This window comes from Paenibacillus hunanensis (assembly GCF_034055775.1).
GTDB classification, from domain to species: Bacteria; Bacillota; Bacilli; order Paenibacillales; family Paenibacillaceae; genus Saccharibacillus; species Saccharibacillus hunanensis.
Genome location: NZ_CP139194.1, coordinates 4742102 through 4857444 on the forward strand (window position 1 = coordinate 4742102; position 115343 = coordinate 4857444).

A 115343-nucleotide genomic window follows, 5' to 3' on the forward strand; every position below is an offset into this window, starting at 1 on the left:
TTTTTGTCGGTTAGTACGTGTTCTGAACCTAATAAAACCTTATACTGCATCGCGAACCAATTTACATCAATCCACTACTTAACCTTTACAGCAAGTAACGTTCAGATTAATTCTTTCTCTTCGCTTTCTTCTATTAATAAAAGGTTGATGCGCGTTCATTTATGCCGTACTGATCTAAGATTAGGTTTTATATCATTGTTTTATACCTTATATCGTTTATCGTTGTCTCATATCTTTATTGCATATCATTGGTTTGATATAGCATGCAGTATCAACTATAAAATCGCGCAACACTTATTTCCCTCTACCTGGCAAATTTAATTGTGGCACGGGTACCTTTGACCAATCCATATCGGATGCGAAATAGAAGCTTGGGTAGCTTGGTTGATTATAGGTTGTATTTTGACGGGCGATGCCTGTACGGTATTGGGTGTCGTGCATTAAGGTGTAGAGCTTATGATTAGTGACTTCGGAGCTGAGATAGATGCGAATGGCGGAGCTATCGGCGGTACGTAGCAGTAATTCCTCTCTCCAGTCGCCGAAAATGTCCGCGACGAGGGAAGGATTGCCTTTCGTTCCGTTATTGCTCAGTGTGCCATTTGCGACGAGTACGACGCCTTTTTGCCAGTCTTTGATAGCTGGTGTGGATTCAAGGGAGCCGTCGATGATCTGAGTAGTGAGCTGAGGGCTCCATTTGATATTCATATTGGTGCCTGGATAGCTTTTACCGATGAGTGTGCCTGTGGCGGTGCGTAGATCGGTTGCCCATGTCTCGATGCCCGGGCGAGTCGGGTCGATATCGCCGATCATGCCACGTCCGGTATCGCGTCCGGTATAGGCGCCATAGATGACTTTTCCGGTGGCTGCATCGCGCAGCGCGTAGCCATACGGTGCGTAGGTTCCACCTTCATGAACCATGTAGATTTCCTGACCGGGACGGGTTGGATCGATATCGGCTACATGCAGGGCATCCCCGTGTCCCAGCTTAGCCAGCTGACCTGGAATTGCACTTCCAGCAGGCAGGATATCAGTGGAGCTATACAGCAATGATCCATCGTGATCGACCGTGCCAGAGCCGTATACAATCTCGTCCTTACCGTCTCCATCCACATCGGCAGCGGTCAATGAATGGGCGCCCTGACCTGCCAGTGGCCCCAGATCAGGATCGGTACCGTCTCGTCCATGTGGGCCATCGTTAAATGGGTTGCTCATAATCGCCCAGCCTGTGTCCGCTGTCCAATCCTTACTCAGCTTCTTGCCATCCCAGCTATAGGATACGAGCGCTGCACGTGTATAATATCCGCGTGCAAATACGGCAGACGGTGTCTTGCCATTCACATAGGCAACCGTAGCGAGGAAACGATCCACTCGATTGCCCGGCTCGATCCGACTCATCGCGTAATCGCCCCACATCAGCCCATCGTCATAGCGCTCCGGCTCGTAGGCTACCGTCTGCTCCTCTTTGCCGCTGCGCCCTTCAAATACAGTCAGGTACTCCGGCCCGCTCACGATAAAGCCTTCAAAGTCGCGCAGATCATTACGTGTGCTTCGTGCTGGTGCATACACGTCGATAAAATAGTCTGCCAGCGCTCTGGCATCATTCAGCGATAACGGGTAGCTGTATTTTGGCGCAATACCAAATGCTTGCTCCAGCGTCGCTGGCCAGTGACCATTTTTCACTTCAGGGTGCTCACTCCAGCCCTGAAACATCGTCACCAGATGGTTATAATAATCCTCGCTGCTCATCCGATAATCATCGGTATTGGCATAGCCTGCCTGACGATCTGCTTTGGGCAGGGAAATGTATTGCTCCGACACGACATTGCCGCGTGCACCATAGCGTGTAATTTTCGTACCCGGCGCTGTTTTCATCATCAGCTCGGCTTTACCATTACCGTCAAAATCGTACACGAGGAATTGCGTATAGTGAGCGCCTGAACGAATATTCACGCCCAGATCAATCCGGTAGAGCAGGGTGCCGTCCAATCGATACGCATCGATATAGGTATTGCCGGTGTAGCCCTTTTGCGAAACGTCCTTGGCATTGGATGGATACCATTTGACGAAGTATTCATATTCGCCGTCTCCGTCCACGTCTCCAACGCTCATATCATTAGCGGAATAGGTGTAGCTTTCTCCGGCAGGTGTCACGCCATCCGCAGGTTTCTGTAGTGGCAGATCGTAATAGGTGTCATTCCAAACGGACACCGGTGCGGTCAGCTTGCTCTTGTCTGGCTTGAGCAAACTATTAGCGCTGATCCCATATTGCTGCGCAGCCACAGCAGCAGACAGCTCCACGCCTGCTTCCGCTCCGTATGTAGCTTCGCCTACGGTCGAGATAGCCTCTTCCTCATCCCCATAGACAGCCTCTGTCGCTCCATCGTTCATACGAGGCGATACTGTAATCGGCAACAGACGATAACGGTCATCTGGCTTCCCTGTACGATCCAGGTAGTTCGTGCTATCGCGCACCACCGCTACAAATGTACCGTTCCGATATACAGCAAAATCCGTTCCCGTTAGCCCTGTATCCGAATAACCTGTCACTTCATTGCCCATCAAACGCCAGCTTAGAAAGTTGCCTTCCTCTGTACGCGCAGCGACCAGTCCACGATCCAGACGCTCCAGCTGTACACCCTGCTTCCCGCCAGCTATCGCCAGACTTTCACTGTTCACTGATTCCTCCGCTGCCGATACAGGCCCTGTGATCGGCAAAATCAATACAACTCCGAGTGCTGCTGCCAAGATGCGTGTCGTTAGAGAATGCTGCTTATTGCTCACATGATTCACGCTCCGTTTCTTATTTTGATAACGCTTACAAAATAGCTTACAAAATAAAATAATGGAATAGCCTTTCATAGCCTCCCTATCCGGTTAGCTGTGCTGCTTGTGCTTACCCCTTCTCCTTTCTCTCGTTGACCTGCAGCTGCACATCAGAAGAAAGTATCTGATATTTTTTATTATAAAATCCTTCCTATGTAAGCGCGTTCAAAAATCAGATTGAACTGTTTAAATAACCGATTGAATCGTGAACATACCTGTAGCTCGCTAGCTGTTCAGTTATATACGCCGGAATACTTATTATGATCGAAGTTAAGCCATACGCCAGTCATTATGTAATATTACATAACATTAATTTATATTTTCCGCATAAGTATACTACTTTATCTTATATTTATTTACAAATAAAATAATAAATCCTCTTAAAAAGGAACGATTCCAGCTACTATATTATTAATCATTCGTATTTCGGTAGTTTTCCTTACATAAATACACATTCAATCAGCAAAAGGGGCGCTGTTTATGGAAAACAAGGCTAGTGGAGGCAAAATATTTTCGCTCGGATTACAGCATGTACTGGCAATGTATGCAGGTGCGATTCTCGTTCCGCTGCTCGTTGGACGAGCGCTTAATCTAACTAGTGAGCAGCTCGCTTATCTGGTCGGTATTGATCTGCTTACCTGTGGTATTGCTACCTTCCTGCAAGCATGGAAAACGAAACATTTCGGCATCGGTCTTCCGGTCATGCTGGGCAGCTCCTTTGTAGCGATCACACCGATGATTGGCATCGGGAATCAGTATGGACTGGGTGCCGTCTATGGAGCGATCATTGCCGCTGGTTTATTTATCGTCGTCTTCGCCGGATCATTTGGCAAAATCATTCGTCTCTTTCCACCTGTCGTTACAGGGACAGTCGTCACGGTTATCGGTCTATCGCTTGTACCAACAGGGATTAAAAATATGGCAGGCGGTGCGGCAAATAAAGACTTTGGTAGCCTAGAGAACTTTTTGCTATCATTTGGCGTACTGGCATTTATTTTGATCATGAATCGCTTTTTCAAAGGCTTTATGCGCTCGCTATCGGTGCTACTTGGTATTATCGCAGGCACACTGGTCGCAGCATTGCTGGGAAAAGTCAATCTGGCGGCGGTTAGCGAGGCTTCATGGTTCCATTTGCCACAACTGTTCGCCTTCGGCATGCCGGAGTTCCGAATTGCTCCGATTATCACGATGATCATCGTCTGTATGGTTATCATCGTAGAATCGACAGGTGTATTCCTGGCGCTAGGACGTATCTGTGAGCAGAAGCTCACTCCACAGGATATGACACGTGGCTATCGAACAGAAGGTCTGGCGATTGTACTTGGTGGTCTGTTCAATGCGTTTCCGTACAATACGTTCGCACAAAATGTCGGACTGGTTGAGCTGTCCCGTGTCAAAACACGCAATGTCATTTTCATGGCGTCCGGTATTTTAGTCGTGCTGGGCTTTGTGCCGAAAATTGCAGCACTCGCTACGATTATCCCGCCCGCTGTACTTGGTGGTGCAACAGTTGTACTGTTCGGTATGGTCATTGCCTCCGGTATTCGGATGCTGACCGAAGTGGATTTTAAGGATCAGCGTAATCTGCTTATTGTCGCGTGCTCGCTCTCGCTGGGGATCGGTGCGACTGTGGTACCTGAGCTATTCGCGGGCTTGCCATCTGCGCTGCGTATCATCGTGAGCGATGGTACGATTACAGGCAGTCTGACTGCGATCGTACTGAATTTGTTTTTCCATATGACTGCGCGCAAGTCGGAGCGTACGACTAGCGAGAATCAGCCTAGTGCAGCAGAGACTAAGATTGTAAAAGAACAGGTATCTTGAAGCATCTGTCACTTGTGAACATACTTGGAGGAGTAAAAACCCTTATACGTTTCTCATAAAATGTCATACAAACAAGCTACCAGGCATTGTCCGGTAGCTTGTTTGCTTGTTTGTATGACAGAGCATAGATCCTTTATTATGCCTTCACTGCAATACATCGCTATCCTGAATACATATATACTCCCCGTATTCTAGCCCTCCGCCGTCCAAAGCGGCGCTGAATATGGTATAATCACCACTATTGATAGTTAAGAAGGAGATGCTCATGCTTACTTTTGAACAAAAACTGGATGTGCTGCAATCGTACCCTCAGTTGCAACGCAAAAATGTTTCCCTTGGACGGGTAAATTTTCATTTTGAAGAAAGCACAGTAGAAAAGAAAATTGTCGCTTTCCATATTCATCCCAACGGCAATGGCTTTATTTACGCAGGATTGCTGGACGAATACGAGACGGATGATAAAGGCTTTGTTAATATACGCGATTATTCCGAAGAACAGCTTCGCACATTGCTCGATGCGACAATGAAGGCGATGTCCAGTCAACCCAAGCCAGTGAATGAAGTCGTAGAAACGAACACGCCATCTGTGATTCCTTTCTCTTCCGGTTCATCGGCAGGAGGTCAATGGATGAACGATGAGGGACATACCTTGATTCTCAAATATGAGGACGATATGTGGTGTCTGTATGCAGGCAGCAATCTTGATATGGCCTTCGAATCGCGCCGCGAAGCGGATGACTATTTACGCGAAGAGGGCTTCAAACCGAGTGCCAAAGCGTAATCCCCATTTGTTCCTGTTCTTATTTCTGAACGACTTTTTATTGTGAACTATTATTGAAGATTATCGATGGAACGATGATCTAGAACCAAATAAAAACAACGCCACCCTGCAGGTAGTGGCGTTGTTTTTGTTTTCTGAACTTTGTTCAATATTCCTCATCTCAGGACAACGCATGGCTAGACTGGTATAATGTAACTAATTGCGAATAGGAAGACTTTTGTATTCGTATCGTTATACCGTCAGTACATGATCGAAGTGCAACACCACTACAGAGACAAGGATAGGAGCTGCTTATGTCTGATCAAAGTATTATCTTTTTCGATATCGATGGAACATTGCTGGACTTCAACAAGCAGATCCCTGCTTCTACCAAGCAGGCGATTGCGGATTTGCGTGCACGTGGACATGAGGTAGCGATCGCTACCGGACGTGCTCCGTTTATGTTTGAAAAGATTCGCAAGGAGCTGGATATCGACACGTATGTCAGCTACAACGGACAATATGTCGTCCTGCGCGGTGAGGTCATTTATCGTAATCCGCTGAATGCGGATGCGCTGGTAGCCTTAACCGAGACGGCGATCCAGAACGATAATCCGATCGTCTATATGGATGCGGAAGATATGCGTGCCAACGTACCAGAAGAGCATGAATATATTACAACGAGCATTAGCACATTACAGGTCGATAAATTCCCAACCTATGACCCTGCTTATTACCAGCAGCGTGAAATGTACCAATGCCTGCTATTTTGCCTGGAAGGTGCCGAGCAGCAATACGAAGCGAGCTTTAAAGACTTTGACTTTATTCGCTGGCATCCGATGTCAGTTGACGTGCTGCCTGCTGGCGGCTCAAAAGCACATGGTATTGCCAAAATCACTGAAAAGCTCGGCTTCCCTGCAGAGCGTCAGTATGCCTTTGGCGACGGACTGAACGATGTAGAGATGCTCAAGCAGATTCATCACAGTGTCGCGATGGGCAATGCAGAGCCAGAAGCGAAGGCTGTTGCACGCTATGTGACCAAGCCTGTCGATGAGGATGGTATCGTGCATGGTCTGCGTATGGTAGGCTTGCTGGATTAAGTGTATACACTACCAATATAAAAGTATTAGAAATGCAAACAGAGCTTGTATCGTGTTCATTCGCGATACAAGCTCTATTTGTGCTGATACATATAGCTTCTATTATATAGTCATAAATGTACTTATGCTCTTATCGTCATTACCATGGCATCTTTGTCTAGCCTCTATGCTCATTACTTGCCTTTACATCATCCCTTTTACGCCCGACTACGAAACAGCAGATAGACGAAATAGGGCACACCAATCAATGAAATGACAATCCCTGCCGCTAGCTGAGCCGGAGCGAAGATCGTTTTGCCAATCAGATCAGCCAGCACCACCATCAGCATACCCGTTAAGCCAGCGATCGGTAGCATATAACGATGATGGACACCAACAAGTCGGCGTGCGATATGCGGAGCGATCAAGCCGACAAAGCCGATTCCACCTGATACGGACACACATGCCGCCACAATACCAACAGCTGCAAGAATAAGCTGACGGCGCTGCCTCCCGAGCCCAACCCCAAGGCTTAATGCGGACTCATCATGCAGCTGTAGCACGTCCAGCATACGTGAGCGATACCATAAATACGGCGTCAATAAGAGCAGCCATGGCACAGTGGCTCCAATATAGCGCCAGTTCGCGCTATGCAGACTTCCTGCCAGCCATACCGCTGCCGCTTCGAAGTCATTCGGATTCATTTTTAACGATGTATAGAGCGTGATCGCGGCAAAGCCAGAGCTCACCGCAATTCCAACCAGAATCAACTGCTGCGGATCCAGCCTACCATTACTGCGTGCCAGCCAGAAAATAATCCCCACCGCCAGCATGCCTCCTGCTAATCCGAATAATGGCATCGCCATATACCCCAGCCACCCACTGAGCTCCAATGTATGGCGAAACAGTAACATAAATAGTACAACTGCCATACTTGCTCCAGCATTAATCCCCAGCATGCCCGGATCAGCCAATCCATTGCGTGTCACACCCTGAATGACCGCTCCAGCGATTCCCAATCCAAAGCCAACCAGCAGGGCAAGCACAATCCGTGGTAAGCGAAAATCAAATACGACAAGATCATGAGCTGGCGAAGGGTCAATACGCAGCAGTGTCCGCATTACATCAAGCACTGACATATCAAATGTACCGTTAGTGACGCTAATATAGACGGTGATGAATGTGACGAGTAGTAGCAGCGTAGCAATGAACCACGAACGCTTACGGTCAGCAGAATGTGAATACAGATCATCTGGCTGGAGCTTCATGTGTTTTCCCTCCTTTGCGTCGAATCAGATAGAGGAAAAATGGCACACCGATCAATGCTGTAACGACACCAATCGGCGTCTCAAATGGAGGATTGAGCCAGCGACTGATCAGATCACACCAGCCGAGCAATAGTCCGCCCAGCCATGCACAGCAAGGGATCACTTTACGATAATCTGTTCCTACCAGATAACGAGTTATGTGAGGAACAATCAGACCGATAAAGGCAATCTTACCTGCAATCGCTACAGCACTCCCGGTAAGCAGTACGACTGCCAGCATAGCCAGTCCTTTAATCCATGCGGTACGCTGACCTAGTCCAGCTGCAATCTCATCCCCCATTGCAAGTACGGTGATCGAGCGTGCTAGCAGTAGCGCCAGCACCAAACCTGCCAGTGCTATCGGTAAAATAAGCTGTAGCAGCGCCGGGTCGATCTGATTTAGCCGCGCATTGTACCAGAAGCTCACCGACTGCGAAATCTGAAAATAAGTTGCCGCCGCCTCTGCGATGCCGCCGAGAAAGGTACCTACAATCGTTCCCAGAATCGCCATTCGCACAGGCGAGGTTCCTCCCGGCAATAACCATGCCAACCCAAATACAATACCAGCCCCTACCGCTGAACCGAGTAACGAATATCCTACCATTACCAGCGAGGATGCTCCCGGTAACAGAATCATACATAATGTAATCGCAACGACAGAGCCATCCGCTACCCCCATAATCGATGGAGAAGCGAGTGGATTGCGAGTCATCCCCTGCATGACCGCTCCGGCTACAGCCAATAATGCACCGATCAGCAAGGCACCACATGCACGTGGCAAACGGGAATGCACAATAATCTGATGCTGAATATTATGTTCATCAAAATGAAGCAGTGCCTGCATCACTGTATTCAAATCGATTCCACTTGCGCCGTACCATACGGAAATGCCAATAGTGAGCGCTACCGATATCGGCACGCCCACTATGAACAGCAGCGAATATCCGAACCGGATACCGCCAGACATCTTATTCATTATTTAGTCAGTTCCTTCACCGCAGCTTGCAAAAATTGATCACGGCTCCACGCAGGCCCACCTTCAGACAATGGATCAATTACATTCACGTACACATGACCGTTTTGAGAAGCTTTGGTTTTATTAAAAATGGGATTGTTTTGCAGGTTAGTCAGTGCTTCGGGTGTATCTGCATTTTCGTCCTCAGAAAATTGAATAAACAGATGATCTGGATTCAACTGGGCGAGCTGTTCTATGGAGATTTCCTGCTGCGCCTTTGCCTGCTGGATCAGCTCCGGTATTTTTAAACCAAGGTCTTCATACAGCGCTGCGTTGACAAAGACATTGGATGGATACACGTATACCGTTCCCTGGCGAATTCGTACAGCAAGTACGGTTTCCTCCTGCGCTCTGGCACCAAGCTGTTGCTTTCCCTTGGCAATATCATTTTCATAGGTGCTAATCGCAGTCTCTGCCTGTTCCAGCTTGCCGGACAGTTCTCCCATCAGCTTCAGATTATCCTGCCAGTTATCTGAAATATGAGATACGGGAATCGTTGGTGCGATTTTGTTCAATTGCTCCAATACAGGCGCATCGAATTTGGTCGTACCCAGAATGATATCGGGCTTGAGGGAGAGGATCGTTTCAAAATTCGGTTCGGTTTTTTCGCCAATCGATTGTGCATCCCCGGTGATCGAAGCGAATTTCTCTGGAAACTTGCCACGATAGGTAATCGCACCTACCGGATGTACATCCAGTGATAATGCATCCTCCATCGCTTCCATAGAGCCTGTAATAACGATACGCTTGGCAGTTACAGGTACGGTGTATGTTTTGCCTAGATAGGTGATCGTATGAGTCTGCTCGTCTGTGCTTGTACCTGTTGTTGAAGCTGTTGGTTCGTTTGAAGCTGCTCCACTCGTATTGCTTGCTCCATTGTTACTGTTACCGCAAGCAGCGAGCATTGCAGTCACCGCTAATATAAGGATGAGGGAGAGCAAGCCGGTTACGCGATGTTGGCGCTTCCCTTGAAAATAGTTAGGATTCCGATCATTCATGATTAATATACGCCCCTTTCAGCATGGAGAACACTTGATAATCATTCTCAATAAAGATCATAGTATGGATGAGGCGTTACGAACATGGACAATGTACGCAAAAGGCATGGACGATATTATGCACAGGAAGGAAGTTTAGGTATAGGGATGAAACAGAAATCTACGATATGGAATAGAATGTAGATTTCTGTGCTTTCATTTTCCTTCTGTCATGGTCGCTTTGACCACACTACTTAGCTCATCTATATTCCAGCAGTCTGTTGAACTCGTGTATCCAGATCGATCGCCATCCGTTTATAAGCTTCGGGTGAGCGATCACGCCATGGATCAGATGGGAGCCAATGTATCGTATTTTGCTGTACGGCTCGTAAGGAAAGCCAGGTGGAATGACTTTGCAGTTCTCTCCAGTGCTGCAAGGTTTCGCTTTCCTGACAGACGAGCAGTAGCAAGCGATCAATACCGAGTTGAGCTAGATGTTGAATGGAGATAGGCGTATCTTCATCTTCTATTCCATCCGAGTTCAGCTGTATTAATTGCATACCAAGATCGTCGCGCAGCATATACGCAGCTTCAGATGACCAGCAGGAATAGAAATTCCCCTTCCAATAGCGTACAAAAGCAATTCGCTGCTCCTGCTTGCCCCAGCTTTGTTCTATACGCTGTCGGATGGGCTGTAGCTGCTGATGATATGCATTCAGCCAGCTGTGAGCCGCCTGCTCTGCCTGCGAACCTAAGACAGTCGCAAGCTGGAGTAGCTGCTGCTTCCATGTGCGTGTACGGCTATCGATATAATGTACACTGGTAATCTGCTGAAGCAGTTCCTTTTCCTGATCGCTAATATGATCGGGTGCGATGATACACTCTGGTGCGCAGTGACGTAAAATATCGATATTGCTCTGCCAGTTCATTGTGGCACGCTGGACACTAAGATGAACAGGAATATTAGCGGCATAACGTTTTTCATCGTGTGCCGTCCATTTCGGATGGAGGGGTGCTGCGTAGGGCATTACACCAAGCGCTAGCAAATATCCGGTCGCGATCGGATCATAGGAGGCTAGCTTGCGTGTATGATTGCGAATATAGGCAGATGGTGTAATCCCCGTCTCCTGCTTGAATTTGCGGCTAAAATAAAACTCGTCATTATACCCGACCCGATGAGCAATATCGCGTAAACGTAGCTCGGGATTCGCCATTAAGCGACGTGCATGCTCCATTCGTAGACGTGTAATATAATGCACGACACTTTCACCATATTGCTTCTTGAACAGACTGACATAATAGTTGCGACTCAGCCCTGCCATCTCGGCAAGCTGCTCCAATGTTAGCGGCTCCCGATAATGCTGCTCGATATATACTCGCGTACGCTGTAGCTTCATGCTGGCATCTCCGGCTTCGACCTGCTCCTGTTCATGCAGATCACAGAGCAGCTGTAAAAAAAGCCCGGTTGCTCGTGTTCGACTACCTACACTTCCACCATGCCAGTAGGTGTATAATTCTTCACAGATCGGTAATAGCCATGTGCCGGAAATTGGACAATCCCATGTTTGCAGCTGCTCCCGATGATCTGACCTCTCGCGCTCATCATGTACGGGACGATGATTGCTTTTCTGGCTTGTATCGCTATTGTTCTCGTATTCATCAAGCGAAGCTTTTTTCACCGGTGAGCCTGTCTCTTCCTTACTCAGCAGCTGCCCTGCTTCAAGTTCACGATAACAATCAAAGCGCAGCAAATAAACGCTCATTCCTTTACGTCCAGAGGAACGCAGACCAAGTGTACTACCCGGTGCAAACCAGTGTACGCTTTGCGACTGAACCCTTATTCGTCCCTGCTCACGCGTCAATGATCCGCTACCTTCAGCAATAATAAGCAGTGTATGAGTCGATGTATATTGCTGCGGTAACCGAAAATCTCCCTTGCTGCGAATTTTCTCCACATCGCGGATCCGAAATACATGGTCGTCCACTTCCTTCAATATAAGCGGCTCATGCTTAAAGCGATTTGCAGTATCTCGCGAACGATGTAGCTCGACTGGATCGGATGTCTGTACCGATACGAGCTGATCTTGTATGTTCTTCATCCGTTATATCCTCCTTACATCATACGATCTATAGGTCTGAATCAGGAGCTGAACAGCCAGACGACTATGTTAAAAATAACAGCATTTCAAAAGAACTCGTGCCTAATAGCTAGCAGTCCAGCTGTCATAGCTTGTTACTCCATCTGTTACAAGCCCTATCTATATCTCTCAATCTCCTAATGCTCTGCCTCATAAATGATAACAATTCTCAATAATTCCTATCCGTAACTGTACCCCTTCATGCCTGCAACGTCAACGTAAGGACAACTTTTTTCAATTTTTGTCCATGAATACAGCCGTATATTGTGCATGGTCGCTGTTCCATATACTCGCTATGCTGAAAAGTACATAAAATAGCGCATTAATCCGGTCGTATGCCCATCATCTGTACTTTATAGGGTATACTCGCTATTTTCATTCCACTTTAGTCAACAGGAGGTATGATACCCATGACCCCTTCCAATCATTCACATGATTCCCATACTGCTCATCTTACCCAGTCCGAGCTACAGCCATTAACAGTAGCCGAGGTTCGTTTACGAGGTACGATGCAGCTCAATCTCTTGTCCACTGAAGGAAGAGCATATCGGATTCTATTATCATTACCGGATAGTCCCGCTCCGCCAGCAGGCTATCCGATCATCTATATGCTGGATGGACATTATTTATTCGCTACGATGCTAGAGGCTGAGCGCTCACAATCACGCCGTACGGAGAAGACAGGTGCGGTTGCTTCGATTATTGTAGGCATTGGCTATCCATCAGAGCTGCCTAACTCACCGAAGCGGCATTTCGATTACACCTTACCTGTTCCATCGCAGCAGCTGCCCCCTTCACGAGATGGACAACCCTGGCCTGCTCATGGTGGAGCGGATCTCTTTTTGCAGTTTATTGAGCAAGTGCTTAAGCCTGAGATCGAGCGCCTTTTGCCTGTAAATCGCGCTCATCAGACACTATTAGGACATTCCTTTGGAGGTCTATTTACGCTGCATACGTTATTTACATCACCACAATCATTTCGTAATTATGTGGTTGCCAGTCCATCACTTCACTGGGCACAGCCATTAATTGCTGAGGAGGAACAGCAATTTGTTGATTATATGAAGCAACAACAAGAACGGGGACAGACCAAGACACATCATCTGCTAATCGTAGCAGGCGAATTGGAATGTGCCGCCCCATTCTATATGCTGCAAAATGCGAGAACACTTGCAGAACGCCTGACTGCACTGGAAGAGTCTGGACTTCATGTACGCTTCCGTGAATATCCAGAAGAAAATCACGGCTCTGTCGTTCCCTCTATGATTAGTGCCGCATTACGCACTGCTAGCTTATAAATTAGTTATAAGCTAGGACGGTGAGACACTGCTGAAATCCATCTATACGTATGTAGTATTCGTCATCCATTTATTCGGCGATCCTATAGTTAGAACTGCTTAACTAGCTGTCGTGATCAGGATCGATTCATTTAGCTTCATTACATTGATTAGGCATTGGGTAGGCGTAAAGATACTATCTCGATAAGGGTCGCTACAGCTTTACCACAGTTTGTTTTCTCCTCTTTCTGTAATCTCTCTCTATTACGTATTGATCATGTATCCAGCGTACCTTTAGAATAACAGTTGATTTTCCGATATTAGGAATAGGTGGCAGATGCGTGCATTCATGATGCATCTGCCATCATAGAGAGATATAACAGAAAAGGGGAACATTGCATGTCCACACATTCACAGATTGACCCGTATCACCATGAAGCATCATCGGATACGATCCAGCAGCATTCTTTTATAAACTGGCTTCGCCCACTAGCGATAGTATTCGCTGCTTTCCTTGTATGCATCGCATACACTAGCTTCACCCCATCCGCAAGTGCAGATACGAAGCGCAATACATATCATTCGGTTTCGCTGTACGTCAATGGTGAGCTGCAAATCATGCCGCAGCTAGCGCAGCTTATGAACGGCAATACGCTGTACATTCCGGTCAAGCAGCTGGATCGTATTCCCGGCATCACGGTCAATTATGGTAGTCCACTCAGCCTGACTGGAAGCCGCGGTAATGCGACGATCAACAGCTCGAATTCCTTTGTCTATGCAGGCACAACGTATGTTACATACAAAACATTGCTTGCCATCAGTGAGCTAGACGGTCGTTATGCCTCCAGTGCGTACACATTGTTCGTCTGGACAACCGATGAGGGCAAAGCGAAGTCTGCTACCATTTTGGCGAATATTAGCCAGCTGCCAGCCGGAGCAGGTACACTGACCGGACAGAAAATCTACCCATTTCATGAGTCTGGAGCATACTGGATTACCGATGTTGCCTATGATGCAGGCAGTACGGTCTACTATATTACTGCACGCAATTCGGGTGGTAACGAAATCCATCTCAATAGTAATGATGCGGCATTTGATTTTGTACTGGATGCTGCTCTAGCGCAGGTTCAAAATGATCTACGCGGCAAAACAGTCTGGTACGATAATCGTAAGATTCAAGTGGAAAAAATCAATCATCTGGACAAGCTTACCTTTGTTAACTTCCAAATTGAGGACGATAATACGATCCGTGCGGTTGTCCGCAAAACGAACAATAAACTATATTCATTCGATCTTGATCCTCATTTCAGCGTGCCCGATATGATAGAAGGTCGTCTTTTTTTCAAAAATCCGCGTTCGGTGTATAAATGGAGCAATAAGGTGTGGGATGCGATCGCTGCCAATGAAGTATTCGCAGGCATGACTCGCGAGCAGGTTATTCTGTCATGGGGCGTACCATCTGATTACAATACGTATCAATCGTCCAGCCTGACCTATGAGCAATGGATCTATTCACGTAATTATCTGTATTTCTGGAACGGCAAGCTTAGCTCGATGCAGAGCTTTTAATGCCAAGACAAAAAGACATGTACCGCATACAGGGTATATGTCTTTTTGTTTTAAATTTTTTATGGATAACAGGATTTCATTTCTTTTATTACATGAGACAATTATTCATCCTGTGACTTGCTCACTCCTAAATCAGTCTCACTTCGTATGAGCGATTACTCTCCTTCGATCATCGAAACTGTGTTTGGCTACTCCACACATGCTCTGTTACCTCTCGCTTACTTCGGCTCGATACCCCACACCAGCTTGCCTTGATCATACACCGTCATTTTGTTCCAATCGCCAAAGGAAGTGCTGCCGTACGAATAATCATTACTTTCATCATAATTACTCCAGTCGGACGGATGAATACGCGCATGGACTTCGCCGCTCTGACCGCCTGCTGGAATCGCACCTGCTGCATTGCTGAATGAGAATTCCACATAGCGATTCGCTGTCGCATTACTGCCACTTACTGCCGCCGATGTCGTGGTTACATTGGTGCCACCTACATTTGCCCAATCGATATACGTCTGATCGCCAGATTTGCCATCATTGTTAAAATAATAGCGCACCTTCAGATCACTCAGCTTCACGGCTGTACTGCCATTGTTTTTAATATTGAAAATGGGACGCAGCGCATTATCTGACGGATTGTTGTCGGCACTACGATATTGCAGCACCAGTGATCCGTTGGCAGGTGTCGATGGCTCGGAAGGTGTCGTTCCACCGCCGTTATCTGGATCAGTGCCACCGCCTGTGCCTGGATCTGGCGTTGTTCCTGAGTCAATGCTTGTGCTGCCTGCACGAATCTGTTCGCGTACGAATTTGCCAGATGCCGATAGATTGTTCGCACTCCAGCCGCCTGTAGAGCTTGCCCCTGGCAGTAGCGCTGCGGACGATTCGGTTTTATCCGACAGCGACCAGTTCACCCAGCTTACACCACGATTGTTCAAGAAATCGATCCATGTTTTCGAATCGGACAGGTACGGGCCACCGTTACCGGATGCATCACTGGTTCCCCATTCGGTTACGAAAATAGCGGCTTTTTTCCCCAGCGCATAGTCGATCCGGTCACGCAAATATTGTCCATGCGTACCTGCGTAGAAATGTAGCGCATACAATGTGTTTTTATCTGGCAATTGATTGTCTGCGGCATCCTGAATATCCTGACTCCATGTACCAGTACCCACGATAATCGGGTTATCCGGGTCTTTGGCGCGAATCGTCTGAGTTACCTCGAGCGCATAGGGACGAATCTGCCCATTCCAGGTCACGCCTCCATTTGGCTCATTAGCGATCTCATAGATGACGTTTGGCAGATTGCCGTACAGACCTGCCATCTCGCTAAAGAAGCTTTTCGCCTGTGCCTTATAGATATTCGGATCGTTATCGGACAGAATATGCCAGTCGATAATAACATACACGCCCAGCTCCTTCGCTGCGGCAACGGCTTCCTTCACCTTATTCGCAACCGATGGATTAGAAATGTAACCGTTCTCTGCTGTGTACATCGCTACCCGAAAAACCGAGATGCCCCAGTCATCACGCAGCCATTTCATCGTATCGCGATTCACGTAGTTGCCATACCACTGCACGCCATGCGAGCTCATTCCTCGTAGCTGTACCGGCTTGCCGCTTGCATCGACCAGCTTACCATTGGATACAGATAACTGACCATGCTGGGCGACAGGTGTGGTTGCTGCTGATACTGGCGATGACCATGCCGACATGCCCAGCGATAAGGCCAGCACGGCAGCCGATGCACCTGCTGTCCACTTTTTCCATTGCTTCATCCTCATTACGTAACACTCCTTTTCTGGTTGAGTACCTGTTCGTGCATGTTAAAGTGTTCCTGTTCACCTCATTCTGTGTCCAAACAAATTGCAGATATGATCCACTTTACTTCCTTGTTTAATGAAGAATTGCCTATGCATCCATCCTATAACTAAATTAATATATTTTTACCAGAAAATGAATATAAAGATTCCGAAATTTGTAAATAATTATCATAGCTAGCAAGTTATCTTCACTGAATCGAGCCATTCGGCCCTATTGATCCGTATCCTAGCTAAGCTTATCCACGCTCCACTTATCTGCGATTGTTACGTCGAAAAAGCTGTAGCATACTCACGATCACAAATATAGCGATAATGACAAAGATCATGCCTAACCCTTGCAGCACAGAATATACAATCTCCATTGTTCAAAGCCCCTTTTCAATCAAGTCCGATAGGTAGCGAATCGATCCTTACTGTAATTGATTCACTAACGCCTGTTATACATTCACCCTATCATAACATAGTTGAATAAAGGAACGCAGGTCGAACGCTGTGCTTTATGCTCTATGCGTTATCGTTATCTCTATACCTCATCTACTTCGGCAATCGTGAATGCTCATGTTAGATCATAGTAGCTAATTCTGGTTTATCAGCAACGAACACTTACAATTAAAAATCGGGTCTCCCTAGTTATTACATTAGAAGGAAGACCCGACTCCAAATCGCTGCCTTGTTAGTACAGCTTCTACTTAGCGCTTAGCGCTACTGCATAGCAATGAGCTAACTACCAACTAAGCCTGTACCTGTACCTGTACCTGTACCTGTACCTGTACCTGTACCTGTACCTGTACCTGTACCAACAGAGGCTACAGTAGGTAGCTCAACTTATCCACTTCAATTTACGGAGCAATCCCCCATACAAGCTTACCATCCTGATACAGTGTTACTTTGTTCCAGTCTGTATACGACGTTTTGGTTGGATCAAAGGAATAATCGTTGCTTTCATCCAGTGCCGACCAGTCGGATTTGGCCATGCGTAGCTGAATTTCGCCTGTGCTTGCACCTGGCTGCAATTTACCTGCCGCTGCTGTGAAGCCCAGTTCCACATAGCCGTTACCGAATGTGCGTGTAATATTGTCCTGACCGACTTGAGCCCAGTCAATCCATGAGCTCATCGTTCCTCCACCCTCTACACTGAAGTAGTAACGCAGCTTCAAAGTGCTCAGATCCACAGCGGATGTACCCTTATTTTGAATATTCAAATAAGGCTTGATCTGTGAATCAGTCGCATTCGTATCTGCTGCACGGTATTGTACGACTAGATCGGACGACGTTGGTGGTGTGGTTGGTGGCTCTGTCGGCGGCACCTCGGTCGCTGTCGGTTTAGCGCTAACCGCAGCGGAATCGTTGCTGCTGCCAACCGCATTCGTTGCACTCACCTTGTAATAATACGTTGTGCCATTCACAACATTGCTATCGGTATACAGCGTTGCCGTTACACTACTGCCTACAGCTGTAAACGGGCCTGCTGCATCGGTTGCGCGCTTCACTGTATAGCTCGTTGCACCTGTTACAGAAGACCAGTTCAGCTTCACCTGTGCATCACCAGCTGTGGCTTGCAGACCAGTCGGTACAGCTGGTGATGTTGGTGTTACAGGAGGTGGCGTTGTACCGCCTGTTGTCAGTACAGGGAACGAGTTGTTTACAAGCGTTACGAATTGATCGTGGAACCATGCACCGGAGATCGGTGCATTTGGCAGTGCGCCAGTCAGTACACCATCTGGTGTAGTATACGTTGGGTCACACATCCGATCAAAGCCTTTGCCTTCATTGTTCGGGATCAGTGAGCTAGAGCCATCCGATTCACCTGGGGGCTTCACCCATACGTATGCATCCAGATGGGCAGCCGGTGCAGCTGTAGGCGGTGTACCGATACCGGCACCACTCACATTACACCAGTTCCCGCGGTGCGAACGACGATCGACACGTCCCGAGTTTACGTATGAATTAATGTCACTACCTGATGCCATCGTTGGACGGTTCGGGCCACCCCAGCCATTACGTCCTGTGTCGATCAGCATCCCAATGCTACTAGGGAAGCCTGCATTCACAAAGTCGGAGTACAGTATGCTGGTGAAGTCCGATTCGTCAAAATACGGATTCCATTCATAGTACTTCGCCGACTTGATCGGTTGTCCCCCGACATTCAGATCCGGGTTCGGCAGATTCGGCTCATTCAGCGGTGTTGTATTCGCCGTATTGGTGACAAAGCCATCCACACTGGACAGACCTGCTGTTGTACCGCCTACGACTGTTTTGTACAGAGCAACACCCGCTGTACGGTTGTTATCCCAGCCCATCCAGCCGGAGTGACCGATATCCAGGTAGTTGTATGTGTTAGGAATAGCGTGCAGCTTGTTCAGCGCATATTGGATACCATCCACGTAGATGCCACTAGAATTGGCAGCCGCGCAGCGTGCATCATTCAGATTCGTTACCAGGTTAGGCAGGCTATCTGGTTCGATCACATTGACGATGCGAATATCTTTATATTTAGGATTCGCAAAGACTTGTGCGATCGCATCGATATACTCTGTTTTATAACGTTGCAAAGCCGCCTGGGTGAGCGGCAGCTCTCCGTTAGACGCAAGTGCATGACAATCGCGTCCTGGCAGATCATAGATAACGAACATAGCGGTAATCGGCGTATTGCCTTTCTTTTGTGCCAATGCTGTATCCAGATGCTGCTCCAGACTCAGTCTGCCTGCATTCGCCGAGCCACCTGCAATCGCATCGATCCGATCCAGCCAGACGGCAGTTGGATACGATTTGACTGTAGCCATTTTCGCTTTCAACGTTGTATCGGTTACTTTTGCAATCGAGCCATCTACCTCTTTGGCATAATCCGGGTTAATATAGGCTGTAGCTCCGACAAACGGATTGTCCACATGCGATTCCGCGTACACCGGTGAAGCAGTCATGGCAGGCAACAGACTTCCTGCGAGTAACGACACAGCCATCGTATACTTAAATCCTTGCCAAAATCCTTTTTTGGACTTCAATCCATTCACCTTTCTTTCTGTGGATTTGTGTGAAGCAAGCTGTTTGAATGTAGTAAGCGTTTTCGTTTCGCCTGACAGCTTACTGATACCCCTTTTGAATCACCTCCCTTTCACAGTCGATTATACGAAAGCTAATTTTTAGTGTATATTTCAAAATATGGATTTTAATTTCAATTTTTAATATCTTATATTGAGAATGGACGCTTTTGTTATATGGTAATATTTTCTAATTAAAATTGAATTTCTAGCTTTCTTGCTCGACTTCTATACCATTCAACTAACAACAATCCACAAACAAACAAGCTCGGACATGCAAAAAGACCAAAAGTCTCCTTTTGGTCTCGTTTTGTATCTGCTTTTTTGTTTTCACTTCGCATTGTTATCATGAACGGAAATCACTTATTGTAGCTACCTTCGTTCATGTTTTCAGTCATTCTTGCTCGTCCGTTTCCTCATTTCACTATCGTATACGAGCAATAAGATATTAACAGATATAACAATATCGCCATCATATATAACATTGACGATTGTAATTTCCACATTTTACTATATATTTTAAATAGAGTCCGCAATTTTCACTTTTGCCTGGCGCTTGGCTGTCTCGCGATACATACGGACGGCGCCATAAAAGCAGAAGCTCCAGAACAGCACCATGAATAGCTGGAACCACCATGCGTCATATTCTGCCCAAAACGCATTCGCTATACCGCCCAGTGTCACCACACCAGTCGCTGCGGCGAGGGCAAAGCGCTTCTTGATCGCGTCTGGAGCCAGATCCTTTTGCCGCTCATACAATTGATGAAATAGAAGCTGAAGCATCAGCCCGATTCCAAACCAGGCCATATGCGACATCATACCGAAAATTCGCCCCAGCACGATCCAGACAACCAGTACCTCAATCCAGCGCATCATCCGACCTTTACCAAAAAAATATTTCATGCTATCCCTCCACCGCCGTCAGGCGTTTATCTTCTGTTACCACTATTACGCCATAAGTGCGTGTCGGTTACAGTATATTGGAGAGAAAGCGACTTCGCGATGGAGATGTTCAATATTTGGACTTATTTAGACTTAAATAAAAAGTGAAAATAGTTCCCCTCATACCTCATACCTCATACCTCATACCTCATACCTCATACCTCATACCTCATACCTCATACCAATTATTCTGACTCCGGCTCGACTGTAATGTCCAGCACCTTTTCCGCTAGATCGGCATAATGCTGATCCAATGTGACCTTGACCCGACCCTGACGTCGTTTCTCACGCCACTGCGTCAGCTGTTCCTCCGTCTCCAGCCGCAGCTCAGCAAGCTCATCCGCACGATCGAACATATACTTGCTCGTCAGCAGCAGTGTATAAATCCCCTGCCCTTCCGGCATAATCGCTGGTGTGCGTTCCTGCCAATCCTCCACATTCAGCTTCACATACAGCTGATCCTGCTTACGTTCATCTGGCGGTAGCTCTTCAATATCTCCACGCCGCATAATCTGCCAGCCCGTAATACGCCCATAATAACGTATGCCCTCCTGCCCTTGCGCACCAAAGCTCCGCTTGGACTGATACATTGCCACATAATTCAGCTGCGTCACCACCTGCACATCATTCAAATTACGCAGCGGTACATGGTAAAATCGATGCTTCAACGCCAGTTCTACCTGCTCCCGGCCACGCACCGAGCCAATCAGCATATTACGCTGTCGCTGCTCGATCGCATCCTCATAATATTCCTCAGTCCGCTGTGGTACGGTTGCACGCTCATACGATTTTTCCGGGCTATCTGCAATCAGCTCATCCAAAAATTGCTCAACAAGCGAGGTCGCATTAGGCAAGAACGGCAATGCACCCACATTGATCCGCTGAATACTTTTATAAAAATGATGCTCCCGATACTGCTCTTCATCTCCGTACGGAAATAGCACATATGCCCCATACATCGTACGCTCATAGCGCTCCCGATCTTCTGCTGACGAATCGTCAAGATGCACCATCGCATCCCGATAACGGTGCATCGTATTAATGTCTTCCTCCTGCGGTCCCGGCTGCTTGTACATCACCCGATAAGCTGAGCCTTGCTCTGCCACATGAATACGGTATTTCGCATCGAAAATAAAGTTATACGTCTTCTGCTTACCAGCATCCTGCTTGTGGAGCGACAGTACATTATCTGGACGCTGCGCGAGTGTAGGCGATGCCGTTCCTTTCGGTGCACTGTTATAATACAGCACAAATAGCTCACCTGTTCGTGGATGACGATACTTCATCTGCGACTGCTGTCCTCGATCCAGCGTCACGAATAAACCGGAATGATTGAGCTTGATCACACTTTGCTCAACTAATGAATATTTGCGTGCCAGAAGCTCATTCAGCTTGAGGAAGCACCAGTATTCGTACAGCTCTGAGATTTCCTTCATCGATAGCCGTAGCAGATCACTTTGAATGGACAGCCCTTTGAGCAGGGTCAAATAATATCGATACATTTCCCGATACCCTGGCGCCATCTGCATCACAAGACTAATGCTCATACTGCGCATAGGCGTCAGTTTCTTTAGCCATTCTACGCTTAGCATACGCTCTAAGCGCCGGATCATCTGTGCAACGACAAGACTAAACTGCTCATCATAGCTCCGACTACGGTAATTGGTAGGACGACTAAGCTGCTCATATTGCTCTTGTAGCTGGTTCAGCCGCACCAGAATACGCTCTAGCATCCAGCGCAGAAAGCGATTTTCCGCTGTGTCATACGACAGGCGCTTAACGGTATCAAGTAGACGCGTTGGACGGTACGCTTCGCCTGCGATAGGAATAGTGCCCGGTCGAGACATAGCATGCCGAGTGGCATGTTCGCCACGCCGCTGCGAAGTAGAATTAGATGAAGTCGAACGAGTATCCAGGCGAGCACCGGAAGAATATGATCTTCCTAATCTAGCATTCGAATCAGCGCCATACTGCTGCTCGAACCTGTCATTTGAACTCCTTTCAGACCGCTGCCTATGTTGATCGTATTCCACATTCAGCCGCTCCAAATACTGCGGATGACTGGATAAATACTGACTATTTTTCCGAGATGGTCTGCGTGCCTGACTTGCCTTCCGCACTTCGGTGTGACGTTCCATCCGATGATGCGGCTGTAGCGTAATCCGTTCCATCGCCCGTTCCATATGATCAAATAAATGCGTAATAATCGAGAAAAATTCCGTTAAGCTCTGGTGCTCGGTATCACGCAATGTCGCTGACTGATACGTGCGTTTCAAAAAATCAAAGCTCAGATTATAGATCTGCCGATTCACTTCCTGCAATAAACGTACATAGTCTTCACGGTAATCGAGCTTGGATGGGAACACCTCCAGCTCGACCGATAATAAACGCTGCCCACCCGATCGCAGCTCCAGCTCGCTAAAGCCGACTTCATTGCGAAAGTTAAGCAACCCGGACAGAATACGCGTCCCTTTCCACGTCACCGCTTCACGCAATTGACGATTCACATGGTAAAAATTGATCGGCATCGTCACATCATCCCGGCGCTCATAGATCCACTCATACGTCTGCTGCTCATAAAAGCAAGGCAAAACAGGCGTCTGTCGATCCCAATCCACCAGCTCACCCGTCAATGGCGAAAAAACCTGAACCGACTGCACCTTCACCTCTGGAGCTAACGATACACATTTGAGATGAGCATCCACCCATTGCCCCTCCTGCCGATGCAGCTCCAGCGCTTCCACCGATGGATGATACGGCTTGCCTTCGATATAGATATCACCAATCGTTGTACGTATTTGTAATAACCGCACCGTCTGTTCCGGGTTCATTCACTCACCTCCTTACGAGCTATCCATCCATCAAGATACCCAGTACGATGTAAAGCCATCCTCATCCAGCTTCCGAATCATATAGACCAGCTTACGCGCACTCTCTGGATATTGGGCATTCGGAGCTTCTTCTCCATACTCCCATTGACTCCAAAAACGATCATCATCTTCAAATGGAGACGGCACACGCACATCATCCTTCAGACACAGCTCCAACAAACGCACCAGCGCTCGCCGCACCGCTGCCTGACTCCCCTGAATACGCGGCAAAATCTTTTGCAGCAATTGCAGATCGAATGCCTCATCTTCACTCATCAAGCCAAATCGCTGATTATACACCAGATAAAAGCAAATCGTATCCCGAATCCGGTAGCCCACATGAGCATGAATATTTTCCAAAATACGATTCACACGTACCAGCTGTTCTGTCGTGCGTATGATCAGCTCCTCATGCTCCTCCATCGCATCGACAAGCTGTAAATAATCACTCCGCAAAAACGGCTGCTCCATCGGCACCGTCTCAACCGTAGTAGCCGTCCTGCTCTTAGCTGGCAACTGCATCAGATCAATCGTATCGAACTCAATTGTATTCGCCCGATCCAGCACACGCTTGCTAAATGGATACGTCGTTTCATCCATATTCACTGTGCCCACGATATATACATTATCCGGTATGCCCAGTTGCCCATACATCACCCGATCCTCTTCCAGCTGCAGCATACCTGCGGCGATTAATGGATCGGTCACGATTCGCCGTTCTGTTTTGCGTTCATGGGCTGGCTTGCGACTATAGTCGTTTCTAGAGTCGTTTGCTTGTGTGGTAGTGGTTGTATTCGTCTGGTTAGACATTACATACTGCACATGGTCTGTACCATCGAATGAATCATCTTCATCCATATACTCCGCATCAGTACCAGCATGGTCCGAAATAGCCGATCCTTGCTGACTCTGACGACTCTCAGGCTCGAATGAAGTGTGTCTCTTTAATGAAGCATCCGACTGGTTAGAATGGATAGAGCTAGCATTAGAACGAGAATCAGAATGCAGCTTGGAAGCATCGGCAGGAGACATACGGAGCGATTCGCTATCTTCTGAATGACTACGATCTCCGCTAAACGATCCTTCACTATGCCCGTTACCTTCAGCATTTTTATTAACTTTAGTATTTTTATTGACTTCAGTCTCTTGATTAGCTTCGCTTTCTGTATTCCCTTGGTTTCCTTTGTTTATTGTATTATTTTCATTACCTTCATGATCTAGCATCATATGCCGTCCTTTAGTGCCATCACGATCACGCTCATCAGGATAACGCTGTACAGAACTAGAACCACTTGAGTCATCCCGCTCCCCATACGCATAGGATTGCCCCTGCTTCACACCTCTAGCCTGCTCCGACGCTCTTCCAGGCTCCTGCTCTCCTGTATACACATACTCCTGCCGACGCTCCGGCGAAGAATACGGATGCACAATCTCTTCGCGCCACTTTTGCGTTTCCAGCAAACTCATCATATCGCTAAAATAATGCTCCACCCGCGCCAGATTCATCTCATCCAGACAGACAAAATAAGGCTTTTTCCGGTTCTCTGGCCTTGAAGCCTCACGAATGACCAGCGTCAGCGGCCCCGGTTGAAACATCCCCGACAGATCACGGTACCCGATCAACTCCGCGGGATCACTCCAATCCGGTCGCACTGGAATGAGCGTAAACTGCCCATTTTCCGCTGTCGCTCCAATCGCCTCGGCAAATAGCCGTACCAGCCGCGTCTTCCCCGTTCCCGAAATCCCCGCTAAAATGACAAAAGGCCGCGTTTTCAGCGACAAATAGAAGTTATGCGTAAGCTGCTGTGGAAAATAAAAGCCACTTGCCGATACATACTCACTAATACGCTCCAGCACATCCGCGATATCCCGATCACGTAAACGAGGCACATACACTTCACCACCATCGTCCTCCTGCACCTGAACCGCCCACATCGTATTCGGCGTAATCGCCGTACTCTCGATATAGAACATATAACTGTCCATCGCATCCCATAGATCGGTGACGAGCTGCTCATTATCCGGTAGCTGCGCCGTATCATAAGCAAAATAAGCAATCGTTGACGTCTGGTAATCATCCCCCAGCCGCCCATCGCCCAGATCCATCTCATCATCCATCCGCATCCGCCCAGCCGGTAGCTTCTCCCGAATCTCCTGCGCCCGCTCCTGAAAATACGTCTGGCTGTCACTACGTCCCAGATGACTGCGCACTTCACCCAGCCCTTGATTCAGCGTCAAATAAAGCCGCTGCATATCCGCCGAAAACAAATACGCCACATACACCCCACGCTGAATCGTATCCGTCAGCTGCGGATACATCACCGCAATCCACGGAATCGTCGCCCAGTTATTGCCACGCCCGACGGAGCCACGTACTTTGAAGTGATTATGTACGAATGGAAGCGAACGCAGATGCTCCGGTACGATCTTCCGTACATACTCTGCCAGCGGATGTCCGGTAAGTGGCTGCTGCTTGGCAGGGAGGTAGTTGCGAATGATGTTCAGCAGGTCTTCGCGCAGGGAGAAGTCTGATTGCGGTGGTGCGTAGTAGATATCCAGCTCATCCAGAGTGAAGTGGTATAGTTCGTCCAGTACGGCTGGGGTAAGCTGGTTGTAGATTTCTGGTTTGAAGCCGATCGTGTAGCCGGAGCTGGGGTAGTCGAGGATATGCATAAGCGATTCAATTGTCGAATCTACAATATACTGCACTCTGCTCACAACTACATCTGCCCAGCGAAAGGCAATACGTGAAGGCGGCGAATCGACAGGTAAGCTACGAGCTTCGCGCTTTTGAAAGTAGTCGAGAAAGCGCTCCTTGATGCGCGTCATGGATACTTCGCGTTCACGGCTTGCACGCATTTCGTCGATAAGAACGAGAATAAAAACCATTTTGTATGATTTTTGGCGATGCAGGAAGATATTTTGGAGTTCTATTGGTAAGGTCATAGGTATTCTCCTTTGCCATTCAATAATATAAAAACGCTATGTTAGATCAACCTGAAAATTCATCTATTTATATGCAAATTCAATCGTAGAGGCTATCAAAAACCTTTAAAACACTCAATATTTTAATGTTTACACAAAATAATACATTTCTTCATTCCCATTTTAAGTCAAAGCAGATACAATAAAGTAAGTTAAAAGCAACTTTTGAACTATAAGTCAGGTTCTTTAGACTTACATATATTTCTGGCTGTAGTTTTTGTATAAATATGACTTTGTGTTGATTGATTATGATTTATTCAAATAACGGAGGATTGACCATGGCTGATACTGTATCAGAACATTTTATTGATATACTCAAACGTTGTAAACAATCATCAAAAGAAGCAGTAGAAAATTTAGAGAGCTTTAGCACATTTAAAACATATATGCACATTCAGCGTCCTGTCGAACTGGAATTAGAAAACCATATCAACAACGCGTACACTGCTTTGAATGCTCGTTTAATTTTAGTATGTGGTGGCGTTGGCGACGGTAAGTCACATATTCTTTCTTATTTAAAAAACAAATACGACTTTCTGAATGATCCTACCGTTTTTTACTTACACAATGATGCTACAGAGAGCTTTTCTCCACACAAGACATCTATTGAAACGTTAGCTTCTGTATTGAGCAACTTCTCAGATGAAGGATTACAACAAAACAATACTCAAAATATCATTTTGGCTATTAATCTTGGTGCTTTAAACAACTTTATCGACTCGGAATATGGAGAATCTTTTAAGCGACTTCGTGCTTATGTAGAGCAAAAAAAGATTCTAGAATCAGTTATTTCGAATGAAGCTAGCGAAGACGATCATATTTTCCAATACGTTAACTTCAGTGATTACCACATGTACCAGTTAACAGATCAAGGACCCAGATCCAGCTACATCAAGGGTATTCTTAGTAAGATTACCCAAAAAACACAAGATAATCCGTTCTATCAAGCTTACCAAAGAGACGTAGCAGCGGACAATGAACTAGCTGCTAAAAATCCTATTCTTCAAAATTATGAATTATTACAGCAAGATATCATACAACAACGCATCATTGATCTACTGATTCAAGCCATGGTCAAAGAGAAACTTCTTATATCAACGAGAGCGTTATTAGACTTTATTTATAATATCTTAGTTCCATCTAGTATGGAGAATGCAACACATCAGCAAATACAAAATATGATCCATTCACAAGACTTTGAATCATATACCAAGTGCCTTCTACCGTTTCAGTTATTTGAAAAGATAGATGCTTCTGCCATTCACCAAGCGATTGATCGAATTAACCCTACGAGAATCCGAAGCGAAGTTTTAGATGATCATCTTATAGGTTTTAAATCACGTAAAGATGGAGCATATTTATTTGCCCAATATATCGATATTAATCATTTATCGTATTTCGCTAGAGGTCTAATTCCTAATTCTCCTTGGCGTAATCCTGAAGATAAAAGTCAAGCTTTCAAACGGACACTTACCAAGCTATTCGTTTACCTTTACTATCTAATTCCTAAAGCATCACATACTTCTTTTAAAGATAAAGTTTATGAAGAATTTATGCGTAATCTATTTTATTGGAACAAAAAAGAAATCAGCAAGCTTTCCAAACTATATCGAGAAGATGTTAGGGACGCTATATATAAATGGAATGGAGAAGGTAATTCAGACCTTATTTATGTACAAATTGGTCAACCACAAACTCAATACTATGCACTGCAAAAGTTAGAAATTGAGCCTCACATTATACGTACTAGCCCTACTACACAGAATGAATTGTATAAATTTTTGACTATGATGACATTACAATTCAGAGTTCGCAATGTTAACTATATAGATGATAGTACGATTCCATCGATCGACATCGATTTTTCACTTTACTCACTTTTACTTCAAATTAAAAATGGATATCGACCAAATAAAAAGGATAAATTCCAATTCATTAAATTTGTAGAGTTTATTGATAAGCTCAGTAATGCTGGCAATCAAGTTGAAGAAATCGTTTTCGAAAGTAAGCAGTTCGGTAAATCTACTCGATACCGACTAAAATATGATGCTACATTTGATCAATATTCATTTATGGAGACGTGAACCTATGAGTTATAAATTAGACTTAGATACAATTCGGGATAAATTCAAATTTACTTCTTCCATTCGTCATAATCCTAAAATTGAGTTAGAGTTTCTTCCTTATAATACAAAATTCAAAGACACTCAGTACAACTTTAGAGAAGTTATCGGAGAGTTTATTCGTTTAATTGGGCAAAAGAAATTAGACGAAATCGTCAATACAGATGAACTTATTAATACAGTTTTGGATTCAATTGATTTTGACGAAGTACATCAACGCAGTGAATTTAGACAAATGATCAAAACATTATTTATAGATGAAAATAATCAACTTTATCTTTTTCATCCACAAACGTTGTACTACATAAATACTGTAGACAATGAAAACAAAAAGCTAGCCACCTTTCTATATAATGTACTTTGGATAAATCAACAACCCTGGAATATAACAAATAATACGGATTATCATTCTGATCTGATGAGTGCATTGTTGTTCAAATCGTTACCACAATTAAACGACAATCCCAAAGATCCTAGAAGTTATGACACTATTATTCCTATAATATCGGACTTATTTATTAAAGATTTCAACTGGCTAGTTACCAAAAGTGAACTATTTACAAGTCAAGTTGAGAAGCTAATCTCTTATTATTACTTTCTATATGTCACTCAATTTGCGCGTAAAAACGAACTGCTATTTAAAGCTACTGATATAGATATCCATCCATTATATTTTACATTTGAAGGTGAAGAACGGCTGTCTAAAACAAGAGTTAGCTATGAATTTGGCTGGAAAAGTATTGAACGCGCGATCAACCAAACATTCGCTCATGTAAATTTCCTTAAAATGATTAATTTTACTGAATCCGGCTCTACTGATTCAGACAATGATAAGTTGCTATCTTATCAGCAAATTGCAGAACAAGTTCAAACGATGTCTTTAGAAGAACAAATAGAATTAGAACAACAAGTGGATACATTGATTCAAGAGTATAAAGAGAACTTATCCGGTGATATTAAATGGGAGCAACTTGGGACATTTCATTCATCATCTCATATACCTGCATTGCAAAAATTAGACACTTTATTTCATATGATCGATCATCAGTTCAATAATAGCAGTCGCTCTAAACCATACAACGAGTTCAAACAATGGTTTGTACACTTTTGCCAAAAGACATTTTTAAAGTCACGCGGCAGATCAGGCAAGATGCTCATCTTAGATACAGACTATTTACTTTTCTTAACCAAACTTATGATTAAAAATGAGCCTAAAATCCGGCTAAAAAATTTATTTTCAGAGTTAGAAGCTAGAGGTATTATTTTTGACCGTGATACTCAAACTTCGATTGTAGATTACTTCGAAAAATTAAACTTGCTAGAGAAAAAAAGCGATAGTGGGGATGCTATATATGTCAAAGCATTTTTATAGTTACTTGGCACAACAGATTCAGCAATTTTTCACTCGTATTAGTGTGCAACCAGGTGAAAAATATCATATTCAATTTGAGCGTTCTGAACAAGTACTGGATCTGGTCAATGAAGTGAAAAATCTTGCAAACATTGAACCTTTCTCTATGACAACTCCAGATGGTTTTTATCAATCGATATGCTTAGACAATGGTTCAGCTAAAGTATTAATAGCATCGAATACGGACGATATTACACCTGACTTCTTGACTACACTTCGTAACAAAGTAGGGACTCAGGAAGATACTTTTGCAGATAAGGCAATGCTGTTAATTCATAATTCTAACTTGGACAGTCTAGTCCAAGGAATGACTTCATTTGCCAAAGAAGGGATGCCATTTCATATTCATGAAATCGAAAGCAACCTTCAAGAAGCAATGAAGATCTCTGCTCTTTCTAAAGAAGAAAAGCAAATTTTAGAATTCAGCATGTCTTCTAATAAAGCCCAACAAGGTCTTCATGAACAAGTAACTTTATTTGATTACGAGAAAATTTTGACTGTGTTAAATAATCAGATTTTAGAGCCTTCTGATTATAAAGACTTAGGATTGTTCTACGATTCTGAATTGCTCAATACCGCTATGACTGCTAAACAAATCAAAGAACGTCTAAATCATAACCAATCTTTATTCAGTGATGTTGAAATGGCTCATCAGTATGGTCCGGTTGATATTAGTCTGGAACGACATTTTGATGATGCCGGTGTGAGAGTACTTTCGGCTATAGACTGGCAAGAAACAGACTTTGGTATGGTTCGCCGCTCTAATGATAAAAAGCTTGAAGGAAAAGGATTAGAGTACTTAGAACCAACTAAAAAAGTCGCTTTAGAAGGGCTAATATATTGGGAACGCCCAGAAGGCGAAACAAAAAGTAAACAGCGTAAGCGAAACATCATTATATTTAATCCCGAACAACAAAATACCATTACCATCGAATTGCCTTTTAATGATTTTGTGAAAACTGAATTTATCAATCGAACCGAAATCAAACAAAGAATTGTGGCAGAGCAATCTGGCAAAAAATTAAAAGTCAAACTACAATTTGAACCCGGTCAAACATGCTTTTATGGTGTGAGGTATAAAACCGATATATCACCTGCATACGAGTTTAAAATTGCAGTTGTTGAGACATATGAAAAATTTATTAGCGCCGTACAAACTTCTTATACCATCCATCTTTCTAAAACGAAAGGCTCCTATATTTTAATCAATTCAGATGATGAGCAATGGATTTTTAATAAGGGAGCAGAAGAAGTAGCTCAAGCAGCTCTTCAAGTTGACGGGACAGCTAACGCATTTGAAATAGGTGAATTTGAAGAATTAGTCATCAGCAAAAATGCAGACAATACTGGAGAAGAAGATCTCATTCCATTTTCTATTAAACTCCCTCATACCGAGATTCCGTTTGCAGTCCAAGATGTGGTAGAAAGACCGGTACCTATTGGTGGCTTTAGTGTCTGGAAATTGAAACGTGAAAAACAAGAGCATTTTGTATATCGCATTGAAAACGACAAAATGAAAATCATACAAGGCACTCGTGAAACATACGCTCAAGGAGAGTTCAAAAAGAATCTAGAACGTGAACTGACATTAATCGAGGATAACCACTTGTATTTTATTGAAGAAGCTGGAGAGCTTACTTCCGAACCGATTGCAGTGAAAGAAAATGTACGCGAAGCTTATTTAGATTTGCTTCGCTACTTTAGAACGAATCAACTTTTGCCAAGCTTAGCTTATTTTGATGAAGAATACACCGCTTTAGCCCAAAATTTTGTTAATGCTTACTTACAAGAGTTACAACAGCTAAATAATGGTCAGTCTTTGGATCAAACCCAGCGCGATTTGGTATTGATTGGAACGATACGTAAAGGACTTAAAGAATCAGAATGGCTGTATACTCCATTACATCCACTTCACCTGGCGTATCAATTACAGTTGAATGAGCTTATTGATTCAGAAATCATCAATGATGAACTTCTCCGTTCATTACGTCCAACCAATTTATTACCTTATGTATCATTCAATAATTCCAAACTCTATAAAGCAATCGAGCAAAGCGATTCTTTTGAATGGACAACTTACATCGATCAAAGTCTTCCACGCTTTGAGACTTCTAAATTTTTTGTAAGTAAGTTAGTTCAAGAAAAAATCGAGGAGTTTACGGAGCATTTTTCATATTTATTTGATCTGGACTATAGAGCACCACTAAAGATCAATACAATGAACATGGGTGATTGCCAAGAGATTCTTCAGGGTTTATTTGAATATTATAAGCGGCAATTACGGAGAAATGTAGAGAAAACAGAGCTGCTGCCTATGGAGCTTCATATTTATGCTGAAAAAGGAATAAATAATGCCTTTGAAGAGATGTCTCAATATTCTAATGCTGACGATATCGCCAAAAATTTCAATTTGAAATTAGAGCTAGAAGGATATCATTCAGAAGAATTACTTAATATTTTCCGTGATCAAGTTAAATTTTATTCTCAAGATATCAAATCCAGTCAATATGAATACAGTCATATTACGTTCTATCAAATGAATAAAATTGAACAAATCGCTACAAGCAATGCTTCTGAAATTATTACAGGGGTATCTTTATTCGGATTAGTATCTGGTATTCCCTCTGTCTTTATCAATGAAGACTACAAGACAGGATTTGGAACTAAATATTACCCAGCGAAAGATACACCACTGCTGGCAATAGTACCTAAGCTGAACTCGTTATTACGTGTTGCTCGAACTTTGGATAACTATCAGGAAGATATGAATATTGTAACTGCAATCTCAGCTACTCATAAACAAAAGCTGGATCTTGTATACGACTCTGCACATTGGGTTACGTTTATCGAACCCAAAGTAGACTTGAGTTTCTTCAAAAACAATGATCTACAGAAAGAACTGCTCGTTATTCATTACAGTGATCAGTACACATCTTCAAGTGGATTTGATGCTATTACGGTAACGAGACGCTCAGATCAATATCAGCGCTTAATAAACGAGTTTCTGCGTTCTCATCAAATTGATGTTCATGCTGACTTGCTCCCTCCAATCATTAATTTCTTTAATGCAATTAACGGAAACTGGCTATTACGTTTATTAGCGCAAAAAAATCAATTTCCTAGAGAAAAAATCAGTATTTTATCCGCGGTAAAATTGGCATTAGCTGCCTTTGCCCATTCAGATATTATATGGATTCCAATATCGATGGAAGAGATCCTTCGTATATCTGGCGGAACCGGATTGCGGCAAAGTGATGGATTATTTTCAGCGAAAAATCTGGGCAAACTTGGATCGTACAGCGATGATCTATTACTAATCGGTATCGAACAACAAGAAGAGCAAGTTTACGTTCATTACTATCCAATTGAAGTGAAGATCGGAAACAACCCGAATGGTGTATATGAGAAAGCGATCAACCAAGTTAAACAAACACAACAATTATTGATCGATTTCTTGACTGATACGAACAGCTTTACAGCTAAACTTTATCGTAACTTCTTTATTCAACTTGCGATTGCAAGTGCGGAGAAAATGGATTTGTATAACATATGGCCAGAACAGTATTGGGAGAATATTACGAACAGTGAGTTACGAGGTCGTTTGCTTAATGATGACTATATAATCTCAACTCATTTACAAAATTATATTGGTAATGGATCTGTTATCTCTTTTAAGAAGGATACGGTATTTAATGAGATTAAGCATACGGATCAAGTGATGATATTTAACTATCCTGAAACAAGCGGCTATGACTTTATTATCAAAAGTATTGAAGATATGAAAAACCATCTTCAAAGTGCTTATGGTGACATTCCTAGAGAACAGCTCTTGTGTAACTTATATTCATCGGATACGACAATTCAACAAACAAATGATAGTGAGGATGAATTATCTTCTAAAGAAAAGATTATGTCTGCTGTAATAATCAACAGCGGGTTAGGGTCAAAGCAAGCTCCAGAAGAGTCTTCTTCTAATATGGAAATAAATATCGAAATCAATGAACCTGTTCGAAAGCCGTTGGAAGTACTGTTCGGTCATAATGCTCAAAACAATGAAGAAATAAAATGGTACCCTACTACTACGGATAAAGTAATGCACACCAATACAGGGATCATTGGAACAATGGGGACAGGAAAAACCCAGTTTACTAAATCTCTCATTACACAGTTATCTCGTAATAGCCAAGATAATGTAAATGGTACGCCTATTGGTATTTTGATCTTTGATTATAAGGGCGATTATATCAAGCCAGAATTCACGGAAACTACTAATGCGAAAGTATACGACTTGTACCATCTTCCATATAATCCGCTATCTCTCTATGTAACGCAGCCGATTAAGCCACTGTTACCTGTCCATACAAGTAGTTCCCTTACAGATACAGTTGCCAAATCATTTGGTCTTGGACAAGTACAGTCTATTATTCTTAAAGGTACGATTATGGAGGCTTATGCTAAGAAAGGGATTGTCAAAAATGACCCTTCTACATGGAAGCAGCCTGCTCCTACATTGAGTGATGTATATGATCTCTTTGCAAGCAAAGAAGATACCAAAGTAGATAGTCTATATGCTGCGTTACAAGAGCTATATGAGACAGAAGTATTTGAACCGGATTCAACCAAAACGATCTCTTTATTTGACATGATTGATGGTATTACCGTAATTAATCTGTCTGGATTCAACGAGAGCATTCAGAACTTGGTTGTGTCGATCACGCTAGATGTATTCTATAACCAAATGCAGATGCAAGGACATAGCGCTATTGAAGGCACCTATCGCGAGATCACTAAAATGATTCTGGTAGATGAAGCAGATAACTTCTTAAGCAAAGATTTCACGTCAATCAAAAAGATTTTGAAAGAAGGACGCGAATATGGCGTTGGTACGATCCTTTCCACTCAGTTTATGAATCACTTCTCAACTTCAGATAATGACTACGCGAATTACATTCTTACCTGGATTGTGCATAGTGTATCTGAGATGTCAGCTAAAGAGATTCGGATGGTGTTTAGTACTCAGAGTAAGGCTGAGGAAGAGAGTATTATGAATCGGATTAAGTCATTACAAAAGCATTATAGTATTGCGAAGGCTGGAGCTGGACAGCCGATTTGGATGCGGGATAAGGCGTTTTGGGAATTGAAAAATTGAATTTCATATTTGAATTACAGCTACACAATCATGTTTTTATAGAGGAAGGAAGATAAACTTTGAATGAAAGTTTAGAAACATTTATTACAGAGTCCGAAAAGCAATTAAATACAAAAGCAAATAAACTTGAAGAATCAAGAAATCGAATTTTTGAATTTATAAAAGAAAATATTATGCCTGAGGTTGGAATAAAAAATTTAACAGTACAAGGAAGAGTCAAACAAAAAGAAAGCCTTAGAGAAAAAATAATAAGAAAAAATTACTTCATTGATTATAACACTGCTGATGAATTTATTAACGAACTTACAGATATTATAGGTATACGAATTGTATGTTTACTAGAAAAAGAAGAAAAGTTACTTTTTGAAGAACTAGATAAATTATTTACTCAGATTGACAATGGATATCATGTGATTCCCGATACAAATGTGAGGAATGATTATTTAAGAATCAACAAACTTAATCAACCTAAGTTACAAAAAAATGGATATGAGATTTATAAATTAGATTGTCAATGGGTTTCCGGTAAATCTGTAATTAATGTAGAATTACAATTAAAATCTTTAGTGCATATGTTTTGGGGAGAAATAGAACATATGCTATTTTATAAAAATTATGCATATATGGTGGGTGCAGAGTTTTATAGAAACTATATGGACTCTACCAAACAATTATTGAATGCAGTGGATCATCAACTAGACATAATGAAAAATCAAATGTTTGCTAGATCTTCAAGTAAACAAATCGAAGAATCAAGGCAGATGGTTACTAAATTAGTTTATAACACTTATCAACCTGTCGTTACACGGATATATAAGTGCGACTTAGATTTGAGAGAAGTTTACGATTTAGCGATTCATATAAAATTCCAGGGAATTTTTGAAAGTAATGAAGCATTATCCCGAACAACTGAAATCATTAATATTTTAAATTCTACGACTGGCCAAATGAATGATACAACTTTCATGTTTGAGAGTTATAAGCCTAGTCAATCTTCATTATCAGAAGAATTAAAAAAGGTTTCTTGTATTTTGGATACTTTAATAAAAGAAAATGATGTGTTTTGGAAGACCTTATTTGCTACTTTGAAACTTCTTTTGAAAGAGAATAATTCCACAAAAATTCTTGACCAAACTTCTGAGAAACTCATGAATTTTTTTACAGGCTTAAATGAAGAATTTGATGAAGGTACTAATGAAGTAACTGATATAGTTATCAAAGATATTCAATCAGGTATTATAAAAGCTTTTGAAGATTACAAAAAACTCGATTTCTTTTCTCCATCAATTCACCAGTCAGATATATATGAATCTATATTGATATTTATAAGAGAAAATAGAGAAAGTTTTTATGAATTAGAAAATGATCCGAAATTCAAAAAATCAAAAGAGAAATTAAGTCATATGATTAGTTCTTTAATAACTATTAAAATAAATTCTATTGTTAACAAAAAAGTTACTAATGCAGATTTAAGAAAATTAAATGAACTGGTAAATGATAGTGATATGGTGTGGATACCTGAAATTCATAGAGATAATTTAGAAAAAGTCACTGGTAAAAATGTAGATATAGACCGCAAAGAATTCAACTCACTATTTCAAAAATCGGAGGAACATCATGAATAAATCTTTTATCAAATTAAATCAAGAACATTTCACCCTTTACTCAGTTTCTTTTAATGTAGAAGAATTAATAAATAATACCAAAGTACATTACTATAATTCAGATACAAATGAAGGCTATCAAAGACCTTTAGTACCATCACACTACAAAAAAATCGCTAAGTATCTTCAGGAAAATACAAATCCAATTCTTCCAACTGCTATTCTCACAGCAATTGATCCAGAGTATATAGAAGAAGGCGGCGGCCTGCTTATAAAAGAAACTTTACGTGTAGTTGACGGACAACATAGAATTGAAGGAATGCGCTACCTTAAAGAAACTAATTTATCAGCTTTTCAGAGAATAGCAAATTATGATTTTCCTGTATTAATAATGGCTATAAGTGAAGAACATAAAATGTACGAAATTAATGCCTTTATTGATATTAATAAAAAAGGAAAACCTGTTAGTACTGACTTAGCTGTACAATTAGGTCAAAAAATTCGAGAAGGTGATTTAAACGCTGTTAATAAAGACTTGTACGTTGATGTTGCAACAAAAACATCTCAAATGCTTAATAAAGATAAGTCTACTCTTTGGTATGAAACTATAAAAGTAGGGGATGATAAAAAAGAAGGTAGAATAATAAGCATTAATGCATTTTATCAATCTATTTTTCCGATCGTGCAAAATTATGTAAAAGATGGAATGATTTCAATCGCACAGCGTGATGATACTGCCTCTGAATTAGCAATTTTTATAAGTCAATCTTGGAGACTAATTAAAGATACCTGGCCTGAATGTTTTATAAACTCAGAAAATAAATATAATATTCAAAAAGGAATTGGTGCATATTCTCTCCATATGATTTTAGGAGAAATGGTAGAAAATTCAAATGGGAATTTGGATAGAGCACTTGAGCTATTTAAAGAATTAATAAATAATAGTCAAGTAAAAGCTAGTGATTGGAGAATAGGTGGAAGATTCTCTTCATATAATTCAAAATCTGGTTTCCAGAAAATTGCGAGTTATATAAAAAATGAAATCAGTACATTAGATTGATTTGACAGTAAAGACTGGTGAATATCACCAGTCTTTACTGTCATTTTATAACTTTAAATATTTCTAATTCTTTATTATTTAATTTAGAGTCTAAAGTAATTCTTATCGTTTGTCTAACTTCTTCTAAAGAATGTCCAGTAGCTTTAAGTACATGACTAGGTTTAGCTGAACTACAAGCTGAACCAGAAGATAAAGCTATATAGTCAGACAATTTTTTAATAAACAATTCATTGTTAATACCAATAAATTGCAAATTAATTAGCCCAGGAATTTTATTTTTCTCATCGCTATTAAACTTTATCTTCTCATGTAGATTAGTCTTGAGAATATCAGTCAAATACTTTTCAAGTTCTATTAAACGTTGTACATTTTGTTTAAGATTATTTCTAGCAAGTTCAGCAGCCTTACCTAATCCAACAATATTATGAACAGCCAGCGTACCACTACGATAATTATTCTCTTGCCCTCCACCATGCATCAATGGAGTCAAGCGAGTATAAATCTCTTTCGACTGCTTCCGAATAATAGCAGCTCCCACACCTTTCGGACCGCCAATCTTATGTCCAGACATCGAAAGAAAACGAAGACCTGGCATTTTGCTCATATCTACTGGTACTTTACCAATCACTTGAGTCGCATCCGTATGAAAGAATTGTCCATTCTCTTCAAATACCTTTGCTAGCTCTTCAATCGGATTAAGTGACCCAATCTCATTATTTCCCCACATAATCGAAGTAAGAAGTGGCTGCATTTGCGAAGCCGCTTCTTTTACTTGATCTACTCCTACTCGTGCATATTGATCCACATCTAAGAAGGATACATCATACCCACGTTCTCCAAGGAAATTAAACGTTTCAATAACAGACGGATGCTCAACTTTAGTCGTTAATAAGCGCTTATTAGCTCCTGCTTCACGTCCATAATAGTCTGCAATCCCTTTAATAATCATATTATTACTTTCTGTAGCTCCACTAGTGAAAACAACCTCGTCTGGATCGCACCCTAATAAAGCAGCAACTTGTTCTCTCGCCTTAGCTACAGCCTTTTTTGCATTCTCAGCTAGTGAATAAAATTTGCTAGACGGATTACCATACTCCTCTTGAAGGTAAGGCATCATCGCTTCTAATACTTCTGGATGAATCTTAGTTGTTGCACTATTATCTAAATACAGCATAATCATGCCCCACTTTCTTAGAGTAATAACGCACGGATGAAACGCTCAAAGTTTCCTGCACTCTTGTATTCCGAAGCTAATGAACGAACCCCACGTTCCAAATGAGCATTAAAATAACCAGGGAAATACTCTTCATCTGATAACTCTTTTCCTGCTACTTGAGTGATCAATGCCTTGAATACATAGTCGTGTTCTCCAGTAACGGTATTCCGATTAAGTACCAGACCATCTCCTAAATCTTTCGTTACTGGCTCTACACTTCCATCCAGCATACTATTACGCAAGGAAAGGCTAACCGCATAACGAATTAAAATATTTGGCGTTATACCTGTTGAGGAATGTAATTGATTGAGAATATCTTTCGCATATTTAGACGTTTTTAGAGTAAAGTTCATGATTGGCTGCTCTCCTCACTTATCGTAAAGTAGCGACCTTTCGCAATTTCAGCGCTATGGGTACTTTGATTGAATTCTAATGTATAACATTTTGCTATAATATCTTTCAGCAGAATAAATTGTTCTGCTCCAACTTCAGAATCTGTTGTAAACATTAATACCTGCTCACCACATCTTGGAATAAAATGCTGAATCAATGCTCGCTTATGATCTTGATCTAGTCTTCCCATTAATGTATCGAAAACAAAAGGCAGCTTCCATCCTGACACCTTAAACATCGCCCAGATTATCGTTAGCATTAACATTTCCTTTTCTCCTGCGGAAAGGCGTTCTTTGGTAATATGATGTTGACGATTGTATAGATGCAATTCGAAAGTTAGATGATCAATATGAATGCGATCGATATATTCTTTTTTACGGAAAAGAATATTGACCATTTTGGTTGCTTCTTTGGCTACATCATCTAGCTTTTTACGCCATTGACGTTCTCTGAATCGTTGGCTAACCAATAGCAATTTCTCAGTCATAATAAAAGAATTTTCAGCTTTATGATAGTCTCGTATTTTATCTGTAATTTTATTTGAAGCCAGAGTGTGCAAGCGAATCGAATCATCAGCTTCTTGAATCTCTTTATTGTATTGGTCGATTAATAAACGTAGTTGCTCGACACGTTTAGTCTTAATTTCAATTTGTTCTAAGATTTCTTTGAATTCACTAGACTGATCATTAATTTCGATCGCTTTACGTAGTTTTTGAGATTCTTCAAGCATTTTAGCATTTTGATCAAACAGCTTAATATACTTTCGAGCATCAATTTTTTGAATTTGGTTGAATAAATTTTGGATCTCACTACGCTGCGTAAATGAAGCTCTATGAATTAATTCAATATTTTCTGGTTGCATAATAGCTAGAATCCCTTTATGCAAAAGATCGATATCATATATCGTATTAGTTTGACCTACTGTAAGTTGCAATTCACAAATTAAATTGTTCAACTTATTTTTATCTAAAGCAGAAGATGCATATTCAAACGATTCATTCTCTTTTTCTAAATCAAGTTGCTTTACTACGCTGCCTAATAAATCTCTTGTCATATAAAAGGGCATTAGAGAAGTGATAAATGAACGAATTTGTTCCGTGTTCGCTTTTCTCTTGTTCTCAATAGTATTCACTTCGTTCAGTAATTCTTGTCGTTTGTTACTAGCTAATCCGCCGTGATCATCAAAATCTTTTTTATGTTGCTTTATTTCATCGTTCAAACGTAATGTTTCATCTTCGCTTGATTGAATCAGAGATTGCCGTCCCTCAATGAATATCTGCAATTCATTTATTTGGCTTATAAGACTTTCTTGCTCCTCAATCTCCTTAGCAGCACTAGCATTCTTTTGAGCATACTGCACTCGATAAGCTTGTAAATCCTTTTCTAAATTTATAAATAGATCTAAATTAAACAAAATCTTACCCGCATCATTTAAATACTCTGGGATCTTCTCATCAGAAACGATTCTCGAAACATCTTCTCCATCAAAAAGGCAGAGTTCAAACAGACGAGGTGGCATTTCTTCGCGTAATCTATTTTGAAAATCAGATTGTTGTTGAGTACTTAAATGCTTACCATTTTTCAATACGCTAAATCTTTCTCTTATCTTCTCATTTTTGAAATACCACTCTCGCATTAGTGCATAATGAACGTTTTCAAATTCTTCTGTAGATGTATATTCCAATTTAATTTGAAATTCGCTACTACTACTTTCAATAGCAGAACGATTGAGTAAAGAATGAATTTTGCGAAAATAGGGTTCATTATCATTAACAAATCCATAGGCCAAAGAGCCAAATAATACGATTCGTAAAGACTCTAAAATCGTTGTTTTACCAGCGCCATTTTTACCACCGATTAGAATAACATTCTTTTCAGGAGTTGTATTAAAATCAAAATTGTGATGTCCATGATAAGCCCCTATATTACGAAGCAACAGTTTAGTAATTTGCATGAAAAGCTAGTCCACCTTTTAAAGATGCAAGAAGTCTTGCTTCAGAGTTTTATCGAACGCTTGGAACAGGCCACGTCTTACTTTAACACCAGAATAATCTTTTTCTACTGAGATCAATTGTTTGAGAACGCTTAAATTCACGCCTTCTTCCTGACAAAGTGTCTCCAGATCAGTCAACTGATCTTCTTTAAATACAGGTCGATCATTATGATCCCAATCATACGTTTCGCCTGTTTCTTCTTCTACAATCAAAGGCAAACGATCTTCCCATTGCAGATCATCATGCCAATATTTGCGAATAGCTTTTAATTCTTCAACTGTAATTAATTCAATATTTGGATCATGTAGTTCACGTATCTGTTTCTGCGTACGTAGAAGTTGTCTTAATATCTCTTCACGAGCTTTCAAGGTAAATGGACCTACACCAAAGCGTTTGAGCGAACCATCTTCATCTTTAACTAATATATTGAGGTCTTCCACAGTAGCTAAGTTAATATTATTTGAGTCTAAATATTGCTTGATTTCAGACTTTGGTATAGTAAGCTGACCTTCTTCAGGCTCATCATTATATGGCAGCAAATATACTTCTCCATTCATACGTTGCTTTTGTCTTTTGGAATGGTCTTCTCTAATTTGAACTAAGAAGCTTCTAAAATCGTACAATGGACGGAGCCAGTCTATACCATTATTAATAAATCCACTCAAAGCTTTATCTTCACTAACTACTGTACATGTCCAGCAGCCAAAACGGCTATTGCCACAAGAACCAGCACTCTCTTTTACTTCTTTATCTACAATCAATGGGCATTCGCTATTGGAACTCTGATAAAGCTCAAGTAATTCATTATTATCATCGCCCCAAGGTGATTCATATTGGAGCAAAAACTCCCATACATCATCCACATCGAACGTACGGATTGGTGCAAAAACAAATGCATTTCTCAAAGTAGAGTGACGCATAAGTTTTTTGCCTTCAATTGTATGCGACTGCATAACAGCAGCACGAGTTGCACTTTCTGAATCGCGAACTCCAAGTAGCATAATGACTTCGCCAAACTGATCTACTTTATCCAAAATAAATCGATTAGCAGGCTCAATTTTAAGACGATCTGTACACCATCTAAATTTCTGACGTGGAGTTGGATAACCTTTACCAATAATAGAAGACCAGAATGTTTGATCTACTTTGGGACGTACTTTTTGTGTTTCAAATGGTAATCCAAGTTCTAAAGCTTTCTTTTGAATTCTACCCAGTGTACGCGTAATTTTATCAATAATAAGAGGAGTCTCTACTTGAGTATCTGATGAAATCACGTATACTTTTTTGTGGAGTTGAGATGGATCAAGTTCCTGAAGAGCCTGAAATACGAGTTGAACGACAGCAGTAGAATCTTTACCTCCACTGAAGCCAACTACCCATGGACGTTCATCCATCAAATATACTTCTTTTACTAATTCCTTCGCTTCAGTAAATTTCGTTCCAGTATTAAATATATTAAAGTTAAGTTCCAAGAGAAGGAGCCTCCTTTATTTTGTTTTCAATTTTCTGTTCTTGTTCTGTAAGAGGTAACCCAATCTTCAATTTGATTTTGTTAGACGTTAATTGTATAGTCTCATTATTTTTATTAATTCGACCTGTTTGCCCATAAGCTCGACCTTCCCAGTCTGCTTTATTGTCTCTTTGCCAATCAATATCTTTAAGTTTACCAATATATTTAGACCATTCATCTGGATGATATACATACAAGTAGTGTCCTATAATACCAATAGCTTCTAAAAAGATACCATGGGCTACAACAGAAGTAGCCCTTAGCTCTCTGGACGAAGCTTTTTTCTGCAATACATCTTCCCATTCTGGAATCGAAGCGCAAAGTGTTTCCCAGAATTCCATCACAAACTCTTTTTCTTGTTCTGAAACGATTTCGCCTTTCTTTTTACCTAATAAGCGACAATTGGTATTAAAGATATGATTGAGCGCGAATAGCTTAGGCGAATTTTTGGAAAGGTTTACTTTCTCCCGATCTACGTACCTTTCTAGCAAAGGGATCTTTGTTAACAGCTCTTTTGTAATAAGTGAAAGCTGATCCCGATGATCATACAAGATTCCGATCGATGAAGTGGTGTTGACCGCATGACGATTCAGGTCTGAGAACATTTGCTGAGAGCGAGTAAGTCCAAGATCATGAAAAAAGACCACAGATATCGTCTCGTCTCCAAGATCTGGCGAGATTTTCAGCGCTTCTTCAATTGCTGCTCTACGATGTTGACCATCATTGATTAGAAATTTCGAATCAAGAGATATAGTAAGATAACCGATATCTTTTAAATCCTTAGAATGTTCTTTGAAGACCATCTCGCCATCTACGGAAGCAGTTAGCGAAGAAAATATGTAGTCTTTAGGATTTTCTAGGATGTAATTCGTCATTTCTGGAATCCTGGCTTTATTCATCAAGCGTTGAGCACGATGTTCTGCTGGAATTTCTTCTTCATCAAATAGAAATATTTTAGGAATCAAGCGTAAAGGACACATTACAGTATAGAATTCTCTACTTGCTTGAAGGCCTCTAAGAGCAGGAAAAGTATAACTGAAATTCATCAGCATCCCCCTTAATTACGTACGTAATTTTAGTTTTTGCAGTTATCATTTTACAGGAACAATAAATATTCATCAATGCATTACACAAAGATTTAACTTGATTTTTAATAAAGTTCTGATGAAATAGAAAGCAGAGTATCGTATTTAATCGATACTCTGCTTGAGTAATTTATCGTCAATCGTATATGTGAAATTAATAGATTGATAGCTCTGAAGCTAGCTTACTGAAGATTGCTAAGATTACTTGTATTATAACATAGATTTACATCAATGTCCGCTGCCTCATCGCCTCAAACAACAACACCGTAGCCGCCATCGCCGCATTCAACGATTCTGCCTGCCCTTGCATCGGAATCAACACATGCTCCTCTACCAGCGCCGCCGTCTCCGCCGATATCCCTTTCCCTTCATTCCCGATCACAATCCAGCCACCACTACGGAAATCATACTCATAACAAGAAACCTCCGCCTGTAGTGACGTACTCACCAGCTTCATCCCCTGCTCCTTCGCCGCAGGTAATACCTCAGCCAGATCTGCCTCTAACACCGGCACATGAAACAACGACCCCATCGTCGACCGGATTGTTTTCGGATTATACAGATCCGCACAGCCCTTACCGAGCACAATCCCCTTCGCACCGGACGCATCCGCACTACGAATAATCGTCCCCACATTCCCCGGGTCCTGCACACCATCCAGCACCATTACCATCGCCGAATCTTCCTTCAGCAAGCTGGACAGCAACGCATTCCGCTTATGCACAATCGCAAATACCGGCTGTGGTGTACGTGTATCCGTACACTTCTCCAGTACCGCCTGAGATACCGCCACATATTGTGCGCCACCGTTATAGCCTGCGATATCCTCCTTCAGCTCGGCAGGAATACCTTTTTCCGTATCATACACAATATATTGAATATCCCAGTCACTACGCAGTGCTTCGCTCACGAGATGAATGCCCTCGATAATGAACTTATCCAGCTTGTCGCGGTGCTTCTTTTCCAGCAGGCTCGCCCATTCTTTAACGCGAGCATTTTGTGTCGATAGTATCTCCATTAGTCCTCCATGTCCATTTCCAGTTTGATCAGGTCATGCTTTTGACCGACGATGACGACGATGTCGTTCGCTTGCAGCTGCTCTTCTGGGGCAGGTGCAATATTCATATGATTATCCCGTTTGATCGCCATTACATTACAGCGATAACGAGCACGGATGTTCAACTCGATCAGGTTGCGTCCGATCATTGAATCGGATGCTTTCATCTCGACGATGCTATAGTCGTCAGATAGCTCGATATAGTCGAGCACATTCGGTGAGGTCAGATGGTGGGCAACGCGCACCCCCATATCTCGCTCTGGGAAAATCACCTTATCTGCGCCGATGCGCTGTACAACCTTGGCGTGTAGATCATTTTGCGCTTTGACCAGCACGGTCGGAATTTCCATTTCCTTTAGGATCAGGGTGGTCAGAATACTCGATTGAATATCTTCCCCGATCGCCACGACGACCACGTCGAAGTTACGCAAGCCAATCGCTCGTAGTGCCTCTTCATCCGTCGAATCGGCGACGACTGCCTGAGTCACGATATGGGATACTTCCTGTACACGATGTTCATCTGAATCGATTGCCAGTACATCGAAGCCCATTTCGCTCAGCGTGCGGGCAATACTGGAGCCGAAGCGTCCAATTCCGATGATGGCATATTGCTTTCTAGCCATGTTCTACCTCCATATACGGTTCAAAATAAAAACAGATTGTCCGGCAGGCAGTGATACCGTTGTAGGCTGCCGGACAATCTGCGGTGATAGGTCATTTTGGAATGATATACATTTACAGTACAGACAGGAGTAGACTTACGTTTATCTTCATGAACTCACTTTTTGAAAAGTAAGCTCCTAACTCCATGCAACTTATCTGTTCCTTACTGTGATGCACTACGTTATATTGTGCTCTGTACTTGTTATCGTTCTGCACTTTTACCGAGCAGTTGCTCATTCCTTACTTCGTATTGACTCCTTACGGAGCCGTTTGCAGGAATTCTGCATCTGGATTTTTCTCCATTGCCGTACGCATCGCATACTCGTTCTCGAATAGAACGACAAAGTTACCTTTTTTATCCTTCACAAGTGTCGAGTTAATACGGAACTTGGATGGATCGAGGTTCTCCGCAACGACCCAGCGTGCGAATTGGAATGGCATACGCTGCAATTGCACATCGACGCCATACTCATTTTTCATCCGATATTCGAATACCTCAAATTGCAGCTGACCGACAACGCCGAGAATCGTATCGTCGAAGCTAACTGCGTTGAAGATCTGAATCGTACCTTCCTCAGTCAGCTGATCCAAGCCTTTTTGATATTGCTTGTATTTCAGTGCATTTTTCGCGGTAACCTTGGCGAAAATCTCTGGTGAGAACGTCGGCAGCTCGTCGAATACGATACTGCTACCCTGACTCAGTGAATCCCCAATACGGAAAATGCCTGGATCGAACAGACCGATAATATCGCCTGGATATGCATCCTCGACAATATCCCGATCCTGTGCGAGGAATTGCTGTGGCTGTGCGAGCTTGATATCTTTGCCGACACGCACATGCTTCACACTCATGCCACGCTCGAACTTACCGGATACGATACGCAGGAATGCGATACGGTCACGGTGCGCCGGGTTCATGTTTGCCTGGATTTTGAATACATAGCCGCTGAATTTCTCATTCGTTGGCTCGATCATACCCTCGGTGCTACGACGTGGTTCTGGCTTTGGAGCCAGCTCCAGGAAGTTCTCCAGGAACGTTTGCAGACCAAAGTTATTGATCGCACTTCCGAAGAAGATTGGCGTAAGTTCACCGCGCATAACCTTTTCATAGTCAAATGGATCGCCTGCTACGTCCAGCAGCTCGATATCCTGGCTGAGTTGCTCATACAGGAACTCGCCTGCCATTTGCTTGATCAGTGGATCGCGATAGTCTTCAACCTTGCGTACTTCGATAGTGGAGTGATCGTCACCCTGGAACAGCTCAACCTGACTCTTCATACGATCGTATACGCCGCACAGCTCGCGGCCCATACCGATTGGCCAGTTCATTGGTACGGAGCGAATACCGAGTACCTGCTCCAGCTCTTCCATCAGATCGAATGGACTGCGACCTTCACGGTCGAGCTTATTAATAAAGGTGAAGATCGGAATACCGCGCTGCGCACATACTTTGAACAACTTGATTGTCTGTGCCTCGACACCCTTCGCTACGTCGATCAGCATGACAGCCGCATCGGCAGCAGTCAGTGTACGATACGTATCTTCACTGAAATCCTGGTGACCCGGTGTATCCAGAATGTTGATCCGGTGTCCGTTATAGTCAAATTGCATAACAGAGGATGTAACCGAGATACCACGCTGCTTCTCGATCTCCATCCAGTCACTTGTCGCGTGCTTGCTCGCTTTACGAGCCTTAACTGTACCGGCAAGACGAATCGCGCCCCCGAATAGCAGCAGCTTTTCCGTCAGTGTTGTTTTACCCGCATCCGGGTGAGAAATGATTGCAAACGTTCTGCGTTTATCGACCTCACGCTGCAATTCTGTATCTATCGTTTTACTCATTATCATTTTCCCTTCATCGCTTAAATAGACTGTTCCCATTGTACCATATCCACAGCAAAAACACCCTTATGTATAGCAAACATAAGAGTGTTTTCCTGCATTCATTCATAATTCTATTGTACGTGAATGAACGACGATATGTCTATGATTTCCACCAAATTAGCGACTGTTGGCAATCCATACGACGTCGTCTTCATCCTGTCCATTCACCGGCCACCAGTGGAAGCCATCTTGCTCCAGTAGCTTGTGCGTTTCATCCGGTCCCCATGAGCCTGCTGGATACGTCTTCACATCCTGTGGATGCTGCTTCCAGGCATTGTCGATATGGTCGATAAAGCTCCATGCTGCGGCTACCTCATCCCAGCGAGTGAAGTACGTCGAATCGCCCTGCGCAGCATCCTCCAGCAGACGCTCATAAGCCTCTGGCGAGTTAATACCGATCATGCAGCTCTGGCAAAATTCCATTGCCAGCGGCTGGATTTCGGAATCCGAGCCTGGCTTTTTGGCATTGATTTTAACATAAATGCCTTCCATCGGGTTCACTCGAATCACGAGCAGATTCGGTTCCAGATGATGCTTTTGACCAAGATATACATTCGTTGGCATCCGTTTGAATTCGACGATAATCTCTGTCGTTTTTACCGGCAGACGTTTACCCGTACGGATATAGAACGGTACACCTGCCCAGCGGAAGCTATCCACGAATACACGAGCGGCAAAATACGTCTCCGTATTCGACTCTGGATCGACCTTGTCTTCATCGCGGTAACCCTTCAGCTCCTTATCGCCGGACTTGCCGGTTGTATATTGAGCCCGTACCACATTATTATCCACTTCCTCTGGTGTCAGATACGGACGCAGTGAGCGTAGTACCTTTACCTTCTCGTCATGGATATCTTCTGGCATCAGACGACTTGGCGGCTCCATCGCGATCATCGCCAGCATTTGCAGCATATGGTTCTGTCCCATATCGCGCAGTGCACCGGAATGATCATAATAACCACCACGTTCCTCAACCCCAACCGTCTCACTCAGCGTAATCTGAACATTCGCGATATGCTGATTGTTCCAGAGCGGCTCGAAGAAGGCGTTACCGAAGCGGATGACCTCGATATTTTGCACCATTTCTTTGCCCAGATAATGGTCAATACGGAAAATCTCATCCTCTTTAAATACCTCGTTAATCTCCGCATTCAGCTTGCGTGCTGAATCCAGATCATAACCAAACGGCTTCTCGATCACAAGACGATTCCAGCCCTCTGCATCCAGCATACCGCCATCACGTAGATTGATCGACACGCTGCCGAACAGCTCTGGCGCAAGCGCAAGGAAGAATAGACGATTTCCTGGAATATTGAATTTCTTCTCCAATGCTTCGGTTTGCTCATTGAGCTCACGGAAGCCATCTACATTGTTAATATCGAGCGATTTATACTCAAAATGAGCGGCAAAGGTTTCCCAATCTTCATCAGGCTTCACCTTATACCGGCAAAATTCATCAATCGAATCGCGTACATTCACACGAAACTCTTCATTCGTACGTGGACGGCGTGCTACACCAATAACTGCGAAGTCCTCGGCAAGCTTGCCCTCACGATATAAGCTATAAATAGCGGGAAACAGCTTGCGACTCGCGAGATCACCTGTCGCTCCAAAAATAAAAAACACCGCGCTAGGCGCTTGCGTCGTATCGATCATATGATTATCTGCCATGGCTCCTCCACTTTCTATGTAATTTTTTATTGTCCAAAAATCACGTCTGTAGATATGGTGCTCATGTTGCATATTCCATTATACGAGCCGTATGATCCGGCAAACGTATTTTATCATAATTACCCTCGTTACGACTATCTGACCACCTATCAAAAGTACTTATACCCGTTAAAATTTAAGCTAATAAAGAAACCTGTCATCTCCTACTAAGATCATTCGGCTAAGCCATTCTTATACGCATAAATAGCCGCCTGTGTACGATCCTCTACCCCAAGCTTCGCGAGCAGATTTGTTACATGGAACTTGACCGTCTTGATACCAATAATTAGCTCATCGGCAATTTCCTGATTCGACTTCCCCTGTGCAAGTAGACGAAGTACATCCATTTCGCGATCAGTCAATTGCTCATGCAGCGCGCGCTCGACTGGCTCACGGAAACGGCTCATCATTTTCGAAGCAACCTGTGATTCCAGCACAGACTGTCCACGAACCGCAGCACGAATCGCATCGGCAATCTCGCTGGCACGCGAGGTTTTAAGCAAATAACTAAATGCTCCCGCTTCGATAACCGGATACATTTTCTCATCATCTAGATAGCTCGTCAGCACGATCACCTTGCAATCTGGATTGATTTCGAGCACTTTGCGCGTTGCTTCGATACCGTCCATGCCATCCATTACCAGATCCATCAGCACGACGTCAGGATGATACTCTGTCGCCAGACGAATCCCATCCATACCATTACTTGCTTCCCCTACGACCTCAATTCCGTCCTCTGTATCGAGCACAGCAGCCAGACCGATACGCACCATCTCATGATCATCGACCAGCAGCACCTTGATCAGTTCACTGTTATCCATCTTATTATGCCCACCTGCTTTCTTCTGTATTTAATGTCACGATCGGCACGACAATCTCGATCCGAGTCCCTTTACCAGGAGCTGTAATATACTGAATCGTACCTCCAATTTCGTTAATACGCTCACGCATGGTGGATAGACCATACGATGTCTGCTTCGTATCATCCAGCTCAAAGCCTACTCCATCGTCACGCAGTGTCACACGTACCGCATCCATACGCTGTACAATCCGTATCTCCATTCGGCTTGCCTTGGCATGGCGCAGTGTATTAGATAACGCCTCCTGCACGATACGGAACAGATGATTCTCTACGCCTTTAACAAGGCGAATCTCTTGGTCCATTTCCAGTACAATATCCATCGGTATCTTCGCTTTGAGCTCCTGCACGAGTTCACTAATCCCTTCATACAGTTGCTTACCTTCCAGATACACAGGTCTTAAATGCAGTAAGAGCGCTCTCATCTCAGATTGAGCGACTGATGACATCTCCTCAATTAACTGCACCTGACGCTTGGCACGATCCGGGTCTTTATCAAAGGTACGCCCTACTGCTGTCGCCGTCATCGAAATAGCAAATAGCTGCTGTGATACCGCATCATGCAGCTCTCTAGCCAACCTTTGACGTTCCTCGATGATCGCAGATACACGCGCCTGCTCAGCAAGCTGTGCATTATTCGTAGATAAGCGCTGTAGACTCGTAATCTGATCGCCCCACTTTTTGCCGATCCGATCCATCTGCTCACTGAGCCGCGCCCACTCGTCGCTTCCCCATGTTGGGGCTGTCTGTGACCAGTTACCTTTTTCCCACATCAATAGCGTTTCACGTAGCTTGTCGATCCGCATCTTCAATCGCAACGCATGATACAGACCGAATAACGCACCTACTACGAGCGCTGGAATAAGCAGCCCGATACCGGTACGTATCCATGCTTCCCACGAATTCTCAATAATAAGATGACCGGACGAATAAAGTGCATATACGATTATAACCAATAAAAGGACTGCCAGCAGCAATCCCTCACTCATACTGCGGACAATCAGGTCAGCAGTTTTTTCCTTTTTCACTCGTCCGTTCCTCCATTCCGTCACTGTTCCGCTTGCCTTGATGCTGTCAGGCTGTAGAACATCTATTGTTTGGTTGATGAACGTTTCTTTTAGTTATTGATAAATGCCTTTTTTAATAAATAAACATCTCTTTGCCTTGATATCGCTATCAACAGGATCGATGAATGTAAAATGAATCTTCTCCCACACTACTCCATACACTTTCCATGCCACATACGTTGAATCGATGCACCAAGCAAACAATCGAATATTCAGATTCACTACTTCATAAAATACAAAACCTCATAGTAAATACAATTAACTTTACCCACTGTACACTATTTACTTGTTGTACACCGATTGCCTCATACGGCGATTATCATCGCGACTACGCAGACAACCGAATATTCAAATCCCCTGCCACATAAAATACAACTAGCTTCACCCGCTGCACGCTGGTACCATAGTTAGGCGATTGCCATTCTACACGATTCCAGATGCCCTGACGCCGCTGCGTGCCTGTACGATAGTCCGAGTTAAAGCCAATCTGTCCAAATAATACATTCGCTTCAATCTCCACTCCGTACTCCTCTGGAATGGTAAAATCCAGATCCCCAATAATCCCATGGAAATATAGTACCGTATCCGACTCATCCGCAATCGCGAGCGACAGATCATAATCGATATCACCAATCACATGCCATGAACTGGTACTCTGTAGCATCCATGGATCACGATTATGCTGTGAGGTTCGGACAAAATTCTGCTGTGTACGATGCTTATGCCCATGATGCGCTTTATTCGCACGAATATAAAACCAGCCGAGCGAGATCAGCACGATTCCGAATAACAGCATAATATGATCCAGCAGCAGCAAACCAATTCCGCTTGCCAGACAAATATACCCTTGCCGCATTCTACCACGGCGTAAACCAAGCACACCAATCAGCAGCAAAACAAGTGCGACAATCGTAAAAAATCCTACAAACGGTTCTAATAAAATAAGCAGCCCAATACTGATCAGTACGACAGCGGCAGCCTCTCTTTTTCTAGTCATGTCACACCTCCTTTACCGCCGATTTCGGCCATTGATTGGAAAAGCCATACCGCATGCATGAGACACACGCTGTATGGCTTTTACCTTTTGCTATCCCGTGCACATACACGTCATAGCATATCATATTATACGCTTGCCTGGTGAATTAATGTGTTGATTCGTCAGCCGGTCTTGCACTCGACTCGATTGTTTTTGGAGAAGATGGGCCTGCCAGTTTGCTTTTTAGCAGGTTCAGTTGCTCATCTACCTTCAGTTGCTTTTCAGCCTGTTCTGCACTGATATATGGTGTGTTGTAGCCAGAACCGTTGTAAGGTACACGCAGTACGTCGGCTTCCGCTTCCATCTGCATAATTTTCTCTTCCATACGGCTAAAGCCCAGCGATGCGCCGCCACGGTTCAAGGAATCCACGGAATTGATTTTGGACATTTGTTTTTTCGCTTTTGCCATTTGAGCGCGGGATACAAGCTCATTGCGCTTGTTGCGCATTTTGTAGAACTCGTCCTTCATTTCGTGCAGCTGCTGCATCAGACCGGCAACCTGCTCTTTTGCTTGAGCGTGCATGTCGCCATATTCAGTATACTTTTGATCAAAGTACAGCTTTTCTTCCAGCAGACGACGAGCCACTTCTTCCTGGCCACTTTTCAGTGCAGCCGTAGCCTGGCTTTCACGTTGTACCGCCATACGACCTGCTTCTTCCAGACGTTGCTTCATACGGCGTTCGTTAGCCATTTGCTTCGCTACCGTTACCTCTGCCTGATGAATCTCAGCCTCCATATCACGCAGATACTGGTTTAGCATCACAATCGGATCTTCCACCTTATCCAGCATTTCATTTACCGACGCCTTTGTCATATCTTTCAATCTTTTAAATACTCCCATGTTATTGATCTCCCTTCTCGTATTGAGCAATTTTTTGACGAAGTGTTTCGACTTCCTTACGAAGTGCCTTCGTTTCGATATTTTCCATCATAGAGTCCAGGTTCGCCTTTTTAGGGTTAAGTGGCTCTGGCTGTTCATAGGGTGGGCGATTTTTCCCAAAATAGCGCGAATTGCTTTTATGTGGTGCATCATACATATTCGGCTCATACGCATTTTGTGAAGTGCCCCAGTAGCCGCCATACGTATCACGCGGGCCGCCATAACGATCCTCTTTGAAGCGTGGATCATAATTGTTAAACTCAGGTGGATAATACATTGGCGGTTCCTTGGGTATTACAAAGATAGAGATCAAGTAGATCAATACCGTTGTTCCACCCGTAAAAGGAATCGACAGGATAAACAGAATCCGCAGTAGAGTAGCATTAATCTGAAAATACTGCGCCAACCCGCCGGTCAGACCACTAATAATCTGGTCCTGCGCCGATCGGTATAACTTTGGCCGCATATTCAGCCCTCCCTCCGTTGCTGATCAAGCTTACGTCTGAGTCGTTCCAGCTCAGCGTCGAGGGCGATGGTTTTCGCTGGATCAGAGCCAGTTGTATAACTATCCTCACCCTGGCGAATATCACGCATCGCTTTCGCTTCAAGCTCCCAATCGGAGATACGATCATCAAGACGGTTAAAGGATGGCATATTGTTCATCCCATTGCCAAAACGGCGGTTCATCTGTTGCTGCAAGCGTAGCGTTTCCATACGTGCATGGTAATACTCGCGTTTACTGTACACAATCTGGTATTCTGATTTCAGCGTATTCAGCTGATATTCAATTTCATTGAGCGCCTCACGGTTTTTATCGAGAAGCTCATTATATTGTGTTTCTTTTTCTTCATACATGACCTTTTCCTGTAGCGCCATGCGAGCCAATTCCTCTTCCTCTGCCTTCAAAGCAAGCATCGCCTGCTCCTCACGTTTTTCACGCATCGCAGAAGCCTTCTCTACATGGTGCTGTAGCTGACGGGTATGCTGAGAGATATTATGATGAAGCTGCTCCGCTTCAGCAATCTCGCGACGGGTATCCAGCAAAAACTGATCAATCAGCTTCACCGGGTCCTGACTCTGCTCCAGCTTTTCATTTAAAGTAGCTACGGTAATGTCCCGTATACGTTTGAACATATTCATGGATACATATTCCCTCCCTTACGGTAGTACACAGATTAGAATGATAGGATAGTGCCAAGCCATGATGTTAAGCGTTGAATCATACTTGCAAGCTGTAAACCATAATCACAAGCGTCAAGCCATAATTGTGAAAAGTCAGCTTATCCTTAGCAAGCGTTCAACTTAACTATACGGCTTACAATCGAAATCGTTCATCTTACAATGCAGCTGTATAGTTTTACATGTGACTCGAAACTTCTATTTTCCCTATCCCTATCGTTTGCTATTACAACAGCTCAACACTAGATCTCAATGTTACATCTCACTACCTATATCGGTAATAACATATCGATTGGCAATAATAGAAGACATATGGGATATACATTTACTCGTCAGCTAGGAATCTAAAACCTATAGTTCAGCACGCTAGATTGCACTTATTACTCATTTAATATGATTAGACCTGCTTTGAATCTAAATTCATACAATCGTTATTTTTTATAAGATATATACTGCATAAGCTATCTACTTCCCTGCTCATTTCCAGTTATTTTGATATTCAATATCGCTTATGATCTCATAAAGGACAGCCGGTTATTTTCCAGCCAGGCTCATCGGAAGATGGTGAAAATCTGGCTGTTCATTTTCTTATATCAAATACGCTGGAAGTGAATGAAAAGCATCAATGATCTATACAAAGTTGATTGTACAATTTGAAGATCATCTCACTATACTACTTTACTATGAATACGTTTAACATGTGTTGTGACTAATACGTTTGACGACGACTTTTCAGCATGTATACGCCTCCAGCTACGAGTGCGATTCCGATCATAGGTCCAATCAGAAACGATAGCTTGGAGAAAATAACGAGTGTACCGATGACTGCCAAAATCGTCCCCAGCACTTTACGTCCATTTTGAAGTGCATAATAGCCAAGCACGATCAGTGCGATAGGGAAGATCAGTCCGATCAAGTGGCTCATCAGACTATGTAGCATGGGAGAAAACTTACCAAACACCATCAAAATCCCAATAACAATCAATCCAACAGCTGCTACACTTTTACGATTGATATTCAAGGTCATTCACCTCCCTTAAATGGAATCTCAGTACAGCTCATTTACTGTAATTCGCTTTAAACGATTACTTGAAACCTTTGCTTGAACATTCTAAAGACTTTCTTTCATAGCTCTTGAGGTGCTTTCGCTTTTGGGATGCTGTAGCTTTTAGCGCGCTTTATTACAACCCGAGTTGCGTTATCATTACTATGATCATTGCTGTCTTTCATATTTACATCTTATAAAAATATCCGCCTCCATGAAATGGACTGCGGATGGTATTTTGACCTAGACCTTAGACGGGGACTGTTCTGGACTGCAACAGTAGGGAACCTTTAATATTAGCCAGCTCTTATGTAATGCACAGTACTATCTCTGTAGTAGAAAATAGCGATAAACAAAAAGACTCACCTTTTCTGAACATAATTCAGAGAAGATGAGTCTTTTTTATAAACGCGCCCTAAGAGATTCGAACTCCTGACCTTTTGATTCGTAGTCAAACGCTCTATCCAGCTGAGCTAAGGGCGCAAATAATACTGGAGGCGCCACCCAGATTCGAACTGGGGATAAAGCTTTTGCAGAGCTGTGCCTTACCACTTGGCTATGGCGCCGTATAAAATTAAAATGGAGCGGACGACGGGAATCGAACCCGCGACCCTCGCCTTGGCAAGGCGATGCTCTACCGCTGAGCCACGTCCGCTAACTGAATGAAAAGATATGGCAGGGGATATAGGATTCGAACCTATGCGTGACGGAGTCAAAGTCCGTTGCCTTACCGCTTGGCTAATCCCCTATAAAGGGCGATCGACGGGAATTGAACCCGCGAATGTCGGAGTCACAGTCCGATGCGTTAACCCCTTCGCCACGACCGCCATATAAATTGACAAAAAAAATTGGCAGGGGCAGCAGGAATTGAACCCACACTAACGGTTTTGGAGACCGCTGTTCTACCTTTAAACTATGCCCCTATAAAACTGGTGGAGGCTGATGGATTCGAACCACCGAACTCAGAGAGAACAGATTTACAGTCTGCTGCGTTTGGCCACTTCGCTAAGCCTCCATATGAAGAAAAAGAAAAAATGGTGCCGGCGAGAGGATTTGAACCCCCGACCTACTGATTACAAGTCAGTTGCTCTACCAACTGAGCTACACCGGCATATTTTGTAAAGATGGCTCGGGACGGAATCGAACCGCCGACACGAGGATTTTCAGTCCTCTGCTCTACCGACTGAGCTACCGAGCCGTAACTGATGTACTTCTATGTGTCGACTCTTTGTTACGATCCAAGATGACCGATAGTCAATACGAGCCTAAGATATAAATGGCGGAACCGACGGGATTTGAACCCGCGATCTCCTGCGTGACAGGCAGGCATGTTAACCCCTACACCACGGTTCCACTTTAATTGCGGGGACAGGATTTGAACCTGTGACCTTCGGGTTATGAGCCCGACGAGCTACCGGACTGCTCCACCCCGCGTCGTCAAATAAAGTCTATATGGTGGAGACTGACGGGATCGAACCGCCGACCCTCTGCTTGTAAGGCAGATGCTCTCCCAGCTGAGCTAAGTCTCCATGGGACACAAGATAGATTGTATCATTATTTCAAAGCCGATGTCAAATCGATCAATATGTACAATTCTTCTTGTAATTCTTATAAAAGAATATGACCCGTAGGGGATTCGAACCCCTGTTACCTCCGTGAAAGGGAGGTGTCTTAACCCCTTGACCAACGGGCCTTACTATAAAAGAAGCATTATGGCGGAGAGAGAGGGATTCGAACCCTCGAGACGCTTGTGACGCCTACACGATTTCCAATCGTGCTCCTTCGGCCAACTCGGACACCTCTCCATATGGCTCCCCGAACAGGACTCGAACCTGTGACAACTCGATTAACAGTCGAGTGCTCTACCAACTGAGCTATCAGGGAATATTGTCCGCTCTACAGAGCGGAAGGTCTTACTCTTCGCTTGGCGACGTCCTACTCTCCCAGGACCCTGCGGTCCAAGTACCATTGGCGCTGGAGGGCTTAACGGTCGTGTTCGGGATGGGTACGTGTGGAACCCCTCCGCCATCATCACCAAACGTTCTTGCTACAGGTTGATCACCTGAAAACTGAATCCGAAACGAATCATCGCGTGTTTAGAAAAATAGGATAAGCCCTCGACCGATTAGTATTGGTCAGCTCCATGCATTGCTGCACTTCCACCTCCAACCTATCTACCTCGTCGTCTTCAAGGGGTCTTACATATTGGGAAATCTCATCTTGAGGGGGGCTTCACGCTTAGATGCTTTCAGCGCTTATCCCTTCCGCACGTAGCTACCCAGCGATGCTCCTGGCGGAACAACTGGTACACCAGCGGTGCGTCCATCCCGGTCCTCTCGTACTAAGGACAGCTCCTCTCAAATTTCCTACGCCCACGACAGATAGGGACCGAACTGTCTCACGACGTTCTGAACCCAGCTCGCGTACCGCTTTAATGGGCGAACAGCCCAACCCTTGGGACCTACTTCAGCCCCAGGATGCGATGAGCCGACATCGAGGTGCCAAACCTCCCCGTCGATGTGGACTCTTGGGGGAGATAAGCCTGTTATCCCCAGGGTAGCTTTTATCCGTTGAGCGATGGCCCTTCCATGCGGTACCACCGGATCACTAAGCCCGACTTTCGTCCCTGCTCGACTTGTAGGTCTCGCAGTCAAGCTCCCTTTTGCCTTTGCACTCTTCGAATGATTTCCAACCATTCTGAGGGAACCTTAGGGCGCCTCCGTTACATTTTAGGAGGCGACCGCCCCAGTCAAACTGCCCACCTGACACGGTCCCCGTACCGGATCACGGTACCAGGTTAGAACTCAGATGCGATCAGGGTGGTATCCCAACGGCGCCTCCGAGGAAGCTTGCGCTCCCTCTTCCTAGGCTCCCACCTATCCTGTACAAATCGCACCCCAGTTCAATATCAAGCTGCAGTAAAGCTCCATGGGGTCTTTCCGTCTTGTCGCGGGTAACCTGCATCTTCACAGGTATTAAAATTTCACCGGATCTCTCGTTGAGACAGCGCCCAAATCGTTACGCCATTCGTGCGGGTCAGAATTTACCTGACAAGGAATTTCGCTACCTTAGGACCGTTATAGTTACGGCCGCCGTTTACTGGGGCTTCGGTTCATAGCTTCGCTTGCGCTAACCACTCCCCTTAACCTTCCAGCACCGGGCAGGCGTCAGCCCGTATACTTCGCCTTGCGGCTTCGCACAGACCTGTGTTTTTGCTAAACAGTCGCTTGGGCCTTTTCACTGCGGCCCCCTCGTGCTATTCACACTACCGGGGCACCCCTTCTCCCGAAGTTACGGGGTCATTTTGCCGAGTTCCTTAACGAGAGTTCTTCCGCGCGCCTTAGAATTCTCTTCTCACCTACCTGTGTCGGTTTACGGTACGGGCACCTGCTTCCTGGCTAGAGGCTTTTCTTGGCAGTGTGAGATCATGACCTTCGCTACTGTAATTTTCGCTCCCCATCACAGCCTGACCTTAAAGTGTGCGGATTTACCTACACACCAGTCTCACTGCTTAGACAGGCATCCATCAGCCTGCGTCACTACCCTCCTGCGTCACCCCGTTGCTCATAGCGGCTCTCGGTGGTACAGGAATTTCAACCTGTTGTCCGTCGACTACGCCTTTCGGCCTCGCCTTAGGTCCCGACTTACCCTGAGAGGACGAGCCTTCCTCAGGAACCCTTAGGTTTTCGGCGGATCAGATTCTCACTGATCTTTTCGTTACTCATACCGGCATTCTCACTTGAATTGTGTCCAGCACTCCTTACGGTATACCTTCAACCTCAATTCAACGCTCCCCTACCCCTGATGCAAGCATCAAGCCATAGCTTCGGTGGTGTGTTTAGCCCCGTTACATTTTCGGCGCAAAGTCACTCGACCAGTGAGCTATTACGCACTCTTTAAATGGTGGCTGCTTCTAAGCCAACATCCTGGTTGTCTGTGCAACTTCACATCCTTTCCCACTTAACACACACTTGGGGACCTTAGCTGATGGTCTGGGCTGTTTCCCTTTTGACAATGGACCTTAGCACCCACTGTCTGACTCCCGGAATAAAGTCTGCGGCATTCGGAGTTTGACTGAGCTTGGTAACCCTTGCGGGCCCCGCACCCAATCAGTGCTCTACCTCCGCGACTCATCTTCCGAGGCTAGCCCTAAAGCTATTTCGGGGAGAACCAGCTATCTCCGAGTTCGATTGGAATTTCTCCGCTACCCCCACCTCATCCCCGCACTTTTCAACGTGCGTGGGTTCGGACCTCCAGTACGTGTTACCGTACCTTCATCCTGGACAGGGGTAGATCACCCGGTTTCGGGTCTACGTCCACGTACTAAGTCGCCCTATTCAGACTCGCTTTCGCTGCGGCTCCGGCTTCTCACCTTAACCTTGCACGGGAACGTAACTCGCCGGTTCATTCTACAAAAGGCACGCCATCACCCATTAATCGGGCTCTGACTTTTTGTAAGCACACGGTTTCAGGTTCTATTTCACTCCCCTTCCGGGGTCCTTTTCACCTTTCCCTCACGGTACTGCTTCACTATCGGTCGCTAGGGAGTATTTAGCCTTACCAGATGGTCCTGGCAGATTCATACGGGGTTTCACGTGCCCCGCACTACTCGGGATCCGTCTCGGAGAGAACTTGATTTTAACTACAGGGCTTTCACCTTCTCTGGCGGGCCTTTCCAGACCTCTTCATCTACCAAACTCTTTTATCACTCCAAAGAGACGTCCCACAACCCCAAGAAGCAAGCTTCCTGGTTTAGGCTGTTCCGCGTTCGCTCGCCGCTACTGACGGAATCACTCTTGTTTTCTCTTCCTGAGGGTACTTAGATGTTTCAGTTCCCCTCGTCTGCCTCTCCACACCCTATGTATTCAGATGTGAGTAACTGGAGATGAATCCAGTCAGGTTTCCCCATTCGGACATCCCCGGATCAATGCTTGCTTACAGCTCCCCGAGGCCTTATCGTTGTTCGCCACGTCCTTCATCGGCTCCTAGCGCCTAGGCATCCACCGTGTGCTCTTACTAGCTTAACCTAGTTGGTGGTCTTCCATAATGGAAGAACCTATATCTTACATATTCATGACCGATCCTGTTTGCACAGTGTCAGTTAAGAACAGTTTCTAAAACGCGATGTTTCGTTTCGGTATCCAGTTTTCAAGGATCAACTTGTTTAAAGCATAAATGGTGGAGCCAAGCGGGATCGAACCGCTGACCTCCTGCTTGCAAGGCAGGCGCTCTCCCAGCTGAGCTATGGCCCCATATGGAGTATAAAGTTATAAATGGTGGGCCCTGGTGGACTCGAACCACCGACCTCACCCTTATCAGAGGTGCGCTCTAACCAACTGAGCTAAGGGCCCACAATATGAAGATGTGTTGAGATGCATCGCTTGGCGGCGTCCTACTCTCCCAGGACCCTGCGGTCCAAGTACCATTGGCGCTGGAGGGCTTAACGGTCGTGTTCGGGATGGGTACGTGTGGAACCCCTCCGCCATCACCACCAAACGATGATGCCATCTCGGCGAGAGTTGAGTCTCTCAAAACTGAACAACGAGGTGAGTGTCGGTCAATCTAGTGACCCGCGTCTAGTTACCTAAACGACTTAGATTTGAATGTTTCCGCTCTCCGGAAACGATTCTCCATAGAAAGGAGGTGATCCAGCCGCACCTTCCGATACGGCTACCTTGTTACGACTTCACCCCAATCATCTACCCCACCTTCGGCGGCTGGCTCCTTGCGGTTACCCCACCGACTTCGGGTGTTGCAAACTCTCGTGGTGTGACGGGCGGTGTGTACAAGACCCGGGAACGTATTCACCGCGGCATGCTGATCCGCGATTACTAGCAATTCCGACTTCATGCAGGCGAGTTGCAGCCTGCAATCCGAACTGAGATCGGCTTTTAAGGATTGGCTCCACCTCGCGGCTTTGCTTCCCGTTGTACCGACCATTGTAGTACGTGTGTAGCCCAGGTCATAAGGGGCATGATGATTTGACGTCATCCCCACCTTCCTCCGGTTTGTCACCGGCAGTCTGCTTAGAGTGCCCACCATGATGTGCTGGCAACTAAGCATAAGGGTTGCGCTCGTTGCGGGACTTAACCCAACATCTCACGACACGAGCTGACGACAACCATGCACCACCTGTCTTGAATGTTCCGAAGAAAAGGCACATCTCTGCACCGGTCATTCAGATGTCAAGACCTGGTAAGGTTCTTCGCGTTGCTTCGAATTAAACCACATACTCCACTGCTTGTGCGGGTCCCCGTCAATTCCTTTGAGTTTCAGTCTTGCGACCGTACTCCCCAGGCGGAATGCTTAATGTGTTAACTTCGGCACCAAGGGTATCGAAACCCCTAACACCTAGCATTCATCGTTTACGGCGTGGACTACCAGGGTATCTAATCCTGTTTGCTCCCCACGCTTTCGCGCCTCAGCGTCAGTTACAGCCCAGAGAGTCGCCTTCGCCACTGGTGTTCCTCCACATCTCTACGCATTTCACCGCTACACGTGGAATTCCACTCTCCTCTTCTGCACTCAAGCCCTCCAGTTTCCAGTGCGACCCGAAGTTGAGCTTCGGGATTAAACACCGGACTTAAACGGCCGCCTGCGCGCGCTTTACGCCCAATAATTCCGGACAACGCTTGCCCCCTACGTATTACCGCGGCTGCTGGCACGTAGTTAGCCGGGGCTTTCTTCTCAGGTACCGTCACTCTCAGAGCAGTTACTCTCCAAGACGTTCTTCCCTGGCAACAGAGCTTTACGATCCGAAAACCTTCATCACTCACGCGGCGTTGCTCCGTCAGGCTTTCGCCCATTGCGGAAGATTCCCTACTGCTGCCTCCCGTAGGAGTCTGGGCCGTGTCTCAGTCCCAGTGTGGCCGATCACCCTCTCAGGTCGGCTACGCATCGTCGCCTTGGTGAGCCGTTACCCCACCAACTAGCTAATGCGCCGCAGGCCCATCCTTCAGTGACAGATTGCTCCGTCTTTCGTTCTCTTTCCATGCAGAAAAAGAAAGTATCCGGTATTAGCTACCGTTTCCGGTAGTTATCCCAGGCTAAAGGGCAGGTTGCCTACGTGTTACTCACCCGTCCGCCGCTAAGTCTCAAGAAAGCAAGCTTTCTATCGACTCCGCTCGACTTGCATGTATTAGGCACGCCGCCAGCGTTCGTCCTGAGCCAGGATCAAACTCTCCAATAAAGTGTTTGACTTGCTCATTTTGTTGCTGGCGAGAACATTGCTGTTCTCTATATTTTGAAGAACCGAAGTTCTTCACTCACTCGTTGTTCAGTTTTCAAAGATCAAACTCTTTCGTTGCCGCTCAGTGTCTCTCGCAGCAACTCTTATATCATATCATGTTGTGTTTCTTTCGTCAAGCACTTTTTTTGAAGTGTTTTTCACTTCAAAGCGCTTCACGAAGGAAGCTCATGATATCTTTTCTTTCATTGTCACTCGTTTGTGACAACTTTTATAATATATCATGTGAACTTCTGAGTGTCAACACTTTTTTTCAAGCTCTTACTGAGCTATTCATTTATAATGTCGACAAAGCCTTGAAGTTCAGCCATTCTGCTCGTTTTCATCAATGTGATGTTTGAGCGGAACGTTTTATAATTTATCATAATTTAATTATAGAAGTCAACTATTTATTTATCATCTGTTTGGATGCTTCTTTCTCTTCGTTGGGGATGCTAATTTTTCTGAAAATTTCTGAAAATCATTGTTTCTTGATTACGTTGTTTTACTTTGTTGCGTAAATTATAGCTCGGGCAACTGTCGTCTTTAATTCACTTTCATCCTTCCTGTTCTTACTCTAGTTATCTAGTATTAGTTGATTGTGTTTGTTGTTTATTTTATCTATGACTCTTCTTGGTAAAGCGATGTGGTGATATATAGGGTAGGGATGCGTTTATGTGAATGGTAATAGCCTATTTTATTAAAGATAGGGCAGATATAAATGATATAGAACTCATGTAAAAACGGCACGTAACTATAGGAGGCGATGATTGATATGGGTATGACGGGAGCTTATTTTGTAGAGCGAGGGAATTTGCAGCAGATTTTAGATGGTGCCGCAGGACAGCCGGATTTGGATATTGATAAGGCATGGAGTCTGATTGCCGCTATGTTTCCTGATCTACCTGTAGTCCCTGTAACGAATGCTTATCATGTAGAGAGTAGCTTGACGGAATTTGGTACATTCTATTTGCCTGCTGAGCAGGTGGCTTATATTGCGGAGAAGCTACATGAGCTTCAGCAGCCGGAGTCTCTTCAGGACCGTATACATTTTGAAGAATGGAAGCATAGCTCTACGCATGTTGGCGAGCATCTGGATAATCCGGGATCAGCGGATAGCATGGAGGATATGGCACAGATTATGCCATTGATGTTTTCGATTCAGGAGGATGAAACTTATGAGGATGTGGTGGATGGTTATCTATTGCCGCATTTGAATGAAGTGTTCACGTTGTTTGAGAAAGCGGCGACTGAGCAGGCTGGGGTTGTGTTTGCTATATTTTAATGAGATTAGATAGGTTAGGTGTGGAAGTGGATGGTTTGATATGGAGTAGATGCTCCTCTGGAGTATGTGAGCCAGTTATATGTAAGCTAGTTGGAAGAATACAGGTAGTCTTTTTGTTTGATATCGGTGAGTTGTTATTTGACGGTTATTGTGGATATAAAAATCATTGTAAATATAAAAGAGAGTGCTCGGTAGTGTAAGTACCGGGCACTCTTTTTGAGTTGAGCTTTGTTTTAGATATTTGGCTTGAACTTTTGACTGGATGCTTAGCCGAATTGTTTGGCTATTAAGCTAGTGTAGCGAATAGTGAATCTCTCGCTCGCCACCTGCTTTTGGATTCCAGATGGTTGTTTCTTTGATCAAGGAGCGATAGACGAGCTTGCGGACGATCATGGATAGTCGGCTGCCTACATGACATAGCTCTGGATGATCGAGTAGCTCGCGGATGCTCCATGGCTGTTGGCGGCTACGGAGAACACGGAACAATGATGCTGAGCACTCACTCATTTTGGACATGACGGAAAATTCGCAGGCTAGCAAGACTAGCTCTACCCTTTGCTCCATCGTTTCGTTACTAAAGGCTAGCTGCTCATACAGCTTGTGTACATCCAGCTTATGTTCTCTCACTTGCTCCCATACTGCCATTTCTGGATAAATGCCTTTTTCGCACAGATCAATTCGTGCCCAGTACGGAAGGGCCTGAAAAATGCAGTTATACGCATCCATCACCTGTTGCTGCTGCATATGGCGTCTCGCTTCTACATATAGCTCCAAAAATCTGGCAAACTCTAGCAAAATGCGACGCTCGCTCAATGGACGTTCAAAATGCGCAAACTGCTTGCGTAAACGCTCTAGTTCGCGGTCGGTATCCCAGATGAGCTCGCCTTTTAAAAACTGTTCGACAATCATATGATTTCTACCGGTAATCGTATCGTTTTCCAGCACCTGACGATCGATATAGATCACCTGTATGTTTTTATTACTCGCATCCATGCGATGCTCTATGATTTCCTCGTCCTCATGCTGACGATATACAACAATAATCAACACATCGAAATCATGAAGCAATGAACCGTCAAAGTTTCCGCTCGTTTTGCGGGAAGCGACAGCTCCGATGATCCGATGATTATTTCGCTTTTCATGAAGAAAAGAAAGGTTGGTTAATTCCACGTTATCCCCCTCATCCGTTTAACGAAATATGGATGGCAATTCTAGTCGTTGGACTTTCCGGGCAGTATGCCTTCTTACCAGTCCATATTTCTACAAACCCTTCTTTTTCTCCTGCCGAACAGGTTATGAATTTTCATAGTCATGAAATAAATTTAGGGAATAAGCTATGAAGCTATCGCATGAATAGGGGCTGAGTCCGTGCTTAAACATGTAAAAACACGGCAGTCTCCCTTTTTCATGGAAGAAAGCTGCCGTGTTATGGATGGGGATGGCGTGGTGTTGATGTGGATGGTTTGTTATTAAAGTTTGTTATTAAAGTTTGTTATTGAATAATTATTGTTAAATATACGTCTGTTCTGAATGTATTTAGGATCGATGACTGGAGTGAATGTGAGCTGGTTGGATGGTCTGATTAGCGAGAATACTCACTAACATAAATAAACATCGCTGGGGTAGCAAGTTTTGGGTTCTTGAGTTCTTGAGTTCTTGAGTTCTTGAGTTCTTGAGTTCTTGAGTTCTTGAGTTCTTGAGTTCTTGAACTTTTGAGCTTTTGGTGATGCTAACTGCTTGCTACTTACTTTTTAATATTGTCGAGTACGTTCCATGCTCGATCGTCGCCTAGACCTCTTGTCCAGGAGGCGATGCCGGCAAGGCCTAGCTTGCTGGCTAGTTGGACGCGTGCTTGTAGAGATACCTCATCCTCTAACCATATTTTCTGGGTCGCGCCGTTTTCCTTGTACTCTACATAGTTTTGTCCGGTTGTCTGATCATAGACGGGCTGGAGTCCTTTTTCTTTGATCAGATTAGCTACGCGCTGCATGCCGAGTGCGCGAGAAGAAACTTTGGTTTTGCCATTGGTCTGTTGCTCTGTCCATACGCGTGTATAGAGGGGGACGCCCAGAATTAATTTATCTGCTGGCACCTCATCCTCCTGTAGCACACGCTGGACGGCATTTTCTACCCATGGTAACGAAGCGACCGAACCGGCTTGCGGGCTGGATGCCCAGTGCTCGTCATACGCCATCAGCATCATATAATCTAGCGAAGGGGCTAGCGCACGACGATCGAGAAACTTCGACCACAGCTCGCTATTGGACTTGGGCGTAACATCCATCGACAGCACCAGATCACTCTGCGTGGCGAGTGGCTTCAGCTCACGGATAAATTGCACCACATTCGGACCATCGGAGGTGTGTACACTTTCAAAGTCGATGTTAATCCCGTCGAGCTGATACATACTGGCATACTCTAGCATTTGAGCGATAATGCGACTTCGATTCTCATACGTACCCAGAGCAACGGTTGTACGATCCGCATCAAAGCCATTACTGAGCAACGCCCAGACTTCTTTGTTTCGATTATGCGCCCAATTCACGTATTCCATATCTGCCTTACTTCGGACATTGCCCTTGCTATCGATAATCTCAAACCAGGTTGGACTCAGTACATTGACACCAGGCAATTCGCCAATCGAATGCGGATTGATACGACTGTCATAAACAGCTTCCCATGCTAAGTTTACCTTTTTCCCGCGCCAATCGGTTTCCTTTCGGTTATCCGGGATCTTGGGTACTGGAACGGTGACGAGATCATTAAGGGAAATGTGCTGACGCTGGATATAGCCAGCAACGCCATTATCCAGCTGAGCCAATACCCACTGCTCCCCTGTCTCCCAGATACGCAATCGTTGATCTGCGGTCACATCTGCATAGATTCGGGAGTGGATACTGGCTGCTGCACGCATCGGTACTGCCTGATCGTTCTCTGCTGTTGTATGCGCATATTGAATCCGGTCGCCTGCACGCATTAAAATCACTGCGCCAGTCTGCGGATCCTCATAGAAATCAATATGATAAATATGCTTGAGCGGTGCTACTGGAATATAGACGATATCGCCTACCTGCTCTGGTGCAACACGAAGCTGAACAGACTTCATATTTAGATTCGCCGTCTTACTGCCTTCCTGTAGCTGCATAATATTGTTGCCCGTTGTTAAAATAACCGAGCGTGTATCTTGTTCATAATGAATATTGGCATTGATCTGCTCCTGTACAACGGACAATGGCAATTGGAGCGATTCACCTGTTCCATGAGCAGGCTCATCCATTAAAACTCCCTCTACAAATATAGGCTTCTTTAAACCTTTCCAGTCGGGCTGTTCATGCAAGGGATTCGGTAAAATCAGAAAAGCGGCAAGTCCGGCTGCAAGGATCAACATCCATATTGTGATCCACCATTTGATCATACGACTTTTGCGTGCACGCGAACGTCTTTGTCTGGTCAAGGTAACCTCCTACTATGCTTATGTTAGTATGTAGCGTCTATTTGATAAAAAAAGCAGCACGACATCATATTGTCCGTGCTGCTGGCATTGGTTCTGTTCTCATTCTATTTCTATTGATGCTGACATTGCTTACAAATGCCATATAGCTCCATGCGGTGCCCGGCAATCTGATAGCCTGTATGTCTTGCCGCCTGATCCTCAATATGAGTTAGCGCAGGATAATGAAAATCTTCAATCTTGCCGCATTGCTGGCAAATGATATGATAATGCTCGCTCACATTGGCATCGAAACGACTGGAGCTATCTCCATAGGTTAATTCGCGTACCATGCCTGCTTCGGTGAGCATTTTCAAATTATTATAAACGGTTGCTACACTCATGCTCGGAAATTGTGACGCTAACGAACGATAAATCTCATCTGCGGTCGGATGCTCCATCGAATCCATAAGATAAGTCAGAATGGCATGACGCTGAGGCGTAATGCGAACTCCACTCGTTTTCAATTGTTCCAATGCATGCTCTACTCGTGCTGTCATGGGTTCACCATCCTGTCTAGCTTCGTCTCTGTTCGGGAGTCTAATCCTACTCAGCTTTAAGATTAGTCTGCACGCTTGGAACGAGCAATCTATATATCTTCACGATGCTCAATGTACTCTATTGTATGCATTACAGAAGCCCATGTTACTCCAGCCTAGTATGCACGGTTTCCATTGTACGTGCTATAAATTGGGCTTGTCAACGCTGTACATGCTTCACGAAGCAGAGGTGGAGGCTCCTTCCGCAGCATCTGAGTTCTGCGAGTTGGAGTCAGGCTGGTTGTTCGTCGTTCCACCTTCATTGCCATTCGTCGCAGGAGCATCTGTATTATTGGATTCACCATTACCTGTAGTATCCACGCCTTCAGGTACGATCTGCTCTGCATCATTGTTCTGGATCAGCGCATCCGTATTACGAAGCACATTCAAATCCCCATTTCCATCGACTCGAACGGTATGGTCACCATTGCCAAATGTGCCGGAAAGTGTTTTGTTCTTCGTTTCAAGCGGTAGATCGGTTTTGATCGTACCGTAGCTGTTCGAGCCGTCCACGGTATAATCACCCGATGGTGGCAGATACAGATTGATTACACCGACAGCGCTATACACAGACCAATCATCGCCAATACTAACCGAGCGAATCTCGATATTGCCATTAAGCGTCTCTGCCTTCACCCCAAAATTAGCTTCATTGACGAAAATATTACCGTTGCGCGTATTCACCTCAATATCGCCTAGGCTGCTCGTCAACGAAATATCCCCTACCTGTGTGTACAGGCGCGCTGAGCCACTCACATCATGAACGCGGAAGTTCCCCTGACTCGTATCCGCACTCAGATTACCCAGTACAGAGTTAATCACTACATTACCTGTAGTCGCCTGCGCCTTCACGTCGCCCATCACTTTATTCAGTACAATGCTACCACTGCCGGTACGCACGGAAATATTGCGAAGAGCTTCCACATTGCTCATGGTAATCTTGCCATTCGTCGTCTGCATATTGATATCAAAGTGACGTGATGCAGGTAAAACGATCTCCATATTTACACGAGGCTGACGATTTTTGGATTCGCCATATGTTTTCGTTTCTGCATGAATGTTAATCTCTTGTCCTTCGCTTGCCTTGATGGTAGTCGCTTCGGCAATGGCACGTGCATCCTCCGTCTTGATCTCATCCACCCATACAACAGGACGAATCTGTATCTGCTCCACATTACCTGTCCGTACAATCAAGTCACCGTTAATGCCTTCAATCGTAATCTCATCTGTATCCTCGGTTACCGGTACATCGACACGCGCAAGCTCCGTACGTGTACCCGAGGCTTCACTAAATTCAGCCGATGCAGCGGTCAGATCAAGGCTAACCCGACTCCATAGATAGAGATATTGATTCTGCTCCGTTACAAGAAATACGGCTGCTGCGGCAATGACAGCCAGCAAAATCCCTTTAATATCAAATCGCATACGTAGCAGACGGCGCTTGGCGAATAGATAGAACACGACATACTCGATTCCCCACGCGACTAAAATAAGCGGCCACCAGGTGAGTAGTAGCAGTAATTGGCCGCCATCGGTACGTTGATCGATGATAACGAGGACGCCCAGTACGATCCACAGCAGCGCTGCGGTCAGGCGACCGACTTTAATTTTTGCGGGCATGTATCGCACCTCCTGTCTCTCCCTGAGCAGGTCGATGCAATGCACGATAAATACGAATCAGCTGGAATACGAGTAATGCAAACCCAATTAACAGGCACACGCCAGCAGTGGCATAGCCTGCCCAGAAGCTGACAATATTCCGTAGCCAATACGGTCTGAGCCAGAATAGACAGATCAATGCGCCCTCTACGATTAGCAAGATACCAAAATAAACACCACGTAGCTTGGCAAAGGCTGGGCTCGACTTCTTAAATGGCACCAGTGCTCGAATATGATTATTGATCCAATCCGTCGATTGCAGTACATCATAGATGTTGTAAAAATAAATAATCGGTACAATTAGGGCAAGGATGATCAGCAGCGGCAGGTTGATCTGAATACCTTTTGACGTAAAATATAGCAGCGCTGACACATCGAGCAGTAATAGCACGATGAACTGAATGCCTTTTTGTACCAGTCCCAAATAAATATGACCCAGCCCCGGAAACAATGCAGCGATGAGTAGTGCGAAAAATTTACGTTTCAGCGGGAGCTTTGAGGGTGATGTGGTCATGGCCGGGTCCTCCTTCCATTTCAAAACCAAAACAGCAATAGATTGAACATAAGTCTGTGTACTATTTACACCGAAGTGCTCCTTTTGATTCGGCAATCGCGAATCATTACGGGAATCGTTATCTATTTCATCCGCTATATACATGCTGTAAACTGCTAACCGATCGGGTACGATGGATGTATATTAAGGTGTTTCTCTGTCTAGACGTTAAGCGCTAGCCAACTACTCAATCGAAACAGCAGTGACACCATCGATCTTCTGCATTCGGCTAATAATGTCCATCGGTCGATACTCGTGGTGAATCTCTACATTCATACGCAGCTCAGTAAGCAAGGTCTCGGAGGAGATCGTATGACCGCTGCGTTCTTTGATAAAGGTAATTTTCTTGATGGTGATATTTTCAGCGTACATGAATTTGGAGACTCGCTCCAGCGTCAGTACGCCGGATATTCCTTCGACGGTAATCGCATGCGCCTTACTGCGGCGAATATAACGAAGCTCTACAATGTTAAGTACCCACAAATTCACGAGCACTAAAAATGTCGCGACGAAGGCAGCGAAAAAGAAGCCTGCTCCAATCGCCAAGCCGATCGCAGCAACAACCCATAATGAAGCGGCTGTCGTCAAGCCGGTAATCGCTTTGCCTGTAAATAGAATCGTACCCGCACCAAGGAAACCGATCCCTGAAATAACGGCTGTAGCCAGACGCGCTGGATCAATACGTACATTCGTCTCCGCTACAAATTCAGAAAATCCATATACGGACAGCATCATAATTAGCGCAGAGCCAACACAGACCAGAATATGTGTCCGCAAGCCTGCCGCATGACTGGAACGTTCACGCTCCCAGCCGATCAGACCGCCAAGCAGCATCGCCGCCAGCAGTCGCAATAAGATGTGAATATTATCGATATACCACGGATCATGAACCGGCATCAATGCACCTCCGCTGTGGAGGAACGCTCTTTGTCTGGATTATGACGATGAAATGTAGTCAGCTCGACGCCCGGTGAAACCTCAAATGCTTCTACAGGCTCGAAGCCTTGCTTACGATACAGCTTTACCGCTGGTTCATTACGTGTACCTGTCGATACGATATAGAGCGGTACATCAGGATAGCGACTGAATACGTGTTCTAGCAAATGACTACCGATCCCCTGACGCGCATACGCTGGATGCACCATCATGCGTGAGATGGTTAATGTGCCCGGCTGCTCGCACTCAACTGCCACGACACCATGAATCTCATCCTCCTCGTCAAATTCAGCATAAAAGGTTTCTCCACAGCGGCGCAAGCTTTCCAGCGTATCCATTAGCGGTGGCAACTCCTTCGCTCCGATCAGCTCCGCTTCAATACGATAAGCGATATGCTGCAAGCTCCATATTTGACGAACCGTATCATCGTCCTGTAACGAACATTGGCGTATCATAGATAGCTCCTCCCCTTGTTCCCCCATTAGTATCAAACGTTAGTTGTAAAGAAGGACCTCGATCGCCACAGTGTGGAATTGAGGTCCTTGTGTCGGTTCGGCAGACGATAGGTCTGCTTTTCCGATAATTATGTGATTACTGATGATCGCGCCAGCTGATCGATGTCACTAGCAAGCCCGAACAGAATTAGCGTGGCAGTAGCTCTGCCAGCAGCTCATTCACCATACCCGGATTAGCTTTACCCTTGCTCTGCTTCATTACCTGGCCAACGAGGAAGCCGATCGCCTTGTCTTTACCTGCTTGATAATCGGCTACCGATTGCGGATTGGCAGCGATCACTTCTTCAACAATCGCTTTGATCGCGCCGGTATCGCTGATCTGGGTCAAGCCCTTCTCTTCAACGATCTCCTGTGGAGTTTTGCCGGATTGCAGCATTTCCTTGAAGACGGTTTTGGCGATTTTATTGCTAATGGTGCCTTTTTCAATTAAGCCAATCATTTCACCGAGCTTTTGTCCGTTCAGTGGTACAGCAGACAGCTCCAGATTGTTGGCATTTAAATAGCCGAGCAGCTCGCCTTGAATCCAGTTCGCTACCGATTTGGCATCCTTGGTCGATGCAAGGCTTTCTTCAAACAGATCCGCCAGTGGTTTGGAGGATGTGATCACACTTGCATCATATACAGGCAGACCGTACTCAGACGTGTAGCGTGCCTGACGTGCATCCGGTAATTCTGGAATCGAAGCTAGCACACGATCTTTCCACGCCTGATCGATATGGAGTGTCACCAGATCCGGGTCTGGAAAATAACGATAATCATGTGATTCTTCCTTGCCACGCATGGAAATCGTTTTGCCCTGCGCTTCATCCCAGCGACGCGTTTCCTGTACAACCAGCTCGCCATCGTCCAAAATTTGCGCCTGACGCAGCTCTTCGTATTCCAGACCACGCTGTACGCCACGGAACGAGTTCATGTTTTTCAGCTCGGCACGTGTGCCTAGCTTCTCCTGACCAACTGGACGTAAACTGATGTTGGCATCACAGCGCAGCGAGCCTTCTTCCATTTTCACATCGGAGACATCGCAATATTGCATAATCGCGCGCAGCTTCTCCAGATAAGCACGCGCTTCCTCTGGAGAGGAAATGTCTGGCTCGGATACGATCTCGATCAGCGGCGTACCGACACGGTTAAAGTCAACGAGCGAGTCATAACCACCATCGGAGTGCGTCAGCTTACCTGCATCCTCCTCCAGATGAAGACGTGTCACGCCGATGCGCTTTGTTTTGCCATCTACTTCGATATCGATCCAGCCATGCTCACCGATCGGCTGATCAAATTGAGAAATCTGATACGCTTTAGGGGAGTCAGGATAAAAGTAGTTTTTACGGTCGAATTTACTTACGTCGGCAACGCGACAATTGAGTGCCATCGCTGCCTTCATCGCATATTCAACAGCCTGACGGTTGAGTACAGGCAATACGCCTGGATGACCGAGGCAAACCGGACAGGTATGTGTATTCGGCGGCGCACCAAAGGAAGTGGAGCAGCCGCAAAAGATTTTCGATTTGGTATGAAGCTCGACGTGAACCTCGAGCCCGATGACCGTTTCATAGGTCGATGTAGACATCGGTAATTCCTCCTTCTTCAGATGATTTTACAGCTGTGGACGCTGTTTGTGGAAATCGGTATTTTGCTCAAACGCATGCGCCACACGCAAAACCGTCTGTTCATCAAAGGCTTTACCGATAATTTGCATACCGACTGGCATTCCCTCTACGAATCCGCAAGGCACGCTAATTGCTGGTACGCCAGCCAGACTAACTGGAATCGTCAAAATATCGTTCAGATACATCGTAAGCGGATCATCCACCTGCGAACCGAGCTTAAACGCTGTAGTCGGCGCAGCAGGCCCGATAATAACGTCGTATTTGGCAAATACATTATCAAAGTCTTGCTTGATCAGTGTACGCACCTTCTGTGCCTTCAAATAGTAGGCATCATAGTAGCCTGAGCTGAGTGCATACGTTCCGAGCATAATACGGCGTTTCACCTCTGGCCCGAAACCTTCACTACGGGAACGATGATACAGCTCCAGCAGGTTCGCCGGCTTGTCCGCACGTACGCCATAACGCACACCATCAAAGCGTGCCAGGTTTGACGAAGCTTCTGAGGAAGCAAGAATATAATACGTAGCTACGGCATATTCGGTATATGGCAGCGATACTTCTTCCCACTCTGCGCCAAGCCCTTCCAACACTTTGAGTGAGCTCATGATCGCGTCTTTGATCGCCGGGTCTACGCCTTCGCCGATGTACTCGGATGGAACGGCAATTTTCAGACCTTTAACATCGCCCGTAAGGGAGCTGATGTAATCTGGAATATCGACCTTAGCAGAGGTAGAGTCCTTCGCATCATAGCCAGCAATTGCTTGCATGACATAGGCGGAATCTTCCACGTTTTTCGTAATTGGGCCGATCTGATCCAAGGACGAAGCAAAGGCTACCAGACCATAACGAGACACCAGACCATAGGTTGGCTTCAGTCCAACAACTCCACAGTACGATGCAGGCTGACGAATCGAGCCGCCTGTATCAGAGCCCAGTGTGAAATAAGCTTCACCCGCAGCTACAGCTGCTGCCGAGCCACCACTGGAGCCGCCTGGTACATAGTCCAGATTCCATGGGTTACGAACAGGCTTGAAGCTAGAGTTCTCGTTCGAGCCGCCCATTGCGAACTCGTCCATGTTCAGCTTACCGACAATCACGGAATCGGCTGTGCGCAGCTTCTCTACCGCAGTTGCATCATAGATCGGATCATAATTACGCAAAAATTGGCTTGCACAGGTTGTACGAAGCCCTTCAGTTACCATATTATCCTTCACACCTACAGGCAGACCGAATAGCAGGCCGCGCTCGCCACCACTGGATAGACGCTCATCCATCGCTTTGGCCTGACGAAGCGCACCTTCTTCATCCAGTGTCAGGTAGGCTTGAATCTGTTCATCACGTTCGTTAATCGTCTGAAACGCCTGGTTAACCAGATCGGTTACCGACAAATCACCAGCATGCAGCCGGTTATGTATTTCGTTCAGACTGAGATCAAATAAAGTCACTTGCGTGTCCTCCTTCAATTCTGTATCCGTTCATTTCGCGTAAGACTATTCCAGTACCGCAGGCACCTTGAATTGTCCATCCTCATCGTCCGGTGCATTACGCATCACTTTCTCGATAGGCAGGCTTTCTTTCACTTCATCCTCACGCATAACATTGCTGACATGCAGTACATGCGTCGTTGGCTCCACGTTATCTGTGTCCAGCTCATTCAGCTTTTCCGCATATTTTAAAATTGCGCTCAGTTGCGCCGTAAACATTTCCTTTTCCTCTTCGCTCAAGTCCAGACGCGCCAGCTTGGCTACGTGCTCCACATCGCTAATATTAATGCTCATCGTATAACCCTCCTTCAATGCTGTACCGTTCATCTGCCGGATCGGATATTGTATCTACGCGATGATCATTAGATGCACTACATGAAAAGCAAACCATCCTTGATGATATGCAAAATCACGCAGATTCCGGCAAGAAATAACTTTTTCCATTATAGGGTACATACCCTTACAATTCAATCCGTTAAAGCGACAGTATCAACAAAAAAAGAGTCGGCAGGGCCGACTCTTTTAAATCCAAGCGCGCAGATTGATTTGTTTGACGAAATCAGCCTGTGCACTTTTATCAGTTAACGGTTCTTCAGGAATTGGAAGTTCTCCGCCATTCATAATATGAAAAAACAACTTTTCATTATGTGTCGCCAGAGCATAATCGATGAGCGCCTCGCGTCCGACTCGTTCAGCTTCCTGTTGCAGCAGCTTCTCTTCTGGCTCAATGTCCGTAGCCGGCACAAAGAAGTTACGGTTTGCTTTAGGAATACGAATGACATAATCGAAGGCATTATCAGGATTGCGGTCATATGCGATAATATATCCGTAATCGCCTACAGGCAGATTTTGCTCAAAGGTATCAGCGACAACTACGACTTTTTCACCGAGGTGTAGCATCGTTTATCTCCCCCTAGCTGTATCTACTTATTTGTACATCCTACTACAAAAAGTAAGTAGTGTCCACTTTTATCCTGAAAGTTGTGGGTACATATGCTTGCGTGAAAATAAGCTATGATGTTGTAAGTTTGAAGGGGTGGATTGGTGTCACGATAATGAGCATGAGCAGACACCACTTTAGGAAGGAATAAGGGGACGGGCTCCGGTATCGCGCAAGAATCTACGCAGGAAGAGTCAATGTAGATTCCCGCGCCTGGGAAGGGTAAGATATTTTGCTTAGCAAAAATCGCTTTTTATTGAATTACGTGTTAGGAGATCGCTAACACTGCAAGTCGCCCTTTCCCCTTATTTCCTTCCCTCCGCTCTGTGCTGATTGCATCAAAAATCATTAGCAAAGTAGTAAAAGCGATGGCGCAAATAATCAATTGTAGCAGTTGTGAATATATCATTATCTATCGATACAAATATTCATGAATATACGACTGTATGGGGCAACCTGAAACATAGAGAGTTACACAGCTTTGAAATAAAAAAGCACGCAAACCGTGATAGTCATGCGGTCTGCGTGCTCGTGCATAGTTTTATTATAGTCATCCTGTATAGAATGGCAATAGTAAATCGACAATTTACTACAAAAAAATTAAAATGCAGTTTCACTGTGCGCGACATTTTTATACGGAATACGGTTATACGGATGTGATTTTCATATAAAGAGCATGCCAAGAATCGTAAATAGACAAGGTTTTGAATGAGTGAACACTTTACGAAGCTACAGGCAGCCATAGTTTGAAAATAAGGCAGCATAGTAAAAATAGTAAAGTAGGATATTGATGCGAATTGACCATAAGCTGGTAGTGATCTAGCGGTAAACGATTGACCATGATGCATCCTAAATAAGGAGACGGACAAACTGAACGTTGTCCGTCTCTTATTATTTAGATATTAAATATATAATCTGAAAATTTAGCGGTCTCTATCCAATAGGAACCGTTACATATTAAGCCGGTACGTAAGGATTGCTAGCCTTTTCCGCTCCGATGGTGGTGCGTCCGCCGTGTCCCGGGTAGACGATCGTATCATCTGCGAAGCGATACAGCTTCGTACGAATGGAATCGACCAGCTGGCGTTCGCTTCCTCCGGTAAGATCGGTTCGTCCTACGCCCATACGGAACAGTACGTCGCCAGAAAATAGATGCTGATCGCACAGGAAGCTTACACTCCCCGGCGAATGACCCGGAGTATGGTACACCGTAAACGTATGCCCGATCAGTTCTAGCTTCTGCCCTTCATCCAATGCGTGCTCAGCAGGTTCGGCTGTGATAGGTGGTGTCACCTGCGGCCAATTGGCTGATCCATTCAGCTTCGCATTGGTCATCCATTCTGCCTCCAGATCATGGAGGTACACGGGACAATCGACATGCTGACGCAGCTCCTGCACGCCGCCCATATGATCAAAATGGGCATGTGTCAGCAGGATCGCTTCAATCTCTAATTCCAATGTCTCGATGCGTCGAATGAGTGAGCCGGGATTCATACCCGGATCAATCACGACCGCACGTTTGCTATCCTCGGCAACAAGCAGATACGCATTCGTCTGCAAGGGACCGAGAGAAAAGGTTTCTATTTTAAACAATGAATTCACACTCCTGACAGTACTTCACGTAGCTCGCGAATGACCATTGCATGGGAGGCAGAGCCTTCACCATAACGATCCATCATCGCCTGGCGGACAACCGCCATTTTATCCTTGTAATCCGGTGCTTCACGGTCAGGGTTCTCTTCACGGAAGGCAACCATTAGCTCCTGCACATGCTCTGGACGTGGCCCCCACTGACCGAGCACATGTCCACCTGTATCGGTAATGATCACGACTGGAATCGAACGACCACCCATCGTCAAATATTCATCCATCACGTCCAGATGCTCTTCCATGATCAGTACCTTGGTTGGAAGGCTGGCTTCCTCAAAAGCGCGGAATACAACTGGAATGTTACGCACGACATCGCCGCACCAATCGGCTGCTATAATCAGTGAACGCAGATCATCGCGATGACTTAGCATTTTGAAAAATTCATGATCCTCCAGATCGGTCCAGTTAAACAGCTGGTAATTATCATGGAACGTTTCCTTGTTCTTCGTCATGCCATCCATAAACTGTTGCGGTGTGATTGCCTGTTCCCATTTATGTGCCAGATTGCTTTTTGCCATAATGTCCGCCGCCTTTCGGATTATGATTATTTTTTCTTCATTTTTCTTTTAACCAGAAGATAGCCAACCAACAGCACAACAGCAACAATCAAAATTGGTGTGGTGTATTTACCCGCAATTTCATCGATATTATGCCACTGACTTCCCAGCACCATACCGAGATAGACAAATAACGCCGACCATGGGATAACTGCGAGTGTCGTTAGCAAAATAAAGCGCATATGGGACATTTTCGCGATACCCGCTGGAATTGAGATCGCATGACGTACGACTGGAATAAAGCGCGCGGTGAAAATAACGCCCGTACCGTATTTGTTAAACCATTCCTCGGCATGATCGATATGATGCTTGCGGATCAAAATGTATTTACCGTACTTGTCCAGCACCGGGCGACCGCCATAGCGTCCGATCCAGTAGATGAACAGCTGGGCGATCACGCCACCCACTGTACCGAAAAATACGGCACCGAAATAATTGATCGTACCATTATGTACAAGATAGCCACCGTAAGCTAGCACGATCTCACTTGGAATTACCTCAATCATCAGGCCGAGCATAATACCAAAATAACCAAGCTGCTCGACCCAGCTGAGCAATTGAGCAATAATATCTGAAATAATCTCCACCAATCCTCCTTGCATGTATGAGCATGCTTTTTATATGGGTTTAGGATTTGAGCGCAAACTGTTTTGATGAGATAAGCACCGCTCCGGCAAGGAATAAGGGGACGGACTCGGGTGGAGCCGCGGGAATCTTTTGAAATGGGAAGGAATGAAGATTCCCGCCCCTCCAAAGGAGTCCTTTCCCCTTATTTCCTTACCTTCGCTCCGTGCTGCTTGCATCATGCAAGTTTGCGTACACATCCTAATTATAGAGCGGCATGATGAACAATCTGTGACCTAAAGTATCTCTGGCGCTTTACATGTTTGAATTTATGCTTTCACCATAAATAAGACGCTTGAAGTAGCTTCAAATCTGACTTCAAACGTTTATTTCAAAGCTTGTAATAGGCACATTAAACACAATTCATGTAACAGCGCCATCTAATCCATGGTACAGATCGGCTCATCATGCGGTTATACAGTGATAAAGTTATGCCTTGAGATAATGCAATTGTACGATATTACCTGTGTAGCATAGACTACTCAGGCTTTGGAAGCCTCTGCAACTTGTGGTAGCAGATCGCGACAGGCATTTTCCAAATACGGATTCGCACTCAGCATGTTACGGAATACAGTGTATTCTTGCCATAGTGTTGCCTGGTCGCCAGCACTACCTTTGACAGCACGGATCAGGATATTCTTTGGCGTGTGCTCCATGTCGATAAATTCGAGCAATTGTGTACGGTAGCCCATCAGGTCGAGCAGGCGTGCACGAATCGCGTCGGTAGCGAGTGCAGAAAAGCGCTCTTTGAGAATACCGTGCGATAGCAGTGGGGATAGCTCGTCATTTTGTACCTGTGCGAATAGCTCATGCTGACAGCAAGGCACGGATAAAATGGCAGAAGCACCCCAGCGAACTGCTTTTTCCAGTGCTGCATCGGTTGCGGTATCGCACGCATGCAGAGTCACGACCATATCGACCTGATCTAGCTCGTTATAGTCGGCAATGTCACCTACTAGAAAACGCAGCTTGTCATAATGAAGTCGCTCGGCGAGCTGACTGCAATGCTCGATCACATCTGCTTTCAGATCAAGCCCGACGATACGTAGTGGTCTACGCTGCTGAATGTTCAAATAATGATAGAGCGCAAACGTCAGATATGATTTGCCGCAGCCAAAATCGACAATGGTGAGCTCGCGTCCTTCCGGCAGGGCTGGTAAAATATCCTGCACCATTTCCAGAAAACGATTGATCTGACGGAACTTGTCGTACTTTTTCGCCAGCACTTTGCCGTTCTCATTCATGATGCCCAGCTCAACTAGAAACGGCACAGGCTCGCCCTCGTCGAGAATGTAACGCTTTTTACGATTATGGTTCAGATCGGCTTGCGTTTTGGTTGCGGTTTTGGTCAAAATTGATACTTTGTACTTTTTGCTAATCAGAATCTGGTAGTCTGCATCTGCGGTGCACAGTAGTCCCTGACGCATTGTTTCCTCAAACAGCTTCATCAGCGGACGTTCTACCTCCGCTGCCGGTATATTGTCATGGGTGACTTTGTTGCTGTAATGATAAGCAAACTGGTAATACAAACTCTTTTTCAGCTCGACCGGCTTGATCACGACCTTCGTAAAGCCTTCAGGATCGCGCTTACGGCGCTGACTTAATGTTGCCGAAATCAGCTCGCCGCTGTCGATGAGCTGATGAATTAATTTCTGGAGTGACTCCATAGTGTACATCTCACTTTCTATTGCTTCAATTCTGGAAACGGCTTCGTCCTTCCTCCACATCTGCGCGAGTCATTCCGCCAGCCTCCAGTTGTTCGTCGGTTTTCAGATGCAAACGCTCATAAAAGGCTGCACCGGTTACCATACCCTCGGTAGCGTCCAGCTCATTCAGTCGTTGCAGCGCATCTGCCGCATTATCATAATAGCCTTCCTGTTCCTCATATTCCACCATCAGTTTTTCGACAGCGGCAGGAAGTACGTATTCTTCCAGCTGATCCAGCAGCTCATCCACATGCTCAGGATAGTTGAGCAGACTGCGATCCGCTCCATTCACAGCGCTATATAAAAACAGATGCAGCGCCTTAATTCGGCGTACGACTGCGTCCTCTGGCTTTTCCGAAGCCTCGTAAATATCAGACTCAGCGCGCAGCATCCGAGCGAGCCCTTGCAATTGATCGACTTCAACCGTCGTGCCTACACGGAACATCTCAATAATCTCATTAGTTGGCATACGATTGACCAGTTCACTGTTCAGTCGGAAGTTTTTGCGCATCAGATCATCCAGTTCCCACAGCGCTTCCGTGTATTTCTTTTGCTCTTTTAAGCCAAATGCTTTGGCAATCATACTGGTCATATCCTCGATCATGCCCATGAGGTAGTCTTTTCTGAACATTGAGATCCCGCCTTCGGTAATAGTGGTGAACTTGGTTGAACGGTGAAAATTTTCATTTTTCTTGGTTCTATTGGAGCGTTGATGAAATTAAATTATTGCTGGGTTCTTGTACATTTTGATGGATGAAGTGGTTACCACTCCGACAAGGAATAAGGGGACGGGCTCGGGTGGAGCCGCGGGAATCTTTTGGATGAGGAGAGAATGAAGATTCCCGCCCCTCCAAAATCGCCCTTTCCCCTTATTTCCTTGCCTTCGTTCTGTGCTTCCTACATCCTTCATCGTTGCAATAAAGGCATTAAACTAATTCAAAGTATTCATTCATAGATGATAGATAACATGAATGTAATTGTATAACTTTGCGTTTTATTCCTTTTGCGCTTCTAACATGATCGCTCAATTAGTATGCGATTTAACTTATTATGCGGTATATAAGATCAATAAAATAATGAACGAATATTATTAGATCTTATTGGCACTTTCATTCATATATTCTTCGATGCATTCAAGAACAGCAAAATCACAAAATATCGTCTTACATTATCTAAGGTCTAGCCTTACAGCATCTTAGACGCTTGGATACTGTTAAGGAGTAACAGGTTCTAACATAATAGATATAGCGCTAGACCATTACAATTTCACTTTTGTGATGTACAGCTAATGTACATCGACAGTACATATCATCAAGGATCAGCCCAGATAATCGCGAATGATTTCTGCTAGTTCTGCTGGGGTTTCCAGCATGCCCATATGTCCTGCGGATGCGATGGTGTGCGTCTTGATGTTGTCTCCCTCTGATGTGAACAGGCGGTCAGGTGGGATGAGGCGATCCTGGGCGCCGGCTACGAGTAGGATCGGTTTGGGCGATGTGGCTAGTATCTGGCGACGATCCGGGCGTTCGCGCATGGCGAGTGCTGCGCCGCAGGCTCCCTGTGGTGGGGTGGCGTAGCCGAGCTCTCGTACTTTTTGGACGGCTTTGGGCAGTTGCTCCAGTGAAGCGGGGGCGAACAGGCCTTCAACCATGCCGTCGGTAAATGCGGCGATGCCCTCGCTATTGATTTTAGATACGGCAAGCAGGCGGTTTTCTTTTGCCTGCGGTGCATCTTCATGCGGTGTGGAATGGATCAAGCCCCAGCCATCCAGACGATCGGCATGCTGCTCTGCCAGCGCAAGGGTGACGTAGCCACCCATCGAGTGACCGAGTACAGTTGCAGATGGAAGCTGGAGGTAATCGAGCAGTTGGATTACATCGTCTGCCATTTGCTCGATCCGGTAGCTGCCTTCTGGTGCCAGACTTCGTCCGTGTCCACGCAGGTCAGGTGTAATGCAGCGATAGGATGACAACAATAATGGAATCAGCTCATCCCAGTATGCGGAGCTGCCTAGAAATCCATGCAATAGCACGAGCGGTGTACCTTTACCAGATTCGGTATAGTACAGTGGTGGTTGCTGTGTTGAGTTCGATGGAAGATTGCTCATGATTCTATTCCTCCTTAGGCTTCGCAGGTTTATAGGATTGTGCCGCTATATTCATACAATACACATTCAATGCTTGTTCTATGCTCATTGGATACAGGTATAGAAAAGCGGCGATGACCGCTTCATTTATACTACAATACTTATCCTGCCTGTTGCGAATGTACTGCTAATACCAGCAGTACGTATATGGATTAGCCACGTAACCCTAAGCCACGCACAGCTGCCTGCACGATATCGTCTGACATTCGCATGACCTGACGTAGCGAGGTCGTTTGCAGTGTCCAGTAAGGCTTGGGGCCGTTCTCATTTACAATAGCAGCAATGCTATAGGTACCTACACCCGGGAATTGTCCGCCTACCGATAATGCCGGGAATAAAGGCTCCTCGCCGATGCTGTACAAGCCAACCGAGCGTTGCTGTCCAAGGCAGGCATCAATGGCGATCACAGTCCGATGCGCTGGAATTTGCGGAATGCGAATATGCAAGTTATGGGCATCGCAGGGCTGCTCCAGTGTACCGATAACGGACGGGATGCCATACGCTTCTAAGCCGCTACCTGTCAAAGGCCCCAGTGCATCTCCGGTCGAGCGGTCGGTTCCGATGCAAACGAAGGCTAGCTCATCCAGTGCATGTCGGCTATGAATCATGCGAAAAAATTGCACCATGCCATCCATATTGACATTGCGTCGGTTCTGCTGTTCATAGGGGAGCAGGCTGGAACGGCGATTAATCATATAATAGTAGTTTCCCTTCAACATAGTGTTTATACATTTCAATCTGCGTTGCTCCCTGTCATTTTACCCCATGCGCTGAGTTACCGCAAAATGTTGGTTCCCATTCGCTATCCATGATACAATACAACCAAATCAGCGATCTGCTAAAAGAAGGAGAACACCATTTATGGATTTGTCGCAAAAAACGCCTGAAAATCTGGAATTAATGATTGAGGGTATCAAAGCGAAGCTGCGGATGGCGAGTGGCGCGGCGATGCAAGCGTCCGCTTTTTCGCTGGAGCAATACGATGATATCTACGATGTGTATGATATCGTTATGAACAAGCCTAACCTGAGTATTAGCGAAGTGGAAGCGCTCGTGTCTGAGCTTGGACGTTTGCGCAATAAATAAGGTTGTTGTGGTACACTGGCCAGTCCCCTTTCTGTATATGGAAAAGGGGGCTGGCTCTTTTTTATGGAACGTTCACGAATTGTTTGCGTATAACAGGGTTCATACGCTGGCAAGCGGTTATATATAGTTAACTTATCTCTCGATATCGATACTATAGTTATAGTGGATAGGAATCCTGTACAGGCTTTACAGCGGTCGAAGCAACTTCACAGGCTCCATTGCTTCTACATGGTATCCGACGATAGAGATACGGCTGTACCGTATAACGCGACAGCCAGCTAGCAGGCAAACTTGATTCGTTTGCCATTTCTACTTTATTGTTGAAAGAGGGCGATTACGATATCATCACGATCCTTTTCTGAACGTCCTCGCTCCTCCGTGCTGCCCCTTTGGCTACTCATTGTACTGGTGCTCGTAGCAGGCGGGATTATTTCCTTTGGTCTGCTGGAGGGAGCGATCTGGCTCATTCAGACGATATTCGGAAACCGAATTCATGTATGGGAAAATGAATTTCAGCAGAGCTTGCGCTCGTATCATGGCGAGCCGCTACGCAGTATGATGCTGTTTTTCACGTATTTAGGCTCATTTTATCCAACTTTGCTTGTATCGATTGGCTTTGCTCTGCTACTCGTTCGGATGCGACAATATCGTGAAGCGATCATGCTATTACCCACGATGGGTGGCGCATGGATATTGAACACATTGCTCAAATGGCATTTTATGCGTCCGCGACCAGAGCTAGAATTCTGGGCGCCTGCGTCTGGCTACAGCTTCCCAAGTGGTCACGCGACGATTGCTGCTGCGATGTATGGCATGCTGTTCTTCATCTGGGCACGCTATCGTAAGCAACAAGGCAAGCGCATGCTGCCTGCGATCCTCTGTGGTATTATACTGATTGTGACCATCGGCACGACCCGCATTTATCTAGGTGTACACTACCCAACCGATGTGCTTGCTGGATTTTTCAGTGGTTTTTGGTGGTTTGCGGCGTGTGCTTACTGTCTCTTTTTGTGGCAAACGAAGCGCCCTAGACAGCCTTTGCAAGGCAAGGAGTAAGGTCACACTTATGTTTCATGCTGCATAAACCATGTTTATATACGAAGTAAGACCGCAGCAACCAATTGCTGGGAGATATGCTGAAAAGCATGATATCTAAATCCTGATGAACTGCTATAAGGCACAGCGTACAGCCGTCTTATAACAGAAGGAGGCATGGCTTATGTGGGGAATTATTATTAGCATCGTGCTTGCCATTATTATCGGTGTGATCGGCAATGCTCTTGCAGGCGATAACATGCCTGGTGGCATTATCGGCGCAGCGATTGCCGGATTTATCGGCGCATGGCTAGGCGCACTCGTATTTGGTAACTTTGGTCCAGTGATTGGCGGCTTTGCGATTATACCTGCCATTCTCGGTACAGCGATTTTTGTTTTTTTGCTTGGATTGGTATCCGGATTGCTACGTCGATCCGCGTAACTACCACCGAGCTTAAATATAGGCCATACTTTTGGTAAGCGATACTTCCATTATCCGACTCCTAAGAGAAGCTTCACTCGATCGTCTATGGCTAGGTCCTCCCATGGAGGATGTATATGCTATTCAATGTAACTTATACTAATTCAAGGAGTGATTGTTCATGAACGAAGCAGAAAAAGAGTATCCAGTACAAAGCAGTTCCACATTTCTGAAAGGTGTATTTATCGGGGGATTGATTGGTGCAGCTGCTGCTCTGCTGTTCTCTCCTAAACCTGGTCGTGAGCTGCGTGAAGACATCTCCGACAAGCTGTCTGTTGCTGGCGAGAAAACGAAATCCGTTTACAATACAGTGTCCGATCAAACTGCACAAGCAGCAGGTCTGATCAGCGACAAAACCGTAGAGCTGGCTAGCACAGTGGGTAACAAAGCGACTGAGCTGGCACAAAACGTAGCAACAAAGGCTTCCGAGATCACTACCAAAGTAAAAGATGGCGTAACGCCAACACCAGAGCAGGAAAACGCGAAAGACAACATCATTAACCATGTAGCAGAAGCATCCAAAAACATCGCTGAAGATGTGAAAGATGCCAAAAATGATATCAGTAAAGAAGTAGGCAAAGCGGCTGATAATGTAAAACAAGACGCTAAACCACTGACTCCTGACAACAAGTAAAATCTATTCCGGCGCATTATCGTCGCCAAGAGAATGATACATGATCATAGCCGGCTCATTGCAGTCGGCTATTTCTCTGTCCAGTACACCAATTCATCTGAGAGCGAGGGAACAACATGGCCGACAAAGACGACAAGCAGCTATCCCCTAACCCGCCAAGGGTAGTAGAACCGCCCGATACGATACGTGAGCATCCGTTCGAGCTTCGACACGAGGTGAAGCGCCTGAACGAACGCCTCGACCAGCTCACCGCCGCTCTCGACAAAGCCGAGATCAAGGACATTATCGAAAACTATAGCAGCGTCAAAAAACGCATCCTGACCAACTTCGTCGCCGGCGCCGCCCGCGGCTTGGGCCTATCACTCGGTACCATCGTCATACTCGCCCTGCTCGGTTACCTGCTGTCCCTACTGGTCAGCTTCAACCTCCCCGTCATCGGCGACTATATCGGCGAACTGCTCAAATACGTAAACACCTCCCAAAGCGGACGTTAATACCTAGAGCCTATTTTCATCAAGCCGTACCAACATATAACATACCAATAATCCTCCATTGATCCGCAAGTTACGGCTGCGATCAAAGGAGGATTATTTTGCTTATTGATTGAATGCCTTTTTCTGCTCGTCTCTCAAAATGCTTCATCTCCTCTGCTCTTACCACGCAGGGAAGTAATACATTCATCTAAGCAGGCGTAGCAAAGGAATAGGTTTGCGGTTTGCGGTTTGCGGTTTGCGGTTTGCGGTTTGCGGTTTGTGATAAAGATAATAGCTGAATTGCCAAATGCTCATGCTACCAGCCAAGGTAGCTTTCAAATTCAATTTTTAATGGATAAGAATTCCCGAAAATGAAATATATAAGATCAATATGTATAAATTCCGAAGAACTATATGCTGTATTTGTTATTAAATTGTATTTAAAAAAAGTCGTATGATATAAGCCGCACAGAACGGAGGCAAGGAAATAAGGGGAAAGGACGACTTTGGAGGGGCGGGAATCTTCATTTTCACCTCATCCAAAAGATTCCCGCGGCTCCACCCGAGTCCGTCCCCTTATTCCTTGCCGGAGTGGTCCCCCACTTACACATCCACTCTCACTCAATCCCAAAACCACAACCCATCCAAGCCAAATATAATCACCTTTAAACATCATGAAAAATCCTCAACATACTCACTACGCAAAAGAAAATCACACTTCCAAGTCCCATTTTCAATTCCCACCCCATCATCCCTAAGCAAAAACAATTCAAAAAAGGTATGCCCTTCCCCTCCACCCTGTAGAGAGAAAAGCATACCTTTATTCCATTGCCAACATCGACAATTGTAATCGATCCATCATTAATCCCATGCGGTTATCCTGATGAGGATGCATTCGACATGATCTGCTTGAGCTTCTCAGTCGCACGCTTCTGGATACGCGATACACTCATCTGGGATACGCCCAGCTTTTGTGCAATCGCACGCTGAGATTGTCCTTCCTGAAATGCCAGCAGCAATACCTTTTGCTCCTGCTCTTTCAGTTGGCTCAGTGCTTGCTGTAGATCCATGCGTTTTTCTACCGCATCATAATCGTTCACATCGGCACTGATCAGCTCACCCAGGGTTGCGGCGCTTTCTTCCTGGGACAATGGAGAATCCAGCGAAACGTAGTGATAGCATTCGCGTCCAGCCAATACTTCAATCGTTTCCTCCTCAGATAGATCCAAAAATCCAGCAATTTCGCGCACGCTCGGGGAACGCTCCAGCTTCACGGTCAGTTCGTCAATCGCCTGCTGTACCAGGGCTCCCTTTTCCTTAATTCGGCGTGGAACCTGTATGTACCATGATTTATCACGCAGAAAGTTTTTCATGTGACCAATCATGCTTTTCATCGCATACGGTTCAAAAGGAATCCCCAAGGAAATATCATACTGCTGCAAAAGACGAATAAGTGCCATCTGCCCAACCTGATACAAATCCTCATACAGGTCAGGGCGATTACGAGCGATTTTACCTGCGGCCATTTTGACCATAGGCTCGTACTTTTTGATCAGTACAGTCGCAATATCGTTGTCTTTTGTTTGTTGATACTCCCAGATCAGGCCGATTGCCTCGTCCATCGATTCGGGGGGAGTCACTTTTTCACTCATACTCTTTCCTCGCTTCGAGCAAGGCTTTTGGACATAGTCACGCGTGTACCCTGACCTGCCACATTCTCGATACGGACATCATCCATCAACGCCTGCATCAGATAAAAGCCCAGTCCGCCGATCTGGACATCGCTCAGTTCTTTGTCGTGAAGCGTCGTCTGGTCAGCCATTTCTTTCACCGTTTCGAAGCTCTCCCCTTCGTCCTCAACGATGATCGACAACGTCTCTTCACCGATTTCAAAAATAACATCGATATGACCGCCATCCTGGCCGTATGCATACAATACAGAGTTGTTGCATGCTTCGGAGACAGCTACCTTCATATCTTCAATATCTTCATAGGAAAAACCCATTTTAGAGGCGATTCCGTATAAATTTAGGCGTACCACATCTACAAATTCTGCAGTGGCGGGCAGATTAAGTATCACTTTTTGAGTATCAGCTTTCATGCTATGTTCGATCCTTTCCTAGTGGGAATTCTCCTGAGGGGCGAAAAACTTGGCGATTCCGGTCATTTCAAACAGCTTTTGAATGTTGGAAGGAACTTCTTCAACGGCAAAGCTAGCATTCATGCCATGTCGTGCTTTGAGGATAGAAAGAAGAATACCAATACCGGTACTATCGATGTATTTCAAATCCTTCATGTTAACGATCAGATCCTGTTCTGCATTGCCAACAAGCGGCTCCATCACAAGACGAAAGTCGGGTGCTACAGACAGATCCATTTCCCCACTAACAAATACCGTGCAGGACTGCTCATCCATCTGGGTTACTGCATTAAATTTCTCATTTTTGTTGGTAGTCATAGACATTCTCCCCTGAACAATGGTTTCTTTACTAATAACCCAACGCCGAAAGCACTGAAACATTCGGCATCAGATCGGCCGATCACTATACCGACAATAAATAACCATTAATTTAATTATTATCCATTAAATGGTTGTATAAACAACTATCCGATCGCTGTGATCCATGCTCTGGATACTCAGCGGTATGCGATAACGACAACCTCTTCCAAGCTGTGCGCTTCTTACAAAAGAACGAAGTAGCGGCTAGGTTTAGTAGACTGTTTTTTTGGCTTCAAATCTTCCCAGCTCCGACGAGTATCTTTCCAGTATGCTTTTTACACTTGCCATTTTGACGGGCTTGCTAATATAGTCGTCCATACCTGCGGCAAAGCAGCGTCCCTTGATTCCCTCCATCACATCGGCGGTCATCGCAATAATCACACTATGTTCACCATTCACAAGCTGACGAATCCGGCGCGTTGCTTCCAGACCATCAATATTAGGCATCTGCACATCCATAAAAATATAATCGTACGTATGATGACTTGCCATACGAATCGCTTCTTCACCATCATCTGCTGTATGCGGATGATAGCCAAGACGCTCTAGCATCGTTACCATAAGCTTCTGATTAATCGGATGATCGTCCACAATCAAAATATGCGGGATCTGGCTTCCTTGCTGAAGCAGACTCGTTGGACGTTCCTCCAGATGAGTCGTTTCCAGCTCACTCATTATATATTCTCTAGCCGAAATGGTAAATGCAAATACCGCTCCCCCCTGCGCTTCCATCTCATCGCAGGCAAGCTGGATATCGCCACCCATCATCTGCACCAGATTTTTGCAAATGGCTAGCCCTAGACCGGTGCCGCCATATTTGCGTGTAAGTGAAGAGTCCAATTGGGAAAAAGGCTGGAACAGCTGCTCACGCTTCTCCTGCGCGATACCGATGCCTGTATCCTTCACCTTAAACTGGAGCTCCATTCGTCCGTCCTGCTTGCCTGTGCATTGCACCTCCAGGTATACACCACCGCGCTCAGTGAACTTGACCGCATTGGCAGTCAGATTAATAAGCACCTGGCGCAAGCGTGCCATATCGCCAAATAAGTACGCTGACACCTCGTCGCTAATGCGATACACTAGCTCCAAATCCTTTTTCGAGGCTTCCATCGAAAATAGACCGAACACTTCAGACAAACACGCTTCCAGTGAAAATGGATGCTCTTCCAGCTCCATTTTCCCGGATTCCATTTTGGTAAAGTCCAAAATATCGTTAATGACCATGACGAGCGCATCCGCACTGCTGCGGATAATCTCAGCATAGTCCTTTTGTTCCGATTGCAGCTCGGTTTCCATGAGCAGGTCGATCATGCCGATCACACCATTCATTGGTGTACGAATCTCATGACTCATCATCGCCAGAAATTCCGTTTTCGCCTTCGCCGCAATCTCAGCGTCTTCCTTGGCACGGATGAGCTCCTGATTCATTTTTTCTAGCTCCAGCGTTTTTTGCTGTAGTTGCATCGATTGCGTTTTGTGACGTTTGTTCGTTAAGTACATGTTCACAAAGCCCTCGATTTTGGACTTGAGAATCTGTGGGATGAACGGCTTCACCATGTAATCGATCGCACCGGCAGAATAACCGGCGAATAGGTGCTCAGCTTCTTTGCTGTTGGCAGAAATGAAGATGATCGGTATCTCCTTCGTCTTCTCCCGCGCTTTGATCAGCTTAGCCGTCTCGATACCATCCATGCCCGGCATCTGAACATCCAGCACAATCACAGCAAACTCGTCCTTAAGTAAACAACGCAGCGCTTCCTCTCCCGAGGTCGCTTTGACCAGATTATAGCGTTCACTTTCAAGGACGGCTTCCAGTGCGAGCAAGTTTTCAGGTCGATCATCTACAAGCAAGATGTGAATCGGTTCATGAAACCTCATGGAATCCCCCTACATTCTCTAGTTAATTTTCCGGTACACCTTTTCCATACGATCCAGCGGTTCATAGCTATCACTATAGCCAGTAAACTGCATCGATTCCTTGGAGCCAAGCACCAATATACCAAAGCGGCTCAGACTCTCATGAAACAAGCCATGCACACGCTCACGCAATTTATCATCAAAATAGATCATAACATTTCTGCAAAGAATGACGTTGAACTCGTTAAACGAACGATCCGTCGCCAGATTATGCTCAGCAAATATAATATGCTTACGCAAAAATGGCTGGAAGATAACGGACTGATAACGAGCGGTATAGTATTCGGAGAACGAGCGTGTACCGCCCGCCTCCAGATAATTTTTCGTATACAGTTGCATACGCTCAATACCGAATACACCTTCTCTGGCTTGCTGAAGCGAGCGATTGTTCATATCGGTTGCATAGATTCTCGCCTTGTCCAGCAGTCCTTCCTCATGAAGCAAAATCGCCATCGAATACACTTCTTCGCCGGTTGAACAGCCTGCATGCCAGATGCGAATATAAGGATACGTACGCAGTAACGGTACGACCTTTTCACGGAACATACGAAATAGATGCGGATCACGGAACATCTCCGTGACTGGGATCGACAGGTTTTGTACCAGTCGTTCAAAGCACGAACGGTCATGAAGTACACGCTCCTGCAATGCCGAAATCGATCCTAGCTTTTCCGAATGCACATGATGCCAGATGCGCCGGGTTAACGAAGCGCGGGCATAATTGCGAAAATCATATCCGTATAGCCGATGCATGCCTTCTAGCAGCAGATCAATTTCTATATGTTCCCGTTCCGCAAGATTCGTTGCAAGCTGACTTTCACCCTGGGGCGATTCGGTTGTACTGGTTATTTGCTCATGATCGATTGGTGTCATTTCTTTTCAGCCCCAATTCTATTCACTCTTGGCTTGTTGCCTGTTTATCATTACTCAAGTCTAACGCTTGAGTTCCATATTATTACATTAAATCGATGGATTAAAAAGCCAACGTTCTACATTATACTTCATTTACCCACTTTTGCCTTCTACGAATACAGCCAAACTCGCATTAATGATAAAAGTTGATCCGTCTGGATTGGTTTTTTTACATAATCCGATGCGCCAGCCTCGATGCACTTGGAGCGATCGTCCTTCATCGCCTTGGCAGTGAGTGCGATAATCGGTAGCTTGTCATGCTCTGGCATCTGGCGAATAAGTCGCATCGCTTCATATCCATCCATCTCTGGCATCATCATATCCATCAGCACCAGATCAAATTCCTGCTGCTCCACCAGCTCGACCGCTTCGCGACCATTCTCTGCAAAGGTCACATCCATCCGGTAGCCTTCCAGCACACTCGACAGAGCGAACACATTGCGTACATCATCATCCACAAGCAGAATACGTTTGCCTTCGAACAGCGTCTCTTTATTGTGTAGCTTCTGCAAAATACGGCGCTTATCCTCCGGCAAATCAGCCTCAACGCGGTGCAGGAATAAGGTTGTCTCGTCCAACAAGCGCTCTGGCGATTTGACATCCTTGACGATAATCGACTCAGCGTACTTACGAAGCTGTGTTTCTTCCTTATTGTCCAGCTCCTTACCTGTGTAAATGATGATCGGCAGATCGCGTAGACGCTGATCATCACGAATACGATCCAGCAGCTCAAAGCCTGTCATATCGGTCAGCATCAGATCCAGTACCATACAATCGTAACGCTTCGCATCCAGCTCCTGCAATGCTTCCTGTCCGGTTGATACAGCGGTAATTGCGACATCATCATGATCGATCAGTTCGATAATCGACTTACGCTGAATCTCGTCATCCTCTACAATCAGCAGCTGCTTCAAGCCCTGCTCGGTATACGATTGGAGATGATTGAAGGCTTTCTCAAGCGATTCCTTGCTGGATGGCTTTTTCAGGTAAGCGATCGCTCCCATCATCAGTCCCTGCTTCACATCATCCATGACGGAAATCACATGCACCGGAATATGACGGGTTGCTGCATTGCTTTTCAGATCACTCAGAATCGACCAGCCATCCATAACAGGAAGCTGAATATCCAGAATAATGGCGTCTGGATTGTATGTTTTTGCCATCTGCAAGCCGGTATCTCCCTGCATCGCCACCAGTGCGCGGAAGCCGCGTCCACGTGCCATATCCATCAGAATACGTGCAAACTTCGGATCGTCCTCGATAATGAGTAGCACTTTATCACTGGCTGCGATACGATCGCGGTCATCCTCCAGCATATCTGGCAGCTGCTGTGGAGGTAATGGCTCGACTGAACGATTGCGTCCACTCTGCTGCTGGAGCAGATGGGCTGTCTGATCCGATGGCATATAAGCCGAACTCACATGATCGACAGATGTAGCTGCGGAATTCACTGGCTGATCCACATCAGACGGCGATAGCTTCGGCAGATAGAGCGTGAATGTACTGCCACGTCCTTCCTCCGAGCGAACTGTAATTCCACCACCCAGCAAGCGTGCTAGCTCACGGCTAATCGATAATCCCAGTCCGGTACCGCCGTATTTACGACTTGTTGTACCATCGACCTGTTGGAATGCCTCGAAGATCAGATCGAGCTTATCCTGTGGAATACCGATACCACTATCGGTCACCTTGATTGCAATATACGAGGAGTCCTTACGCAAATACACAGGCAAGTCGGTGCCTGTCGATTCCTCCAGTGACATTTCGATAAAGCCCTTCTCTGTAAACTTGAAGGCATTGGACAGCAGGTTACGCAGCACCTGCTTGACGCGATGCTCGTCGGTCACGAGCGCTTCCGGCACACCATCGGCAACCGAGATGCGCAGATCGATATTTTTCTTCGCTGCGACTGGGGCAAAGTTCATATTGACGAACGTTTCCAATGCTTGAACAGGCACCAGCTCACGATTAATTTCCATTTTGCCAGCATCGACCTTGGACAGATCTAGAATTTCGTCGATCATTTTGAGTAGATCCGCACCGGACATATAGATTGTGCTCGCATATTCCAGCTGCTTGTCGGTCAGATTACCATCCTTGTTCTCCGTCAATAGCTGTGACAGGATGAGTAGACTATTCAGCGGTGTACGCAGCTCATGCGACATATTCGCCAGGAACTCGGACTTGTATTTGCTTGTCACAGCAAGTTGCATCGCCTGCTGCTCGAGCTGGAACTTACTCTGCTCGATCTCTTCATTTTGTTCCTCTGCATGCTGTACCTGCTCTTCCAGCTCACGGGTCTTCGCAATCAATTCATTGTTAAAATGCTCCAGCTCCTCCTGCTGACGCTGCAACAGGTCTTCGGAACGCTTCAACTCCTCGGTCTGCTCCTCCAGACGCTCATTCGAGCGACGTAGCTCCTCCTGCTGCATTTGCAGCTCTTCGGACTGGCTTTGCAGCTCTTCCGTTAAGGCTTGCGACTCACGTAGCAACTGCTCAACATGCATACGACGGTTGATGTTGTTCACAATCACACCGAGATCCTGTGTGAGCATATGCAATAGCTGCTTTTGCAGAGAGGTGAAGCCTTGTAGCGATGCTAGCTCGATCACGCCCAGCAGTTCATCCTCGAACAATACCGGATAGATGAGCAGGCTTTTCGGCTGTGCTCCACCCAGTGACGAGTTGACTGGAAAATAACCCGGCGGCACATCGTCGATCATAAGCGGCTGACGATCCGCTGCACATTGTCCAGTTAGACCTTCGCCGATATACAGCTCTTTCCGTGCATCGATCTGGCCCTCAGCCGCATACGCTGCGAGCAGCTGGATTCGATCCGGTGCTTCTGGTGTACGTAAATAGAGATGACCCATCTGCGCACTGAGTCGTGGGGCAAACTCGTTAAGAAAGGTCTGTGCACTTTGTTGAAGCGAGCTTACGCCGCGAAGAAGCTCGGTAATGCGTGCCGTGTTGGAATCGAGCCAGGACTGATCTTCTTTAGCCTGACGATATTTATCCTCCAGCTTGCGCTTTTCCTGTAGATCGGCTGCCATTTTTTGAAAGACTCTAGCGACTTCACCCATCTCATCCGTCGACTTTACACGCATACGACGAATCGCACCAAAGCGCTCCTCGGAGAAGCCCTTGATCATCGTCGATACTACGCCCAGCCCCTTACTAAAGCTTGGTACAATCCACAGCATCACTAATAAGCTGAGCAGAATGCCCAGCCCCATCACATAGGTTGTGATGCGAATGGAGTTCTGGTACGCCATATTGGCAGCATCGATTTCCTTATCAATCGCATTGTCCTGGTACTCGGACAATACAGTAATGCTATCGCCCAGATTCGTCTGCGCACTCAAGCCAACCTTTGTCCGATAATCGTTGGCAGCCGCAATCTGGTCACTCGCCAGAATATCGGTTACCTGACGAGCATATTCTACATAGCTCGCCCAATTCGTAGACACGGTCGCAATAAGCTGCCTTTCCTCGGGTGTATCCGCGCCGGCAGATAGTAGCTTCAAATTGCCTTCGCCGCTCGCAATCGTTTGTTCAATCAGATTACGCGTCTGCTCTGGTGGCTGAGATGAAGCACTCAACAACAGATTCGCCACTTCACGGGCGATCACATTCATTTCTGAGCGAACATCAGTCGAATAGCGTACCTTCAGATAGCGCTCCTGGTAGACCTTGTCGAGCTGTTCATTCATGTAGTTCATGCGGTCATACGTAATAAAGCCCAGCGTCATCAGAATAATAATGATGACACTGAACCCCAGTACGAGCTTTGTACGCAGCTTCATTCACTGTCCGTCCCTTCATGTAGCGAAATCCACACCAGACATTTATCGTCATCGCGATCAGACGGTGCGCCAACCTCGAAAAACATCCTTTGAATTTCGTCTTTATCCAGCTTATGGTTACCTGCTAATTCATCGATTAAAAATTGAATCTGTACATCCTGATCACCTTCCACAGCTTCCAGTAATCCATCGGTATACAGCACCAGATGACCTTCACCTTCGTAATGGAAGCTTTTCGATTCCATATCGATTCGATCAAATAGTCCAACTGGCGGCGCCGTCGTACCCAGACGAGTCACTTCGCCTTGATCCGCAAAAAATAGCCCTGGCGGATGCCCTGCGTTCACATAATCGACGCGCTTGTACTTCGTATCTACAACAAGATAGATCGCTGTAAAATAATATTGTACGAGCTGGTTCTCAATATGAAGCTGATTAAAGCGTCGATTCAGCTCCTGAATAACCTTCTCCGGTTCCACATATGTAGTGACCGTATCCTTAAGTACGGAAGCGATAAACATACAGAACAACGATGATGAAATTCCGTGTCCCATCATATCCAGCAAAATAATACCGTATCGTCCTTCGCCAAGCGGATACCAGGCATACAGATCACCTGCTAGCTCAAAGGAAGGCTTATATAACGCCTCAATCTGGAAATGAGGGTCATGAATTGGTGTACTTAGCACCGCATGCTGAACGAGACTTGCCAGCTTGAGTTCTTCCTGAATGTGCTGATCGCGTTCCTTATGCCAGTCCTTCTCATGCTTGAGTCGCAAGGCAAGACGAATACGTGCCATCAGCTCGACCTTGTTAATCGGCTTGGTCACATAGTCGACAGCGCCAGCATCCAGCGCTTCAGCCAGCTTTTTTGAATCGCCTACAGCAGTAACCATAATAACAGGAATGTCACGTAGCTTCTCATCCTGTTGTAGTAAGCGACAGGCTTCAATTCCGTCCATTTCTGGCATCATCATATCCAGCAAGATCAGATCAACTTCGTTTGCTTTGGATCGTGAGATCGCATCCGATTCACCTACGCCCAGATGCTGAAACATTTCTCTGGCCGAGGAGGAGGTTACGATATTGGTGTATTGCTCTCTTTTCAAAATCTCACGGATAATGATGACATTAGTCGGATTATCATCAACGATTAATATATTCATACATTCTCCTCATTCCTTCATTTCTGCTTGTCCCAAAAGGACTATATCCAAAACTCGTCAAAAAACCTTCAACACCACCGAGCAGGTGGAGTTGAAGGTATTGTCCAACAATTCAAGGCCCTTGCGGGGACGATGGTCTATGATTTTGATACAACCTCTTGGATCGCCCTCGGTGCATCGACTTCTCAACATTGCCGAACATCATCGTATCTGCTCATAGTGCTTCAAGTATGACGACGAGCAATGACCAGCACCTTGCCTTTATCTAATTCTTCTTCATAAAAGTCAGCTTCTTCTTTGGTGAAGCCGAGCGATGTCATCTTGGAACGAAGCTCGTCACCACGGGAACGAAATACGTTTGCCAGCGAATCGAATAAGCCTTCTTCCTTGATGCCAATCTCCTGTGTACCTGCGGTATCAGCGATTTTATCCGTGCGATCCTTCTGATGAGCCAGCACGAAAATATCATCAAAGCCATACCCTGTACTTTTCAATTCATTCACGACTTCAACTGCCTGTGTTCCATTTTCTACAACTTTTCCATAAGGTTTCGCATCAGTAGCACTCATGTTGTTCACCTTCCAGTTTAAAGTTTGTCAAAATGGTCATTGGTTCCATTAACCCGATCCTTCGCATTTGAAACACAACATTCGCTAATTTTTTTAAAATATTAAAATAATCGGCGAATCGCGTCAAACCCTGTCATGCGCTGCCTTCATCATCACTTATTGTGACCACACATCGAAAATATCGGCACTCACAATATGACCGGTATCAGGATCAGTAAATACTTTAAAGGCATAAAAATCATTATTGTAGCCTTCGCCATCGTCAGCTGTAAACTGCGGCGTGCCAAGTGCACGGGTAATCTCCTGCTTATTCAGCGCAATATGCTGACCATCCAGCTCTACCGCACCAGCTTTCACTGGTACACTAATATAGTAGATCAAACCATCGTCCATCAAGCCTACAGTCAGGTCATCATACCGATACTCGGTATAACCGGCTTGCGTTTGAGTAATCTCGGCAGGTTTACCCAGCTTATGCAGCAGATCCGCCTTCGAATCCTCTAGCGACACGCCATTCAGCGTACTGTACGTATGGTGATGATCCTCATAGACGGCATCGGATACGGATGGTTCAGCTACAGCAGTCGCAATCCGAATGCCTTGATCCGGTGTGGAAGAAGCATATTGAGCAGTTTGTACAACCGCAGTTGGCTGTACGGGAGCAGCAGATACTTGATCGTAACCGGCGTCAGGGGACAATATTCCAGCGAGCAACATCATGAGAGTAATCATCGTCTCACCCTTTCTACGGTCTACCTCTTGTGTAACACTTGCCAGCCTGTCTACAAAATCAACTTAACGCGAAGGAGATTTACGCATTCTTTGCCAGATGTTGGCGGCGATATCAACCACATTCATCCAGGCACCTTGCTTGCCGCCATATGTAGCAGCGTACGATTGTAATGTACGATCTTCCGGTGTTGAAGCTTTGACCATACCATGTGGATTCTCAGCAGACTCGTGATGGCTACCAGCGGACTTCATACGCTCGAATACCGCGCCCGTCACTTCTTTTGTCTTGAATGTCAGTTCCTTCACAACTTCGGTTACTTCACTCAGCACAACACCCAGATTATTTACAGAATCAACAACTGGATCAACCTGCTTCAGCTTGTGATCGACGTTGGCGGTAATATCGTTGACGGTACGAATCGTCTGCTTGACCTCATAAGTCAGCTCTTCCATCGTCTTCTGAACATCTTTCAATGTTGCGGATACATTATCCAGCGAATCTTTAGCTGCGAGTAAAACTTTGACTAGAAATACAACAAGTACGGCGAATGCGATCGCGATAACCGCGATACTGATATCGATGATCATAGATAGGTCCTCTCCTTCGTCACGATAGAAATTTGGGATGTCCTCCGAGGTAATTCCTCATGTATGGATGTTACTCATAACTACCCGCCAGCCCATACCACGAAACAAAAAGTACAAGCTTGCCGACTTGTCAAAGCGCTTGTTTCAAACGGAAAAACACGGGTTAACCATTCACTACCGACACTTCACGAAAGAAGGTGAGCATCCATGCTGAAATGGTCCGTTATTTTTCTAGTCATCGCAATCGTAGCCGGAATCTTTGGCTTCTTTGGCCTGGTGGAGGCAGCGGCAACTATCGCTAAAGTTCTGTTCTTCCTGTTCCTGATTCTGTTTGTGGTGAGTCTGTTGACCGGACGTCGAAAGACGTATTAGCAGGTAGCCCAACATACGAGTAGATTGCCAGCGGCAGACTATTCCGATTATACGCGATAACGTAAAAAAAGCGAAAAAAGCATGATGATCCTGCAAAGGGTCATGGTGCTTTTTTCGCGTGGTGTTATCTCCATAATATACGAGGGATTCTCCATAAATCCAGCTCAAATGTTAACGTAAGCTGATCTTTGCCAAAGGTCAGCTCCTTCACTTTGGCTACAGCAGGAATATACTTGGTTAGTGAAATACGAATCGGCTCTAGCTGCGGCCAATCGAATGCGCCATGCTTCACGATCGTATGTCGATGTGTGAGTACCAGCTCATTGCCTTCACGCACAGCATCAAAATCGAGCAAGCCGCCAAATGGAATGCCCCACAGGCTCCCTCTTACATCCGCTTGCACCACCGAGCCCTGCCAGCTAAACTCCGCTCCAGTCACTTTAATTCCTGGAGGAAAATGCTCTGCCCGATCCAGCAGCTCCTGCGTTGCCACATCGTTAAACTCCGCTGGTGTGAGTGTGGTTTCGAGCTTGCGCTGCTGAACCATCTGGATAATTTTCGCCTTGAGATCAATATCATTGTGCGTTAGACCTGGACTGCGTTCCGGTGCAATCATCCAGGCAAGCCAGCATACCGCTGCTGCCACCAGCAACGCAAGCACCAGCAGGCTGCCAAGCAATCGACGCCATAGCCTTCTACGCGGTGAATGCGATGACTTAGGTGTATTCTCTGGTGAAAAAGGCTTCTGCTTCGCTCTCGCTTCCTTATCCGATTGTTGGTGCTGATCTCCTGATTGCGTCAACGAAACGGCCTCCATTTCTGTGCAGAGACGCCGTGAACTCAGTGTGAATTCAGATTTCCTTCGGCTCTACATGCACATGTACATAATGAATATTATGCACTTTGGCCATCGTATCTTCAACCCGATCGGTAATATCGTGGCTGTCGCTCACCGACATATCCGCTGCCACCTCGATAATGACATCAACCAGAATCTGGCTACCATTGACCCGTGCCTTGATATCCTTGATCGACTCTACACCTGGAATCGAAGCGATCGTTTCTCTCAGCTCCGGTAACTCTTTTTCATCAAAGCCATCGGTTAGACGGTGCATGGACTCCTGTAAAATATCCCATGCCGTTTTGCAAATAAGCAGGCCAACGACCAGTGCAGCAGCTACATCCAGCCACGGCATACCGAATTGGGAGCCGATAATACCAACCGCTGCGCCAATGCTAACCATGGCGTCCGACAGATTATCCTTAGCTGTCGCCAATAATGCCTGACTATTCGTACGGCGAGCCAGTGCCAGATTGTAACGATATACACCATACATAATCGCCGCACAAAAGATTGCCACTGCTGCCAGCCACGGCTCGGGTGCTTGCTCATGCCCTCGGAACAGGGAACTGACCGCATCAATCAACACCTGAATGCCAACCATCGCCATAATTAATGAGGCGATGAGAGCCGCCACCGTCTCTGCACGAAAATGACCGTACGCATGATCCGAATCTGGCGGCTTACGAGCAATCCGCAAGCCGATCAGTACAGCAATCGAAGCGACAATATCCGTGAGATTATTCATACCGTCCGCGCGCAATGCGCTGGACAGGAATACATAGCCAAGAACGAGTTTGAACGTAGATAGTACCAGATACGATACAATACTGAGCCATGCCCCACGCTCGCCTTCTTTTAAATTCTGATACACATCCACCATTTCACTAGATCCTCCTACACTCGGAAGCAAGCTTATACCCTGGCTCCCGATTTCATCTGTTCATCTTAACAAATGAAATTATTGTGGGTCTAGAGAAACGTTGTAGGGGTGGGCAAACCTTTTAGCCTGTTGTAAATGTTGTAGTGTCGGGCAAATCATGTGGTGGGGGTGAAAATCTGTAACGGGGTGTAAACAGTTTTGCATTGGGGAAAGATGTGGATGTCGAATGATTTTGTTTAATATAGTGAACAGGGATGGGGATTTTAAGATGTTTTTGGTGTTCTTTTGAAGTGTAAAGCGGTGAAAGTTAGTTGAGCGATGGAGCTGCAACCACTCCGGGAAGGAATAAGGGGACGGACTCAGTGGAGCCGCGGGAATCTTTTGGATGAGGAAGAAATGAAGATTCCCGCAGCTCCAAAATCGTCCTTACCCCTTATTTCCTTCCCTCCGTTCTGTGCTCTTCTCAACATTATGGTTTTCTGAAGATGAATACCAAAACATTAATCGTACATATAGAGAATGTTCGTTCAATAAGAATTCTATACGTTTATACGAAATGAAAATCACTTAGTGGGGTTAGGCAAATCATTTTACTGCTTGTCATCTGGGAATCTTTATTTCTGCTTACTCCAAACGGTTCCTTAGGCTCCATACGAGTCGATCTCCTTCCTACGTCTTTATTCTTCCTTCCTTTAGTAGTGTGTATGTCTAGCAAAACATCTTTCGTACATGTTCTAAATTTAGAAGATACGATATGTCTTACATAAATTAAAAGGTATATCTGTATGTTGAGCAAAACGGATTTTTACCTAGGAGGGGTAAAGGCAGTAAAGGGAGATAGCAAAAAGCCTGAGCGGTCGGGGACATTTTCATATCCCTGAACGTTCAGGCTGAGCATTACGTTATTAAAATCGCGTTATGCGGATGAGAGAGGTATCGGCTTATACTTCAACCGGATACATTTTTTCGCGCATTTCTTGAATTTCTTTGCTTTCCAGATATTCATCATAGCTCATCATGCGATCGATGATGCCGTTAGGCGTGATCTCGATGATGCGGTTCGCAATCGTTTGTACGAACTGATGGTCATGAGACGTGAACAGGATCGTTCCGTCAAAGTCGATCAGACCGTTATTGAGTGCAGTGATCGATTCAAGATCCAAGTGGTTCGTTGGCTCGTCCAGCAGCAGGACGTTACCGCCCATCAGCATCATGCGGGACAGCATGCAGCGAACCTTCTCGCCCCCGGACAGTACGCTTGCTTTTTTCAAAGCTTCGTCGCCGGAGAACAGCATACGACCGAGGAATCCGCGCAGGAACGATTCATCCGGGTCTTTGGAATATTCGCGCAGCCAGTCTACCAGCGTCACGTCTACACCGTCAAAGTAAGCGGAGTTGTCGTTCGGGAAGTATGCTTGAGATGTAGTTACACCCCATTGATATGTTCCTGCATCCGGCTCTACCTCGCCCATGAGGATTTGGAACAGCGTTGTTTTCACATTGCCGTTTGGACCAACTAATGCGATTTTGTCGCCTTTGTTTACGGTCAGAGTCAGGTTGTCGATGACTTTTTCGCCATCTACTGTTTTCGTCAGACCATCGATCAGCAGCAATTGCTTACCTGCTTCGCGCTCACCTTTGAAGTTAATGAACGGATATTTACGGTTAGATGGACGAATGTCATCCAGCGTAATTTTATCGAGCATTTTTTTACGGGAAGTTGCTTGCTTGGACTTGGATTTGTTGGCACTAAAGCGTTGGATAAACGCCTGTAGTTCCTTCACCTTGTCTTCTTTTTTCTTGTTTTGCTCACGGCTCAGTTGCAGCGCAAGCTGACTGGACTCGTACCAGAAGTCATAGTTACCTACGTACATCTGGATTTTACCAAAGTCGATATCCGCGATATGCGTACAAACCGTGTTCAGGAAGTGACGGTCGTGACTGACTACGATAACAGTGCCGTCATACGATGCAAGGAAGTTTTCCAGCCAGTGAATGGACTCGATGTCCAAGTGGTTGGTAGGCTCATCCAGCAGCAGGATGTTCGGGTTACCGAACAATGCTTGTGCCAGCAGGACGCGTACTTTCTCGTTGCCGTTCAATTCCTTCATCATTTTGTATTGCATTTCGTTGTCGATACCGAGACCGTTCAGCATCTCAGCGGCTTCCGCTTCAGCTTCCCAACCGTTCATTTCAGCGAATTCTGCTTCCAGCTCGCCAGCACGCATGCCATCTTCATCACTGAAGTCTGCTTTTGCGTACAGTGCATCTTTTTCTTTCATAATATCGTACAGGCGTTTGTGACCCATAATTACAGTCTCCAGCACCTGAAACTCATCATATTCCGATTGGTTCTGTTTCAGAATCGCCATACGCTCGCCTGGAGTGATATGCACATCGCCTTCGTTCGGCTCCACTTCGCCAGACAGAATTTTTAGAAATGTCGATTTACCAGCACCATTCGCGCCGATCAGACCGTAGCAGTTACCTGCTGTGAATTTAATATTTACATCTTCAAAAAGGGCGCGCTTACCATAACGCAGCGTGACACCTGAAGTACTAATCATGTATTCAACCCATCCTTATCCTTAGTAAAATATAGTAATGAAGCTTTCCAATCTCATAAAAAAAAGACAGTATTCGTTCGTATGAAACGACTGTTGGCAATAGTATACCACACTAATAGAGGTAATCGTAGGCGTGACTTGAGGTTTGTGATTAAAATTTGAAATGGATTTGTTGGGGGAATCAAGCTTTTAGTGGAGTTGCTTTATTAACTTTGGCAAGGAATAAGGACATAAACTCAATTGAAGTCAGGGAAATCTACTAGATTAGGATAAAATGTAGATTCCCACACTTCCAAATCAGTAACATAGTTTGCATCGCAAAATCACTTTGCATTGAACACCATGTTAGAAAATCACTAGCACGACCATTTGTCCTTTCCCGTATTACTTTTCCTTCGCTCTGTAAGGAAGCATCATTGAGTATAAAATATTACGCAAATCATTATTTGATCATATAATCGATTGTATATAACCAAAATTTATTGACTTAACCTGTACTTTCATAAAAACAATAGAATAGTATTCTCAAGGATTTTTAGAAAAAATAGTGAAATATTCTGTTAAACTCCTGGTAAGAAGAACTGGATATTTATATTCGAATATAGATATATATTTCCTAATCAAAAAAGAGATTTCAGAATCTGTTTCATTAGTTAAAATTTCATTCCATGTATCTGGTTTGTATCTCATAATGTTGCTAAATGCAAACATAATTAAGTAATGGACACAAATTTCTGGTAGAACTATATGTTCTAATGGATTTTCGATAAACCAAAAATCCCCGTGTATATCAGAAAAGATCATTGCCCTTATATTGGAAACTTGTTCATCTGGTATTGTAATAGCGCTTTTCCCAGAATGATTACCAATAATCTCATTAGGAAATGCTTTTTGAAGCTCATTTATTGTAGGTTGCACTTTGCCATCTCCAATTAAAAAATCCCATTCAATCGATCTTGGAGAATTAGAACGTTTAATCAATAATTGATGTGATCGACTATTCTTTTTAGACACTAAATTATAATATTCTCTCAACTCAGGCACCATGCTGAGTAAAGTACCTATAGTAGGATTAAATTTATAATTCCAAAATTGCTTTATTGAGGATCTATTATCTTGTAAAATTTCAACGCCTTGGGCCAAATGATTAATAACTGGAAATGACAAGAATAAATCACTAAATGTTCCTCCAATAGTTGGTCCCCCGCCAAACTTCACATTAAACTTTTCATAGTCTGCTCCATGTGATCCGTGCATCATACCTAATTTGTATCTTAATGGATTGTTCATGACGACCATTCCATAAACATAAGCTGCAAAAGAGTAAAAGTAAATCAAAGGCTTAACCATCATCGGAGAATTTTTACCTGCATCAAAAAGTTGTCTTCCTTGAATAAAACAACTTCTTAATTCATTTGCACTTTCAGCACTGATTCCTGCATTAGAAGAAGAACTCAAATTGAGCTTTTTCTTTCTATAAATTTGTTTGATTTTATCCGTATTTTCAACCACGTCTAATAACTCATAAACAGCTTTTTCTTTATTAAAATCGCTTATTTCTAAAATCTGAGGTGCGGAATTAGGCTGTAGTCTTTTTTCACATTCGCTCCATATGAGCCTATAATTGTTTTGTGCATCTGTAGGCTTAATATCTTTTTCCTGTAAAAAAAACTTAATGTTGTTTTTATATTGCTCTCGTTCAGCTTCGCTAAAATTTTTCCATTGATTATGCAATTCTGCTTTATCAGAAGTATTCAAATAATCCCATTCTTCTATTGGAAAAACAGGATTACTAATAGGGGAGTAAAAGTTAACTGGATCGTTAAGTAAATTTTTAATATTAACATCTTTGTTATTCATTGTAATTCCCCCTTAATGTTGTATTACTAACTAATATCGTAAATAAAGATACCTAATTTAATAGTATGTACATAATACTTAAAATTAATAAAAATAAAAAAGCCTGCATATTAATATGCAGACTTCTCTTGCAATCCATCCGAACGGCACGCCTCTGCGCGTTCTTCTGCCTCTTCATCCAATAGCCCGTGTACAATCAACGTCTCGCCATATCCGAGAACGCGGATACGTTCTTTGGCAATATGCAGGCGCTGGCGTTCAGCATCAAGGCGATCCAGTGCTTCGCGCGCAGTATCATCGGCGAGCTTGAAGGTGCCGTAATGCATCGGTACCATGATTTCGGCGCAGATGTCGTTGAAGGCGCGTAGTGCTTCTTCAGGTGTCGTGTGCTGAGAGCTATTGAACCATTCCGGTTCATAGGCACCGATTGGTAATAATGCGACATCAATACGGTGACGGCGACCGATTTCGGCGAAGCCAGGGAAGTAGCCGCTATCTCCGGCAAAATAAACGCTTGGTGGTACAGCACGCTGCTGATAGCCCATTTCCTTCCTTGTCACGTCTGCTGTAATCGTAGGATGAGGCTGGTGTATGGGGTCTTGAACCGTTACCCACGGGTTATGCTGATCGTCTGGCATGATCGGATGATGTACCGGCTCTAACACATAGCCGCCCCAGTGGGAGGTATTGGTATCCAGTAAAGTACGGCGACTCCAGTGCTGCGTAGGAACAAAGGTAAGATTCAGATCGCCGATCTTGAGCGTTTCCCACCAGTGCATTTCATGGCAACGTCCGAAGCCTTTGCGCTGCATTTTCCGTTTGAGGCCTGCGGGTACGATAATGGTGGTTGAGCTACGATACAGCTTGCGGATTGAGCTGATGTGCATATGATCATAATGCGAGTGCGAAATAAGGATGAGATCGATCGGTGGAATATCCTCGATTGGAATGCCTGGCTGTCCAATTCGGCGTTGAAAAGCTAGCCGCTGTGCCCACACTGGATCGGTTACGATATTCAAGCCTTCATATTGAATAAAAAAGGTGGAGTGACCAATCCACGTGATGGAAGCGTCTTCACGATTATCGTGCAAATAATTCATTTCTGGCTGATGATTCGGCACGAGATAGGAGCGGTCGCGTAGCGCTTTTTTGCGCCGATCAGCACGCCATTGCTTGAACTGCTTGAGAGTCTTGTCGATGCTAACATTGTCTACGTTGTGATAACGAGGTTTTGGCATAACAATATATTCCTCCCCTGCTGCATGTAATGTAAGTCAACTGGATCGGTCTGCGGTAGGTTCACTCGGGTCTATTTACTGTACCTGCAAACCGACCTGTACATGAGAAATCCTACTATATAATAATAATAGTGAATGCCAGGGCTGTGTCATCCACAGTTCCCTGGCATCGTTGGCAGGCGGGAGACACGGCTGGCGGTCTTTGTCGGTATATTACCCGGTTTCAGAGAGGCCGCAACATCGCCTGCATCGGTACAATATACAAGCCTGCCTCTGGATCACGGCGAATGAGCACCTGCACATCGTACACTTCTTCAATTAGTTCCGACGTCAACACCTCTTGTGGATGACCGGAGGCTAGAATACGCCCTTCTTTCATCGCGATAATCACATCGCTATAACGAAGCGCCTGATTAATATCATGCAGCACCATCACAATCGTTAAGCCATATTCCTGATTGAGCCGCTGGATCAGCTCCATAATTTCTAGCTGGTAAAACATATCCAGATACGTGGTCGGCTCATCCAAAAATAAAATCGGTGTCCACTGAGCAAGTGCCATCGCAATCCATACACGTTGCCGCTCGCCACCAGACAGCTGATCTAGTGTGCGGAAACGGCGCTGCTCCAGATTCGTACAGGCAATCGCCCATTCCACAGCCTCCTCGTCCTCCTGCTTGTTGCTGGAAAACATCGTTTTGTGTGGCATCCTGCCAAAGCGAATCAGTCGCTCTACCGTTAGATCGTCCGGTGCTTCATTTTGCTGATGCACCACAGCCAGCCGCCGTGCCAGCTCCACAGGACGATAGCGCGTAATCGCCTTCCCATCCAGAATCACTTCGCCTTTTCTTGGCTTGCCATTACTGGACATCACATTGAGCAAGGTCGATTTGCCGCAGCCATTTGGCCCGATAATCGTCGTAATTTTCCCCTGCTGAATCGTCGTCTGCACATTATGGAGACGATCCACATTGCCATCATAGGAAAAGGTAATACCGTTAACGTCCATGCAAGCGGTCACTCCTTCGGATCAGGAAAATAAGAAAAGGCCCGCCGATAATCGCCATAATGATCGATGCTGGAATTTCCTGCGGTGCCAGAACGGTACGCCCCAGCGTATCAGCGAGCAGTAGCAATAATCCACCTGCCAGCGCGCTAAAAGGAATCAGCCATCGATGATCCGATCCGACAAGCTGTCTGCCGATATGCGGAATGAGCAAACCGATAAATACAATCACACCCGCGATAGCCGTAGCTGTTGAAGCAAGGATGACCGCCACAACCGAGATCAACACACGTACGAGCGTGACATTCAAGCCCAGATTGCGCGCCGTCTTTTCCTGTAGTGCTAAATAATTACACCAGCTTGCTACCAGCAGCGCGAGAATCAGTCCAATACCACCGTACCAGAGCATCACATCCACATCGACCCATTTCTTCATCGATAACGTAGAGGTCGTGACCTGATTCAAGCTGGTTACCGCATAGCTTCCACGATAATTAAACGACTGTCCCAGTCCCGAGAAGATCGCATTTACAGCGACCCCGATCAAGATCAGTCGCACCGGATGCAATCCAGAGCGCCACGAGAAGCCATATACCATCAGACATGCCAGCGCTCCCCCGAAAAAGGAAAAGACCGGCATCCAGAAATACAGCGCTGGAAAAACGGTTACGGCAATCAGCGATACGAGCGCCGCACCGGACGAAATGCCGATCACACCCGAATCCGCCAGTGGATTCTTCATCACCGCTTGAAATAATACACCTGCAACTGCTAATCCCGCGCCAGCCATGACCGCGATGATGATACGTGGTAACCGCAGATCACGCACTACATTTACCTGCGCATCCGTGCCTGTCCACATCCCTTGCAGCAGCTGCGTCACACCGACATGCAGACTTCCGGTCATCGCTGAATAGAGCATGACGCCAATGAGCAGGGCCAGCACAGCGATAAAGCTCCATAAGCGGCGGCGCTCCTGACGATGATATACCCGATGTGCATCCTCTCTGTCGACGTTAGATACTTGGACAGCAGCCGGGGTTGAATTTATATTTGCCAAGCTCCTTCGCTCCTGTCTGTTAGTGTTGGATAGTGGTTACTGCCGTACGTATCTCATCTATATAAGAGATTATGCATATCCCTCTATAGAAGAAACGGGGCTACTCTTACTCTTACTTTTACTGTACCTGCTCTATCCGCTGATACGACATGCCTCCAGTGTCATCGCTTTATACAACCTCTATCTCACAAAGCTGTTCTGCACAGTACGATTCATCTTATTGCGCTGGATACAGCATCTTCACCAGCTCATCCAGCGCTTGATCTGCGGACAGACTTGCCGTCGTACCAAATAACGGCTCAGGCAGATCGTACACATGTCCCTTTTGCACCGCATTAAAATGCTTCCAAATATCATTCGTTTTAAATTCCTCATCAAACATTTGCACGACTTCCTCCGGCATCCCATGCGCTGCTCGCAAAATGATATCCGGATTCGTTTGTTGCAAATACTCGGTATTGGAAGCGAGGTACTCCACATTCTCTCCTTGCACAATGTTCGTGCCACCTGCAAGCTTCACCAGATCACCGATGTACGAATTCTCGGTAGCTACCAGATAGCTACCCGGCACACCCAGCAAAATAAGCACCTTAGGCGAAGGCTTACCTTCCACCTGCTGCTTGATCTGGGCGACTTTAGTTTGCAGCTTGCTATTGATCGCTTTCGCCTGCTGTACACGATCAAACCCCGCACCCAGCTTCGTAATTTCCTTTTCCATATTGGCGAGACTTTCAAAATTCAGAAACTCGGCGTTAATATTCAGCCCTTTGAACTTAGGCTCCAGATCATATTGAAGAGTCGTAACGGATAAAATATCGGTTGGTGCAAGCGACAGCACCTTTTCCATATCGGGACTCATCGGGTTGCCCACATCCGGTACATCCTTATAACGCTCGGGCAGTTGCTTGGTGCTTGTCGGCTTACCTACCAGATCAAGCTGGAGCGCGTCAGCAATCTCAGTGATCGCAACGGTTGTAGCGACGATACGTGCTGCCCCTGTATCGGTAGTCCCTTCATTTCCCTGCGCCGCTGCCGTTGTAGAGGCTGTACCCGCAGAGCTAGAGCAACCGGATAAAAGAAATACCAGTAGACATAGCAACACGCCCCAGCTCATCCATTTCCCTATCGATTGACGCCTGTGATGATGCTGACTGATCATCATAGACGCGTTAGACAATTCAAAACCACGCATACGTGAATATGATGAGCTGCACTGGATGTCTACTACTCGCTCGAACGCGGACGAATCGCTTGTCTGCCCAGCACGTACAGCACACTCGGTGTATGATTGCCTTGATGAATAGACGTTCACATGATTCCCTCCATGATCGTAATCGTTGCCCAAATGCCTGCAAGTCCTGGCACATCGACGCGCCAAGACTTGCAAATGTGCAGATGGATTAAACTGCGTATGATGCTATGCTTACCATGCCTTTTTACTGGATTCGTCTAATTGCAGCTGAATCGTATACCAGTGATCATAAGGCACACCGCCGATGATCAGACCGGGTACAACAACATGGGTGTACGCGTTGATCTTAGCGGAAGGGTTATTTACTTTGAAACGAACGACAGTTGTTTTACCAGTGGAGGAGACCTTTTCAACGTCTTTCCATACACCATCCTGCTCCACTTGCAGGACAGGCATCCAGCTACCATTGTTCAGTGTCAGCTCGACATAGGTTGTGCCATTTTGCTCGATCAATGTGGCGGTTGGATTGATATAGTCGTTCATAACGGATAGCTCGCTCGTTTGATCCTTGTAGGCTTTGATGCCAATGCTGTATTTTTGCGGTGCATTCGTTGCTGGAGCAGTTTGCACGGCAGGATCGGTGGCTGGCGGCTGTACGCCATTCGCTACAGGCTCTGTATTGTTGCTGCCTACCTCACCCGACTGCTGTACAGGCTTTGACTCTGTTGTGCTCGACGGTTTAGATGGCTCGTTGATCACTGGCGCTTGCTGGCTACCATCGGTAGCTTGCAGTGAAGCACGATCAAATAGCAGCTGCCCGCCCATTTTCTGATTGTTTAAATAACGTTCTGGCGCATTCACATGAGCGAAAATACTCAGCTTTTTGTCCAGATTCGGTACTTCAAAGGTGATCGTACGCGACTTTCCATCTTTCGACTTTGCTACCACAATAGGAGCCGTATACTTACCTTCGAAATCAGTCATAAATACAGGCAATGCCTCATCATCTGTAATCGTAATCGTCGCCTGAACTCTGCCGTCCTTAGCAGTCAGCTTAGCCGTACGATCCAGATAAGGAGTGAGCACTGAATCAGTTTCTGCCCCATTTTTGAGGATACGATAGGAAGCTCTGTATACTCCATCCGCGATCGCATTGGTGCCTTTGTTGCTGGTCGTTGTCGTGCTTGCTGTATCCGCAACAACAGCGCTCGTATCGAATTTCAGTTCAAACTCATACACGGTATTACTGTCTGTGCTGGCAATGCTCACACCACCTGCGGTTACGAGCTGCGCTGGTACATTTTTCGTATAATCGGATACGGTAAACTTGAACGTTTTTGTATTGTTGGTTGTATCGTTACGGATCACCTCAGCATCGATGTATTGTGTACCATCGTAGATACGTAACGCTTGAATATCGCTCGCATGTTGCAAGGTCATCGCTACATGACGCTGATCGTTTTCAACTGTTAATTGCACGGGCTGCTCCGTCGAGATAAACCGTGCCAGTGGTGTGGTGGTACCCGAAGCGATACCTGGCATTACAATGCTAAATGGCAGCTTGTAATTACCAGCCATCAGATTCTTAAAATCCAGTAAAGTAGTCGTCGTTCCAGGCAATTTGGGTGTCTCATATGGCATTGTCGAACCGATTTGCAGATCAACATCATACGTATGATCGTAAGGTACACCGCCAACTTCCAGACCTGGCACGACAACATGAGTATTGACCTTCAATTTGCGTGGCAGTTCGGTTACTGGGAATTGTACAACCCGGGTATTGCCAGAAGTTTCAATCACCTGCGCATCCTGTCCACCGACTTTAAAAGTCTTGATCCAGCTACTCTTTTCGAGTAAAAGTTGTACATAATATTTACCAGATTTCTTTATTATAGTTACCGGTTTGCCTAGATATTCATCCATCACGGATATTTCTTTCGTTCCATATTTGTAAGCTATTACGGATGCACTGTATTTGCCGTCAGATATACCATCCGGTGTGGTGGAGACGGATTGGACGGAATCGGGATTAAACTGCAAACGAAGAGGATGCGTCATGCTATAGTTCGGCATTTGTATGCCAACTTGAGCATTCATGATCGTTTGTAATTGTTTGGTACTGAACGAAACGACACGTTGATTAGCATCAATATCTTTGCTTACGGTTATCGTTTCAACCCATGCTCCATCTTCTTGAACTTTAAAACTAGGAATGATATTGCTACTCTTCACTACAAGTGATACATGGTACAGTCCATTTTTCACCGTCACATTAGCTGTTTGGCCAAGATAACTGCCCATCGTCGACGCTTGATCGCTATCCGATTTCAAAGCAGCGAAGTCGATTGTATAAGTCCCATCTTGCAACTTGATCGGTTCAGGCATAAGGCTAGAGCCTGTGTCTGGATTTGTGGGCAGACTGGAGTTGTCGAATCGAAAACGCACATCGTACCAGTAATCATAATTTAAGTTCGGTATATAAATATGGGTGTAGGCCGTCAATTGCTGAGACAGATCCTCTACTGGAAATTGAATCGTCCGCATATTGTTGACGGTATCGGATTCAACTGTTCGGGCTTCCGTGTTCACCCCATTGATTGGCGTCTGAAAAGAAACAATAAGATTACTGCTTTTGAGTTGAAGACGAATATATTTCTTTCCATTTTCCGTGATCAATTGCGCAGGTTTAACTAGATAATCATCTATTTTCGAAACTTCATTCGTTTGCTCTTTGTATACGGTGTACTGGATATTTTGCGAAGTCACTTCATTTAATATACTAGTGTCAAATTGTAGTTGAACCGTATGCCATTTGTCATATACCTGCGCGTTCGGAGCCGTTGTTACGACATGGACTTTAGCAGAGATCACGTTGTGATCTACTGTCAGCGCATCTGCGGCAAATTGAATCGTACGGGTGTTATGGGTGGCATCTTTTGAAATGATACCAGTATCTATATACGTTGTGCCGACCTGTGTTTGGAAACCTGTGATCAGGTTGCTGTTTGTGAGTGTAAGCTGTACATATTTTTTGCTATCTGCGGTAACAATAAATTTAGCTGGCTTCACCATATAATTGTTCATGCTTGAAGATTGTGTCGTTCCATCCTGTAAAGCCGTATACGTGATCTCTTTGGTCGTCCCTTTTACTGCTTGTACGAGTTCAGGGTCTACAGGTGTTTCTGGTTCGGTTACGACGGGTTGGATTGGTGTTAATGTGGATGGATCAACTATCAAATAACCTGAACTATCCACATTATTAAATTTGTAATTCAACGTGATTGGACTGTTCAAATCATATACATCAAAACTAACTCTGGTAAAAGTCGCTGGCTCTTTCTTCCCATTTGCTTTGATAACAAATCCCTGTTCCTCCGTATATACTGCTGCATTCGTCTGACTGTTTTGGGTAGCAGTCAGATTAACAAAGCTATTTGCATTTACTCCGCGGAAACTGAATGTGTATTTGCCATGATCAATAACAACTTGACCGGGACGATCAGCATTCCCATAACTTTCACGAAATGCGCTCACTTCTTTACTAGAGTCGTTGATGCGCACAACTTTATAACCAATCGTATACTGTCCATCTGCGTACGTATCGTACGTAGAGGTCGTGACTGTAGAATAATTAAATATACTCAGCGGATCCTGCGAAGGGACATGTACAGGTGTTTCTGCTGGTGCATACGTGTTATCACTGACCGTTCCCAACGAGGAATTACCGTAGGTGTCGGCACTCACGCTGCTCAAATGACCGCTGCCTGTATCCTGTGCGAAAGTGGAAGGCAGTGCCGGTGAAACCATCCCGAACAACATTACAAAAACAGTACATTTAATGACATATGATACAAAGTGCCTTTTCAAAATCATGCTCCCCCTGTTAACAAAATAGACTTACCCAGGGTCAGATGACCCCAGATAAGTAATGTTGGCTGATCTACTTTATCTGTATTGTCTCTTTTTATTCGATGCTATCTTGGTCAAACAAGTATTGAACTGTATACGTGTGATCATATGCTTGACCTGCAATTTCCGCTGGAACAACGACGCGAATCTGTGCATTTACTTTCGCAGACAGATCACTCACAGGGAATGTGTATGTTACCGTGTCACCACTTGTTGTCGATGGAGCAGCAACATACGTTCCGTTTTGCTGTGTTTTGAATGATTGGATCCAGTCCTTATGATTCAGCGTTACTTTTACCGTTGCTTTGCCACCGGATACGATAAGCGTAGCCGGTTTACGGGAATATTCAGGACTATCCATATAGGAAGGATTATTCGTACCATTAGCGTACACAGTATATTCAATAAAGTACGCACCATCCGCTACAGCCGCATCTGCTTTGGACGTCCACGGTGCCATCAGAGCACCTACCAGAGCCACTACCATAGCGATAATGATCGCTTTCAACCACGTACCTTTTTCTATACGGTTCATTGTCATATGCATCGGATTCATTCTCCTTTTTTCTTCTTTAATTAGTGGGATTAACCGTTCCTTTACGTCCCATTCCAGCTAACAGAGCGTAGTGCACAGAAAACGAGGGGTTACTTTAACTCTGTATGCCAGCAGCGTAATACCTGTTTGCCGTTGAACAGCCGCTCTTTATTAGCAGTTTTCCGTTATATTACTCCGCACTTGCCTCATCAAATTTCAGATCAACATTGTACTTGCCTGTGTAGCCGATAACCGGAATTTTGATCTCTGCATACGCGTTCAGTGTTGCATTCAGATCAGCAACCGGGAATTCAACGACACGCGTATTGTTAGCTGTGTTGGTGCTTACGACTGTAGCGTCAACGAGTTGACCGTTTTGTTCCACTTTGAATGCAGTGATCAGATTACTGCTCGTAATCGTAATACGCGCCTTGGTCACGCCACTTGCTACCGTTACAGTTGCTGGCTTCACTACATAGCTATCCAGACGAGAGGTGCTTGTAGAACCATCTGCCAGCACCTTGTAATCGACGGAATAGGTGCCATCTGCCAGTGCGGCATGTGCCTGACCTGCGCCCCATGACAATGCCAGCATACCGAGCAATGCGGTCATCAGCATCATGAGCAGCGTATTTTTGAAGCTCCATTTTTCATTGCGGTTGATTGCGATATTCATAACAGCACGCTCCTGTATCATAGTGAATTAGTTTACTTTTTTAAGACTTTTCAGATCGGGCTTGAAGCGGATGGTGTAATCGTGATCGTAGCTGTAGGAAGGCACAGTAACATGAATTTGCGAGATGGTCGGGTTATTCAGATCAGCAATCGGGAACTGTACAATGCGCGTATCCTTCGCTGCATTCGTTTGGATCACCTTGCTGTCGATGATCTTGCCCTTGTACTTCACCTTGAACTTCGTTGTCCAGGTGCTGTGGTTAATCGTGATCTGCATTGTCATCTTAGTGCCTGTCACATAGAGCTTGGCTGGCTTTTCAAAATAATCGTTAGCCATCGATACCGAGTTATCCTCAGCCCGCAAAATATCGTAATTCAGTGTATATGTACCTTTTGCAGGCCGGGATGAGGACGCCGCCGTTGCCGCCTCAGGAAGTACCGAACCAAGTAAAATAGCAAACACGATCAGCCAGCCGATAGGTAAAACAAATCGTTGTTTCATAAAAGCTAAAGCTCCTCCTTTCCTCCTCAAAATGGGTGATATCGGAATTTAATTGATTATCATTCTCAATTAAATTCAAAAAATAAATGTCCTTCACGGACATGTGAAATGCTAGTTATTCCCTCTCTAATCAGATTCAGGGAAGGGTGTGCATTACACATCGCCAATGGTAGACCAAGCTTCCATTCGTTGTCAATACGTCAATATTGCGCTATACCCCTGTAAAATCAACACTTTTATGGACAATTCGAATTTCCGCTTCTTCTATAGCGATCGTGTAGATGCCATAGGTCGATCCCTTGTTTTCTGAAAAAATTAAATTTTAATTCAATTAAGCATTGACTACGCAAATGATATTAATTATCATTTAGATCAGGATAATTGAAAATGATTATCAATTAGATTGATTAGTTTAGGAATGGATGTACGGCAGGAGGAATAGATATTCATGAAAGCTCGTTATCTCGGTCTATCCGCTCTGTTGATATGTGCACTTGCTGGATGCAGTCAGCCCGTGCCAAGCGGTACAGCGCCGGCAA

84 protein-coding genes, 17 tRNA genes and 4 rRNA genes (1 of these 105 cut by a window edge) are annotated in these 115343 nt (G+C 45.1%); 18 read left to right on the forward strand and 87 right to left on the reverse strand.

The features are described from left to right. Positions 1 to 294: 294 nt before the first annotated feature. Positions 295 to 2781, reverse strand: a complete 2487-nt coding sequence (locus tag SK066_RS19155) for a rhamnogalacturonan lyase (protein WP_320542678.1) — start codon at positions 2779 to 2781, stop codon at positions 295 to 297. 522 nt (positions 2782 to 3303) lie between these two features. Between SK066_RS19155 and SK066_RS19160 the strand changes: the two genes are divergently transcribed. The 3 genes from SK066_RS19160 to SK066_RS19170 all read left to right on the forward strand — a co-directional run bounded on the left by SK066_RS19160 (position 3304) and on the right by SK066_RS19170 (position 6507). After that, entirely contained in the window at positions 3304 to 4647 is a 1344-nt protein-coding gene (locus SK066_RS19160; protein WP_320542679.1) for a nucleobase:cation symporter-2 family protein, read from the forward strand. 265 nt (positions 4648 to 4912) lie between these two features. After that, positions 4913 to 5428, forward strand: a complete 516-nt coding sequence (locus SK066_RS19165) for a hypothetical protein (RefSeq protein ID WP_320542680.1) — start codon at positions 4913 to 4915, stop codon at positions 5426 to 5428. 293 nt (positions 5429 to 5721) lie between these two features. Then, positions 5722 to 6507 carry a Cof-type HAD-IIB family hydrolase gene (locus tag SK066_RS19170; protein ID WP_320542681.1) on the forward strand — a complete coding sequence of 262 codons (786 nt, stop codon included), beginning with the start codon at positions 5722 to 5724 and terminating at the stop codon, positions 6505 to 6507. 197 nt (positions 6508 to 6704) lie between these two features. Here the strand turns inward: SK066_RS19170 and SK066_RS19175 are convergent, their stop codons facing one another. From SK066_RS19175 to SK066_RS19190, 4 genes are all read right to left on the reverse strand, one after another. Next, positions 6705 to 7754 carry a FecCD family ABC transporter permease gene (locus SK066_RS19175; RefSeq protein ID WP_320542682.1) on the reverse strand — a complete coding sequence of 350 codons (1050 nt, stop codon included), beginning with the start codon at positions 7752 to 7754 and terminating at the stop codon, positions 6705 to 6707. After that, entirely contained in the window at positions 7735 to 8760 is a 1026-nt protein-coding gene (locus SK066_RS19180) for a FecCD family ABC transporter permease (RefSeq protein WP_407673833.1), read from the reverse strand. Before SK066_RS19180 ends, SK066_RS19175 begins: the two co-directional genes overlap by 20 nt. 8 nt (positions 8761 to 8768) lie before the next feature. After that, complete coding sequence (locus SK066_RS19185; RefSeq protein ID WP_320542684.1) at positions 8769 to 9806, reverse strand: ABC transporter substrate-binding protein; 1038 nt, start codon at positions 9804 to 9806, stop codon at positions 8769 to 8771. Positions 9807 to 10048: 242 nt separating this feature from the next. Further along, positions 10049 to 11884, reverse strand: coding sequence for an AraC family transcriptional regulator (locus SK066_RS19190; RefSeq protein WP_320542685.1), 1836 nt, complete (start codon positions 11882 to 11884; stop codon positions 10049 to 10051). Between the two features lie 449 nt (positions 11885 to 12333). Here SK066_RS19190 and SK066_RS19195 point away from each other — a divergent pair, with 449 nt between their 5' ends. Together SK066_RS19195 and SK066_RS19200 are read left to right on the forward strand one after the other, a co-directional pair. Continuing rightward, complete coding sequence (locus tag SK066_RS19195) at positions 12334 to 13221, forward strand: alpha/beta hydrolase (RefSeq protein ID WP_320542686.1); 888 nt, start codon at positions 12334 to 12336, stop codon at positions 13219 to 13221. 378 nt (positions 13222 to 13599) lie between these two features. Then, positions 13600 to 14769: a hypothetical protein gene (locus SK066_RS19200; RefSeq protein ID WP_320542687.1), complete on the forward strand. Its 1170-nt coding sequence runs from the start codon at positions 13600 to 13602 to the stop codon at positions 14767 to 14769. Between the two features lie 218 nt (positions 14770 to 14987). Here the strand turns inward: SK066_RS19200 and SK066_RS19205 are convergent, their stop codons facing one another. From SK066_RS19205 to SK066_RS19225, 5 genes are all read right to left on the reverse strand, one after another. Then, positions 14988 to 16550 (reverse strand): cellulase family glycosylhydrolase, encoded by a 1563-nt coding sequence (locus SK066_RS19205; RefSeq protein ID WP_320542688.1) that lies wholly within the window; start codon positions 16548 to 16550, stop codon positions 14988 to 14990. An 878-nt stretch (positions 16551 to 17428) separates the two neighbouring features. Beyond that, the gene (locus SK066_RS19210; protein WP_320542689.1) at positions 17429 to 19549 is read right to left on the reverse strand and encodes a glycoside hydrolase family 6 protein; all 2121 of its coding nucleotides are present in this window, start codon (positions 19547 to 19549) and stop codon (positions 17429 to 17431) included. Between the two features lie 597 nt (positions 19550 to 20146). Beyond that, positions 20147 to 20530 carry a hypothetical protein gene (locus tag SK066_RS19215; RefSeq protein ID WP_320542690.1) on the reverse strand — a complete coding sequence of 128 codons (384 nt, stop codon included), beginning with the start codon at positions 20528 to 20530 and terminating at the stop codon, positions 20147 to 20149. Positions 20531 to 20754: 224 nt separating this feature from the next. Then, a complete protein-coding gene (locus SK066_RS19220) occupies positions 20755 to 23400 on the reverse strand; it encodes a DUF2357 domain-containing protein (protein WP_320542691.1) in 2646 nt (881 codons plus the stop codon). Between the two features lie 30 nt (positions 23401 to 23430). Next, complete coding sequence (locus SK066_RS19225) at positions 23431 to 26385, reverse strand: MrcB family domain-containing protein (RefSeq protein WP_320542692.1); 2955 nt, start codon at positions 26383 to 26385, stop codon at positions 23431 to 23433. 317 nt (positions 26386 to 26702) lie between these two features. Between SK066_RS19225 and dptF the strand changes: the two genes are divergently transcribed. From dptF to SK066_RS19250, 5 genes are read left to right on the forward strand one after another with little or no spacing between them, the layout of a single operon-like run. Beyond that, the gene (dptF, locus tag SK066_RS19230; protein ID WP_320542693.1) at positions 26703 to 28508 is read left to right on the forward strand and encodes a DNA phosphorothioation-dependent restriction protein DptF; all 1806 of its coding nucleotides are present in this window, start codon (positions 26703 to 26705) and stop codon (positions 28506 to 28508) included. A gap of 4 nt (positions 28509 to 28512) precedes the next feature. Further along, the gene (dptG, locus tag SK066_RS19235) at positions 28513 to 29919 is read left to right on the forward strand and encodes a DNA phosphorothioation-dependent restriction protein DptG (protein ID WP_320542694.1); all 1407 of its coding nucleotides are present in this window, start codon (positions 28513 to 28515) and stop codon (positions 29917 to 29919) included. Beyond that, complete coding sequence (dptH, locus tag SK066_RS19240) at positions 29900 to 35107, forward strand: DNA phosphorothioation-dependent restriction protein DptH (RefSeq protein WP_320542695.1); 5208 nt, start codon at positions 29900 to 29902, stop codon at positions 35105 to 35107. Before dptG ends, dptH begins: the two co-directional genes overlap by 20 nt. A 59-nt stretch (positions 35108 to 35166) precedes the next feature. After that, complete coding sequence (locus SK066_RS19245) at positions 35167 to 36732, forward strand: hypothetical protein (protein ID WP_320542696.1); 1566 nt, start codon at positions 35167 to 35169, stop codon at positions 36730 to 36732. After that, positions 36725 to 37771 carry a DGQHR domain-containing protein gene (locus SK066_RS19250; protein ID WP_320542697.1) on the forward strand — a complete coding sequence of 349 codons (1047 nt, stop codon included), beginning with the start codon at positions 36725 to 36727 and terminating at the stop codon, positions 37769 to 37771. The genes SK066_RS19245 and SK066_RS19250 overlap by 8 nt, the downstream gene beginning before the upstream one ends. 40 nt (positions 37772 to 37811) lie before the next feature. Here the strand turns inward: SK066_RS19250 and SK066_RS19255 are convergent, their stop codons facing one another. From SK066_RS19255 to SK066_RS19435, 37 genes are all read right to left on the reverse strand, one after another. Further along, positions 37812 to 38945 carry a cysteine desulfurase family protein gene (locus SK066_RS19255; protein WP_320542698.1) on the reverse strand — a complete coding sequence of 378 codons (1134 nt, stop codon included), beginning with the start codon at positions 38943 to 38945 and terminating at the stop codon, positions 37812 to 37814. A 17-nt stretch (positions 38946 to 38962) separates the two neighbouring features. Further along, positions 38963 to 39340 (reverse strand): DNA sulfur modification protein DndE, encoded by a 378-nt coding sequence (gene dndE / locus SK066_RS19260; RefSeq protein ID WP_320542699.1) that lies wholly within the window; start codon positions 39338 to 39340, stop codon positions 38963 to 38965. Continuing rightward, positions 39337 to 41334, reverse strand: coding sequence for a DNA sulfur modification protein DndD (gene dndD, locus SK066_RS19265; protein WP_320542700.1), 1998 nt, complete (start codon positions 41332 to 41334; stop codon positions 39337 to 39339). Before dndD ends, dndE begins: the two co-directional genes overlap by 4 nt. A gap of 18 nt (positions 41335 to 41352) precedes the next feature. Then, positions 41353 to 42846: a DNA phosphorothioation system sulfurtransferase DndC gene (dndC, locus tag SK066_RS19270; protein WP_320542701.1), complete on the reverse strand. Its 1494-nt coding sequence runs from the start codon at positions 42844 to 42846 to the stop codon at positions 41353 to 41355. Further along, positions 42836 to 43930 (reverse strand): DNA sulfur modification protein DndB, encoded by a 1095-nt coding sequence (dndB, locus tag SK066_RS19275; RefSeq protein ID WP_320542702.1) that lies wholly within the window; start codon positions 43928 to 43930, stop codon positions 42836 to 42838. The genes dndC and dndB overlap by 11 nt, the downstream gene beginning before the upstream one ends. A gap of 262 nt (positions 43931 to 44192) precedes the next feature. Beyond that, positions 44193 to 44987 (reverse strand): TrmH family RNA methyltransferase, encoded by a 795-nt coding sequence (locus tag SK066_RS19280; RefSeq protein ID WP_320542703.1) that lies wholly within the window; start codon positions 44985 to 44987, stop codon positions 44193 to 44195. Continuing rightward, positions 44987 to 45649, reverse strand: a complete 663-nt coding sequence (locus tag SK066_RS19285; RefSeq protein ID WP_188778785.1) for a potassium channel family protein — start codon at positions 45647 to 45649, stop codon at positions 44987 to 44989. Before SK066_RS19285 ends, SK066_RS19280 begins: the two co-directional genes overlap by 1 nt. A 298-nt stretch (positions 45650 to 45947) precedes the next feature. Continuing rightward, positions 45948 to 47531 (reverse strand): peptide chain release factor 3, encoded by a 1584-nt coding sequence (locus SK066_RS19290; protein WP_320542704.1) that lies wholly within the window; start codon positions 47529 to 47531, stop codon positions 45948 to 45950. Positions 47532 to 47690: 159 nt separating this feature from the next. After that, positions 47691 to 49244 (reverse strand): glucose-6-phosphate dehydrogenase, encoded by a 1554-nt coding sequence (gene zwf / locus SK066_RS19295; protein ID WP_320542705.1) that lies wholly within the window; start codon positions 49242 to 49244, stop codon positions 47691 to 47693. Between the two features lie 212 nt (positions 49245 to 49456). Continuing rightward, positions 49457 to 50104, reverse strand: coding sequence for a response regulator (locus SK066_RS19300; RefSeq protein WP_284446457.1), 648 nt, complete (start codon positions 50102 to 50104; stop codon positions 49457 to 49459). Positions 50105 to 50108: 4 nt separating this feature from the next. Further along, positions 50109 to 51170: a sensor histidine kinase gene (locus SK066_RS19305; protein WP_320542706.1), complete on the reverse strand. Its 1062-nt coding sequence runs from the start codon at positions 51168 to 51170 to the stop codon at positions 50109 to 50111. A gap of 367 nt (positions 51171 to 51537) precedes the next feature. Further along, positions 51538 to 52206, reverse strand: a complete 669-nt coding sequence (liaF, locus tag SK066_RS19310) for a cell wall-active antibiotics response protein LiaF (RefSeq protein ID WP_320542707.1) — start codon at positions 52204 to 52206, stop codon at positions 51538 to 51540. A gap of 145 nt (positions 52207 to 52351) precedes the next feature. Beyond that, entirely contained in the window at positions 52352 to 53086 is a 735-nt protein-coding gene (locus tag SK066_RS19315; RefSeq protein WP_188778774.1) for a PspA/IM30 family protein, read from the reverse strand. A gap of 1 nt (position 53087) precedes the next feature. Then, a complete protein-coding gene (locus SK066_RS19320; protein ID WP_320542708.1) occupies positions 53088 to 53591 on the reverse strand; it encodes a PspC domain-containing protein in 504 nt (167 codons plus the stop codon). A gap of 2 nt (positions 53592 to 53593) precedes the next feature. Then, a complete protein-coding gene (locus SK066_RS19325; protein ID WP_188778770.1) occupies positions 53594 to 54265 on the reverse strand; it encodes a PspA/IM30 family protein in 672 nt (223 codons plus the stop codon). A gap of 748 nt (positions 54266 to 55013) precedes the next feature. Next, entirely contained in the window at positions 55014 to 55325 is a 312-nt protein-coding gene (locus tag SK066_RS19330; protein ID WP_188778768.1) for a LiaF transmembrane domain-containing protein, read from the reverse strand. Between the two features lie 433 nt (positions 55326 to 55758). Next, positions 55759 to 55832 (reverse strand) — tRNA-Arg (locus SK066_RS19335). Positions 55833 to 55841: 9 nt separating this feature from the next. Beyond that, a tRNA-Cys gene (locus SK066_RS19340) sits at positions 55842 to 55915 on the reverse strand. Between the two features lie 14 nt (positions 55916 to 55929). Further along, positions 55930 to 56004, reverse strand: a tRNA-Gly gene (locus SK066_RS19345). 18 nt (positions 56005 to 56022) lie between these two features. Further along, a tRNA-Gln gene (locus tag SK066_RS19350) sits at positions 56023 to 56097 on the reverse strand. Positions 56098 to 56103: 6 nt separating this feature from the next. Then, positions 56104 to 56176 (reverse strand) — tRNA-His (locus SK066_RS19355). 22 nt (positions 56177 to 56198) lie between these two features. Continuing rightward, positions 56199 to 56272: transfer RNA gene (locus SK066_RS19360), tRNA-Trp, on the reverse strand. Between the two features lie 7 nt (positions 56273 to 56279). Then, positions 56280 to 56364 (reverse strand) — tRNA-Tyr (locus tag SK066_RS19365). Between the two features lie 20 nt (positions 56365 to 56384). Beyond that, a tRNA-Thr gene (locus SK066_RS19370) sits at positions 56385 to 56460 on the reverse strand. 14 nt (positions 56461 to 56474) lie between these two features. After that, a tRNA-Phe gene (locus tag SK066_RS19375) sits at positions 56475 to 56547 on the reverse strand. 79 nt (positions 56548 to 56626) lie between these two features. Beyond that, positions 56627 to 56702: transfer RNA gene (locus SK066_RS19380), tRNA-Asp, on the reverse strand. Between the two features lie 7 nt (positions 56703 to 56709). After that, positions 56710 to 56783 (reverse strand) — tRNA-Met (locus tag SK066_RS19385). 19 nt (positions 56784 to 56802) lie between these two features. Next, positions 56803 to 56878, reverse strand: a tRNA-Val gene (locus tag SK066_RS19390). A gap of 92 nt (positions 56879 to 56970) precedes the next feature. Further along, positions 56971 to 57042, reverse strand: a tRNA-Glu gene (locus SK066_RS19395). Between the two features lie 20 nt (positions 57043 to 57062). After that, a tRNA-Ser gene (locus SK066_RS19400) sits at positions 57063 to 57154 on the reverse strand. A 3-nt stretch (positions 57155 to 57157) separates the two neighbouring features. Then, positions 57158 to 57233, reverse strand: a tRNA-Asn gene (locus SK066_RS19405). 38 nt (positions 57234 to 57271) lie between these two features. Further along, a 5S ribosomal RNA gene (gene rrf / locus SK066_RS19410) occupies positions 57272 to 57388 on the reverse strand. Between the two features lie 66 nt (positions 57389 to 57454). After that, a 23S ribosomal RNA gene (locus SK066_RS19415) occupies positions 57455 to 60376 on the reverse strand. 149 nt (positions 60377 to 60525) lie between these two features. Beyond that, positions 60526 to 60601: transfer RNA gene (locus SK066_RS19420), tRNA-Ala, on the reverse strand. 22 nt (positions 60602 to 60623) lie between these two features. Then, positions 60624 to 60700: transfer RNA gene (locus SK066_RS19425), tRNA-Ile, on the reverse strand. Positions 60701 to 60728: 28 nt separating this feature from the next. After that, a 5S ribosomal RNA gene (gene rrf / locus SK066_RS19430) occupies positions 60729 to 60845 on the reverse strand. A gap of 140 nt (positions 60846 to 60985) precedes the next feature. Continuing rightward, a 16S ribosomal RNA gene (locus tag SK066_RS19435) occupies positions 60986 to 62538 on the reverse strand. The 16S, 23S and 5S rRNA genes sit together here with 17 tRNA genes alongside, the layout of an rRNA operon. 811 nt (positions 62539 to 63349) lie before the next feature. On the opposite strand from SK066_RS19435, the gene SK066_RS19440 reads away from it, so the two are divergent. Then, positions 63350 to 63859: a hypothetical protein gene (locus tag SK066_RS19440; protein ID WP_320542709.1), complete on the forward strand. Its 510-nt coding sequence runs from the start codon at positions 63350 to 63352 to the stop codon at positions 63857 to 63859. A 291-nt stretch (positions 63860 to 64150) separates the two neighbouring features. On the opposite strand, the gene SK066_RS19445 is transcribed toward SK066_RS19440, so the two are convergent. The 18 genes from SK066_RS19445 to yyaC form a co-directional block, all read right to left on the reverse strand. After that, positions 64151 to 65029, reverse strand: a complete 879-nt coding sequence (locus tag SK066_RS19445) for a nucleotidyltransferase-like protein (RefSeq protein WP_320542710.1) — start codon at positions 65027 to 65029, stop codon at positions 64151 to 64153. 574 nt (positions 65030 to 65603) lie between these two features. Next, on the reverse strand, positions 65604 to 67313 hold the full coding sequence (locus SK066_RS19450) for a glycosyl hydrolase family 18 protein (protein WP_320542711.1): 1710 nt from the start codon (positions 67311 to 67313) through the stop codon (positions 65604 to 65606). Between the two features lie 110 nt (positions 67314 to 67423). Beyond that, entirely contained in the window at positions 67424 to 67849 is a 426-nt protein-coding gene (locus SK066_RS19455) for a Fur family transcriptional regulator (RefSeq protein ID WP_320542712.1), read from the reverse strand. 216 nt (positions 67850 to 68065) lie between these two features. Continuing rightward, on the reverse strand, positions 68066 to 69508 hold the full coding sequence (locus SK066_RS19460) for a DUF4097 family beta strand repeat-containing protein (protein ID WP_320542713.1): 1443 nt from the start codon (positions 69506 to 69508) through the stop codon (positions 68066 to 68068). Further along, positions 69492 to 70061, reverse strand: coding sequence for a hypothetical protein (locus SK066_RS19465; RefSeq protein ID WP_320542714.1), 570 nt, complete (start codon positions 70059 to 70061; stop codon positions 69492 to 69494). Before SK066_RS19465 ends, SK066_RS19460 begins: the two co-directional genes overlap by 17 nt. Before the next feature lie 222 nt (positions 70062 to 70283). Further along, complete coding sequence (locus SK066_RS19470; protein WP_188777243.1) at positions 70284 to 70997, reverse strand: MgtC/SapB family protein; 714 nt, start codon at positions 70995 to 70997, stop codon at positions 70284 to 70286. Further along, positions 70997 to 71491: a GNAT family N-acetyltransferase gene (locus SK066_RS19475; protein ID WP_188777244.1), complete on the reverse strand. Its 495-nt coding sequence runs from the start codon at positions 71489 to 71491 to the stop codon at positions 70997 to 70999. The genes SK066_RS19470 and SK066_RS19475 overlap by 1 nt, the downstream gene beginning before the upstream one ends. Positions 71492 to 71678: 187 nt before the next feature. Continuing rightward, positions 71679 to 73118, reverse strand: coding sequence for an Asp-tRNA(Asn)/Glu-tRNA(Gln) amidotransferase subunit GatB (gene gatB / locus SK066_RS19480; protein ID WP_188777246.1), 1440 nt, complete (start codon positions 73116 to 73118; stop codon positions 71679 to 71681). A 27-nt stretch (positions 73119 to 73145) separates the two neighbouring features. Continuing rightward, positions 73146 to 74603 (reverse strand): Asp-tRNA(Asn)/Glu-tRNA(Gln) amidotransferase subunit GatA, encoded by a 1458-nt coding sequence (gene gatA / locus SK066_RS19485; RefSeq protein ID WP_320542715.1) that lies wholly within the window; start codon positions 74601 to 74603, stop codon positions 73146 to 73148. 45 nt (positions 74604 to 74648) lie between these two features. After that, the gene (gatC, locus tag SK066_RS19490) at positions 74649 to 74936 is read right to left on the reverse strand and encodes an Asp-tRNA(Asn)/Glu-tRNA(Gln) amidotransferase subunit GatC (protein WP_188777250.1); all 288 of its coding nucleotides are present in this window, start codon (positions 74934 to 74936) and stop codon (positions 74649 to 74651) included. Between the two features lie 228 nt (positions 74937 to 75164). Then, positions 75165 to 75542, reverse strand: coding sequence for an ATPase (locus tag SK066_RS19495; protein ID WP_188777252.1), 378 nt, complete (start codon positions 75540 to 75542; stop codon positions 75165 to 75167). A gap of 997 nt (positions 75543 to 76539) precedes the next feature. Continuing rightward, the gene (locus tag SK066_RS19500; RefSeq protein WP_320542716.1) at positions 76540 to 77175 is read right to left on the reverse strand and encodes an MBL fold metallo-hydrolase; all 636 of its coding nucleotides are present in this window, start codon (positions 77173 to 77175) and stop codon (positions 76540 to 76542) included. A gap of 5 nt (positions 77176 to 77180) precedes the next feature. Beyond that, positions 77181 to 77750 carry a thioredoxin family protein gene (locus SK066_RS19505; RefSeq protein ID WP_320542717.1) on the reverse strand — a complete coding sequence of 190 codons (570 nt, stop codon included), beginning with the start codon at positions 77748 to 77750 and terminating at the stop codon, positions 77181 to 77183. A 26-nt stretch (positions 77751 to 77776) separates the two neighbouring features. After that, positions 77777 to 78376 carry an undecaprenyl phosphate transporter UptA gene (locus SK066_RS19510; protein WP_250344992.1) on the reverse strand — a complete coding sequence of 200 codons (600 nt, stop codon included), beginning with the start codon at positions 78374 to 78376 and terminating at the stop codon, positions 77777 to 77779. A gap of 519 nt (positions 78377 to 78895) precedes the next feature. Further along, a complete protein-coding gene (locus tag SK066_RS19515; RefSeq protein ID WP_320542718.1) occupies positions 78896 to 80080 on the reverse strand; it encodes a class I SAM-dependent methyltransferase in 1185 nt (394 codons plus the stop codon). Between the two features lie 25 nt (positions 80081 to 80105). Further along, entirely contained in the window at positions 80106 to 80750 is a 645-nt protein-coding gene (locus SK066_RS19520) for a DUF6483 family protein (protein WP_320542719.1), read from the reverse strand. A 687-nt stretch (positions 80751 to 81437) separates the two neighbouring features. After that, positions 81438 to 82226, reverse strand: coding sequence for an alpha/beta fold hydrolase (locus SK066_RS19525; RefSeq protein ID WP_320542720.1), 789 nt, complete (start codon positions 82224 to 82226; stop codon positions 81438 to 81440). A 191-nt stretch (positions 82227 to 82417) separates the two neighbouring features. Then, positions 82418 to 82960, reverse strand: a complete 543-nt coding sequence (gene yyaC, locus SK066_RS19530) for a spore protease YyaC (RefSeq protein WP_320542721.1) — start codon at positions 82958 to 82960, stop codon at positions 82418 to 82420. A 166-nt stretch (positions 82961 to 83126) separates the two neighbouring features. On the opposite strand from yyaC, the gene SK066_RS19535 reads away from it, so the two are divergent. The 5 genes from SK066_RS19535 (at position 83127) to SK066_RS19555 (ending at position 85995) form a co-directional block, all read left to right on the forward strand. Then, a complete protein-coding gene (locus SK066_RS19535; protein WP_188777268.1) occupies positions 83127 to 83351 on the forward strand; it encodes a DUF1128 domain-containing protein in 225 nt (74 codons plus the stop codon). Positions 83352 to 83729: 378 nt separating this feature from the next. Next, the gene (locus SK066_RS19540; RefSeq protein WP_320542722.1) at positions 83730 to 84407 is read left to right on the forward strand and encodes a phosphatase PAP2 family protein; all 678 of its coding nucleotides are present in this window, start codon (positions 83730 to 83732) and stop codon (positions 84405 to 84407) included. Positions 84408 to 84570: 163 nt separating this feature from the next. Further along, positions 84571 to 84828: a GlsB/YeaQ/YmgE family stress response membrane protein gene (locus SK066_RS19545; protein ID WP_188777272.1), complete on the forward strand. Its 258-nt coding sequence runs from the start codon at positions 84571 to 84573 to the stop codon at positions 84826 to 84828. A gap of 160 nt (positions 84829 to 84988) precedes the next feature. After that, entirely contained in the window at positions 84989 to 85501 is a 513-nt protein-coding gene (locus SK066_RS19550; protein ID WP_320542723.1) for a YtxH domain-containing protein, read from the forward strand. 116 nt (positions 85502 to 85617) lie between these two features. Then, entirely contained in the window at positions 85618 to 85995 is a 378-nt protein-coding gene (locus tag SK066_RS19555) for a DUF5665 domain-containing protein (RefSeq protein WP_188777276.1), read from the forward strand. Between the two features lie 854 nt (positions 85996 to 86849). Here SK066_RS19555 and SK066_RS19560 read toward each other — a convergent pair. The 10 genes from SK066_RS19560 to SK066_RS19605 form a co-directional block, all read right to left on the reverse strand. Further along, complete coding sequence (locus tag SK066_RS19560; protein WP_188777278.1) at positions 86850 to 87626, reverse strand: sigma-70 family RNA polymerase sigma factor; 777 nt, start codon at positions 87624 to 87626, stop codon at positions 86850 to 86852. Continuing rightward, a complete protein-coding gene (gene rsbW, locus SK066_RS19565; RefSeq protein ID WP_250344988.1) occupies positions 87623 to 88075 on the reverse strand; it encodes an anti-sigma B factor RsbW in 453 nt (150 codons plus the stop codon). Before rsbW ends, SK066_RS19560 begins: the two co-directional genes overlap by 4 nt. Before the next feature lie 18 nt (positions 88076 to 88093). Next, positions 88094 to 88432 carry an STAS domain-containing protein gene (locus tag SK066_RS19570; RefSeq protein ID WP_188777281.1) on the reverse strand — a complete coding sequence of 113 codons (339 nt, stop codon included), beginning with the start codon at positions 88430 to 88432 and terminating at the stop codon, positions 88094 to 88096. A gap of 252 nt (positions 88433 to 88684) precedes the next feature. Next, entirely contained in the window at positions 88685 to 90352 is a 1668-nt protein-coding gene (locus SK066_RS19575; RefSeq protein ID WP_320542724.1) for a response regulator, read from the reverse strand. A gap of 18 nt (positions 90353 to 90370) precedes the next feature. Continuing rightward, positions 90371 to 91264: a CheR family methyltransferase gene (locus tag SK066_RS19580; RefSeq protein WP_188777286.1), complete on the reverse strand. Its 894-nt coding sequence runs from the start codon at positions 91262 to 91264 to the stop codon at positions 90371 to 90373. A gap of 149 nt (positions 91265 to 91413) precedes the next feature. Further along, positions 91414 to 95109: a response regulator gene (locus SK066_RS19585; protein WP_320542725.1), complete on the reverse strand. Its 3696-nt coding sequence runs from the start codon at positions 95107 to 95109 to the stop codon at positions 91414 to 91416. Next, positions 95106 to 96275, reverse strand: a complete 1170-nt coding sequence (locus tag SK066_RS19590) for a fused response regulator/phosphatase (RefSeq protein ID WP_320542726.1) — start codon at positions 96273 to 96275, stop codon at positions 95106 to 95108. The genes SK066_RS19585 and SK066_RS19590 overlap by 4 nt, the downstream gene beginning before the upstream one ends. A 224-nt stretch (positions 96276 to 96499) precedes the next feature. Continuing rightward, positions 96500 to 96844 (reverse strand): YflT domain-containing protein, encoded by a 345-nt coding sequence (locus tag SK066_RS19595; RefSeq protein WP_320542727.1) that lies wholly within the window; start codon positions 96842 to 96844, stop codon positions 96500 to 96502. 156 nt (positions 96845 to 97000) lie between these two features. Next, complete coding sequence (locus tag SK066_RS19600; RefSeq protein WP_320542728.1) at positions 97001 to 97576, reverse strand: hypothetical protein; 576 nt, start codon at positions 97574 to 97576, stop codon at positions 97001 to 97003. 63 nt (positions 97577 to 97639) lie between these two features. Continuing rightward, positions 97640 to 98164: a DUF948 domain-containing protein gene (locus SK066_RS19605; RefSeq protein ID WP_250344981.1), complete on the reverse strand. Its 525-nt coding sequence runs from the start codon at positions 98162 to 98164 to the stop codon at positions 97640 to 97642. Between the two features lie 207 nt (positions 98165 to 98371). Between SK066_RS19605 and SK066_RS19610 the strand changes: the two genes are divergently transcribed. After that, positions 98372 to 98536, forward strand: coding sequence for a DUF1328 domain-containing protein (locus SK066_RS19610; protein ID WP_188777300.1), 165 nt, complete (start codon positions 98372 to 98374; stop codon positions 98534 to 98536). A 124-nt stretch (positions 98537 to 98660) separates the two neighbouring features. On the opposite strand, the gene SK066_RS19615 is transcribed toward SK066_RS19610, so the two are convergent. The 12 genes from SK066_RS19615 to isdC form a co-directional block, all read right to left on the reverse strand. After that, positions 98661 to 99338 (reverse strand): hypothetical protein, encoded by a 678-nt coding sequence (locus tag SK066_RS19615; protein WP_320542729.1) that lies wholly within the window; start codon positions 99336 to 99338, stop codon positions 98661 to 98663. A gap of 49 nt (positions 99339 to 99387) precedes the next feature. After that, a complete protein-coding gene (locus tag SK066_RS19620) occupies positions 99388 to 100260 on the reverse strand; it encodes a cation diffusion facilitator family transporter (RefSeq protein WP_320542730.1) in 873 nt (290 codons plus the stop codon). A 941-nt stretch (positions 100261 to 101201) separates the two neighbouring features. After that, a complete protein-coding gene (locus tag SK066_RS19625) occupies positions 101202 to 102827 on the reverse strand; it encodes an ABC-F family ATP-binding cassette domain-containing protein (RefSeq protein WP_320542731.1) in 1626 nt (541 codons plus the stop codon). A gap of 525 nt (positions 102828 to 103352) precedes the next feature. After that, positions 103353 to 104687 (reverse strand): YaaC family protein, encoded by a 1335-nt coding sequence (locus SK066_RS19630; protein WP_320542732.1) that lies wholly within the window; start codon positions 104685 to 104687, stop codon positions 103353 to 103355. A 110-nt stretch (positions 104688 to 104797) separates the two neighbouring features. Next, complete coding sequence (locus SK066_RS19635; RefSeq protein ID WP_320542733.1) at positions 104798 to 105925, reverse strand: MBL fold metallo-hydrolase; 1128 nt, start codon at positions 105923 to 105925, stop codon at positions 104798 to 104800. Between the two features lie 223 nt (positions 105926 to 106148). Further along, positions 106149 to 106934: an ABC transporter ATP-binding protein gene (locus tag SK066_RS19640; protein ID WP_320542734.1), complete on the reverse strand. Its 786-nt coding sequence runs from the start codon at positions 106932 to 106934 to the stop codon at positions 106149 to 106151. Beyond that, positions 106924 to 107853 (reverse strand): FecCD family ABC transporter permease, encoded by a 930-nt coding sequence (locus tag SK066_RS19645; protein WP_320544925.1) that lies wholly within the window; start codon positions 107851 to 107853, stop codon positions 106924 to 106926. The genes SK066_RS19640 and SK066_RS19645 overlap by 11 nt, the downstream gene beginning before the upstream one ends. Before the next feature lie 355 nt (positions 107854 to 108208). Then, positions 108209 to 109105, reverse strand: a complete 897-nt coding sequence (isdE, locus tag SK066_RS19650) for a heme ABC transporter substrate-binding protein IsdE (RefSeq protein ID WP_320544926.1) — start codon at positions 109103 to 109105, stop codon at positions 108209 to 108211. Positions 109106 to 109414: 309 nt separating this feature from the next. Beyond that, positions 109415 to 112990 carry an NEAT domain-containing protein gene (locus SK066_RS19655; protein ID WP_320542735.1) on the reverse strand — a complete coding sequence of 1192 codons (3576 nt, stop codon included), beginning with the start codon at positions 112988 to 112990 and terminating at the stop codon, positions 109415 to 109417. Positions 112991 to 113147: 157 nt separating this feature from the next. After that, on the reverse strand, positions 113148 to 113639 hold the full coding sequence (locus SK066_RS19660) for an NEAT domain-containing protein (protein WP_250344976.1): 492 nt from the start codon (positions 113637 to 113639) through the stop codon (positions 113148 to 113150). Positions 113640 to 113817: 178 nt separating this feature from the next. After that, the gene (locus tag SK066_RS19665; RefSeq protein ID WP_320542736.1) at positions 113818 to 114303 is read right to left on the reverse strand and encodes an NEAT domain-containing protein; all 486 of its coding nucleotides are present in this window, start codon (positions 114301 to 114303) and stop codon (positions 113818 to 113820) included. A gap of 27 nt (positions 114304 to 114330) precedes the next feature. Next, entirely contained in the window at positions 114331 to 114804 is a 474-nt protein-coding gene (isdC, locus tag SK066_RS19670; protein ID WP_320542737.1) for a heme uptake protein IsdC, read from the reverse strand. 448 nt (positions 114805 to 115252) lie between these two features. Here isdC and SK066_RS19675 point away from each other — a divergent pair, with 448 nt between their 5' ends. Further along, positions 115253 to 115343: the 5' end (the start) of an ABC transporter substrate-binding protein gene (locus SK066_RS19675; RefSeq protein ID WP_320542738.1), read on the forward strand. Its footprint extends 881 nt past the window's final position; only the first 91 of its 972 coding nucleotides appear in the window; the start codon lies at positions 115253 to 115255; its stop codon lies beyond the right edge, outside the window.

Excerpts from the sequence above, each read along its gene's own strand:
- SK066_RS19160 (WP_320542679.1), top strand. The coding sequence starts at position 3,304 with ATGGAAAACAAGGCTAGTGGAGGCAAAATATTTTCGCTCGGATTACAG.
- SK066_RS19165 (WP_320542680.1), top strand. The coding sequence starts at position 4,913 with ATGCTTACTTTTGAACAAAAACTGGATGTGCTGCAATCGTACCCTCAG.
- SK066_RS19170 (WP_320542681.1), top strand. The coding sequence starts at position 5,722 with ATGTCTGATCAAAGTATTATCTTTTTCGATATCGATGGAACATTGCTG.
- SK066_RS19175 (WP_320542682.1), bottom strand. The coding sequence starts at position 7,754 with ATGAAGCTCCAGCCAGATGATCTGTATTCACATTCTGCTGACCGTAAG.
- SK066_RS19180 (WP_407673833.1), bottom strand. The coding sequence starts at position 8,760 with ATGTCTGGCGGTATCCGGTTCGGATATTCGCTGCTGTTCATAGTGGGC.
- SK066_RS19185 (WP_320542684.1), bottom strand. The coding sequence starts at position 9,806 with ATGAATGATCGGAATCCTAACTATTTTCAAGGGAAGCGCCAACATCGC.
- SK066_RS19190 (WP_320542685.1), bottom strand. The coding sequence starts at position 11,884 with ATGAAGAACATACAAGATCAGCTCGTATCGGTACAGACATCCGATCCA.
- SK066_RS19195 (WP_320542686.1), top strand. The coding sequence starts at position 12,334 with ATGACCCCTTCCAATCATTCACATGATTCCCATACTGCTCATCTTACC.
- SK066_RS19200 (WP_320542687.1), top strand. The coding sequence starts at position 13,600 with ATGTCCACACATTCACAGATTGACCCGTATCACCATGAAGCATCATCG.
- SK066_RS19205 (WP_320542688.1), bottom strand. The coding sequence starts at position 16,550 with ATGAGGATGAAGCAATGGAAAAAGTGGACAGCAGGTGCATCGGCTGCC.
- SK066_RS19210 (WP_320542689.1), bottom strand. The coding sequence starts at position 19,549 with ATGGCTGTGTCGTTACTCGCAGGAAGTCTGTTGCCTGCCATGACTGCT.
- SK066_RS19215 (WP_320542690.1), bottom strand. The coding sequence starts at position 20,530 with ATGAAATATTTTTTTGGTAAAGGTCGGATGATGCGCTGGATTGAGGTA.
- SK066_RS19220 (WP_320542691.1), bottom strand. The coding sequence starts at position 23,400 with ATGAACCCGGAACAGACGGTGCGGTTATTACAAATACGTACAACGATT.
- SK066_RS19225 (WP_320542692.1), bottom strand. The coding sequence starts at position 26,385 with ATGACCTTACCAATAGAACTCCAAAATATCTTCCTGCATCGCCAAAAA.
- dptF (WP_320542693.1), top strand. The coding sequence starts at position 26,703 with ATGGCTGATACTGTATCAGAACATTTTATTGATATACTCAAACGTTGT.
- dptG (WP_320542694.1), top strand. The coding sequence starts at position 28,513 with ATGAGTTATAAATTAGACTTAGATACAATTCGGGATAAATTCAAATTT.
- dptH (WP_320542695.1), top strand. The coding sequence starts at position 29,900 with ATGTCAAAGCATTTTTATAGTTACTTGGCACAACAGATTCAGCAATTT.
- SK066_RS19250 (WP_320542697.1), top strand. The coding sequence starts at position 36,725 with ATGAATAAATCTTTTATCAAATTAAATCAAGAACATTTCACCCTTTAC.
- SK066_RS19255 (WP_320542698.1), bottom strand. The coding sequence starts at position 38,945 with ATGCTGTATTTAGATAATAGTGCAACAACTAAGATTCATCCAGAAGTA.
- dndE (WP_320542699.1), bottom strand. The coding sequence starts at position 39,340 with ATGAACTTTACTCTAAAAACGTCTAAATATGCGAAAGATATTCTCAAT.
- dndD (WP_320542700.1), bottom strand. The coding sequence starts at position 41,334 with ATGCAAATTACTAAACTGTTGCTTCGTAATATAGGGGCTTATCATGGA.
- dndB (WP_320542702.1), bottom strand. The coding sequence starts at position 43,930 with ATGAATTTCAGTTATACTTTTCCTGCTCTTAGAGGCCTTCAAGCAAGT.
- SK066_RS19280 (WP_320542703.1), bottom strand. The coding sequence starts at position 44,987 with ATGGAGATACTATCGACACAAAATGCTCGCGTTAAAGAATGGGCGAGC.
- SK066_RS19285 (WP_188778785.1), bottom strand. The coding sequence starts at position 45,649 with ATGGCTAGAAAGCAATATGCCATCATCGGAATTGGACGCTTCGGCTCC.
- SK066_RS19290 (WP_320542704.1), bottom strand. The coding sequence starts at position 47,531 with ATGAGTAAAACGATAGATACAGAATTGCAGCGTGAGGTCGATAAACGC.
- zwf (WP_320542705.1), bottom strand. The coding sequence starts at position 49,244 with ATGGCAGATAATCATATGATCGATACGACGCAAGCGCCTAGCGCGGTG.
- SK066_RS19300 (WP_284446457.1), bottom strand. The coding sequence starts at position 50,104 with ATGGATAACAGTGAACTGATCAAGGTGCTGCTGGTCGATGATCATGAG.
- liaF (WP_320542707.1), bottom strand. The coding sequence starts at position 52,206 with ATGACTAGAAAAAGAGAGGCTGCCGCTGTCGTACTGATCAGTATTGGG.
- SK066_RS19315 (WP_188778774.1), bottom strand. The coding sequence starts at position 53,086 with ATGGGAGTATTTAAAAGATTGAAAGATATGACAAAGGCGTCGGTAAAT.
- SK066_RS19320 (WP_320542708.1), bottom strand. The coding sequence starts at position 53,591 with ATGCGGCCAAAGTTATACCGATCGGCGCAGGACCAGATTATTAGTGGT.
- SK066_RS19325 (WP_188778770.1), bottom strand. The coding sequence starts at position 54,265 with ATGAATATGTTCAAACGTATACGGGACATTACCGTAGCTACTTTAAAT.
- SK066_RS19440 (WP_320542709.1), top strand. The coding sequence starts at position 63,350 with ATGGGTATGACGGGAGCTTATTTTGTAGAGCGAGGGAATTTGCAGCAG.
- SK066_RS19455 (WP_320542712.1), bottom strand. The coding sequence starts at position 67,849 with ATGACAGCACGAGTAGAGCATGCATTGGAACAATTGAAAACGAGTGGA.
- SK066_RS19460 (WP_320542713.1), bottom strand. The coding sequence starts at position 69,508 with ATGCCCGCAAAAATTAAAGTCGGTCGCCTGACCGCAGCGCTGCTGTGG.
- SK066_RS19465 (WP_320542714.1), bottom strand. The coding sequence starts at position 70,061 with ATGACCACATCACCCTCAAAGCTCCCGCTGAAACGTAAATTTTTCGCA.
- SK066_RS19470 (WP_188777243.1), bottom strand. The coding sequence starts at position 70,997 with ATGCCGGTTCATGATCCGTGGTATATCGATAATATTCACATCTTATTG.
- SK066_RS19475 (WP_188777244.1), bottom strand. The coding sequence starts at position 71,491 with ATGATACGCCAATGTTCGTTACAGGACGATGATACGGTTCGTCAAATA.
- gatB (WP_188777246.1), bottom strand. The coding sequence starts at position 73,118 with ATGTCTACATCGACCTATGAAACGGTCATCGGGCTCGAGGTTCACGTC.
- gatC (WP_188777250.1), bottom strand. The coding sequence starts at position 74,936 with ATGAGCATTAATATTAGCGATGTGGAGCACGTAGCCAAGCTGGCGCGT.
- SK066_RS19495 (WP_188777252.1), bottom strand. The coding sequence starts at position 75,542 with ATGCTACACCTCGGTGAAAAAGTCGTAGTTGTCGCTGATACCTTTGAG.
- SK066_RS19505 (WP_320542717.1), bottom strand. The coding sequence starts at position 77,750 with ATGGCAAAAAGCAATCTGGCACATAAATGGGAACAGGCAATCACACCG.
- SK066_RS19515 (WP_320542718.1), bottom strand. The coding sequence starts at position 80,080 with ATGGAGTCACTCCAGAAATTAATTCATCAGCTCATCGACAGCGGCGAG.
- SK066_RS19520 (WP_320542719.1), bottom strand. The coding sequence starts at position 80,750 with ATGTTCAGAAAAGACTACCTCATGGGCATGATCGAGGATATGACCAGT.
- SK066_RS19525 (WP_320542720.1), bottom strand. The coding sequence starts at position 82,226 with ATGAGCAATCTTCCATCGAACTCAACACAGCAACCACCACTGTACTAT.
- yyaC (WP_320542721.1), bottom strand. The coding sequence starts at position 82,960 with ATGATTAATCGCCGTTCCAGCCTGCTCCCCTATGAACAGCAGAACCGA.
- SK066_RS19535 (WP_188777268.1), top strand. The coding sequence starts at position 83,127 with ATGGATTTGTCGCAAAAAACGCCTGAAAATCTGGAATTAATGATTGAG.
- SK066_RS19545 (WP_188777272.1), top strand. The coding sequence starts at position 84,571 with ATGTGGGGAATTATTATTAGCATCGTGCTTGCCATTATTATCGGTGTG.
- SK066_RS19550 (WP_320542723.1), top strand. The coding sequence starts at position 84,989 with ATGAACGAAGCAGAAAAAGAGTATCCAGTACAAAGCAGTTCCACATTT.
- SK066_RS19555 (WP_188777276.1), top strand. The coding sequence starts at position 85,618 with ATGGCCGACAAAGACGACAAGCAGCTATCCCCTAACCCGCCAAGGGTA.
- SK066_RS19560 (WP_188777278.1), bottom strand. The coding sequence starts at position 87,626 with ATGAGTGAAAAAGTGACTCCCCCCGAATCGATGGACGAGGCAATCGGC.
- rsbW (WP_250344988.1), bottom strand. The coding sequence starts at position 88,075 with ATGAAAGCTGATACTCAAAAAGTGATACTTAATCTGCCCGCCACTGCA.
- SK066_RS19570 (WP_188777281.1), bottom strand. The coding sequence starts at position 88,432 with ATGACTACCAACAAAAATGAGAAATTTAATGCAGTAACCCAGATGGAT.
- SK066_RS19575 (WP_320542724.1), bottom strand. The coding sequence starts at position 90,352 with ATGAGGTTTCATGAACCGATTCACATCTTGCTTGTAGATGATCGACCT.
- SK066_RS19580 (WP_188777286.1), bottom strand. The coding sequence starts at position 91,264 with ATGACACCAATCGATCATGAGCAAATAACCAGTACAACCGAATCGCCC.
- SK066_RS19585 (WP_320542725.1), bottom strand. The coding sequence starts at position 95,109 with ATGAAGCTGCGTACAAAGCTCGTACTGGGGTTCAGTGTCATCATTATT.
- SK066_RS19590 (WP_320542726.1), bottom strand. The coding sequence starts at position 96,275 with ATGAATATATTAATCGTTGATGATAATCCGACTAATGTCATCATTATC.
- SK066_RS19595 (WP_320542727.1), bottom strand. The coding sequence starts at position 96,844 with ATGAGTGCTACTGATGCGAAACCTTATGGAAAAGTTGTAGAAAATGGA.
- SK066_RS19600 (WP_320542728.1), bottom strand. The coding sequence starts at position 97,576 with ATGATTACTCTCATGATGTTGCTCGCTGGAATATTGTCCCCTGACGCC.
- SK066_RS19605 (WP_250344981.1), bottom strand. The coding sequence starts at position 98,164 with ATGATCATCGATATCAGTATCGCGGTTATCGCGATCGCATTCGCCGTA.
- SK066_RS19610 (WP_188777300.1), top strand. The coding sequence starts at position 98,372 with ATGCTGAAATGGTCCGTTATTTTTCTAGTCATCGCAATCGTAGCCGGA.
- SK066_RS19620 (WP_320542730.1), bottom strand. The coding sequence starts at position 100,260 with ATGGTGGATGTGTATCAGAATTTAAAAGAAGGCGAGCGTGGGGCATGG.
- SK066_RS19625 (WP_320542731.1), bottom strand. The coding sequence starts at position 102,827 with ATGATTAGTACTTCAGGTGTCACGCTGCGTTATGGTAAGCGCGCCCTT.
- SK066_RS19630 (WP_320542732.1), bottom strand. The coding sequence starts at position 104,687 with ATGAATAACAAAGATGTTAATATTAAAAATTTACTTAACGATCCAGTT.
- SK066_RS19635 (WP_320542733.1), bottom strand. The coding sequence starts at position 105,925 with ATGCCAAAACCTCGTTATCACAACGTAGACAATGTTAGCATCGACAAG.
- SK066_RS19640 (WP_320542734.1), bottom strand. The coding sequence starts at position 106,934 with ATGGACGTTAACGGTATTACCTTTTCCTATGATGGCAATGTGGATCGT.
- SK066_RS19645 (WP_320544925.1), bottom strand. The coding sequence starts at position 107,853 with ATGCTCTATTCAGCGATGACCGGAAGTCTGCATGTCGGTGTGACGCAG.
- isdE (WP_320544926.1), bottom strand. The coding sequence starts at position 109,105 with ATGAGCTGGGGCGTGTTGCTATGTCTACTGGTATTTCTTTTATCCGGT.
- SK066_RS19655 (WP_320542735.1), bottom strand. The coding sequence starts at position 112,990 with ATGGTTTCACCGGCACTGCCTTCCACTTTCGCACAGGATACAGGCAGC.
- SK066_RS19660 (WP_250344976.1), bottom strand. The coding sequence starts at position 113,639 with ATGCATATGACAATGAACCGTATAGAAAAAGGTACGTGGTTGAAAGCG.
- SK066_RS19665 (WP_320542736.1), bottom strand. The coding sequence starts at position 114,303 with ATGAATATCGCAATCAACCGCAATGAAAAATGGAGCTTCAAAAATACG.
- isdC (WP_320542737.1), bottom strand. The coding sequence starts at position 114,804 with ATGAAACAACGATTTGTTTTACCTATCGGCTGGCTGATCGTGTTTGCT.